Origin of the sequence: Pseudomonas sp. NPDC089547 (assembly GCF_050280665.1) — a bacterium.
Classification (GTDB): Bacteria; Pseudomonadota; Gammaproteobacteria; order Pseudomonadales; family Pseudomonadaceae; genus Aquipseudomonas.
Genome location: NZ_JBNNVS010000001.1, coordinates 230,687 through 342,141 on the forward strand (window position 1 = coordinate 230,687; position 111,455 = coordinate 342,141).

General features: G+C 63.5%; 107 protein-coding genes (2 of these 107 running past the window's edge). 77 read left to right on the forward strand and 30 right to left on the reverse strand.

Annotation, left to right across the window (positions count from 1 at the left end; all coding sequences use genetic code 11):
* Positions 1–496, reverse strand: the 5' portion of a protein-coding gene (gene gap / locus ACQKPZ_RS01000; protein WP_027609551.1) for a type I glyceraldehyde-3-phosphate dehydrogenase. Its footprint begins 506 nt before the window's first position; the window shows 496 of its 1,002 coding nt (coding positions 1–496); the start codon lies at positions 494–496; its stop codon lies beyond the left edge, outside the window.
* 264 nt (positions 497–760) lie between these two features.
* Between gap and edd the strand changes: the two genes are divergently transcribed.
* From edd to ACQKPZ_RS01055, 11 genes are all read left to right on the forward strand, one after another.
* The gene (gene edd, locus ACQKPZ_RS01005; RefSeq protein WP_391124734.1) at positions 761–2,587 is read left to right on the forward strand and encodes a phosphogluconate dehydratase; all 1,827 of its coding nucleotides are present in this window, start codon (positions 761–763) and stop codon (positions 2,585–2,587) included.
* Positions 2,584–3,546, forward strand: a complete 963-nt coding sequence (locus ACQKPZ_RS01010; RefSeq protein WP_427535012.1) for a glucokinase — start codon at positions 2,584–2,586, stop codon at positions 3,544–3,546. The genes edd and ACQKPZ_RS01010 overlap by 4 nt, the downstream gene beginning before the upstream one ends.
* A gap of 173 nt (positions 3,547–3,719) precedes the next feature.
* Complete coding sequence (gene gltR, locus ACQKPZ_RS01015; RefSeq protein WP_427535014.1) at positions 3,720–4,445, forward strand: two-component system response regulator GltR; 726 nt, start codon at positions 3,720–3,722, stop codon at positions 4,443–4,445.
* Positions 4,446–4,461: 16 nt separating this feature from the next.
* On the forward strand, positions 4,462–5,880 hold the full coding sequence (locus ACQKPZ_RS01020) for an ATP-binding protein (RefSeq protein WP_427535166.1): 1,419 nt from the start codon (positions 4,462–4,464) through the stop codon (positions 5,878–5,880).
* Between the two features lie 210 nt (positions 5,881–6,090).
* Positions 6,091–7,338 (forward strand): AGE family epimerase/isomerase, encoded by a 1,248-nt coding sequence (locus tag ACQKPZ_RS01025; RefSeq protein ID WP_427535015.1) that lies wholly within the window; start codon positions 6,091–6,093, stop codon positions 7,336–7,338.
* Positions 7,339–7,445: 107 nt separating this feature from the next.
* Complete coding sequence (locus ACQKPZ_RS01030) at positions 7,446–8,732, forward strand: ABC transporter substrate-binding protein (RefSeq protein ID WP_427535016.1); 1,287 nt, start codon at positions 7,446–7,448, stop codon at positions 8,730–8,732.
* 179 nt (positions 8,733–8,911) lie between these two features.
* Positions 8,912–9,820 (forward strand): carbohydrate ABC transporter permease, encoded by a 909-nt coding sequence (locus ACQKPZ_RS01035; RefSeq protein WP_427535017.1) that lies wholly within the window; start codon positions 8,912–8,914, stop codon positions 9,818–9,820.
* Entirely contained in the window at positions 9,813–10,658 is an 846-nt protein-coding gene (locus ACQKPZ_RS01040) for a carbohydrate ABC transporter permease (protein ID WP_427535018.1), read from the forward strand. Before ACQKPZ_RS01035 ends, ACQKPZ_RS01040 begins: the two co-directional genes overlap by 8 nt.
* A gap of 3 nt (positions 10,659–10,661) precedes the next feature.
* A complete protein-coding gene (locus ACQKPZ_RS01045) occupies positions 10,662–11,816 on the forward strand; it encodes an ABC transporter ATP-binding protein (RefSeq protein ID WP_427535019.1) in 1,155 nt (384 codons plus the stop codon).
* A 41-nt stretch (positions 11,817–11,857) separates the two neighbouring features.
* Entirely contained in the window at positions 11,858–13,201 is a 1,344-nt protein-coding gene (locus ACQKPZ_RS01050) for a carbohydrate porin (protein ID WP_427535021.1), read from the forward strand.
* 117 nt (positions 13,202–13,318) lie between these two features.
* A complete protein-coding gene (locus ACQKPZ_RS01055) occupies positions 13,319–14,173 on the forward strand; it encodes a D-hexose-6-phosphate mutarotase (protein ID WP_427535022.1) in 855 nt (284 codons plus the stop codon).
* On the opposite strand, the gene hexR is transcribed toward ACQKPZ_RS01055, so the two are convergent.
* Entirely contained in the window at positions 14,166–15,029 is an 864-nt protein-coding gene (hexR, locus tag ACQKPZ_RS01060) for a DNA-binding transcriptional regulator HexR (protein ID WP_061405576.1), read from the reverse strand. The two genes, ACQKPZ_RS01055 and hexR, sit on opposite strands and share 8 nt — an antisense overlap.
* A 211-nt stretch (positions 15,030–15,240) precedes the next feature.
* Here hexR and zwf point away from each other — a divergent pair, with 211 nt between their 5' ends.
* From zwf to ACQKPZ_RS01080, 4 genes are all read left to right on the forward strand, one after another.
* Positions 15,241–16,710: a glucose-6-phosphate dehydrogenase gene (gene zwf, locus ACQKPZ_RS01065; RefSeq protein ID WP_391124761.1), complete on the forward strand. Its 1,470-nt coding sequence runs from the start codon at positions 15,241–15,243 to the stop codon at positions 16,708–16,710.
* Positions 16,697–17,410 (forward strand): 6-phosphogluconolactonase, encoded by a 714-nt coding sequence (pgl, locus tag ACQKPZ_RS01070; protein WP_427535023.1) that lies wholly within the window; start codon positions 16,697–16,699, stop codon positions 17,408–17,410. The genes zwf and pgl overlap by 14 nt, the downstream gene beginning before the upstream one ends.
* Positions 17,411–17,427: 17 nt before the next feature.
* Entirely contained in the window at positions 17,428–18,108 is a 681-nt protein-coding gene (locus ACQKPZ_RS01075; RefSeq protein ID WP_049275724.1) for a bifunctional 4-hydroxy-2-oxoglutarate aldolase/2-dehydro-3-deoxy-phosphogluconate aldolase, read from the forward strand.
* A 168-nt stretch (positions 18,109–18,276) separates the two neighbouring features.
* Positions 18,277–19,020, forward strand: coding sequence for a monalysin family beta-barrel pore-forming toxin (locus tag ACQKPZ_RS01080; protein WP_427535025.1), 744 nt, complete (start codon positions 18,277–18,279; stop codon positions 19,018–19,020).
* A gap of 55 nt (positions 19,021–19,075) precedes the next feature.
* On the opposite strand, the gene leuA is transcribed toward ACQKPZ_RS01080, so the two are convergent.
* The 4 genes from leuA to ACQKPZ_RS01100 form a co-directional block, all read right to left on the reverse strand.
* Positions 19,076–20,749, reverse strand: coding sequence for a 2-isopropylmalate synthase (gene leuA, locus ACQKPZ_RS01085; RefSeq protein ID WP_198752585.1), 1,674 nt, complete (start codon positions 20,747–20,749; stop codon positions 19,076–19,078).
* Between the two features lie 423 nt (positions 20,750–21,172).
* Positions 21,173–22,000, reverse strand: coding sequence for a peptidoglycan DD-metalloendopeptidase family protein (locus tag ACQKPZ_RS01090; protein WP_427535027.1), 828 nt, complete (start codon positions 21,998–22,000; stop codon positions 21,173–21,175).
* 3 nt (positions 22,001–22,003) lie between these two features.
* Positions 22,004–23,383 carry an exodeoxyribonuclease VII large subunit gene (gene xseA / locus ACQKPZ_RS01095; protein ID WP_427535028.1) on the reverse strand — a complete coding sequence of 460 codons (1,380 nt, stop codon included), beginning with the start codon at positions 23,381–23,383 and terminating at the stop codon, positions 22,004–22,006.
* A 201-nt stretch (positions 23,384–23,584) separates the two neighbouring features.
* The gene (locus ACQKPZ_RS01100) at positions 23,585–24,463 is read right to left on the reverse strand and encodes a LysR family transcriptional regulator (RefSeq protein ID WP_427535030.1); all 879 of its coding nucleotides are present in this window, start codon (positions 24,461–24,463) and stop codon (positions 23,585–23,587) included.
* A 97-nt stretch (positions 24,464–24,560) separates the two neighbouring features.
* Here ACQKPZ_RS01100 and ACQKPZ_RS01105 point away from each other — a divergent pair, with 97 nt between their 5' ends.
* From ACQKPZ_RS01105 to guaA, 4 genes are all read left to right on the forward strand, one after another.
* A complete protein-coding gene (locus ACQKPZ_RS01105; RefSeq protein ID WP_427535032.1) occupies positions 24,561–25,316 on the forward strand; it encodes a sulfite exporter TauE/SafE family protein in 756 nt (251 codons plus the stop codon).
* A 46-nt stretch (positions 25,317–25,362) separates the two neighbouring features.
* Positions 25,363–25,920, forward strand: a complete 558-nt coding sequence (locus ACQKPZ_RS01110; RefSeq protein ID WP_427535034.1) for a sugar ABC transporter ATPase — start codon at positions 25,363–25,365, stop codon at positions 25,918–25,920.
* 86 nt (positions 25,921–26,006) lie between these two features.
* Positions 26,007–27,476: an IMP dehydrogenase gene (gene guaB, locus ACQKPZ_RS01115; RefSeq protein WP_016713074.1), complete on the forward strand. Its 1,470-nt coding sequence runs from the start codon at positions 26,007–26,009 to the stop codon at positions 27,474–27,476.
* Positions 27,477–27,554: 78 nt separating this feature from the next.
* Complete coding sequence (guaA, locus tag ACQKPZ_RS01120; RefSeq protein WP_427535035.1) at positions 27,555–29,132, forward strand: glutamine-hydrolyzing GMP synthase; 1,578 nt, start codon at positions 27,555–27,557, stop codon at positions 29,130–29,132.
* 45 nt (positions 29,133–29,177) lie between these two features.
* Here the strand turns inward: guaA and ACQKPZ_RS01125 are convergent, their stop codons facing one another.
* Positions 29,178–32,102, reverse strand: a complete 2,925-nt coding sequence (locus tag ACQKPZ_RS01125) for a membrane-targeted effector domain-containing toxin (protein WP_427535037.1) — start codon at positions 32,100–32,102, stop codon at positions 29,178–29,180.
* A gap of 199 nt (positions 32,103–32,301) precedes the next feature.
* On the opposite strand from ACQKPZ_RS01125, the gene ACQKPZ_RS01130 reads away from it, so the two are divergent.
* The gene (locus ACQKPZ_RS01130; protein WP_427535039.1) at positions 32,302–33,684 is read left to right on the forward strand and encodes a multicopper oxidase family protein; all 1,383 of its coding nucleotides are present in this window, start codon (positions 32,302–32,304) and stop codon (positions 33,682–33,684) included.
* On the forward strand, positions 33,684–34,163 hold the full coding sequence (gene tadA, locus ACQKPZ_RS01135) for a tRNA adenosine(34) deaminase TadA (RefSeq protein WP_391124792.1): 480 nt from the start codon (positions 33,684–33,686) through the stop codon (positions 34,161–34,163). Before ACQKPZ_RS01130 ends, tadA begins: the two co-directional genes overlap by 1 nt.
* Before the next feature lie 111 nt (positions 34,164–34,274).
* Here the strand turns inward: tadA and mltF are convergent, their stop codons facing one another.
* The gene (gene mltF, locus ACQKPZ_RS01140; protein WP_427535168.1) at positions 34,275–35,732 is read right to left on the reverse strand and encodes a membrane-bound lytic murein transglycosylase MltF; all 1,458 of its coding nucleotides are present in this window, start codon (positions 35,730–35,732) and stop codon (positions 34,275–34,277) included.
* A 360-nt stretch (positions 35,733–36,092) separates the two neighbouring features.
* On the opposite strand from mltF, the gene purL reads away from it, so the two are divergent.
* Positions 36,093–39,992: a phosphoribosylformylglycinamidine synthase gene (gene purL / locus ACQKPZ_RS01145; RefSeq protein ID WP_391130452.1), complete on the forward strand. Its 3,900-nt coding sequence runs from the start codon at positions 36,093–36,095 to the stop codon at positions 39,990–39,992.
* Positions 39,993–39,995: 3 nt separating this feature from the next.
* Complete coding sequence (locus tag ACQKPZ_RS01150) at positions 39,996–40,307, forward strand: NGG1p interacting factor NIF3 (protein ID WP_427535041.1); 312 nt, start codon at positions 39,996–39,998, stop codon at positions 40,305–40,307.
* Positions 40,308–40,410: 103 nt separating this feature from the next.
* On the opposite strand, the gene tatC is transcribed toward ACQKPZ_RS01150, so the two are convergent.
* The 3 genes from tatC to tatA are packed head-to-tail and all read right to left on the reverse strand — an operon-like array spanning position 40,411 to position 41,692.
* A complete protein-coding gene (gene tatC, locus ACQKPZ_RS01155; RefSeq protein WP_403203222.1) occupies positions 40,411–41,172 on the reverse strand; it encodes a twin-arginine translocase subunit TatC in 762 nt (253 codons plus the stop codon).
* Complete coding sequence (gene tatB / locus ACQKPZ_RS01160) at positions 41,169–41,459, reverse strand: Sec-independent protein translocase protein TatB (RefSeq protein WP_300025220.1); 291 nt, start codon at positions 41,457–41,459, stop codon at positions 41,169–41,171. The genes tatC and tatB overlap by 4 nt, the downstream gene beginning before the upstream one ends.
* On the reverse strand, positions 41,459–41,692 hold the full coding sequence (gene tatA / locus ACQKPZ_RS01165) for a twin-arginine translocase TatA/TatE family subunit (RefSeq protein WP_403203221.1): 234 nt from the start codon (positions 41,690–41,692) through the stop codon (positions 41,459–41,461). Before tatA ends, tatB begins: the two co-directional genes overlap by 1 nt.
* A 145-nt stretch (positions 41,693–41,837) precedes the next feature.
* On the opposite strand from tatA, the gene gspK reads away from it, so the two are divergent.
* Positions 41,838–42,803, forward strand: a complete 966-nt coding sequence (gene gspK / locus ACQKPZ_RS01170) for a type II secretion system minor pseudopilin GspK (protein ID WP_427535042.1) — start codon at positions 41,838–41,840, stop codon at positions 42,801–42,803.
* A 132-nt stretch (positions 42,804–42,935) separates the two neighbouring features.
* Here gspK and ACQKPZ_RS01175 read toward each other — a convergent pair whose 3' ends face one another.
* Positions 42,936–45,011 (reverse strand): PhoX family protein, encoded by a 2,076-nt coding sequence (locus ACQKPZ_RS01175; protein WP_427535043.1) that lies wholly within the window; start codon positions 45,009–45,011, stop codon positions 42,936–42,938.
* A gap of 224 nt (positions 45,012–45,235) precedes the next feature.
* Here ACQKPZ_RS01175 and ACQKPZ_RS01180 point away from each other — a divergent pair, with 224 nt between their 5' ends.
* The 12 genes from ACQKPZ_RS01180 to ACQKPZ_RS01235 all read left to right on the forward strand — a co-directional run bounded on the left by ACQKPZ_RS01180 (position 45,236) and on the right by ACQKPZ_RS01235 (position 55,816).
* On the forward strand, positions 45,236–46,876 hold the full coding sequence (locus tag ACQKPZ_RS01180; RefSeq protein WP_427535044.1) for a lipoprotein UxpA: 1,641 nt from the start codon (positions 45,236–45,238) through the stop codon (positions 46,874–46,876).
* Positions 46,873–47,298, forward strand: a complete 426-nt coding sequence (locus ACQKPZ_RS01185) for a pilus assembly protein PilZ (protein ID WP_427535046.1) — start codon at positions 46,873–46,875, stop codon at positions 47,296–47,298. The genes ACQKPZ_RS01180 and ACQKPZ_RS01185 overlap by 4 nt, the downstream gene beginning before the upstream one ends.
* A 3-nt stretch (positions 47,299–47,301) precedes the next feature.
* The gene (gene gspD / locus ACQKPZ_RS01190) at positions 47,302–49,056 is read left to right on the forward strand and encodes a type II secretion system secretin GspD (RefSeq protein WP_427535047.1); all 1,755 of its coding nucleotides are present in this window, start codon (positions 47,302–47,304) and stop codon (positions 49,054–49,056) included.
* On the forward strand, positions 49,056–50,504 hold the full coding sequence (locus ACQKPZ_RS01195) for a GspE/PulE family protein (RefSeq protein ID WP_427535170.1): 1,449 nt from the start codon (positions 49,056–49,058) through the stop codon (positions 50,502–50,504). Before gspD ends, ACQKPZ_RS01195 begins: the two co-directional genes overlap by 1 nt.
* Positions 50,505–50,507: 3 nt before the next feature.
* Positions 50,508–51,710 (forward strand): type II secretion system inner membrane protein GspF, encoded by a 1,203-nt coding sequence (gene gspF, locus ACQKPZ_RS01200; RefSeq protein ID WP_427535049.1) that lies wholly within the window; start codon positions 50,508–50,510, stop codon positions 51,708–51,710.
* Positions 51,711–51,727: 17 nt separating this feature from the next.
* A complete protein-coding gene (gene gspG, locus ACQKPZ_RS01205) occupies positions 51,728–52,162 on the forward strand; it encodes a type II secretion system major pseudopilin GspG (protein WP_391130420.1) in 435 nt (144 codons plus the stop codon).
* A gap of 2 nt (positions 52,163–52,164) precedes the next feature.
* Positions 52,165–52,596: a type II secretion system minor pseudopilin GspH gene (gene gspH, locus ACQKPZ_RS01210; protein WP_427535051.1), complete on the forward strand. Its 432-nt coding sequence runs from the start codon at positions 52,165–52,167 to the stop codon at positions 52,594–52,596.
* Complete coding sequence (locus ACQKPZ_RS01215; RefSeq protein ID WP_427535052.1) at positions 52,593–52,961, forward strand: type II secretion system protein GspI; 369 nt, start codon at positions 52,593–52,595, stop codon at positions 52,959–52,961. The genes gspH and ACQKPZ_RS01215 overlap by 4 nt, the downstream gene beginning before the upstream one ends.
* Before the next feature lie 152 nt (positions 52,962–53,113).
* Complete coding sequence (locus ACQKPZ_RS01220; protein WP_427535172.1) at positions 53,114–53,704, forward strand: prepilin-type N-terminal cleavage/methylation domain-containing protein; 591 nt, start codon at positions 53,114–53,116, stop codon at positions 53,702–53,704.
* The gene (gene gspL, locus ACQKPZ_RS01225) at positions 53,701–54,777 is read left to right on the forward strand and encodes a type II secretion system protein GspL (protein WP_427535053.1); all 1,077 of its coding nucleotides are present in this window, start codon (positions 53,701–53,703) and stop codon (positions 54,775–54,777) included. Before ACQKPZ_RS01220 ends, gspL begins: the two co-directional genes overlap by 4 nt.
* Positions 54,774–55,160: a type II secretion system protein GspM gene (gspM, locus tag ACQKPZ_RS01230; protein WP_427535055.1), complete on the forward strand. Its 387-nt coding sequence runs from the start codon at positions 54,774–54,776 to the stop codon at positions 55,158–55,160. Before gspL ends, gspM begins: the two co-directional genes overlap by 4 nt.
* A complete protein-coding gene (locus ACQKPZ_RS01235; RefSeq protein ID WP_427535057.1) occupies positions 55,157–55,816 on the forward strand; it encodes a hypothetical protein in 660 nt (219 codons plus the stop codon). The genes gspM and ACQKPZ_RS01235 overlap by 4 nt, the downstream gene beginning before the upstream one ends.
* A 28-nt stretch (positions 55,817–55,844) precedes the next feature.
* Here ACQKPZ_RS01235 and ACQKPZ_RS01240 read toward each other — a convergent pair whose 3' ends face one another.
* On the reverse strand, positions 55,845–56,399 hold the full coding sequence (locus tag ACQKPZ_RS01240; protein WP_105946866.1) for a L,D-transpeptidase family protein: 555 nt from the start codon (positions 56,397–56,399) through the stop codon (positions 55,845–55,847).
* Positions 56,400–56,424: 25 nt separating this feature from the next.
* Positions 56,425–56,982 carry an NUDIX hydrolase gene (locus ACQKPZ_RS01245; RefSeq protein ID WP_427535059.1) on the reverse strand — a complete coding sequence of 186 codons (558 nt, stop codon included), beginning with the start codon at positions 56,980–56,982 and terminating at the stop codon, positions 56,425–56,427.
* Between the two features lie 124 nt (positions 56,983–57,106).
* On the opposite strand from ACQKPZ_RS01245, the gene ACQKPZ_RS01250 reads away from it, so the two are divergent.
* The 5 genes from ACQKPZ_RS01250 (at position 57,107) to purT (ending at position 60,387) form a co-directional block, all read left to right on the forward strand.
* Positions 57,107–57,706: a CoA pyrophosphatase gene (locus ACQKPZ_RS01250; RefSeq protein ID WP_427535060.1), complete on the forward strand. Its 600-nt coding sequence runs from the start codon at positions 57,107–57,109 to the stop codon at positions 57,704–57,706.
* Between the two features lie 44 nt (positions 57,707–57,750).
* Positions 57,751–58,275 (forward strand): gamma carbonic anhydrase family protein, encoded by a 525-nt coding sequence (locus tag ACQKPZ_RS01255; RefSeq protein WP_016713007.1) that lies wholly within the window; start codon positions 57,751–57,753, stop codon positions 58,273–58,275.
* On the forward strand, positions 58,265–58,468 hold the full coding sequence (locus tag ACQKPZ_RS01260; protein ID WP_427535062.1) for a DUF1289 domain-containing protein: 204 nt from the start codon (positions 58,265–58,267) through the stop codon (positions 58,466–58,468). The genes ACQKPZ_RS01255 and ACQKPZ_RS01260 overlap by 11 nt, the downstream gene beginning before the upstream one ends.
* 193 nt (positions 58,469–58,661) lie before the next feature.
* Positions 58,662–59,129, forward strand: coding sequence for a preQ0 transporter (locus ACQKPZ_RS01265; protein ID WP_427535064.1), 468 nt, complete (start codon positions 58,662–58,664; stop codon positions 59,127–59,129).
* A 76-nt stretch (positions 59,130–59,205) separates the two neighbouring features.
* Positions 59,206–60,387: a formate-dependent phosphoribosylglycinamide formyltransferase gene (gene purT, locus ACQKPZ_RS01270; RefSeq protein ID WP_016501237.1), complete on the forward strand. Its 1,182-nt coding sequence runs from the start codon at positions 59,206–59,208 to the stop codon at positions 60,385–60,387.
* Positions 60,388–60,457: 70 nt separating this feature from the next.
* Here purT and ACQKPZ_RS01275 read toward each other — a convergent pair whose 3' ends face one another.
* From ACQKPZ_RS01275 to ACQKPZ_RS01285, 3 genes are all read right to left on the reverse strand, one after another.
* Positions 60,458–61,759 carry an MFS transporter gene (locus tag ACQKPZ_RS01275; protein WP_427535066.1) on the reverse strand — a complete coding sequence of 434 codons (1,302 nt, stop codon included), beginning with the start codon at positions 61,757–61,759 and terminating at the stop codon, positions 60,458–60,460.
* 274 nt (positions 61,760–62,033) lie between these two features.
* Positions 62,034–63,239, reverse strand: a complete 1,206-nt coding sequence (locus ACQKPZ_RS01280; protein ID WP_427535068.1) for a transporter associated domain-containing protein — start codon at positions 63,237–63,239, stop codon at positions 62,034–62,036.
* Positions 63,240–63,248: 9 nt separating this feature from the next.
* On the reverse strand, positions 63,249–64,058 hold the full coding sequence (locus tag ACQKPZ_RS01285; protein WP_427535070.1) for a cytochrome C assembly family protein: 810 nt from the start codon (positions 64,056–64,058) through the stop codon (positions 63,249–63,251).
* 314 nt (positions 64,059–64,372) lie between these two features.
* Between ACQKPZ_RS01285 and ffh the strand changes: the two genes are divergently transcribed.
* The 12 genes from ffh (at position 64,373) to ACQKPZ_RS01345 (ending at position 74,368) form a co-directional block, all read left to right on the forward strand.
* Positions 64,373–65,749, forward strand: coding sequence for a signal recognition particle protein (gene ffh / locus ACQKPZ_RS01290; RefSeq protein ID WP_012270758.1), 1,377 nt, complete (start codon positions 64,373–64,375; stop codon positions 65,747–65,749).
* 247 nt (positions 65,750–65,996) lie between these two features.
* Positions 65,997–66,248 (forward strand): 30S ribosomal protein S16, encoded by a 252-nt coding sequence (gene rpsP / locus ACQKPZ_RS01295; RefSeq protein WP_008094480.1) that lies wholly within the window; start codon positions 65,997–65,999, stop codon positions 66,246–66,248.
* 5 nt (positions 66,249–66,253) lie between these two features.
* Positions 66,254–66,790 carry a ribosome maturation factor RimM gene (rimM, locus tag ACQKPZ_RS01300; RefSeq protein ID WP_427535072.1) on the forward strand — a complete coding sequence of 179 codons (537 nt, stop codon included), beginning with the start codon at positions 66,254–66,256 and terminating at the stop codon, positions 66,788–66,790.
* 3 nt (positions 66,791–66,793) lie between these two features.
* Positions 66,794–67,546 carry a tRNA (guanosine(37)-N1)-methyltransferase TrmD gene (gene trmD / locus ACQKPZ_RS01305; protein WP_003252146.1) on the forward strand — a complete coding sequence of 251 codons (753 nt, stop codon included), beginning with the start codon at positions 66,794–66,796 and terminating at the stop codon, positions 67,544–67,546.
* Between the two features lie 42 nt (positions 67,547–67,588).
* Complete coding sequence (rplS, locus tag ACQKPZ_RS01310) at positions 67,589–67,939, forward strand: 50S ribosomal protein L19 (RefSeq protein ID WP_003252148.1); 351 nt, start codon at positions 67,589–67,591, stop codon at positions 67,937–67,939.
* Between the two features lie 95 nt (positions 67,940–68,034).
* The gene (locus ACQKPZ_RS01315) at positions 68,035–68,442 is read left to right on the forward strand and encodes an acyl-CoA thioesterase (protein WP_427535074.1); all 408 of its coding nucleotides are present in this window, start codon (positions 68,035–68,037) and stop codon (positions 68,440–68,442) included.
* A 266-nt stretch (positions 68,443–68,708) separates the two neighbouring features.
* Positions 68,709–69,605 (forward strand): site-specific tyrosine recombinase XerD, encoded by an 897-nt coding sequence (gene xerD, locus ACQKPZ_RS01320; protein ID WP_427535076.1) that lies wholly within the window; start codon positions 68,709–68,711, stop codon positions 69,603–69,605.
* A gap of 153 nt (positions 69,606–69,758) precedes the next feature.
* Complete coding sequence (locus ACQKPZ_RS01325) at positions 69,759–70,502, forward strand: thioredoxin fold domain-containing protein (RefSeq protein WP_201207839.1); 744 nt, start codon at positions 69,759–69,761, stop codon at positions 70,500–70,502.
* 83 nt (positions 70,503–70,585) lie between these two features.
* Positions 70,586–71,890 carry a homoserine dehydrogenase gene (locus ACQKPZ_RS01330; RefSeq protein WP_060485691.1) on the forward strand — a complete coding sequence of 435 codons (1,305 nt, stop codon included), beginning with the start codon at positions 70,586–70,588 and terminating at the stop codon, positions 71,888–71,890.
* A 55-nt stretch (positions 71,891–71,945) separates the two neighbouring features.
* Positions 71,946–73,355 (forward strand): threonine synthase, encoded by a 1,410-nt coding sequence (gene thrC / locus ACQKPZ_RS01335; RefSeq protein ID WP_391130356.1) that lies wholly within the window; start codon positions 71,946–71,948, stop codon positions 73,353–73,355.
* Positions 73,356–73,590: 235 nt separating this feature from the next.
* Positions 73,591–74,007 (forward strand): histidine kinase, encoded by a 417-nt coding sequence (locus ACQKPZ_RS01340; protein WP_427535078.1) that lies wholly within the window; start codon positions 73,591–73,593, stop codon positions 74,005–74,007.
* A gap of 79 nt (positions 74,008–74,086) precedes the next feature.
* On the forward strand, positions 74,087–74,368 hold the full coding sequence (locus ACQKPZ_RS01345) for a DUF3509 domain-containing protein (RefSeq protein ID WP_427535080.1): 282 nt from the start codon (positions 74,087–74,089) through the stop codon (positions 74,366–74,368).
* 145 nt (positions 74,369–74,513) lie between these two features.
* Here the strand turns inward: ACQKPZ_RS01345 and ACQKPZ_RS01350 are convergent, their stop codons facing one another.
* Positions 74,514–75,389: a TIGR02285 family protein gene (locus ACQKPZ_RS01350; RefSeq protein ID WP_427535082.1), complete on the reverse strand. Its 876-nt coding sequence runs from the start codon at positions 75,387–75,389 to the stop codon at positions 74,514–74,516.
* A 20-nt stretch (positions 75,390–75,409) separates the two neighbouring features.
* Entirely contained in the window at positions 75,410–76,609 is a 1,200-nt protein-coding gene (locus ACQKPZ_RS01355) for a CaiB/BaiF CoA transferase family protein (protein WP_427535084.1), read from the reverse strand.
* A 131-nt stretch (positions 76,610–76,740) separates the two neighbouring features.
* Here ACQKPZ_RS01355 and ACQKPZ_RS01360 point away from each other — a divergent pair, with 131 nt between their 5' ends.
* The 3 genes from ACQKPZ_RS01360 to ACQKPZ_RS01370 all read left to right on the forward strand — a co-directional run bounded on the left by ACQKPZ_RS01360 (position 76,741) and on the right by ACQKPZ_RS01370 (position 80,278).
* Positions 76,741–77,283, forward strand: coding sequence for a YaeQ family protein (locus ACQKPZ_RS01360; protein ID WP_144171436.1), 543 nt, complete (start codon positions 76,741–76,743; stop codon positions 77,281–77,283).
* Positions 77,284–77,291: 8 nt separating this feature from the next.
* The gene (gene recJ, locus ACQKPZ_RS01365) at positions 77,292–79,001 is read left to right on the forward strand and encodes a single-stranded-DNA-specific exonuclease RecJ (protein WP_427535086.1); all 1,710 of its coding nucleotides are present in this window, start codon (positions 77,292–77,294) and stop codon (positions 78,999–79,001) included.
* 170 nt (positions 79,002–79,171) lie between these two features.
* Positions 79,172–80,278 (forward strand): NADH:flavin oxidoreductase/NADH oxidase, encoded by a 1,107-nt coding sequence (locus ACQKPZ_RS01370; RefSeq protein ID WP_427535088.1) that lies wholly within the window; start codon positions 79,172–79,174, stop codon positions 80,276–80,278.
* 171 nt (positions 80,279–80,449) lie between these two features.
* On the opposite strand, the gene ACQKPZ_RS01375 is transcribed toward ACQKPZ_RS01370, so the two are convergent.
* The 7 genes from ACQKPZ_RS01375 to ydcS form a co-directional block, all read right to left on the reverse strand.
* The gene (locus ACQKPZ_RS01375; protein WP_427535090.1) at positions 80,450–80,782 is read right to left on the reverse strand and encodes a type II toxin-antitoxin system HicB family antitoxin; all 333 of its coding nucleotides are present in this window, start codon (positions 80,780–80,782) and stop codon (positions 80,450–80,452) included.
* Positions 80,779–81,033 carry a type II toxin-antitoxin system HicA family toxin gene (locus tag ACQKPZ_RS01380; RefSeq protein WP_427535092.1) on the reverse strand — a complete coding sequence of 85 codons (255 nt, stop codon included), beginning with the start codon at positions 81,031–81,033 and terminating at the stop codon, positions 80,779–80,781. Before ACQKPZ_RS01380 ends, ACQKPZ_RS01375 begins: the two co-directional genes overlap by 4 nt.
* Positions 81,034–81,158: 125 nt before the next feature.
* Positions 81,159–82,583 (reverse strand): gamma-aminobutyraldehyde dehydrogenase, encoded by a 1,425-nt coding sequence (locus tag ACQKPZ_RS01385; protein WP_427535094.1) that lies wholly within the window; start codon positions 82,581–82,583, stop codon positions 81,159–81,161.
* Positions 82,584–82,599: 16 nt separating this feature from the next.
* Positions 82,600–83,406 (reverse strand): ABC transporter permease, encoded by an 807-nt coding sequence (locus ACQKPZ_RS01390; RefSeq protein WP_264361975.1) that lies wholly within the window; start codon positions 83,404–83,406, stop codon positions 82,600–82,602.
* Positions 83,396–84,307, reverse strand: a complete 912-nt coding sequence (locus ACQKPZ_RS01395) for an ABC transporter permease (RefSeq protein WP_427535096.1) — start codon at positions 84,305–84,307, stop codon at positions 83,396–83,398. Before ACQKPZ_RS01395 ends, ACQKPZ_RS01390 begins: the two co-directional genes overlap by 11 nt.
* A 1-nt stretch (position 84,308) precedes the next feature.
* The gene (locus tag ACQKPZ_RS01400; protein WP_427535098.1) at positions 84,309–85,340 is read right to left on the reverse strand and encodes an ABC transporter ATP-binding protein; all 1,032 of its coding nucleotides are present in this window, start codon (positions 85,338–85,340) and stop codon (positions 84,309–84,311) included.
* Positions 85,341–85,496: 156 nt separating this feature from the next.
* Positions 85,497–86,648 (reverse strand): putative ABC transporter substrate-binding protein YdcS, encoded by a 1,152-nt coding sequence (gene ydcS, locus ACQKPZ_RS01405; RefSeq protein WP_427535100.1) that lies wholly within the window; start codon positions 86,646–86,648, stop codon positions 85,497–85,499.
* A gap of 156 nt (positions 86,649–86,804) precedes the next feature.
* On the opposite strand from ydcS, the gene ACQKPZ_RS01410 reads away from it, so the two are divergent.
* From ACQKPZ_RS01410 to ACQKPZ_RS01480, 15 genes are all read left to right on the forward strand, one after another.
* Entirely contained in the window at positions 86,805–87,488 is a 684-nt protein-coding gene (locus tag ACQKPZ_RS01410; protein WP_427535102.1) for a tellurite resistance TerB family protein, read from the forward strand.
* 249 nt (positions 87,489–87,737) lie between these two features.
* Positions 87,738–89,360, forward strand: a complete 1,623-nt coding sequence (locus ACQKPZ_RS01415) for a methyl-accepting chemotaxis protein (protein WP_427535104.1) — start codon at positions 87,738–87,740, stop codon at positions 89,358–89,360.
* A gap of 5 nt (positions 89,361–89,365) precedes the next feature.
* Positions 89,366–89,872, forward strand: coding sequence for a chemotaxis protein CheW (locus ACQKPZ_RS01420; RefSeq protein WP_427535106.1), 507 nt, complete (start codon positions 89,366–89,368; stop codon positions 89,870–89,872).
* Entirely contained in the window at positions 89,869–91,143 is a 1,275-nt protein-coding gene (locus ACQKPZ_RS01425) for a CheR family methyltransferase (RefSeq protein WP_427535108.1), read from the forward strand. The genes ACQKPZ_RS01420 and ACQKPZ_RS01425 overlap by 4 nt, the downstream gene beginning before the upstream one ends.
* Complete coding sequence (locus ACQKPZ_RS01430; protein WP_427535110.1) at positions 91,140–91,805, forward strand: chemotaxis protein CheW; 666 nt, start codon at positions 91,140–91,142, stop codon at positions 91,803–91,805. The genes ACQKPZ_RS01425 and ACQKPZ_RS01430 overlap by 4 nt, the downstream gene beginning before the upstream one ends.
* Complete coding sequence (locus ACQKPZ_RS01435; RefSeq protein WP_427535112.1) at positions 91,802–94,105, forward strand: hybrid sensor histidine kinase/response regulator; 2,304 nt, start codon at positions 91,802–91,804, stop codon at positions 94,103–94,105. Before ACQKPZ_RS01430 ends, ACQKPZ_RS01435 begins: the two co-directional genes overlap by 4 nt.
* Entirely contained in the window at positions 94,102–95,115 is a 1,014-nt protein-coding gene (gene wspF, locus ACQKPZ_RS01440; protein ID WP_391130301.1) for a Wsp signal transduction system protein-glutamate methylesterase WspF, read from the forward strand. The genes ACQKPZ_RS01435 and wspF overlap by 4 nt, the downstream gene beginning before the upstream one ends.
* A 51-nt stretch (positions 95,116–95,166) precedes the next feature.
* Positions 95,167–96,171, forward strand: a complete 1,005-nt coding sequence (wspR, locus tag ACQKPZ_RS01445) for a Wsp signal transduction system regulator diguanylate cyclase WspR (RefSeq protein ID WP_391130296.1) — start codon at positions 95,167–95,169, stop codon at positions 96,169–96,171.
* A 228-nt stretch (positions 96,172–96,399) separates the two neighbouring features.
* A protein-coding gene (gene prfB / locus ACQKPZ_RS01450; protein ID WP_427535114.1) for a peptide chain release factor 2 occupies positions 96,400–97,495 on the forward strand; the annotation gives its coding sequence in 2 pieces (ribosomal slippage) (positions 96,400–96,471 and positions 96,473–97,495; 1,095 coding nt in all).
* A gap of 93 nt (positions 97,496–97,588) precedes the next feature.
* Positions 97,589–99,091 (forward strand): lysine--tRNA ligase, encoded by a 1,503-nt coding sequence (lysS, locus tag ACQKPZ_RS01455; protein WP_391130290.1) that lies wholly within the window; start codon positions 97,589–97,591, stop codon positions 99,089–99,091.
* A 207-nt stretch (positions 99,092–99,298) separates the two neighbouring features.
* Complete coding sequence (locus ACQKPZ_RS01460; protein WP_391130459.1) at positions 99,299–100,003, forward strand: TetR/AcrR family transcriptional regulator; 705 nt, start codon at positions 99,299–99,301, stop codon at positions 100,001–100,003.
* 29 nt (positions 100,004–100,032) lie between these two features.
* Positions 100,033–100,581: a hypothetical protein gene (locus tag ACQKPZ_RS01465; protein WP_427535116.1), complete on the forward strand. Its 549-nt coding sequence runs from the start codon at positions 100,033–100,035 to the stop codon at positions 100,579–100,581.
* Positions 100,582–100,720: 139 nt separating this feature from the next.
* Positions 100,721–101,998, forward strand: coding sequence for a flavohemoglobin expression-modulating QEGLA motif protein (locus ACQKPZ_RS01470; RefSeq protein WP_012270793.1), 1,278 nt, complete (start codon positions 100,721–100,723; stop codon positions 101,996–101,998).
* Positions 101,970–102,893: an alpha/beta hydrolase gene (locus ACQKPZ_RS01475; protein WP_427535118.1), complete on the forward strand. Its 924-nt coding sequence runs from the start codon at positions 101,970–101,972 to the stop codon at positions 102,891–102,893. The genes ACQKPZ_RS01470 and ACQKPZ_RS01475 overlap by 29 nt, the downstream gene beginning before the upstream one ends.
* Positions 102,890–103,216 (forward strand): hypothetical protein, encoded by a 327-nt coding sequence (locus ACQKPZ_RS01480; protein WP_300025053.1) that lies wholly within the window; start codon positions 102,890–102,892, stop codon positions 103,214–103,216. Before ACQKPZ_RS01475 ends, ACQKPZ_RS01480 begins: the two co-directional genes overlap by 4 nt.
* A 162-nt stretch (positions 103,217–103,378) precedes the next feature.
* Here ACQKPZ_RS01480 and ACQKPZ_RS01485 read toward each other — a convergent pair whose 3' ends face one another.
* The 4 genes from ACQKPZ_RS01485 to ACQKPZ_RS01500 form a co-directional block, all read right to left on the reverse strand.
* Complete coding sequence (locus ACQKPZ_RS01485; RefSeq protein ID WP_427535120.1) at positions 103,379–103,663, reverse strand: type II toxin-antitoxin system Phd/YefM family antitoxin; 285 nt, start codon at positions 103,661–103,663, stop codon at positions 103,379–103,381.
* 131 nt (positions 103,664–103,794) lie between these two features.
* Positions 103,795–104,586 carry an OmpA family protein gene (locus ACQKPZ_RS01490; RefSeq protein ID WP_427535122.1) on the reverse strand — a complete coding sequence of 264 codons (792 nt, stop codon included), beginning with the start codon at positions 104,584–104,586 and terminating at the stop codon, positions 103,795–103,797.
* 50 nt (positions 104,587–104,636) lie between these two features.
* Positions 104,637–105,050 carry a DUF4398 domain-containing protein gene (locus ACQKPZ_RS01495; protein ID WP_391130278.1) on the reverse strand — a complete coding sequence of 138 codons (414 nt, stop codon included), beginning with the start codon at positions 105,048–105,050 and terminating at the stop codon, positions 104,637–104,639.
* Positions 105,051–105,326: 276 nt separating this feature from the next.
* Entirely contained in the window at positions 105,327–105,671 is a 345-nt protein-coding gene (locus tag ACQKPZ_RS01500; RefSeq protein WP_427535124.1) for a pilin assembly protein, read from the reverse strand.
* 263 nt (positions 105,672–105,934) lie between these two features.
* On the opposite strand from ACQKPZ_RS01500, the gene ppc reads away from it, so the two are divergent.
* The 6 genes from ppc to ACQKPZ_RS01530 all read left to right on the forward strand — a co-directional run.
* Positions 105,935–108,562 carry a phosphoenolpyruvate carboxylase gene (gene ppc / locus ACQKPZ_RS01505; protein WP_427535125.1) on the forward strand — a complete coding sequence of 876 codons (2,628 nt, stop codon included), beginning with the start codon at positions 105,935–105,937 and terminating at the stop codon, positions 108,560–108,562.
* A 22-nt stretch (positions 108,563–108,584) separates the two neighbouring features.
* Positions 108,585–108,809: a hypothetical protein gene (locus ACQKPZ_RS01510; RefSeq protein WP_391130270.1), complete on the forward strand. Its 225-nt coding sequence runs from the start codon at positions 108,585–108,587 to the stop codon at positions 108,807–108,809.
* 10 nt (positions 108,810–108,819) lie between these two features.
* Positions 108,820–109,470 (forward strand): adenylate kinase, encoded by a 651-nt coding sequence (adk, locus tag ACQKPZ_RS01515; RefSeq protein WP_012270800.1) that lies wholly within the window; start codon positions 108,820–108,822, stop codon positions 109,468–109,470.
* Positions 109,471–109,781: 311 nt separating this feature from the next.
* Positions 109,782–110,456 carry a tRNA (adenosine(37)-N6)-threonylcarbamoyltransferase complex dimerization subunit type 1 TsaB gene (gene tsaB, locus ACQKPZ_RS01520; RefSeq protein ID WP_427535126.1) on the forward strand — a complete coding sequence of 225 codons (675 nt, stop codon included), beginning with the start codon at positions 109,782–109,784 and terminating at the stop codon, positions 110,454–110,456.
* Between the two features lie 131 nt (positions 110,457–110,587).
* Positions 110,588–110,878 carry a hypothetical protein gene (locus ACQKPZ_RS01525; protein WP_306381679.1) on the forward strand — a complete coding sequence of 97 codons (291 nt, stop codon included), beginning with the start codon at positions 110,588–110,590 and terminating at the stop codon, positions 110,876–110,878.
* Positions 110,879–110,881: 3 nt separating this feature from the next.
* Positions 110,882–111,455: the 5' portion of a DUF72 domain-containing protein gene (locus ACQKPZ_RS01530; RefSeq protein ID WP_427535128.1), read on the forward strand. Its footprint extends 296 nt past the window's final position; only the first 574 of its 870 coding nucleotides appear in the window; it begins with the start codon at positions 110,882–110,884; the stop codon falls past the right edge of the window.

Below are 111,455 nucleotides of genomic sequence, written 5' to 3' on the forward strand. Positions count from 1 at the left end.
GCACCTGGGCGATCGGCGCCAGGCAGTTGGTGGTACAGGAGGCGTTGGAAATGACCTGGTGCGAGGCCCGCAGGATGTCGTGGTTGACCCCGTACACCACCGTGGCATCGGCGCCCTTGGCCGGTGCCGAGACAATCACCTTGCCAGCCCCGGCGGCCAGGTGCGCGGCAGCCTTGGCGCGGTCGGTGAACAGCCCGGTGCACTCGAACACCACGTCGATCGCCTCGGCCTTCCAGGGCAGTTCGGCCGGGTTGCGGATGGCACTGACCGCAATGCGGTCACCATTGACCGTGAGGCTTTCGTGGTCGGCCTCGACCGTGGCGTCGAAGGTGCCGTGCACGCTGTCGTATTTGAGCAGGTGGGCATTCATGGCGCTGTCGCCCAGGTCGTTGATGGCGACGACCTGCAGGTCCTGGCGGTAGCCTTGGGTATACAGTGCGCGCAGGACGTTGCGCCCGATGCGGCCGAATCCATTGATGGCGATGCGTAGGGTCATGGCAGTACCTCTGGCAGTCCGAGTGAAACCTGTGGCAAAAAGGAGCCTCACTGAAACGGTTTTGTTGTTGGAATTACAAGATTATTCACTGGCTGATAGAAAACAAGCCTTTTTAGTGGCAGTATTTTGTTTAAACATACAACGAGTGGTTGGGCGATGTGCCTCCACCGATGCAGCGGGCTCCTTACCTTGAGCCTAGGCCGCAATCGTTTGGAGGGGAAATGCCCGGTAAACCGCCCTTACAATTAGCCTGGAGTCCAGTACATGCATCCGCGCATCCTTGAGGTCACCCAGCGGCTGGTCGAACGCAGCCGTGCCACCCGCGAACGCTACCTGCAGCTGATTCGCGGCGCGGCCAGTGACGGCCCCATGCGTGCCAGCCTGCAATGCGCCAACTTCGCCCATGGCGTGGCCGGTTGCGGCAGCGAGGACAAACAGACCCTGCGCCTGATGAATGCGGCCAACGTAGCCATCGTCTCGGCCTACAACGACATGCTGTCTGCCCACCAGCCGTACCTGCACTTCCCCGAACAGATCAAGCAGGCCCTGCGCGAGGTCGGCTCGGTCGGCCAGTTCGCCGGTGGTGTGCCGGCCATGTGCGATGGCGTGACCCAGGGCGAGCCGGGCATGGAGCTGGCCATCGCCAGCCGCGAAGTCATTGCCATGTCTACTGCGGTAGCGCTGTCGCACAACATGTTCGACGCCGCGCTTATGCTGGGTATCTGCGACAAGATCGTTCCGGGGCTGATGATGGGCGCACTGCGCTTTGGCCACTTGCCGACAATTTTTGTCCCGGGCGGGCCGATGGTTTCCGGTATCTCCAACAAGCAGAAGGCCGACGTGCGCCAGCGCTATGCCGAAGGCAAGGCCAGCCGTGAAGAGTTGCTGGAGTCGGAGATGAACTCCTATCACAGCCCGGGTACCTGCACCTTCTACGGCACCGCCAACACCAACCAGTTGGTGATGGAAGTGATGGGCCTGCATCTGCCGGGCGCTTCGTTCGTAAACCCGTACACGCCGTTGCGCGATGCGCTTACCGCCGAGGCCGCGCAGCAGGTCACGCGCATGACCAAGGCCAGTGGCAGCTTCATGCCGCTGGGCGAAATCGTCGACGAGAAAGCGTTGGTAAACTCCATCGTCGCCCTGCACGCCACGGGCGGTTCGACCAACCACACCCTGCACATTCCGGCGATTGCGCAGGCGGCCGGTATCCAGCTCACCTGGCAAGACATGGCCGACCTGTCCGAAGTGGTGCCGACCCTGTCGCACGTGTACCCCAACGGCAAGGCCGACATCAACCACTTCCAGGCCGCTGGCGGCATGGCCTTCCTGATCCGCGAGCTGCTGGATGCCGGGCTGCTGCACGAAGACGTCAACACAGTGGCCGGCCATGGCCTGCGCCGCTACACCCGGGAACCGTTCCTCGACAACGGCAAGCTGGTGTGGCGTGAAGGGCCGCAGCAGAGCCTGGACGAAAGCATCCTGCGCCCGGTGGCACGGCCATTCTCGGCCGAAGGCGGCCTGCGGGTGATGGAAGGCAACCTTGGCCGTGGCGTGATGAAGGTTTCCGCCGTCGCCCCCGAGCATCAGGTGGTCGAAGCCCCGGCGCGGGTATTCCACGACCAGCAGTCGCTGGCAGATGCGTTCAAGGCCGGCGAGCTGGAGCGTGACTTTGTCGCCGTGGTGCGCTTCCAGGGCCCGCGCTGCAACGGCATGCCCGAACTGCACAAGCTCACGCCGTTCCTCGGCGTGCTGCAAGACCGGGGCTACAAAGTGGCGCTGGTTACCGACGGGCGCATGTCGGGTGCCTCGGGCAAGATCCCGGCGGCCATCCATGTTTGCCCCGAAGCGTATGACGGCGGCCCGCTGGCGCGGGTGCGCGATGGTGATATCGTGCGGGTCGATGGTGTCGAAGGCACGCTGCGGGTGATGGTGTCGGCCGAAGAACTGGCCAGCCGCGACCTGCCGCCAGCCCCTCAGGGCAACGACCTGGGCTGCGGGCGCGAGCTTTTCGGCTTCATGCGCATGGCGTTCAGCCCGGCAGAGCAGGGCGCCAGTGCCTTTACCTCTGGCCTGGAGCACCTCAAATGAAAGACCTGCTGGTTGGCGACATCGGCGGCACCAATGCCCGTTTTGCGTTGTGGCGAAACAACCAGCTGCACGAGGTAAAGGTGTTCGCCACCGCAGACTACACCAGCCCGGAGCAGGCCATCGAGGCCTACCTGTACGGCCAGGGCATCGCCCGCGGCGGCTTGGCGGCAGTGTGCCTGGCGGTGGCCGGGCCGGTCGATGGCGATGAGTTCCGCTTTACCAATAACCACTGGCGCCTGAGCCGCACGGCCTTCTGCAAGACCTTGCAGGTCGAGCGGCTGTTGCTGATCAACGACTTCACCGCCATGGCGCTGGGCATGACCCGCCTGCGCGAAGGTGAGTTTCGTGAAGTCTGTCCCGGCCAGGCCGACCCGTTACGGCCGGCGCTGGTGATAGGGCCAGGCACTGGCCTGGGTGTGGGTTCGCTGCTGCGCCTGGGCGAGCAGCACTGGCAGGCCTTGCCGGGGGAGGGCGGGCATGTCGACCTGCCGGTGGGCAATGCCCGCGAAGCGGCAATCCACCAGCAGATCCACGGGCAGATCGGCCATGTCAGTGCCGAGACCGTGCTCAGTGGTGGGGGCCTGGTGCGGCTGTATCAGGCCATCTGCGCGCTGGATGGCGACACACCCCGGCACACTTCCCCTGCGCAAATCACCGATGCCGCGCTGGGCGGCGAGCCGCGGGCGCTGGCGGTGGTCGAGCAGTTCTGTCGGTTCCTTGGGAGAGTCGCTGGTAACAATGTACTCACGCTGGGGGCCCGAGGCGGGGTCTATATTGTCGGCGGGGTGATCCCGAGATTCGCCGAGCTGTTTTTGCGCAGCGGGTTTGCCACAAGCTTTGCCGACAAGGGTTGCATGAGTGGCTATTTCGCTGGCGTGCCGGTGTGGCTGGTAACGGCGGAGTTTTCCGGGTTGCTGGGCGCTGGTGTGGCCTTGCAGCAGGCGCTGGATCACGGATAGTTGAAGGGGGCCGCTTTGCGGCCCATCGCGACACAAGGCCGCTCCCACAGGGGCCTGTGTACGCCGATCAATGTGGGAGCGGCCTTGCGTCGCGATGGGCTGCGAAGCAGCCCCAGAAGGCAACACCGGACAACAGGCAAAAAGACCTGTAACCAACAAGAGGAAGGACCACCTTGAGCACTGCCGGCAAATCGATCCTGATGGTCGACGACGACCAGGAAATCCGCGAGCTGCTGCAAACCTACCTGAGCCGCTCCGGCTTCCAGGTGCATGCCGAGGCCGATGGCGCCGGCTTTCGCCGCACGCTGGAAAGCGCCCCCTGCGACCTGGTCATCCTCGACGTCATGCTGCCCGACGAAGACGGCTTCAGTTTGTGCCGCTGGGTCCGCCAGCACCCGCGCCAGGCCCGCGTGCCGATCATCATGCTCACCGCCAGCTCCGACGAAGCCGACCGGGTCATCGGCCTGGAACTGGGCGCCGACGACTACCTGGGCAAACCCTTCAGCCCGCGTGAACTGCAAGCGCGTATCAAGGCCCTGCTGCGTCGCGCCGAATTTGGCCAGGCGGCGCCGGGCAATGCGGTACTGGCCTTCGACGACTGGCGCCTGGACACGGTCAGTCACCGGCTGTTCCACCGTGATGGCGAAGAGGTGGTGCTGTCTGGTGCCGATTTCGCCCTGCTCAAACTGTTCCTCGACCACCCGCAGCAGATTCTTGACCGTGACACCATCGGCAACGCCACCCGCGGCCGCGAGCCGATGCCGCTGGACCGCATCGTCGACATGGGTGTCAGCCGCCTGCGCCAGCGCCTGCGTGACACCGACAAACCACCCCGGCTGATCCGCACCGTGCGCGGCAGTGGCTATCTGTTGGCGGCGCATGTCTGCAGTGCGCCCTGAGCGCCATTGGCGCCTGCTGCCGCGCTCGTTGCTGGGGCGCATGCTGCTGCTGACCCTGCTGGTGGTGCTGCTGGCCCAGGGCTTGTCCAGCATCATCTGGGTTTCTCAACTGCGCGCCAGCCAGTTGCAGGGGCTGCGTGCCAGTGCCAGCAGCCTGGCCCATTCGATGAGCGCCAGCGTCAGCTACTTCCGCTCGTTGCCGGTGGCTTACCGGCCGCTGGTGCTCGACCAGTTGCGCAGCATGGGCGGCACGCGCTTTTTCGTGTCGCTCAACGCCACGCCGCTGGACATGCAGGTACTGCCCGTCACCCCGCGCAAGCAGGCGGTGATCGATGTGTTCCAGCAGGTGCTGCACGAGCGCCTGGGGTCGCAGATGGAAATTTCCGTGGAGTTCGTCAGCCCTGACGACCTGCGCATTTTCAACAGCGGTCTGAAACTCGACGAACTGCCACGCTCCTGGGCGCATTACTCACTGACCCTGGAGCCGCTGAACCCGCCGGTGCTGGTAACGCAAATCCGCCTGGGCGAAGGCGAGTGGTTGTACATCGCTTCGCTGCTGCCCGAGCCTTACACCAGCCTTGAGGCCGAACGCCTGCCCCGGCAGCAGATCGGTTTCATCGTGCTCACCACCGCCTTGCTGCTGTTGTTCATCGGCCTGCTGGTGCATTGGCAAAGTTGGCCACTCAAGCGCCTGGCGCGGGCTGCGCGGGAGATGTCGCTGGGTGCCGATGTGGCGCCGCTGGCGGAAGGTGGCGGCAGCGAAGTGGTTGAGGTTAGCCGGGCGTTCAACAGCATGCGCGAGCGCATCAGCCGCTACCTGACCGAACGCAGCCAGCTGTTCAGCGCCATTTCCCACGACCTGCGAACACCGATCACCCGGTTGCGGCTGCGGGTCGAACTGCTGGAGGACGAACGGCTGCAGGCCAAGTTCAGCCAGGATCTGGACGAGCTGGAGCTGCTGGTCAAGGGCGCGTTGCAGTGCGTGAAGGACACCGACATCCACGAAAACATCGAGCCGGTTGACCTCAACCAGGTGCTGGAGATCCTGGCTGAGCCTTACCTGGGGGATGGTCGCATCACCGTCGATGGCCGGGCGCTGGCACCGTACCCGGGCAAGCCGTTGGCGCTGCGGCGCTGCATCGGCAACCTGATCGACAACGCCATCAAGTACGGCGAGCGGGCGCGGCTGCGCATCATCGACAGTGCCGAGGGCTTTGTGCTGCAGGTGGATGACCAGGGGCCGGGGGTGCCGCAGCAGCAGCTGGAGCAGGTGTTCGAGCCGCATTTCCGCCTGGCCGGGCAGCAGCAAGGGTATGGGCTGGGGTTGGGCATTGCGCGCAACATAGCCCATAGCCATGGTGGCGAGGTGAGCTTGCTGAACCTGCGTGAGGGCGGGTTACGGGTGACCTTGTACCTGCCGCGGGGTATGGACTGAGATTTTGTACTGCCTGTACCGGCCTCTTCGCGGGCAAGCCCGCTCCCACAGGGATCACGCCGTACCTGTGGGAGCGGGCGCGCCCGCGAAGAGGCCGGCACAGGCAACACAAATGTCACTGCCCAGTGACAATCCCATCCTCCTTCGTGACATCCACCAAAACCCCGCTGGCTAGAATTCGCAAACGACTGGCAAGGATCAAGCTGGCCCATGAACACCCTCAATCTGCCTGCCACCAGCTGGCTCAACGCCCCGGCCCACACCGCCTGGCGCCGGGCCGAAGCACAGCGCCTGCTGGATTTCGCCAAGGCCGCGAAACTGCCTGACGGCTTCGGCAACCTCGACGCCAACGGGCAACTCGCCCCCGGCGCCCGCGCCGAAACCATGAACACCGCGCGCATGACCCACTGTTTCGCCCTGGCCCACCTGCAGGGCATCCCCGGTTGCCTGGCGTATGCCGAACACGGCGTGGCCGCCTTGCGCGGTGCCATGCAGGACGCCAGCTACGGCGGCTGGTTCGCCCACCCCGGGGGGCAGGAAGACAGCGGCAAGGTCGCCTACCTGCATGCCTTCGTCGCCCTGGCTGCCAGCTCGGCAGTGGTGGCCGACGTAGCCGACGCCCACGCATTGCTGGACGACGCGACGCAGGTGATCGAAACGCGCTTCTGGAGCGAAGCCGAAGGTGCCCTTCAAGAGGCCTTCTCCCGCGCCTGGCAGCTACCTGAGCCGTACCGTGGCGCCAACAGCAACATGCACGCGACCGAGGCATTCCTGGCCCTGGCAGACGTCACTGGCAACAGCCTGTGGCTGCAACGCGCCTTGCGTATTGCCGAACGCATCATCCATAGCCATTCCGCTGCCAACGGTTATCGGGTCATCGAGCATTTCGACGCCCATTGGCAGCCGCTGCCGGATTACAACCACGAACACCCCGCCGACCACTTCCGGCCGTATGGCACCACGCCCGGGCATGCCCTGGAATGGGCACGGTTGCTGCTGCACCTGGAGGCCAGTCTCGAGCAGGCTGGCCTTCAGGCTCCGCAATGGCTGCAAAGGTGTGCCCGCGCCTTGTTCAACACAGCCTGCCAGCAGGCATGGAACGCCGATGGCGAACCGGGTTTCGTCTACACCCTGGACTGGGCCGATCGCCCTGTCGTGCATGCGCGTTTGCACTGGGTGCATGCGGAAGCCTGCGCCGCCGCCGCAGCCCTGTTGCAGCGTACTGGCGAGGCGCAGTACGAGCAGTGGTACCGCAACTGCTGGGGCTTTATCGCCAACCACTTCATCGACGCCGTCGGTGGCAGCTGGCACCACGAACTCGATGCCCGCACCCGGCCAGCCGGGACCATCTGGCCCGGCAAGCCAGACCTCTATCACGCCTATCAGGCGCTGCTGCTGCCGGGCCTGCCACTTGCCCCCAGCCTGGCCAGCAACCTGGCCGGCAATGTAACCAGATGATGACATTCACGCATCGCTTCGTTACCTGACGAGGCGGGCACGCTGTTTAGACTCCATGCAACGCAAGCGATCGACTTGCACGGCATAACAACAAGAAAGGTGCTTCGATGAATTCCACGCTCCGTCTCGCTGCCGCCATATCCCTGGCCTCTCTACTGCCGCTCGGTGCCCAGGCTGCCGAATCCCAAGGCAGTGTCGAAGTGGTGCACTGGTGGACTTCTGGCGGTGAAAAAGCGGCCGTCGATGTGCTCAAGGCACAGGTCGAAAAAGACGGCTTCACCTGGAAGGACGGCGCCGTTGCCGGTGGCGGCGGTGCCACGGCCATGACCGTGCTCAAGAGCCGCGCCGTGGCCGGCAACCCGCCGGGTGTCGCGCAGATCAAAGGCCCGGACATCCAGGACTGGGCGGCCACCGGCCTACTCGACGCCGATGTTCTCAAGGGCGTGGCCAAGGAAGAGAAGTGGGACTCGCTACTCGACAAGAAGGTCGCTGACACCGTGAAGTACGACGGTGACTACGTTGCCGTACCGGTGAACATCCACCGCATCAACTGGCTATGGATCAACCCCGAAGTCTTCAAGAAAGCCGGCATCGAAAAGGCGCCCGCCAGCCTCGACGAATTCTATGCAGCCGCCGACAAGCTCAAGGCCGCCGGCTTCATCCCGCTTGCCCATGGCGGCCAGCCATGGCAAGACAGCACGGTGTTCGAAAGCGTGGTGCTGGCCGTGATGGGGGCCGACGGTTACAAGAAGGCCATGGTCGACCTCGACAGCGCGACCCTGACCGGCCCGCAGATGGTCAAGGCGCTGACCGAACTGAAAAAGGTCGCCACCTACATGGACCCGGATGGCAAGGGCCAGGACTGGAACCTGGAAGCCGCCAAGGTCATCAACGGCAAGGCCGGCATGCAGATCATGGGAGACTGGGCCAAGAGCGAATGGACCCTGGCGAAGAAAACCGCCGGCAAGGATTACCAGTGCGTGCCGTTCCCCGGTACCGACAAGGCCTTCCTGTACAACATCGACTCGCTGGTGGTGTTCAAGCAGAACAACGCTGGCACCTCCGCCGGCCAGCAGGACATCGCGCGCAAGGTGCTGGGTGAGGACTTCCAGAAAGTCTTCAGCACTAACAAAGGCTCGATCCCGGTGCGTAACGACATGCTTGCCGACATGGGCAAGTATGGTTTCGATGCCTGCGCGCAAACCTCCGCCAAGGACTTCCTTGCCGATGCCAAAACCGGTGGCCTGCAGCCAAGCATGGCGCACAACATGGCCACCACGCTGGCCGTGCAGGGTGCGTTCTTCGATGTGGTAACCAACTACATCAACGACCCCAAGGCCGACCCGGCCGATGCGGCGAAGAAACTGGCGGCGGCGATCAAGGCTGCCCAGTAAGGGCTGACGCAATCCCGTTGTAGGAGCGGCCTTGCGTCGCGATGGGCTGCGCAGCAGCCCCAGAACCTGCGCACTCGATCTTTCAGGTAGGTGTTGGCTCAAGTCCTTGGGGCTGCTTTGCAGCCCATCGCGACACAAGGCCGCTCCTACAGGGGGGTGCGGCGCCTTTGAGGTGAACCATGACCACTACAACCGCCCAACTGCGGGCCTCACCCCTGGACGCGCTTCAGCGCTGGCTGCCCAAACTGGTGCTTGCGCCGAGCATGTTCATCGTCCTGGTGGGCTTCTACGGCTACATCCTCTGGACCTTCGTGCTGTCTTTCACTACCTCGACCTTCCTGCCCACCTACAAATGGGCCGGCCTTGCGCAATACGCCCGGCTGTTCGACAACGACCGCTGGTGGGTGGCCAGCAAGAACCTGCTGCTGTTCGGCGGCCTGTTCATCGCCATCAGCCTGGCTATTGGCGTGTTGCTGGCGGTGCTGCTGGACCAGCGCATGCGCCGCGAAGGCTTCATCCGCACGATTTACCTGTACCCCATGGCACTGTCGATGATCGTGACCGGCACCGCCTGGAAGTGGCTGCTCAACCCCGGCATGGGGCTGGACAAGCTGCTGCGCGACTGGGGCTGGGAGGGCTTTCGCCTGGACTGGCTGATCGACCCTGACCGGGTGGTGTATTGCCTGGTGATCGCTGCCGTGTGGCAGGCCTCGGGCTTCATCATGGCGATGTTCCTGGCCGGCCTGCGTGGTGTCGACCCGTCGATCATCCGCGCGGCGCAGATGGATGGTGCCAGCCTGCCACGCATCTACTGGACCGTGGTGCTGCCCAGCCTGCGCCCGGTGTTCTTCAGTGCGCTGATGATCCTTTCGCACATTGCCATCAAGAGCTTCGACCTGGTGGCAGCAATGACCGCAGGCGGCCCGGGCTATTCGTCCGACTTGCCGGCCATGTTCATGTACTCGTTTACCTTCAGCCGCGGCCAGATGGGCATGGGCTCGGCCAGCGCCATCCTCATGCTCGGGGCGATCCTGGCGATCCTCGTGCCTTACCTGTACTCGGAGCTGCGGAGCAAACGCCATGCATAGCCCTGCCAACAAGGCGCCGCTGAGCGCGAGCCGCATCGCCATCCACGCCGTATTGCTGGCTGCGGTGCTGTTGTACCTGGTGCCGCTGGTGGTGATGCTGCTGACCAGCTTCAAGAGCCCGGAAGACATCAGCACCGGCAACCTGCTGAGTTGGCCGCAGGTGATTACCGGCATTGGCTGGATCAAGGCCTGGGGCACGGTCAGCGGGTACTTCTGGAACTCGATCATGATCACCGTGCCAGCGGTATTGATCTCCACCGCCATCGGCGCGTTGAACGGCTATGTGCTGTCGATGTGGCGTTTTCGTGGCTCGCAGCTGTTCTTCGGCCTGCTGCTGTTCGGCTGCTTCCTGCCGTTCCAGACCGTGCTGCTGCCGGCCTCGTTCACCCTCGGCAAGCTTGGCCTGGCCAGCACCACCGGCGGCCTGGTGCTGGTGCATGTGGTCTACGGGCTGGCCTTTACCACACTGTTTTTCCGCAACTTCTACGTGAGCATCCCCGATGCGCTGGTGAAGGCCGCGCGCCTGGACGGTGCCGGGTTTTTCACCATTTTCCGCCGCATCATCCTGCCGATGTCCACGCCCATCATCATGGTTTGCCTGATCTGGCAGTTCACCCAGATCTGGAACGACTTCCTGTTCGGCGTGGTGTTCTCCAGTGGCGACTCACAACCGATCACCGTGGCGCTGAACAATCTGGTCAACACCAGCACCGGGGCCAAGGAATACAACGTCGACATGGCGGCGGCGATGATCGCTGGCCTGCCAACCCTGCTGGTCTACGTGGTAGCAGGCAAATATTTCGTCCGCGGGCTGACGGCCGGCGCGGTCAAGGGGTAAGTCATGGCAACGCTCGAACTTCGCAATGTGAACAAGACCTACGGCAGCGGCCTGCCGGACACCCTCAAGGACATCCAGCTGTCGATCAAGGATGGCGAGTTCCTGATCCTGGTTGGGCCTTCCGGTTGCGGCAAATCGACCTTGATGAACTGCATCGCCGGCCTTGAGCAGATTACCGGCGGCGCGATCCTCATCGACGACCAGGATGTCAGCGGCATGAGCCCCAAGGACCGCGACATCGCCATGGTGTTCCAGTCCTACGCGCTGTACCCGACCATGAGCGTGCGCGAGAACATCGAGTTTGGCCTGAAGATCCGCAAACTGCCCCAGGCGGCCATCGACGAAGAGGTGGCGCGGGTGGCCAAGCTGCTGCAGATCGAACACCTGTTGGCGCGCAAGCCGGCGCAGCTGTCCGGTGGCCAGCAGCAACGGGTGGCCATGGGGCGGGCGCTGGCGCGGCGGCCGAAGATCTACCTGTTCGATGAGCCGCTGTCCAACCTCGATGCCAAGCTGCGGGTCGAGATGCGCACCGAAATGAAACTGATGCACCAGCGCCTGAAGACCACCACCGTGTACGTCACCCACGACCAGATCGAGGCCATGACCCTGGGCGACAAAGTGGCGGTGATGAAGGACGGCATCATCCAGCAGTTCGGTACGCCGCAGCAGATCTACAACGACCCGGCCAACCAGTTTGTCGCCAGCTTCATCGGTTCGCCGCCAATGAACTTCGTCCCGGTGCGCCTCGCCCGGCAGGAAGGGCGCTTGCTGGCCGTGCTCGACAGTGGCCAGGCGCGTTGCGAGCTGCCCTTGGGCGTAGCCGGTGAAGAGCTGGACGGTCGCGAGATCATTCTCGGCATCCGCCCTGAACAGATCGCCCTGGGTGCCGCGGAGGGTAACGGCCTGCCAGGCATCCGCGCCGAGGTGCAGGTGACCGAACCCACCGGGCCCGACCTGCTGGTATTTGTCACCCTCAACCAGACCAAGGTGTGTTGCCGGCTGGCGCCGGATGTGGCGTGCCGGGTGGGCGACACCCTCAACCTGCAATTCGATCCTGCCCGGGTGCTGCTGTTCGACGCCGCAAGCGGCGAACGCCTGCACCTGGCAAGCACTGCGGCAACCGCAAAGGACAACGTGGCTCACTTCAAAGGCCGTTGACTCGTCTACACCATCAATAAGAAAAAAGAGGACGCAAAGGGATGGAACAGCGCAAACGCATCAGGACATTGGGCTCGCTGGCTTTGCTCGCCGTTGTCGGCAGCAGTGGCGCGCAGGCTGCCGAAGCCTTTTCCAGCGAATCAAAATGGATGACCGGAGATTGGGGCGGCACCCGTACCGAGCTGCTGGAGAAGGGCTATGACTTTACCCTCGACTACGTAGGCGAGGTGGCCGGTAACCTGCACGGCGGCTACAACAACGACAAGACTGCGCGCTACAGCGACCAGTTCGCCCTTGGCGCGCACCTGGACTTGCAGAAGATTCTTGGCTGGCACGATGCCGAATTCAAGCTGGCGATTACCGAGCGCAGCGGCCGTAACCTGTCCAACGACCGCATCAGCGACCCGCGCGCCGGGCAGTTCAGCTCGGTGCAGGAAGTGTGGGGCCGTGGCCAGACCTGGCGCCTGACCCAGATGTGGATCAAGCAGAAGTACTTCGACGGCGCCCTGGACGTAAAATTTGGCCGCTTCGGCGAGGGTGAGGACTTCAACAGCTTCCCCTGCGACTTCCAGAACCTGGCCTTCTGCGGTTCCCAGGTGGGCAACTGGGTCGGTGGCATCTGGTACAACTGGCCGGTCAGCCAGTGGGCGCTGCGGGTGAAGTACAACATCACACCGGAATTCTTCGTCCAGGTCGGCGCCTTCGAGCAGAACCCCTCCAACCTGGAAACCGGAAACGGCTTCAAGCTCAGCGGCAGCGGCACCAAAGGCGCGATCCTGCCGGTGGAGGCGGTGTGGTCGCCCAAGGTCAACGGCCTGCCGGGCGAATACCGCCTGGGTTACTACTACAGCACCGCCAAGGCCGACGATGTGTTCGACGACGTCAACGGCAACCCGCAGGCATTGAGCGGCGGGGCCTTCAAGTCGCATTCCAGCAAGCATGGCTGGTGGGTGGTGGCGCAGCAGCAGGTCACTGCGCATGCGGGTGACGTCAACCGCGGCCTCAGCCTGTTCGCCAACTTCACCGTGCATGACAAGGCCACCAACGTGGTCGACAACTACCAGCAGGTGGGGCTGGTCTACAAAGGCGCCTTCGATGCCCGACCCAAGGATGACATCGGCTTTGGTGTGGCGCGTATTCATGTGAATGACGACGTGAAGAAGCGCGCTGAACTGCTCAATGCCCAAAGCGGTATCAACGATTACGACAACCCAGGCTTCGTGCCGCTGCAGCGCACCGAGTACAACGCCGAGCTCTACTACGGCTTCCACGTCACCAACTGGCTGACCGTGCGGCCCAACCTGCAATACATCAAGAGCCCCGGCGGGGTGGACGAGGTGGACAACGCGCTGGTCGCGGGGTTGAAGATTCAGTCGTCATTCTGAGGGCATTTGTTGTAAATTTACGCCAATCCCTTTTCGGTTCCCGGCACCCACTGGCCTGCAGTGGGTGTCGGGGATAGGCCGAGACAGCGCTATCTCAAACAACAAGAGCTCTGAACCATGCCCGAACATCCGCTCCATCGCTTCTTTTCCTCGCAGCGGCCAAGGCCTGTATTCGAGTGGGAGCGTTACCAGCAGCGCGATGTGCTGATCATCGATCATCCCCGTTGCCAGGCGGTCTTCAGCCGCCAGGGGGCACAACTGCTGCATTTTCAGCCAGCGGGCGAACGGCCCTGGCTGTGGTGCGCCGAGCAGTGGCCGCAGGTGGGGGCGATCCGTGGTGGCGTGCCGGTGTGCTGGCCGTGGTATGGCCGCCACCCCAGTGAGGATTTGTGGCCGGCCCATGGCTGGGCGCGGCTGCTGGACTGGAAGCTGGTGGACAGCCGCGAGGACGAGCAGGGCGTGACCCTGAAGTGGCGGCTGGACCTGTGCGACTGGCAGGTTGACCTGCATGCAAGGCTGGGCAACCGCATGGAGTTAAGCCTGAGCACCGAGCATCAGGACAGCGAACCCTGCCAGCTGAGCCATGCGCTGCTAGCCTACTGGCGCATCAGTGACGTGTCTGAGATAGCGCTGTCTGGGCTGGAGGATATCGAAGGTTATGACCGCCTCAACCGCCAGGCCTGCCGTGAAGATGGCGCGCTGAAGCTCAAGGGTGGCTGCCAGAAGGTTTACCCGGGTACCCCGCGGGTGCAACTGCAGGACCCGGCCTGGCAGCGCGAGCTGTGTATTGATACCGGTGACAGCGACGACACCGTGGTCTGGCACCCCGGCAATCGCCCGCTGATGGGCGTGACAGGCCGTGAAACACAGCGCTTCATTTGCGTCGAGGCCGCCAGCGGCAGTGGCGAGGGCCTGAGCCTGGCGCCGGGGCAGCGTGCGCACCTGAGCCTGCAGGCGCACCGGCTCAGTTGAGGTCGTCGTCCTCGATGGGGTAGCGGCTGGCGTTCAGGCTTTCCTTGATCTTGCGCAGGTGCGGCTGGAAGTCCACGCCGCGGCGCAGGGTCATGCCGGTAGCCAATACGTCGAGCACGGTCAACTGGATGATTCGCGAGGTCATCGGCATGTAGATGTCGGTGTCTTCTGGCAAGGGAATGTGCAGGCTCAGGCTGCAGGCATTGGCCAGCGGCGAACCGGCGGCGGTCAGGCCCAGCACCGAGGCACCGTTTTCACGGGCCAGGCGGGCCACTTCAACCAGTTCGCGGGTGCGCCCGGTGTAGGAAATGATCACGAACAGGTCGCCGGTATGCGCCACCGAGGCCAGCATGCGCTGCATCAGCACATCGGCGTGGGCCGACACAGCCAGGTTGAAGCGGAAGAACTTGTGCTGCGCATCCAGGGCCACCGGCGCCGAGGCACCAAGGCCGAAGAAGTGGATCTGCCTGGCCTGGATCATCATGTCCACGGCGCGGCTGACCTGCTGCGGGTCGAGCTGCTGGCAGGCGCTGTCGAGCGAGGCGATGGCGCTGGCGAAGATCTTCTGGGTGTAGGCGGCCGGGTCATCGTCAGCTTCTACCGCGCGGCTGACATAAGCGGCGCCGCTGGCCAGGCTCTGGGCCAGTTGCAGCTTCAGTTCCGGGTAGCCGCTGACGCCGAAGGAGCGGCAGAAGCGGTTGACGGTCGGCTCGCTGACCTTGGCCGCCTGGGCCAGTGCAGCGATGCTGAAACGGGTGGCTTGTTGCGGGTTGAGCAGGATGACTTCGGCGACTTTGCGTTCGGCCTTGTTCAGCTCGTCGAGGCGTCCCTGGATCTGTTCCAGGAGGTTTCGCACGCGGTCCATGGGTGTGTCCTTGGGTCGGGAAGACAGCCGGCTGACGAAGCAGCAGGCTTTTTGCACAGTCGTCTATCGTACTGTCGGTGCGGGTGGCGCACCACTTGTCTGTAATACTTATGTGCGATGTTGTGGTTTTTACTACATTATCCCTTGAAAACCGTATGTGAAAGCGGTATTCCTAGACCAACTTTAGGAAAGAACCTACATCATGGCTGCGATCAGTGTCGAACCTTGCACCTTTGCCCTGTTTGGCGCCCTTGGCGACCTGGCATTGCGCAAGCTGTTTCCTGCGCTCTATCAGCTCGACCGTGCCAACCTGCTGCACCCGGACAGCCGCCTGCTGGCGCTGGCCCGCGAGCCGGGTAGCGCGCAGGAGCACCTGAACAGCATCGAAGCCCATTTGCGCCGGCATGTACCCGAGGCCGATATCGAGCCTGCCGCATTGGGCCGTTTCATGGCCCGGCTAGGCTACCAGCACCTGGATTTTCTCCAGCCCGAGGGTTACCAGGCACTGGCCGAGCAACTGCCGGGCGAGCAGCCGCTGATCGCCTACTTCGCCACGGCGGCGGCGGTATACGGGGCCATCTGCGAAAACCTCGACAAGGCGGGGCTGGCTGCACGCACCCGGGTTGTACTGGAAAAGCCCATTGGCCACGACCTGGAGTCGTCGCGCCGGGTCAATGATGCCGTGGCACGGTTCTTCCCCGAGGGCCGGGTCTACCGCATCGACCACTACCTGGGCAAAGAGACGGTGCAGAACCTGATTGCCCTGCGCTTCGCCAACAGCCTGTTCGAAACCCAGTGGAACCAGAATTCCATCTCCCACGTAGAGATCACCGTCGCCGAAAAGGTTGGTATCGAAGGCCGTTGGGGCTATTTCGACAAAGCCGGCCAGCTGCGTGACATGATCCAGAACCACCTGCTGCAGCTGCTGTGCCTGATCGCCATGGACCCGCCCAGCGAGCTGTCTGCCGATGCCATTCGTGACGAGAAGGTGAAGGTGCTCAAGGCCCTGGCACCGATCACAGGCGACGGGTTGAGCACCCGAGTGGTGCGTGGCCAGTACATTGCCGGCTACAGCGAAGGCAAGCCGGTGCCCGGCTACCTGGAGGAAGACAACGCCAACGCCCAGAGCGACACCGAAACGTTCGTCGCCCTGCGCGCCGACATTCGCAACTGGCGCTGGTCGGGTGTGCCGTTCTACCTGCGTACCGGCAAGCGCATGCCGCAAAAGCTGTCGCAGATCGTCATCCACTTCAAGGAAACGCCACACTACATCTTTGCCCCGGAACAGCGTTTGCAGATCGGTAACAAGCTGATCATCCGCCTGCAACCGGACGAAGGCATTTCTTTACGGGTGATGACCAAGGAGCAGGGCCTGGACAAGGGCATGCAGCTGCGCAGTGGCCCCTTGCAACTGAATTTTTCCGACACCTGGCGCAGCGCACGTATTCCGGATGCCTACGAGCGGCTGTTGCTCGAGGTGATGCGCGGCAACCAGAACCTGTTCGTGCGCAAGGACGAAATCGAATATGCATGGAAATGGTGCGACCAGTTGATCGCCGGCTGGCGTAACGCGGGCGATGCGCCCAAGCCTTACGCGGCGGGCTCCTGGGGGCCAATGAGCTCGATTGCATTGATCACACGCGATGGGAGGGCGTGGTATGGGGATATCTGAACTGACGCTGCCAGCAACCGTGAAGGTTCACGACCTGGCGAACGCCAAGGCGCTGGCTGAAACCCTGGCCCATGACGTGGCCGAACGGCTGCATGCAGCTATTGCTGCCAAGGGCCAGGCTTGCGTGGTGTTGTCCGGTGGCCGCAGCCCGGTGCCGTTCCTGGAGAAGCTGGCCAGCGAAACCTTGGACTGGAGCAAGGTCACCGTCAGCTTGGCGGATGAACGCTGGGTACCGGTGGAGCACGCCGACAGCAACGCTGGGCTGTTGGCCCGTCACTTGCTGAAGGGGGCGGCCGCCAAGGCCCGTTTCGTTGGGCTTTACCAACAGGCAGAGAACCTTGATGCAGCTGCGCTGAAGGCCGAGCAAGCCTTGGCCGGGTTGCCGCCCATCGACGTGCTGGTGCTGGGCATGGGCGACGACGGCCATACCGCTTCGCTGTTCCCGGCCAGCCCCAACCTGGAAGCCGGCCTGGACCTGGCCAGCCAACGTCGCTGCCTGCCGTTGCTGGCGCCGAGCGTGCCCCACCAACGCCTGTCCATGACCCGCTCGCTGCTGGCCAGCGCTGCCTTTACCGCGCTGTCCGTGCAAGGGCCGGGCAAACTCGCTACCCTGCGCGCCGCGCTGGCTGGCAACGACCTTACTGAAATGCCGATTCGCGCTTTTCTTCACGACCCCCTGGACATCTACTGGTGCCCATGAGCCAAGGATCCACTGTCATGACCACCCTCGAACGCCCACAGCCCAAGCTCTCGATGGCCGACAAGGCCGCCCGGATCGACGCCATCTGCGAAAAGGCGCGCATCCTGCCGGTAATCACCATCGCTCGTGAGGAAGACATCCTGCCGCTGGCTGATGCCTTGGCCGCAGGCGGTATCCGTACCCTGGAAGTGACCCTGCGTTCGCAGCATGGTCTCAAAGCGATCCAGGTACTGCGTGAGCAGCGCCCGGAATTGTGCGTAGGGGCAGGCACCGTGCTGGATCGCAGCATGTTCGCTGCGGTCGAGGCGGCCGGTGCGCAGTTTGTCGTTACCCCGGGCATCACCCAGGACATTCTCGAAGCCGGGGTCGACAGCGAAATACCGCTGCTGCCAGGCATCAGCACGCCGTCCGAAATCATGATGGGTTACGCCCTGGGCTATCGCCGCTTCAAGCTGTTCCCTGCCGAAATCAGCGGCGGCGTGGCGGCAATCAAGGCCTTTGGCGGCCCGTTCGGCGATATTCGCTTTTGCCCAACCGGCGGCGTGAACCCGGCCAACGTGCGTAACTACATGGCATTGCCCAATGTGATGTGCGTAGGCGGCACCTGGATGCTCGACAGCAGCTGGATCAAGAACGGCGACTGGGCGCGGATCGAGGCGTGCAGTGCAGAGGCGATGGCGCTGCTGGACGCCAACTGAATTTGTTGTGTGCTGCAACGGCTGAGGGGCGCTTGGTCGGCGCCCCTTTTTTTATGGGCGTTTTTTGTGTGAACGGGCAGCAGGTGCATGAAGCCTTTCCCGATTATTGAACCGGGGGGTGACAATTACGATGGCGCTTCAATCTTGAGTGTAACGGAGGGGCGCCGCATGAGCTTCATCGATAAAGAAATGATCAGGACGATTGGCGATTTTCCTCATAAGCGCGGGGCTTATGAAATAGAAACGTATCTGTATGGTTTTGACGGCAAGGTTAATCCTGGGTGCTGGCTGTTTGGTGACACGGTGTATGGTGACATGTATCTCGTCAACCAGAACTGGGGTACTTACTCTACACCGATACTGGCGTATCTGGAGTATGTGGGTATGGCGCGGGTCCCCAGTAGCGTAACGCACACCGAAGAAGTGGCAACGGTGGAAGGTTATAGCCGCTCGTTTTCCTCTTCTCTGGAAACCGAGATCACCCTGGGAGCAGGCTTTCTGGGGAGTGTGGTGGGGGGGAAGCTGACATCCACTACGACCGAGGGCATCAGTAACTCGAGTTCGCGCACCCAAAAAGTTGAGATGGAAGGGCCGGGCATCTTTAACTTCTATCAGATGCACATAGTCTATGCACATTGTGTAACGGGTGCCGGAAACTTCGCAGACTTCTTCAAATACGCAAAAACCAAAACCTACTCCAAGGCAGGCAGAGAGGACAGGGAGGACCTGTGCATCCTGACCTCGATTGCGACCAGTTCGATCATCACTGTCGCGGCTGAAAACTCGGTGAAGCCGCTCGGGTGGGAGGAAATTCAAGAGGCAACATTGATGAAAGGCCATGATTTCCCTGGAAATAGTGGCCGATGGATATTCAATTACGGCGCATACCATACGCCCGGCAATCGCTACTAAATTCGGGCACAAAAAAACCGCATCCCAGATGCGGTTTTTTTGTGGGTGGAACCTGTCAGGCCGCCTTGGCTTCCTGCTGGCTCAGCGAGCGGTTCAGTGCACTGAACAGTGCCTTGAAGCTGGCCGTGGTGATGTTTTCATCAATGCCTACACCATGCACCGGGCGGCCGCCGGCTACGCGCAGTTCAATGTAGGCCGCAGCCTTGGCATTGGTACCAGCACCAATGGCGTGCTCGTTGTAGTCCATGATTTCAACCGAAATCGGCAGGCCGGCTACCAGGGCTTCCAGGGCACCGTTGCCCTTGCCGCGCCAGTGCAGGGTGGTTTCACCTTCGCCCGCCACTTCCACTTCCACGGCGCTGTGGCCGTTTTCTTCCTGCAGGCGGTGGCTGACCAGTGCATACGGTGCGTTGGCCTGGAGGTATTCCTTGTGCAGCAGGCTGTAGATCTGCTGGGCGGTCATTTCCAGGCCAAGGCGGTCGGTTTCACCCTGTACCACCTGGCTGAACTCGATCTGCATGCGGCGTGGCAGGCTGATGCCGTATTCCTGTTCGAGCAGGTAGGTAATACCGCCTTTGCCCGACTGGCTGTTGACGCGGATCACCGCCTCGTAGCTGCGACCGATGTCGGCCGGGTCGATCGGCAGGTACGGCACCTCCCACAGTTCGCCTTCCTGCTGCTTGGCGAAGCCCTTGCGGATGGCGTCCTGGTGCGAGCCGGAAAACGCGGTGTGGACCAGGTCGCCCACATACGGATGACGTGGGTGCACCGGCAACTGGTTGCACTCTTCGACTACCTTGCGCACGCCATCGATGTCGGAGAAGTCCAGCAGCGGGTCGATGCCCTGGGTGTAGAGGTTCAGTGCCAGGGTCACCAGGTCGACGTTACCGGTACGCTCGCCATTGCCGAACAGGCAGCCTTCGGCGCGGTCGGCACCGGCCATCAGGCCCAGTTCGGTGGCAGCAATGCCGGTGCCACGGTCGTTATGGCAGTGCAAGCTGATAATCACGCTGTCGCGACGGCTGACGTTGCGGCAGAACCATTCGATCTGGTCGGCGTAGATGTTCGGCGTGGACACTTCCACGGTGGCCGGCAGGTTGAGGATGATCTTGTGCTCAGGCGTCGGGTTCCACACCTCGATGACCGCGTCGCAGACTTCCTTGGCGAACTCCATTTCGGTGGCGCTGAAGGTTTCTGGCGAGTACTGGAAGGTCCAGTGGGTTTCCGGCTGCTGGGCGGCGTACTTGACGAACAGCTTGGCCGCGTTCACCGCGATATCCTTCACGCCTTGCTTGTCCTGATTGAAGACAATGCGGCGGAACGACGGGCTGGTGGCATTGTACAAGTGCACGATGGCTTTCTTGGCACCGCGCAGCGATTCGAAAGTGCGGGCGATCAGGTCTTCACGGGCCTGGGTGAGCACCTGGATGGTGGTGTCGTCCGGGATATGGCCGTCTTGAATGAGGGTGCGCACGAAGTCGAAGTCGGTCTGCGAGGCAGACGGGAACGAGGCTTCGATTTCCTTCACGCCCACCTGCACCAGAGTCTTCCAGAAGCGCAGCTTCTTCTCCGAATCCATCGGCTCGATCAGCGACTGGTTGCCATCACGCAGGTCAGAGCTGCACCAGATAGGCGCGGCGGTGATGGTTTTCGACGGCCAGGTACGGTCAGGCAGGTCGATGGTCGGGAAGGCGCGGTATTTCTTCGAAGGGTCTTTGAGCATGGTCATGGAAGCAATCCTTTTGTGTGCGGCCGAGATCGGGCCTGCCGAGCGATAACGAGATGAAGAGGCGAGGCGACGCGATTCAGCCTGGTAGTCGGGCGCTGACCAGGCAGAGGCTGCGATGTTGTCGGAGCAGGATGAGGGTGCTGAAGGTTTTCATGCCTTCAAACTTAACCAGTGAGATGGGGGATGGCAAGCGTTCGGGGAAAATTGAGAGGAATGCTTAAAAAAAGCATGTTTGCGAGATTTTATGGCTAGTATTTTCCGATAGCTTATTTATTTTTGCGTAGTATTTTTCGATGGCGCAACACCGTGACCTTGATGATGGCAGTGCTGGCCTCTTCGCGGGTGAACCCGCTCCCACAGGGTCACGCTGTACCTGTGGGAGCGGGTTCACCCGCGAAGAGGCCGGCACAAGCACTACAAATCTCAGGGCTGGAACGCACCAATGAATATCGCCGGATCCACCCGCGCATCATTCAGGCTGACATTCCAGTGCATGTGCGGCCCGGTAGCCCGCCCGGTCGAGCCAACGCGCCCGACCACCTCGCCCCGGCGCAGCTGCTGCCCCACCTGCACATCGATCTTCGACATGTGGCAGAACATGCTGATGAACCCCTGCCCATGGTCGACAAACACGGTGCGGCCATTGAAGAAGTAATCCCCCACCAGAATCACCTTGCCATTGGCCGGGGTCTTGATCGGCGTGCCCGCGGGCACCGCGAAGTCCAGGCCGGCATGCGGGTTGCGTTCTTCGCCATTGAAGAAGCGGCGAACGCCAAACTTGCTCGATAGCGGGCCGTTGACCGGCTTGTCGAGGATCAGGTTGCTCGGCAGGGCAGGGCTGAAGCTGCGGTAGGCCTTGATCTGCTCGGCCAGTTCACGGTCGATACGCTTGAGGTCGGCGGGGTTCGGGTTGACCTGGCGGGTGTTCTTCAGCGTGATGCGCTGTTCCGGGTACTTCTTGCTCCCCACGCTGAAGGGCAGTGTGCGGCCGCCTTGATTCAGCACGGCAGTGCCGGGCTTTTGCGTCAGCGGGATGCCAACGATGGCCAGCCAGGTGTCCTGCTCCTTTACCACCAGCACCGGCTTGCCGTCGAACCGGGCGCTGGGCGCGCTGGCAGCCGGGCCCAGGTCGACCACGGCCACGCCGCCAGGCACCGGTTTGTTCAGTGCGCGGGTGATGTAACTGGCCTGGGCGCCACCGGCGAGCAGCAAGAGGGAGAGGGCAAACAGGGGCGCGAGCAGGCGGGGCATGTGTCAGTCCAGTAGTGAGAGGGTGACCGGGGTCAGGTGGTTGTCTTCGACCCGCACCCGCAGTTCGCCTTCGTTCAGGCGCGCAGTCAGGCGCTGGCCGTTGCGGGTTTGCTCGGCGCTGCGGATGGCCTGGCCTTGCTCGTCCAGCAGGATGCTGTAGCCACGGGCGAGGGTGGCCAGCGGGCTGACCACTTGCAAGGTTTGCAGCTGGGCCTGGAAGCGTTGGCGACGGTCTTTGAGCACTTCGCGCATGGCCCGTGGCAGGCGCTCGGCCAGGCTGTCCAGGCGCTGGCTCAGCAGTTTCAGGTTGCGCCCCGGGTGCTGTGCGGCCAGGCGCGTGTCCATGCGGGCCAGGCGCTCGCGGCGCTGGCTGAGGCCGAGCATGAACGCCCGGCGCAGGCGCATGTCCAGATCGTCCAGGCGCTGGGCCTGCTGGCGCAGGCGTTCGCCTGGGTGGCGCAGGCGCCGGGTCAGTGACTCCAGGCGCAGCCGGTCGTGGGTCAGGCGGTTCTGCATGCGCAGCAGCAGGCGCCGTTGCAGGCCGTCCAGTCGTTGCTGCAAGCCGCTGTTGTCAGGGGCCAGCAATTCGGCGGCGGCAGATGGTGTGGGGGCGCGTACATCGGCCACGAAGTCGCTGATCGACACATCGGTTTCATGGCCCACGGCGCTGACGATAGGCGTGACACAAGCGGCTATGGCACGCGCCACGGCTTCTTCGTTGAAGCACCACAGGTCCTCCAGCGAACCACCCCCGCGGGCCAGGATCAGCGCATCGAAACCAAGGCTGTCGGCCAGGCGAATCGCGCGCACGATCTGCGCGATGGCTTCGCGCCCCTGCACCGCCGTGGGGATCAGATTCAGTTCCACCTGCGGGGCACGTCGGCCGAACACGCTGATGATGTCGCGGATCACGGCGCCGGTAGGCGAGGTGATGATGCCGATCCGTTGTGGGTGAGCCGGTAGCGGCTTTTTGCGTTCAGTGCTGAACAGCCCCTCGGCACTGAGCTTTTCCTTCAAAGCCTCGAAGGCCAGACGCAGTGCGCCGTCACCCGCCGGTTCGACGGTGTCGAGAATCAGCTGGTAGTCGCCACGCCCTTCAAACAGCGAAACCTTGCCACGCACCCGCACCGCCAGGCCATCACGCAGGGCCTGGCGCACCCGCGTGGCGTTCTGCCGGAACAGCGCACAGCGCACTTGGGCGCCGCTGTCCTTGAGGGTGAAGTACATGTGGCCGGACGCCGGGCGGGCGAGGTTGGAGATTTCGCCTTCCACCCACACGCTGCGGAACACGTCTTCCAGCAGCACCCGGGCGCGGCCGTTGAGTTGGCTGACGGTAAGGACCTCACGGTCCAGGCCGAGTCGTTCGAAGGGGTCTTTGATCATGGCGGGCATCATAAAGGACATCGGCCCCTGTAGTCAGCCTCGTCCCTGCTTCAGGCATATCGCGGTCGTTGTAGGAGCGGCCTTGTGTCGCGATGGGCTGCGCAGCAGCCCCGGCAATTCATGCTGCGAAGCTGAGAACCTGGGGCTGCTGCGCAGCCCATCGCGACACAAGGCCGCTCCTACAGGGGCCGTGCTCTCGCCTCAATCTTTCATCGCAGCCACGAACTGGCGCACCATCTGCCCCGCATCCCGCCGACAAGCCAGCGCCACGGTACTCTCACAGCCCCCCTCCAGCGCCACGAAGCTGACCGAAGCCGGCGCAATCTCACGCATGCATGCCGGCAACAGCGCCACCCCGAACCCCGCTTGAATCAGCTGCAACTGCGTAGTCTTGCGTGACAGCACTTGCGCCGCCTGCGGGAAAAACCCCGCCTCCATGCACAACGAGGCTGACAGGTAACTCAACCCGCCGCGGTCCCGGTGTGGAATGGAGATAAAGCGCTCTTCACGCAACTGCTCAAGCTTCACCTGCGCCGCGTCAGCCAGCGGATGCCCAGCGGCAACCGCCAGCAGCAGCAGCTCGCTGAACAGTTCATGCAGCACCACGCCCTCATGTTGGCGCAAAACCGGCAAACGCAGCAGGCCGATATCCAGCCGCCCAGCCGCAATATCCTCCAGCTGCACTTCCGACGACTGCTGGGCGATCTCCAGCGAAACCCCTGGGTTGTCTTTCAGGTAGCTGCCCAGGCGAGCCAGTAGCGTGCCGGTCAGCGGCACGGTACTGGAATGGTTCAGGCGCAGGCTGCCTTCCAGCCCTTGCCCAATGTCGCGGGTAACCCGCTCGGCCTGTGCCAGGTCGGCCAGCAGTCGCCGCGCCCGTTCAAGAAAGGCCTGGCCGGCCAGTGTCAGGCGTGGCAGGCGCGCGGTGCGTTCAAACAGTGGCGTGCCCAGTTGCTGCTCCAGCTCCTTTATCTGCCGGCTCAGCGCCGACTGGGCGATGTATAGCCGTTCGGCGGCGCCGCTGAAGCTGCCGCACTCGGCGATTTCCACGAAGTAACGCAACTGGCGGATTGACGTCATGTCATGCCTTTTCGAGATAGCTGTGGCGATAAAGGCATATTAGTCGGCATGGCTTGCAGGTGGCTAACCTTTGCCTGTCTTCCGTGGAATTGCTGCCATGCTCACCGAACTGTCTTTTACCGGCCTTGAATGGCTGCCCATCCTGCTCGGCGTCGGGGTCGCCTACATCGTCTTTGGTATCGCCGGTTTCGGTACCGCGCTGGTGGCCGGCCCGGTGCTGATCCACTTCATGCCGTTGTCGCGGATCATTCCGCTGCTGGTGCTGCTCGACTTCGTCGCGGCCTTGGGCAACCTGCTGCCTTCGCGCCGCGATGTGGTGCGCGGCGAGTTGCTGCGGCTGTTGCCGTTCATGGCCATTGGCTGCACATTGGGCGTGGTGTTCCTGTTGCAGTTGAAGTCCGATTTGTTATTGCTGTTGATGGGCCTGTTCGTCACGGCCTATGCGCTGTATGGCCTGGCGGTGAAAGTGCGGCCGGCGCACCTGTCCGGCTTCTGGGCCGTGCCGATGGGCACCGTAGGTGGGCTGTTCGGCGCTTTGTTCGGCAGTGGCGGCTTTCTGTACGCCCTGTACCTGAGCGCCCGGCTGGACGCAAAGGAACAAGTGCGCGCCACCCAGAGCGCGCTGATCAGCTGTAGTACGGTTGTGCGCCTGTCGCTGTTCCTGGTCGCTGGCGTTTATGCCGACCAGCGTCTGCTGCTACTCGCTGCCTGCCTGCTGCCGGTGATGTTCATCGGCCTCTGGGTCGGGCGCCGGCTGACCCACCGGTTGTCCCGCGAAGCCTTTGTACGCCTGGTCACCTGGCTGGTACTGGCCAGCGGCCTGGCGCTGATCGGTCGCTACCTGAGCGGCTGAGCTGTAGAATTGCAGGATTACCGCAGTCTGCAGGCCCGCTTCGTTCATGAATACCCAGAGCATCATCGTCCCCAAGCTGTCCACCGTCGAGGTGCACGAAGCCCGTGCCCGCGCCATCCTGCGCTGGCTGGTGCGCGAGAAGGTCGTCGAAGAGCAACTGACTACCTGCGGGCGCACTGGCAACCGCATGGGCCATGCCCTGGCGGCGGGCGCGCGCAAGGTAGCCCTGCATCCTGAAAAGCTGCCGTTTGGCGAGCAGGTCAATGGCCTGGAAGTGATGCTCAAGCGTTGCATCTATACCCCGACCGAGGGGTTCCTCGAGGAAGCCGGCTGCCCGGAGTGCCGCCGCGAAGTGGGCGAGCCGCTGTTCGAAAGCCTTGAAGAGTGGACCCCGGCAGTGAGCGACAACTTCACCTGCCCGCTGTGTGGCCATGAAGATGACATCAATGGCTTCATTTTTCTGCAGTCATGTGCCTTTTCCAACCTGGGGTTCATCTTCAACAACTGGGGCGAGGCCGGGTTTACCCAGGCCTTTCTCGACAGCTTCGCCGACTGGCTCGACCAGCCGGTGGCCGTGGTGCAGGTAAAACTGCCACAAGGCTGACCGAAGGCCCTTATTTTGCATTGAGCGGCGCGCCGTGCATGAGTATAATGGCGCGCTTCCATTTTTCCCGCCCGGGAGCCCCCGCGATGCTGCGTATCAGCCAAGAAGCCCTGACCTTCGACGATATCCTCCTTGTACCTGGCTACTCCGAGGTACTGCCCAATGAAGTCAGTCTCAAGACCCGTTTGACTCGTGGCATCGAGCTGAACATTCCGCTGGTTTCCGCCGCCATGGATACCGTGACCGAAGCGCGTCTGGCCATTGCCATGGCCCAGGAAGGCGGTATCGGCATCATCCACAAGAACATGACCATCGAACAGCAGGCCGGCGAAGTGCGCAAGGTCAAGAAGTTCGAGGCTGGCGTGGTCAAGGACCCGATCACCATCGACGCCGACGCCACCGTGCGCGACCTGTTCGACCTGACCCGCCTGAACAACATCTCCGGCGTACCGGTACTGGCGAACGGCGACCTGGTCGGCATCGTCACCTCCCGTGACGTGCGCTTCGAAACCCGTCTGGACGCCAAGGTCCGCGACGTGATGACGCCGAAAGAGCGCCTGGTCACCGTCCGCGAAGGCGCCGACAAGAACGAAGTCCGCGAGCTGCTGCACAAGCACCGCCTGGAAAAAGTCCTGATCGTTGACGACAAGTTCAACCTCAAGGGCATGATGACCGTCAAGGACATCGAAAAAGCCAAGGCCTACCCGCTGGCGAGCAAGGACGACCAGGGTCGCCTGCGCGTTGGCGCTGCCGTCGGTACCGGCAAGGACACCGGCGAGCGCGTTGCCGCGCTGGTTGCCGCTGGCGTTGACGTGGTGGTTGTCGACACCGCACACGGTCACTCCAAAGGCGTTATCGACCGCGTTCGCTGGGTGAAGGAAACCTACCCGCAAGTGCAGGTGATCGGCGGCAACATCGCCACTGGCGCTGCTGCCAAGGCCTTGGCCGAAGCCGGCGCGGACGCCGTCAAGGTCGGTATCGGCCCAGGCTCGATCTGCACCACCCGCATCGTTGCCGGTGTCGGCGTGCCGCAAATCAGCGCCATCGCCAACGTTGCCGCGGCACTGGAAGGCACTGGCGTGCCACTGATCGCCGACGGCGGCATCCGCTTCTCCGGTGACCTGTCCAAGGCCATTGTTGCCGGTGCTTCCTGCGTGATGATGGGTTCGATGTTCGCCGGTACCGAAGAGGCCCCGGGTGAAGTCGAGCTGTTCCAGGGCCGTTCCTACAAGGCCTACCGCGGCATGGGCTCGCTGGGTGCCATGGCTCAGGCGCAAGGCTCGTCCGACCGCTACTTCCAGGACTCCTCGGCCGGCGCCGAGAAGCTGGTACCGGAAGGTATCGAAGGCCGTGTTCCTTACAAGGGCGCCCTGGCCGCGATCATCCACCAGCTGATGGGCGGCCTGCGTTCGTCCATGGGCTACACCGGCAGCGCAACCATCGAAGAGATGCGCACCAAGCCGGAATTTGTACGCATCACCGGTGCCGGCATGGCCGAGTCCCACGTGCATGACGTGCAAATCACCAAAGAAGCCCCTAACTACCGCGTAGGTTAAGGCTTCCAGCAATATAAGGATGCGGGGCTGTCACGACAGCCCCGCGTCGTTTCCGATTTCCACTGACGAGATTGAGTCATGGCCCTCGACATTCACGCTCACCGCATCCTGATCCTCGATTTCGGTTCCCAGTACACCCAGCTGATCGCCCGCCGCGTGCGCGAAATCGGCGTGTACTGCGAACTGCACCCGTTCGATATGGACGACGAAGCGATCCGCGAATTCAACCCGCGCGGCATCATCCTCGCTGGCGGCCCCGAGTCGGTCCACGAAGCCAACAGCCCGCGCGCCCCGCAGGCCGTGTTCGACCTGAACGTTCCGGTACTGGGCATTTGCTACGGCATGCAGACCATGGCCGAGCAGATGGGCGGCAAGGTCGAAGGTTCCGACCTGCGTGAGTTCGGTTACGCCCGTGTAGACGTGGTCGGCAAGAGCCGCCTGCTCGACGGCATCGAAGACCACGTAGACGACGACGGCGTACTGGGCCTGGACGTGTGGATGAGCCACGGCGACAAGGTCACCCAGATGCCGGGCAGCTTCCACGTACTGGCCAGCACCCCAAGCTGCCCGATCGCCGGCATGTTCGACGACAGCCGCGGCTACTACGGCGTGCAGTTCCACCCCGAAGTGACCCACACCAAGCAGGGCGGTCGCATCCTGTCCCGCTTCGTGCAGGACATCTGCGGCTGTGAAGCCCTGTGGACCCCGTCCAACATCGTCGAAGACGCCATCGCCCAGGTGCGTGAGCAAGTCGGTTCGGCCAACGTCCTGCTGGGCCTGTCCGGCGGCGTCGACAGCTCCGTTGTTGCTGCGCTGCTGCACCGCGCCATCGGCGACCAGCTGACCTGCGTATTCGTCGACAACGGCCTGCTGCGCCTGCACGAAGGCGACCAGGTGATGGCCATGTTCAAAGAGAACATGGGCGTCAAGGTTATCCGCGCCGACGCTGAAAAGCAGTTCCTCGACAACCTGGAAGGCGAAGCGGACCCGGAGAAGAAGCGCAAGATCATCGGCCGTACCTTTATCGACATCTTCGATGCCGAAGCCAGCAAGCTGGACAACATCCAGTTCCTTGCCCAGGGCACCATCTACCCGGACGTGATCGAGTCGGCTGGCGCCAAGAGCGGCAAAGCCCACGTGATCAAGTCGCACCACAACGTTGGTGGCCTGCCGGAAGAGATGAACCTCAAGCTGGTCGAGCCGCTGCGTGAGCTGTTCAAGGACGAAGTGCGCAAGATCGGCCTGGAACTGGGCCTGCCGTACGACATGGTCTACCGCCACCCGTTCCCGGGCCCGGGCCTGGGCGTGCGCATCCTGGGTGAGGTGAAGAAGGAATACGCCGACATCCTGCGTCGTGCCGACCACATCTTCATCGAAGAACTGCGCAAGGCCGACTGGTACCACAAGACCAGCCAGGCGTTCGTGGTGTTCCAGCCGGTCAAGTCGGTTGGTGTTGTTGGCGACGGCCGTCGCTACGCCTGGGTCGTGGCCCTGCGTGCCGTCGAGACCGTGGACTTCATGACCGCGCGCTGGGCACACCTGCCGTACGAGCTGCTGGAAACCGTCAGCGGCCGTATCATCAACGAAATCGACGGCATCTCGCGCGTTACCTACGACGTGTCGAGCAAGCCGCCAGCCACTATCGAGTGGGAATGAGTTGAGCCGCAGGGGCGCCGAAAGGCGCCCTTGTTGTTTTGGCGCTTATCGACGCATATAGCTCAAGCCCCGGTGCTCCAGTGCTGAGCGTATCTCCTGCAAGTTGTGCAATCGACGTCCGCTGATCCAAGGCCAGTTCGGTCTGTCGAGGTAGAGCCTGGAGCCTTCCTGAATGATGGGCGTGTACTTCAGTTGCCCATCATTGCTGCGGTGAATCAGCTTGAGTTGGCCATCTATCGTGTCGAAGGTGAACGCCCCTTTGTTGCACAGCAGGGTTTCCAGTGGGGCGTCACTCGCCTTGCTGGTGCTGATGGGCACTTGCAGGCGCAGGTCACCCTTGAGGTTCCGCACGCTCAGGTCGTCCTGGTCGATCACCGTGCGCCCTGGGTCGGCTTCGACGCCGCCGAGGCTTCCAACCGCAACATCTTCGACGCGCAAGCCGATTGCCCCTTGCAGTTCACTGACCCCCACAACACCCTCGAACGTGTTGGAGTGGGAATTGCCCATCAATGCGACCCATTTGCCCTGCCCCCGCGTTGCTTGATCGGCCTGGATGATCTCGTGGGCATAGAAGTTCATCATCTGCTGCCTGATCACAGGTGAAGGCGACCTGTCCCAGGCTTGGCGATAACTGGCCATGCAATCGATCGACTGGATACGAATGCCTTCTTTTTGAGCAGCACGCAATACATTCAGGAACGAGTAGCGGCCGGTAAGATCAATACCAAAGCCATCGTCCAGCGCCTTCACGTAGTCTTTCAACGCAGCAGGCATATCGCCGCTGGCATGGAACAGGTCGAGGTCGGCTTGTTGGAAGTCGGTCATGAAATGCTCCAGGTACAGGACCTTGACCTTGGTTTTTTTCAGGTGCGGCATATTGTCGATCAGGAAGGCTTTGCTGCCCAGTTGAGAATGGCCTTCGCCGATCACCAGGCCATCGCTGTTTTCATAAACGCTGCGAATCAGCTGCTTCGGGCTGGCCTCACGGGGCAGCTGCGGGAGGGTGGGCCTTGCCGGTAGTTCCACAGACGTCATGTACTGTTGCGCGTCGTCCGCCAGCAAATCGCGCAGCTTCCTGAATTCGGCCAGTGCGTTGTCCGTAGTCGGGTCCATGGTGATCATGATGCCGCTCAGCAAGCGTTCCTGGCCGGGAGCCACTGCGATGGGGTTCAGCGTGGAGCGCAGTGCGTCAGGTATTTCGTAGGGCGTCGGTGCAAGCGCTGCGGGTGCTGCGGATGCATTTTTGCCCCACAACGCAAGCAGCTTGCGGGGCAGGGCCCCACCCGCCAGGCCGGCGCGTTTTACTGGCTGCCACTGACCCGCGGCGTCCATGCGGATGGGCACGTTGCGATAGAAGGAGTATGGGTTTTCGGGGTCAATCACGACCCAGCTTTTCATTTCTCTGACGTAGCGTACCTGGTAGGGCAGGTCGTCAATCAATGCGTAGAAATTACCGTCTTGTACATGGATACCTGCAAGGTCGCCGCTGCCAGGGGGGCTGTGCAGGACGGCGTTGGACTCGAAGGTTGCCAGCAGGTCGGCATCCTGCGTGGGCCTGAAAGGCGTCGGTATCCAGTTTTCCATTTGTGCGGGCGAGGCCAGGGCTTGCTCGTCCTCGGCGGCGAGCGGCTCCTCGGGTGAAATGCCAGTCAGGTCTTCATCGACGCCAGGGCCTGTTGCGCCGGCGAGCAATGTGGCGTTGAACAGCACATCGATTGCCGCGAAAACAGCACCGATAACCCCGGCTTGGCGTTCGCTGGTGGTATGGCCATTGATGGCCTGGTCGATATTCAACCCCATGTCTGCCAGCCCTGCGCCGACTGCCGCCAGGGCCACGGGCCAATCCAGTGCGGCAAGTGGGCCAAAGACCTTGCCAAAGGCTTTGAGGTCGCCAATCCACAGTTGCTTGCGCAAGTCGCTGTTGGAGCGCAGGGCAAAGTGGGCGTCGTCGGTCATGCGTTTGCGCGCGGCGTCACGCAGGTGGCTGAAGGCATCTGCCGAAAGGGTCCTGTCCAGTTGGTTCAGGCATTTATGGTCGTCGCCTCCCCAATGGTAGAAAAGCAGGTCGATCATGTGATTCAACCCTGCGTTACCGTTGAGTTCAGCCCGGGACGACAGCGGGAAGTGGCTCATGAAGCGCGCCCGGTTGTCGGGCTGGTTGGTGTGAATCAGCACCCACCAGTAAAGCGTCTTGCGGTCGGCGAACAGGTGGAGGGCATCGACTTCCCCCGGGGTGTAAAGCAATTGCCGACCATCTGGCAGGACTATTCGCAAGAAGTCGCTGGCCACATGGCCACCAATGTCGAACGTGCATACGCGAAACCCAGCCGTGGCAGGATGCTCTTCGCGCAGTTGCTCGAGCGAGGGCCGGCCCAGGTCATGACCCGTGATCGCCCGGGCCACCTGGCGGGCGCATTGGGCCAGGTCGCTGGCAGCATCCGCGGCGCATGTTTCCAGCACCTTGGCGAGGAAATTGACTTTGATCAGCGTGCGGAAGTTATCTGCATGCTCATGCCAGAACGCGTTCAAATGCTGGTGGTATGTGTAGCTGAAGTCGATGGCCCAGAAATCTTCCAGCACATCCTTGGGTGCGAGCGGCACTTCGTTGTGTTCGTCATACGCCTCAGCCCCTGGGCCTTCAGTGTAAAAGCCGGCGAGGTAGCTGAGCAGGTCACTGTTGTTCTGGTCATTCGTGTCGAAGCGGTGCATCACCAGTTGGGGCAATGTGAAGGACTGGTACGGCGCATCAAGATGCTGCCAGCCGCTGAACGTTCTTGGGCTGCTTTGTGCTGTCATGAAACGATTGAGGTGGACGTGGTCCGGATCCAGTTGGCCATGACCGTGTTTGTTCAGAATGCCGATTGCCGTTTCGCGCGCCATCTGCCGCATGTCCGGGCAGGCGCTGACCAGTGGGTGGGCCAGGTCACGCAGTTGTTGTTCTGCTTCAGATACCTGTATCTGCTGTGCCATGAGGGCTACCTTGCTGTTATCGAGCGGCCGAGCCTGAACGAGCAACCTGTGCGGTTGGCGGTAGTTATGTATCCGCAGGGCTTGCACGCCGTGACAACACTTCACTTAATCTTTCCCATTTGCGGGTGTATCGTATTCGCCCTTCATCGCCAGCCATTGCTGGCAGCTTGATTGCGCAGAACACGAGGTACCCGCACCGATGTCCTTCACCCGTCGACAAATGCTCAAAGGTCTTACCGGCCTGGTTGTGGTTGGCCTGGGCGCCGGTGGCGCGGCGCGTTACTGGCTGGGCAAGGTCGAAGATGACAATGCCGGGCATGATTACGAGCTGATCGCGGCGCCACTGGACGTCGAGCTGGTGCCGGGCTACAAGACCGAGGCCTGGGCCTTTGGCCCCTCGGCGCCGGGCACCGAGTTGCGCGTGCGCCAGGGCACCTGGCTGCGGGTTCGCTTCATCAACCACCTGCCGGTGGAAACCACCATCCATTGGCACGGCATCCGCCTGCCGCTGGAAATGGACGGCGTACCGTATGTGTCGCAGCTGCCGGTCAAGCCTGGCGAGTACTTCGACTACAAGTTCCGCGTACCGGACGCCGGCAGCTACTGGTACCACCCGCATGTCAGCAGCTCCGAGGAACTGGGGCGCGGCCTGGTCGGGCCGCTGATCGTCGAAGAGCGTGAGCCGACCGGCTTCGAGCATGAGCGCACCCTTAGCCTGAAGAACTGGCACGTGGACGAGCAGGGCGCCTGGCTGCCTTTCAGCATCCCGCGCGAGGCTGCCCGCAACGGCACTGCCGGGCGCCTGATCACCATCAACGGCCAGGCCGACTCGGTTACCGAACTGCCGGCCGGCCAGGTGGTGCGTGTGCGTTTGCTCAACCTGGACAACACCTGGACCTACCGCATCAACCTCAAGGGCAACTGCGAGGCGAAAATCTATGCCCTCGACGGCAATCCGGTGACCCCACGCCCATTGGAAGATGAGTACTGGCTGGGCCCCGGCATGCGTATTTGCCTGGCAATCCGCATTCCCGAGGCGGGCGAGGAAATCTCCCTGCGTGACGGCTTCGTGCGCCTGGGCACCTTGCGTTCGGTGGCCAGCAACGACGCGCCGAGTGACTGGCCGCCGGCGCTGCCGCCTAACCCGATCGCCGAGCCGGATCTGGAGAATGCCGAGAAGCTGAACTTCAACTTCGAGTGGGCGGCCAAAGTCTCTGTCACCACTGACCCGGACAAACCGTCGAGCATGTGGCAAATCAACGGTCAGGCCTGGGACATCACCGACAAGACCTGCGCCGACCGCCCCATCGCCACCCTGAAAAAGGGCAAAAGCTACATCTTCGAGCTGAAGAACATGACCCAGTACCAGCACCCGATCCACCTGCACGGCATGAGTTTCAAGGTGATCGGCTCCAACCGCCACGACATCAAGGAGCCGTGGTTCACCGACACCTACCTGCTGGGCAAGAACGAGCGCGCCCAGGTGGCGCTGGTGGCGGATAACCCGGGTACCTGGATGTTCCATTGCCACGTCATCGACCACATGGAAACCGGCCTGATGGCCGCGATTGCGGTGGTCTGATGCGCCCGCAGATCATTGATCGCAGCCGCGATCAGGAATTCATGCGCCTGGCCCTGGCCTTGGCCGCCGAAGGCGCGACCATGGGCGAGGTGCCGGTGGGGGCGGTGTTGGTGCAGCATGGGCAGGTGATTGGCCAGGGCTTCAACCGGCCGATCATCGACAGCGACCCGAGTGCGCATGCCGAGATGGTGGCCATTCGCGCAGCAGCGAAATCAGCCAGCAATTACCGGCTGCCGGGCAGCACCCTGTACGTGACCCTGGAACCGTGCAGCATGTGCGCGGGGCTGATCGTGCATTCGCGGGTGATGCGCGTGGTATATGGCGCCCTGGAGCCGAAGGCGGGGATTGTGCAGAGCCAGGGGCAGTTCTTTGGCCAAGGCTTCCTGAACCACCGGGTGATGGTGGAGGGCGGGGTGCTGGCAGAGGAGTGCGGGCAGATCCTGAGTGACTTCTTCAAGGCTCGCCGGGCCAAGGGTTAACCTGTAGCGGCCTCTTCGCGGGCACGCCCGCTCCCACAGGAATACCACCGCTCGTGGAACCTGTGCTGTACTTGTGGGAGCGGGCGCGCCCGCGAAGAGGCCAGCACAGGCCTACATCGGCGGTGACTGGTCTGCCGGCTTGTCCTTGTTCACCCCAGGTACATGCAGGTTGCCCTCGGCCACCTGGCCTTCGAGCTGCGGCTGGGTCACCCAGGTGAGGATGTCGTAGTAGCGGCGGATGTTGGCCACGAAGTGCACCGGCTCACCGCCACGGGCATAGCCGTACTTGGTCTGCCGATACCACTGCTTCTGCGACAGGCGCGGCAGCATCTTCTTCACGTCCAGCCACTTGTTCGGGTTGAGCTTCTCGCGCTTGGCCAGGGTACGGGCATCTTCCAGGTGGCCGCTGCCTACGTTGTAGGCCGCCAAGGCAAACCAGGTGCGATCCGGCTCCTGGATACTGTCGTCCAGTTCAGCCTTGATCTTCATGAAGTACTTGGCACCACCCTGGATGCTCTGCCTGGGGTCCAGGCGGTTGGACACACCCATGGCCTGGGCGGTGCGCTGGGTCAGCATCATCAGGCCACGCACGCCGGTCTTGGAGGTGACCTCCGGCTGCCACATCGACTCCTGATAGCCGATGGCGGCCAGCAGGCGCCAGTCCACCTGCTCGACCTTGGCGTAGCTCTTGAAGTGCTTTTCGTACTTGGGCAGGCGCTGCTGCAGGTGTTGGGCGAAGGTGTACGCCCCAACATAGCCCAATACGTCGACATGGCCGTAATAACGGTCTTTCAGACGCTGAAGAGTGCCGTTCTTCTGCGCCTTGTCGAGAAATTCGTTGATCTCGTTAAGCAGGCTGTTGTCTTCGCCCGCTGCCACTGCCCAGCGCTGGTCGCGGGTGTCGCCCACGTCAAAGGCAACGCGGACGTTGGGGAAGTACACCTGGTTCATCGACAGCTCGTTGGAGTCGACCAGGGTCAGGTCGATCTGGCCTTCGTCGACCATGCGCAGCAGGTCGACCACTTCCACGGCATCCGACTCTTCATATTCCAGGCCAGGGTTCTGCTTTTTCAGCTCGGCCAGAAGGTCGGCATGGCTGCTGCCTTTGAGCACCATGATTTTCTTGCCGACCAGGCCCTTGGCGTTGGTCGGGCGTGGGCGGCCGTTGCGGTAGATGACCTGTGGGGTCACTTCCAGGTAAGGGTGCGAGAATTTTGCCTGCGCCGCGCGCCGCTCGCTGCTGACCAGGCCAGCGGCTGCAAGCACGGGGCCGGAAGGTTTGCCAAGGTCGTCGAACAATTCGTCGAGATTGTCGGCGGTCTCGATCTCCAGCTTCACGCCGAGATCGTCGGCGAAATGCTTGACCAGCTCGTACTCGAAGCCGGTTTCGCCGTTACGGTCCTGGAAGTAGGTGGCCGGGCTGTTGCGGGTGATGACGCGCAGCACGCCATCCTCCTTCACGCGCTCCAGGGTGCTGGGTTTTTCAACGCAGGCACCGAGCAGCAGAAAGAGTCCGGTTGCGAAAAGCCATTTGGCGCAACGCTGGCGCAAAGCAGTGTGGGCGAACATAGGTTGCAGTATACGCAAAGGACCGGCCCAACCATATCTCGACAACTGTTAGCTTGTCTGGTAGCGCTTTATGTGCAATGTCAGCTTCTTCACTTTCCTGTAGGAGCGGCCTTGTGTCGCGATGGGGCGCGTAGCGGCCCCAGAATCTCGGCCCCCGCACAAATCGCCGGGGCTGCTGCGCAGCCCGTCGCGACACAAGGCCGCTCCTACAAGGACTGTGCGATGTTGATGGTTTTTTTCTGACTCGCAAGTCCGGTTCCACCGCCCGGCAGCCGTGGCGTAGAGCGGGTGCCGAAAGCCATCGAATTAGGCTAGAATGCACGGCCTCTAAGCACACCCCTTCCTGAGGCTGTCCCGACGATGTTGATCCTGCGCGGCGCTCCTGCCCTTTCTGCCTTTCGCCACGGTAAATTACTCGAGCAACTGAGCCAGAAAGTCCCCGCTGTTACTGGTTTGTATGCCGAATTCGCCCACTTCGCCGATGTCGACGGCGAGCTGACCGCCGACCAGCAGCAGGTGCTGGGCCGTCTGCTCAAGTACGGCCCGAGCGTGCCGGTACAGGAGCCGACCGGCCGACTGTTCCTGGTCGTACCGCGCCTGGGCACCATTTCGCCCTGGGCCAGCAAGGCCAGCGACATCGCCCACAACTGCGGCCTGCAGTCGATCCAGCGCCTGGAGCGCGGCATCGCCTACTACGTTGCCGGCACCCTGAGCGACGCTGACGCTGCATTGGTCGCCGCCGAACTGCACGACCGCATGACCCAGCGTGTGCTGGCTCAGCTGGAGCAGGCGGCCGACATGTTCAGCCACGCCCAGCCCAAGCCGATGACCTCGGTGGACATCCTGGCCGGTGGCCGTGACGCGCTGGCCAAGGCCAACATCGACCTGGGCCTGGCCCTGGCAGAAGACGAGATCGACTATCTGGTCAATGCCTTCCAGGGCCTGAAGCGCAACCCGAACGACATCGAACTGATGATGTTCGCCCAGGCCAACTCCGAGCACTGCCGCCACAAGATCTTCAACGCAAGCTGGGACATCGACGGCCAGGCTCAGGACAAGAGCCTGTTCGGCATGATCAAGAACACCTACCAGATGCACAACGAAGGCGTCCTGTCTGCCTACAAGGACAACGCCTCGGTCATCGTCGGTAACGTGGCCGGCCGTTTCTTCCCGAACCCTGAAACCCGCCAGTACGGCGCGGTGCAGGAGCCGGTGCACATCCTGATGAAGGTGGAAACCCACAACCACCCGACTGCCATTGCCCCGTTCTCCGGCGCCTCCACCGGCTCCGGCGGCGAAATCCGCGACGAGGGCGCTACCGGCCGTGGCGCCAAGCCCAAGGCTGGCCTGACCGGCTTCACCGTGTCCAACCTGCGCATTCCGGGCTTCGAGCAGCCATGGGAACAGGCCTACGGCAAGCCGGAGCGCATCGTCGACGCCCTCGACATCATGATCGAAGGCCCACTGGGCGGCGCTGCGTTCAACAACGAATTCGGTCGCCCGGCCCTGACCGGTTACTTCCGTACCTTCGAGCAGGCCATCAACACCCCGCACGGCGAAGAAGTGCGCGGCTACCACAAGCCAATCATGCTGGCCGGTGGCATGGGCAACATCCGTGAAGACCACGTGCAGAAGGGCGAGATCACCGTCGGCGCCAAGCTGATCGTGCTCGGCGGCCCGGCCATGCTGATCGGCCTGGGCGGCGGCGCCGCTTCGTCGGTGGCGACCGGTGCCAGCTCGGCAGACCTGGACTTCGCCTCGGTACAGCGCGAAAACCCGGAAATGGAGCGCCGTTGCCAGGAGGTCATCGACCGCTGCTGGCAGCTGGGCGACGCCAACCCGATCGCCTTCATCCACGACGTTGGCGCCGGTGGTATCTCCAACGCCTTCCCGGAGCTGGTCAACGACGGTGGCCGTGGTGGCCGCTTCGAACTGCGTAACGTGCCCAACGACGAGCCGGGCATGGCCCCGCACGAAATCTGGAGCAACGAATCGCAAGAGCGTTACGTGCTGGCTGTCAGCGCGGTCGACTTCGAGCGTTTCCAGGCCATTTGCGAGCGTGAGCGTTGCCCGTTCGCCGTGGTCGGTGAAGCCACTGAAGAGCCGCATCTGACTGTAAGCGACAGCCACTTCGGCAACACCCCGGTGGACATGCCGCTGGACGTGCTGCTGGGCAAACCGCCGCGCATGCACCGTTCGGTTACCCGCGAAGCCGAGCTGGGCGATGACTTCGACCCAAGCAAGCTGGACCTAGACAACGCCGTGCAGCGCGTGCTCAGCCACCCGGCCGTGGCCAGCAAAAGCTTCCTGATCACCATCGGCGACCGCACCATCACCGGCCTGGTTGCCCGCGACCAGATGGTTGGCCCGTGGCAGGTACCGGTGGCCGACTGCGCCGTCACCGCCACCAGCTTCGACGTCTACACCGGTGAAGCCATGGCCATGGGCGAGCGTACCCCGCTGGCACTGCTGGATGCCCCGGCGTCCGGCCGCATGGCGATCGGCGAAACCCTGACCAACCTGGCCGCTTCGCGCATCGAGAAGCTGTCCGACATCAAGCTGTCGGCCAACTGGATGTCCGCTGCCGGTCACCCGGGTGAAGACGCCCGCCTGTACGACACTGTCAAGGCTGTCGGCATGGAGCTGTGCCCGGAGCTTGGCATTACCATTCCGGTCGGCAAAGACTCGATGTCGATGAAGACCAAGTGGAGCGACGAGGGCGTCGAGAAGAGCGTCACTTCGCCGATGTCGCTGATCATCACTGGCTTCGCCCCGGTCACCGACATCCGCAAAACCCTGACCCCGCAACTGCGCATGGACAAGGGCGAAACCGACCTGATCCTGATCGACCTGGGCCGCGGCAAGAACCGCATGGGCGCCTCGATCCTGGCCCAGACCCACGGCAAGATCGCTGCCCAGGCACCGGACGTCGACGACGCCGAAGACCTCAAGGCCTTCTTCGCCGTAATCCAGGGCCTGAACGCCGACGGCCACCTGCTGGCCTACCACGACCGCTCCGACGGCGGCCTGGTCACCACCGTGCTGGAAATGGCCTTTGCCGGCCACTGCGGCCTTGACCTGCACCTCGACCCGCTGACCGACAGCAAGGGCGACGTGCCGGCCATCCTCTTCAACGAAGAGCTGGGTGCAGTCATCCAGGTTCGCCAGGATGCCACCCCGGACGTGCTGGCACAGTTCAGCGCTGCTGGCCTGGGCGAAGGCTGCGTCGCGGTGATCGGCAAGCCGGTCAACAACGGCGAAGTGTCCATCAGCCTGAACGGCGAAGTGCTGTTCGACGACGACCGGCGCATGCTGCAGCGCCAGTGGGCTGAAACCAGCTATCAAATCCAGCGCCTGCGCGACAATGCCGACTGCGCCGACCAGGAATTCGACCTGCTGCTCGAGGAAGACAACCCGGGCCTGTCGGTGAAGCTGGGCTTCGACGTCAACGACGACATCGCCGCACCGTACATCAAGAAGGGCGTGCGCCCGCAAGTGGCCATCCTGCGCGAGCAGGGCGTCAACGGCCAGGTCGAGATGGCTGCTGCGTTCGACCGCGCCGGCTTCGCTGCCATCGACGTGCACATGAGCGACATCCTTGCTGGCCGTGTCGACTTCGAAGCCTTCAAGGGCCTGGTTGCCTGTGGTGGCTTCTCGTACGGTGACGTGCTGGGTGCCGGTGAAGGCTGGGCCAAGTCGGCGCTGTTCAACGCCCGTGCCCGCGACGCCTTCCAGGCCTTCTTCGAGCGTACCGACAGCTTCGCCCTGGGCGTGTGCAACGGTTGCCAGATGATGTCCAACCTGCACGAGCTGATCCCGGGCACCGAGTACTGGCCGCACTTCGTGCGTAACCGCTCGGAGCAGTTCGAAGCCCGTGTGGCCATGGTCGAGGTGCAGAAGTCCAACTCGATCTTCCTGCAGGGCATGGCCGGTTCGCGCATGCCGATCGCCATCGCCCACGGCGAAGGCCATGCCGAGTTCGCCAGCGAAGAAGCATTGCTGGAAGCTGACGTGTCCGGTTGCGTGGCCCTGCGCTACGTCGACAACCACGGCAAGGTCACCGAAGCCTACCCGGCCAACCCGAACGGCTCGCCGCGTGGCATTACCGGCCTCACCAGCCGCGACGGCCGCGTGACCATCATGATGCCGCACCCGGAGCGTATGTTCCGCGCCGTGCAGAACTCCTGGCGCCCGGATGAGTGGCAGGAAGATGCCGCGCTGATGCGTATGTTCCGCAATGCGCGGGTATGGGTGAACTAAGGCGTGTACAAGCTCGCCTTCTTCGTCCCCGCCAGCCATGTCGAAGTGGTCAAGGCCGCTGTGTTCGCCGCGGGTGGCGGGCGCATCGGTGACTATGACCACTGCGCCTGGCAAACCCTGGGCCAGGGCCAGTTCCGCCCGTTGAGCGGCAGCCAGCCGTTCCTCGGGCAAGCGGGCCAGGTCGAGGTGGTGGAGGAGTGGAAGGTGGAGCTGGTGGTGGCAGACGCGCTGATCGCTCAGGTCGTCGCTGCGCTCAAGCAGAGCCACCCGTACGAGACGCCAGCCTACGAAGTCTGGCGGCTCGCCGAGTTCTAGGCCGCATCAAGGCTATTCGCGGGCACGCCCGCTCCCACAGGTATTTCACAGGTCCTGAACCTAGTGATATCCCTGTGGGAGCGGGCGTGCCCGCGAAGAGGCCCTACAACCCAGCGACAATCTCCTTGCCAGGCTCAGGCCGCTTCAACATTCCACAAGCCAGCAACCCCACCTCGAACAGCACCCACATCGGCACCGCCAACATCGTCTGCGAAAACACATCCGGCGGCGTCAATATCATCCCCACCACAAAGCACCCGACGATCACGTAGGGCCTGCTGCGCCGCAACGTGGCCACATCCGCCAACCCCACCCAGACCACGATAAACGTCGCCACCGGGATCTCGAACGCCAGGCCGAACGCCAAAAACAGCGCCAGGATAAAGTCCAGGTACTGGCTGATATCGGTCATCATCGCCACGCCGTCCGGCGTCACGCTGGCAAAGAAGCCGAACATCATCGGGAACACCAGGAAGAACGCGAAGGCCATGCCGCCGTAGAACAGCACGATGCTCGACACCAGTAGTGGCAGGGCAATACGCCTCTCACGGCGGTACAGCCCCGGCGCCAGAAAACCCCAAGCCTGGTGCAGCAGCAGCGGCATGGCCACGAACAGCGCGCACATCGCCGTCAGCTTGAACGGCGTGAGAAACGGCGAGGTAACGCTGGTGGCGATCATGCTCGCGCCTTCTGGCAAAAAACGCCGTAGCGGCTCGGATATCAGCGTGTACAGCGTCTGGGCAAAGGGGAACAGGCCGGCAAACACCAGCGCCACCAGCGCCAGGCAACGCACCAGGCGTTTGCGCAGGTCACGCAGGTGTTCGGTCAGCGGCATGCTGGCCGCCGGGTCCATGGCAATACTCATGAGGCGTTTTCCTTGGGGGCGGCGACCGTGGCGGCATCATTGGCCGGCTCCGTGTTCAGGCTGATGCCTTGGCGGATTTCTTGTTCCAGGCGCTGCAACGGCGCGCTGTCGAGGTTGGGCAGCTCGATCTCGCGTTCAACCTGCGTGCGCAAGGCATGCATGGCCCGGCGCGCCTGGCCAAGGCCGCGGCCCAGGGTGCGCGCTGCCACTGGCAGGCGCTCCGGGCCCAGCACCAGTAGCGCGACGACGCCGACCAGCAGCAACTCGCTGAAGCCTACCTCGAACATCAGGCCTGACGATCCGCTTGGGGTTGTTGCGTGGCCTGGCCGTTTAGCGGGGCCTGTTGCTGTACTTGCGGCTGGCCAGGGGCATCGACGTCGTTGTCACCGCCCATGGACTTGCGAAAACCCTGGATCGCCTCGCCCACATCGCTGCCCAGGCCCTTGAGGCGCTTGGTGCCAAACAGCAGGAACACGATCAGCAATACGATCACCAGTTGCCAGATTCCAATGCCACCCATTGCGACCACTCCTGTAAGGTCATGAAAAGGAAGGGCAATCCTGCCTCGTGTAGATGACGTGCACATGACGAACGGGCATTGCCATCTACCTGCAACACGCCGCGTGTTGACTGGCGTCTTTATTTCGCGAGCGAGGCAGGCACGGATGGGTGGCAGGCAACAACAGGGGGCGGCCTTGTTGATGGTGATGGTGGTGCTGGCAATGCTGGCGGCGGGCATGGCCTGGTTGGTGGAAGATGGCCGGCGCCAGGTGGATGAAGTGCGCCTGCTGCACCAGCGGGTGCAGGCGCGGGCGATGGAGCAGGCCGGCCTGGCCTATGCCGCGCAGGCGCTGCGCGACCCCGCCTGGCGGCTTAGCCCGTTGTTCTGGCAGGCGTTGCGTGGGCAGCCACTGAACTATGACTTTGGCGCCGGCCAGGCGCAGTTGCGGGTGCGCGACCAGCACACCTGCTTTAACGTCAATGCGCTGCTGGGTGGCGATGGCGAGCGTGCCGAGCGCCAGCTGCGCTACCTGCTGGGCGACGACATGGCGGCCGAGCGCCTGGTCGATGCGCTGGCCGACTGGCTTGACGCCGACAGCGATACCCGCCTGCAAGGCGCCGAAAGTGCCCAGTACCTGCGCCAGCAACCGGCACGGCTGGCGGCCAACCAGCCGATGCTGGACACCAGCGAGCTGAACTTGCTGTTGGAGCCGGATGCAGGCCGGCAGAGCCGTTACCCAATGCTGTGCGCCTTGCCGCAGGTGACTGGCTGGCGGTTGAACGCCAATGCGCTTGGGCTGGAGCATCTGCCGCTGCTGGAGGCGCTGTACGAAGGGCGTTACCCGCGTTCGCTGTTAAGCCGCATCATCAGCGGCCGGCCGGCGTCAGGGTACGTGGATGCGGGTGCTTTGCGTCAGGCACTGGGGGCGGTGGATGACGAAACGTTCGAGCGGCTGAGCGAAGGGTTGTTGCTGAACAGCGGGTATTACCTGCTGCAGTTGTCGTTCGAGGAAGAGGGGCGAGTCATACGCAGCGAGTTCCAGGTAGAGGCACTGGGGGTAGTGAAATGGCATGCCCGGGTACCGGCGCAGCAAGTACGGGTGCGTAGCCGGGAGCCGATCGCCTGGTAAGGCTTACCCTAGCCGGGGCTGCTGTGCAGCCCATCGCGACACAAGGCCGCTCCTACAGGGATACGCGATCCCCTGTAGGAGCGGCCTTGTGTCGCGATTGGGCCGCAAAGCGGCCCCCCGTGCACAGGTCGATCAGACGGTACCGATCTCCCCGCCATCATTACGCTGGATCACCACCGTCGAAGCCCGCGGCCGTACCGTTGCCCCAGCGGGCGTAGCATCGGTGGCCTTGTCGGTATACGGCCAGTTCCCCGGGTGCTGAATGTTCACGAACAGCGTCTTGTTGTCCGGGGTAAAGCTGATTCCGGTCACTTCGCAGTCATTCGGCCCCACGAAGAAGCGGCGCAGGTTCACCTGGTTCTGCGCATTCACCGGCACCTGCTTGCCACTGGCATCCACCAGGTCGGAGGGGATCACAGCCAGCAGTTGGTCGTTGGTGTACTCGGTGAGGGTGCTTTCGCCGTTGTCAGTCTCGAACCACAGCACGCCACGGCTATCGAAGCTCATGCCATCCGGGCTGGCGAACTGGTTGAGTTCGGTCAGCCCGGAACGGTTGATGTCGGCCGTGCCGGCAGCGTTGGCGCCGAATACGAAGATGTCCCAGGTGAAGCTCAACTGGTCGTCGCTGTCGTGCCAGCGAATGATGTGGCCGTGGCGGTTTGGGCCGCGCGGGTTGGCCGCATCGACCTTTTCCGGGGTGCGTGCGCTGTTGTTGGTCAGGGTCAGGTACACGTCGCCGTTCAGCGGGTTGACCGTGGTCCATTCCGGGCGGTCCATCGGCGTAGCGCCCACGGCATCACCCGCCCCACGGGTGTTGAGGATGATGCCTGGCAGATCACCGTAAAGCGCACCCAGGGTGCTGCCGTTGGTGGTGGCGGTGCCTACGTCCAGCAGCAGCCATACGCCGGTGCCGTCGGCATTGAAGCGGGCCACATAGAGCTTGCCCTGGTCCAGGTACTTGGCGCCGGTGGCCAGGCGGTCGGCCGGGTTGGCATCGGCGGCGTCCCACACGGCGGTGGACACCCACTTGTACAGGTACTCGTTGTTCGAGTCGTCACCCATGTACCACACCAGCGGCTTGCCGGCGACGGGCAGGCCCGGGGCGCAGCCCTCGTGGCGGAAACGGCCCAGCGCAGTGCGCTTGGTGGCCAGGGTGCTGCTGTTGTACGGGTCGATCTCGACGATGTAGCCGTAGGTGCTGGCTTCGTTGCGGTAGTCGTCGGTGGCGCTGGCGCCCTTCACGGTAACGTCGAAACGGGCGAATTCGTCAGCCACTTCGGTGCTGTCACCGGCAGCGGTTTCCCACTTGTACTGGCCGCTGGAGGTGCCCACGCCAATGCGGCGCTGGTCTTCGGGGCGGGTGCCCTTGTTGACGAAGATGCCCGGCCAGTTCTCTTCACAGGTGAGGTAGGTGCCCCACGGGGTGTAGCCGTTGCCGCAGTTGTTGTTGGTGCCGCGGCAGTGGGTGCCAGCGCTGGAGTACTTGGTCTTTACGTGGTCGGTGCCACGCAGCGGGCCGGTGATTTCCATGCGCGAGGCGGTGGTGAAGCGGCGGTTCAGCGGGTCGTTGTCGACTACCTGCCAGCGGCCGTTCACCTTCTGCAGGCGCACCACGCCAGCGCCGTGGGCGTTGATTTCCTTGCGCACTTCTTCAACCGGGCGTTTGCCGTTCACGTCTGTGGTCGGACCGGCCGGGTGCAGTGCGGCGGTGTCGATGTACTCGAAGTTGATCGCCAGCAGGCCGTCTTCCGAGCTGCCGTTGATCGGGAAGAAGTGCATGCCGTCATGGTGCATGCCCATGGCGTTGGCCTGGTCGGTCGAGGTGTTGCTGCCGTCGGACTTCCATGGGTTGCCATTGCTGTTGATCGGTGTGCCCCACGGCGCCAGCACGTAGGCACTGTAGCCGGCGGCCACCACGCAAGCGTCGGTGCGCGAGCCCGGGATGGACTGGAAGCCCAGCGCCAGTTTCGGCACTTCCGGCTCGGTGACTGGTGGCTCGGTTACCGGTGGCTCGGTGACCGGGTCATCGTTATCGGAACCGCCACCGTCGAAGCAGCCTGTCAGGCCGGTACCGGCAATCATGGCGATGGCGGCGCCCAGGCTGCCGCGCATCACACTGCGGCGGCTCAGGTAGGCGTCCATGACAGTGGCCATCGGCAAGTTGCCGCTTTGGTTCCGGTCCAGGTTGTCGCCGGTATCTCGACTCATCAGGGTGTCCTTATATTGGCTGAGTTGGAGGAAACCGCGACTTTAGTGCGCAAATATGATGATTCATTGGCAGAAATGTTAACGGGCTTTTAAAACGACTCGATCTTAGAAAATTACCTGACAGATCAATTTGGAATGCCTGTCGGAATTCTGCCATCAAACTGTAATGCCAACGCCGCAACATCCGGAGCCCTGAATGAACATGGATAAGGATGGCGGGTTCGATGGCAAGCAGCATGCACAGGCGCGAAGTGATTGGCTGGATGGGTATCGGGGCCTTGGCCCCCTTGCTCGGCGCCTGCTCTGCTTTCCCGGCGCAGCAGGGCGGTAACGCCCGCTTTGACCTGCTGTATGTGGCCGATACCCTCGATGCCCGCCAACCCGGCCAGGCCGTGGTGCCGGCTACCCGCCTGGGGCCGGTCAGCCATTTGGGCCGTGCACCGTGGATGACGGGCAGCAGCGCCAGCCTGGCCTACCCGCAACTGGCGCCGTTGCTTGATGCCCGCCAGGCAAGTGGCGCCCAGTTGGGTGGGTATGCGGTGCTGGGCGCGCTGCTGGAGCAACTGCGCGCCGAGGCGGGTGCAGGCAACAGCCTTACCCTGGAAAACGGCCAGGGCTGGAATGGCAGTGGCCTGGCCTACCTGACCCAGGGTGAGAGCGGCTTGCAAGGTAGCCAACTGCTGGGCAGCGAGGTGCGCGTCAGCAGCGACGAACGCGTGTTGTGGCCGCAGCGCAGCCAGGGGCTGTATCGCCAGGCTAGCGCCATTACCTTGGGGGCCGGGCTGGCAGACGCGCAGCGCCAGGCGTTGGGGCTGCAAGCCTTGCACGTCTTCGAGCGCGGCGGCGCCCGTATTGCCGTGGTCGGTGTAACGGACCCTTATGCCCAGGATCAGAAAGCCTCCCTGAAACAGTGGTACCAGTCTTTGCAGCCCGTGTTCGAACAGGCCCGGCGCGAGGCCGACCTGGTGGTGGCCATGGCCGATGTCGGAACCGGCCCGGGCCTTTGGCTGGCCGAGCGGGTGCCGCAATTGGATGTGGTGCTGTGTGCCCGCGGCCAGGATCTGTGGCCGGCACCGGTGGAGGTGACCCAGGCCAGCGGCCGACGCGTGCCAGTGGTGTTCGCCGGCTGCCGGGGTAGCGGTGCAATGCGCCTGCGTTGCCAGCAGGTGGCGGGCGTATGGCAATTCGACGGGCGTTTCTTCCCGGCCTTTGAGCAGCAACTTGCACCTGCCGCGCAACATCGTGCCGGGCAGCTGGAGGCAACATTGCGCCAGCAACGCGCTGGCCATGCGGCGTGGCTGGATCAGCCGCTGGCCCGCGCGCCACAGGCATTGTGGCGCCGCGATACCCGAGGTGGCAGCTGGGATCGGCTGCTGCATCAGGCCTTGGCTGACGACAGCAGCATGCCCGTGTTGCTGCCAGGCCTGCGCTATGACTACCCGCTGCCCGCGGGCGCGTCCATCACCCGCGAACACCTGATCAGCCTGACCGGTGGCTACCCGGCGCCCGTGGTCGAAGCGCCGGCCCGGCAGGTGGAACAAGTGCTGGAGAACGCCGCAGAGCAACTGTTCGGCGACCCGCTGCTGCTGGACAACAGCCAGGACCTGCCACGCTGGCAGAGCCAGGCCTGGGGTGTCAGCTACAGCCCGCAAGGCAAGCGCATCACTGGGCTGGAGCCGGTACAGGGCCTGTGTCGCACCTTCGGCCTGCAATTCGAAAGCCAGGCGGGTGAACCCCTTTGGCAGCGGGTTGAAGCCTGGCTTGCCCGCCAGCCGGCCGGCTGGCAGCTGGCGCCGCTGCAATTGCCCGAAGTGCGCTACGTGCAGGGGCACCCGGGCTGGCACCCACGGCAGTTGGCCTCGTGACGTTCGCCTCGCGCCTGTTCACAGGCGCTGGCCTGACCCTGGCCGGCTGGCTGGCGGCCCAGTGTGTGTTGCAACTGGGCCGCCAGCCGCAACCCGCCACTGTGCCGGCCCCTGTCGACACGCCGCTGCCTGGGCTGATGGTCGGCCACTGGCAAGCGCCGGTCGATGACGCTGCCATCGCCATCACCCGCCTGCCGCTGCAATACCTGGGCGGCCTCAAGGCCCAGCCGCTGGCAGCCAGCGTGGTGGTGCTGCGCTACGGCGAGCAGGTGCGCACCCTGGCCCGCGGCCAGCGCCTGGCGCCGGGGATCGTGCTGCAGGACATCGACAGCGATGGCCTGATTTTCAACAACCAGGGGCGACGTGAACGCCTGCCCTGGCCGCCACGCCCCGCCGTGACCGGCTTCAAGCGCCAAGGATGAACGATGCCTGTTAGATACTGCGTGGCGGCCGCACTGAGCCTGGCCCTGTCCATGGCCTGGGCCGAAGAGCCGGTGTTCGATGACAACGGTACGCCGATGTACGAAGTGAACTTCGTCGACACCGAACTGGGCGAGTTCATCGACAGCGTGTCGCGCATCACCGGCACCACCTTCATCGTCGACCCCCGGGTCAAGGGCAAGGTCACCGTGCGCACCGTCGACCTGCACGACGCCGATGCCATCTACGACATCTTCCTGGCGCAACTGCGCGCCCAGGGTTACGCCACCGTCGACCTGCCCAACGGCAGCGTGAAGATCGTCCCCGACCAGGCCGCGCGCCTGGAGCCGGTGCCGGTGGAAGCCGGTGGGCAGCAGGGGGAGGGCAGCGACAGCGTGGCCACCCGCGTATTCAATGTGCGCAACGCCGCCAACGAACAGGTGCTGGGTATCCTCAAACCCTTGATCGACCCACGGGTCGGGGTGATCACCCCGTACCCGGCTGCGCACCAGCTGGTGGTCACTGACTGGCGCAGCAACCTCGACCGCATCGCCAGCCTGCTGCGCCAGCTCGACCGCCCGCAAGAGGCACCGAGCAATGGCAGCACCCAGGTCATCTACCTGCGCCATGCCAACGCCGGCGAAGTGGTCAAGGTATTACGCGGGCTCAGCCAGGAAGGTGCGGTGCAGGCTGAAGGGGCGGGTGAAGGTGAGGGCAAGGACCGGCCCGTGGTGGCTACCAGCGGTGGCCCGGGCATTCGCCTGGAATATGAAGAAGGCACCAACGCTGTGGTCATGGTCGGCCCCGACAGCGAACTGGCCGCCTACCGCGCCATCGTGGAGCAGCTGGACATTCGCCGAGCCCAGGTGGTGGTGGAGGCGATCATCGCCGAGGTGTCCGACAGCAGTGCCCAGGAGCTGGGCGTGCAATGGCTGTTTGCCGACGAAAAATTCGGTGCCGGTATCGTCAATTTCGGCAGCAACGGGGTAAACATCGCCAACATCGCAGGGGCCGCTGCCAGCGGCGACAACGAAGCACTTGGCGACCTGCTGTCCGCCACCACCGGCGCCACGGCGGGCATCGGCCATTTCGGTGGCGGGTTCAATTTCGCCATGCTGGTCAATGCGCTGAAGGGCAAGAGTGGTTTCAACCTGCTGTCCACGCCCACCCTGCTGACCCTGGACAATGCCGAGGCTTCCATTCTGGTCGGCCAGGAGGTGCCTTTCGTCACCGGCTCGGTCACGCAGAACAACGCCAACCCGTACCAGACCATCGAGCGTAAAGAGGTCGGGGTGAAGCTGCGCATCAAGCCGCAGATCAATGTCGACAACAGCGTGCGCCTGGACATCGTCCAGGAAGTGTCTTCCATCGCCGAGTCCAGTGCGGCCAGCGACGTGATCACCAACAAGCGCGAGATCAAGACCAAGGTCATGGTCGAAGACAATGGCCTGGTCATTCTTGGTGGCCTGATCAGCGACGAGCTGAGCACCAGCAACCAGCGCGTGCCGCTGCTTGGCGATATCCCTTACCTGGGCAGGCTGTTCCGCTCCGACGCCACCAAGAACACCAAGCAGAACCTGATGGTGTTCATCCGCCCGCGCATCCTGCGCGATGGGCCCAGCCTTGCCGGGCTCAGCGAAGACAAGTACCGCACCTTGCAGCAGACCACGCCGCTGCAATTGCCGGACCTGGCAGAAGGCAAGCCGCTGTTGCAGGTATTCCCCGCCAGCCGTGCACGCCTGGAAGGCGGTGACTGGTGATGCTGCCATACCGCCAGGCACGCCAGAGCGGCGTGGCCATGGCCTCGACGGAACAGGGCTGGCAGCTGTGGCTGCGGCCCGACGCCGACAGCGCCCAGTTGCAGGAGCTGTTGCGCGTGCATGGCCAGCCCGGTGCGCTTGAATACCTGGAAGCTGCCGCGTTCGATGAACGCCTTGGCCAGCTGTACCAAACCGGCGATGCTGCCACCGAAGCGCTGATCGAAGGCATCGGCGACCAGGTCGACCTGGACAGCCTGATGAGCGAAATGCCGCGCATCGAAGACCTGCTGGAAAGTGATGACGAAGCCCCGGTGATCCGCCTGATCAACGGCCTGTTCGGCCAGGCCCTGCGCCTGCGTGCTTCGGATATCCATATCGAAACCTTCGAGCAAAACCTGGTGGTGCGCCTGCGGGTCGATGGCCACCTGCGCGAAGTGTTGCGCCCACCGCGGGCGCTGTCAGCCATGCTGGTGTCGCGGATCAAGGTCATGGCGCGGCTGGACATCGCCGAAAAACGCCAGCCCCAGGACGGCCGTATCACCTTGCGTGCGGCTGGGCGCGAAGTGGACGTGCGGGTTTCGACACTGCCCGGCATTCATGGCGAGCGTGTGGTCATGCGTGTGCTCGACAAGCAGGCCAGCCTGCTGGCACTGGATAACCTGGGCATGCCGCCCGCCGTGTTGCAGGGCCTGCGCAGTTGCCTGGCGCGGCCCAATGGCATTGTGCTGTCTACCGGGCCGACCGGTTCGGGCAAGACCACCACCCTGTACGCCAGCCTCAACAGCCTCAACGATGGCAGCCGCAACATCCTCACCGTCGAAGACCCGGTGGAGTACGCCATCGCCGGCATCGGCCAGACGGCCATCAACCCGCGTGCCGGCCTGACCTTCGCCAGCGGCCTGCGCGCCATTCTGCGCCAGGACCCGGACGTGATCATGCTTGGCGAAATCCGCGACCAGGAAACCGCGCAGATCGCCGTGCAGGCCAGCCTCACCGGCCACCTGGTGTTGTCCACCTTGCACACCAACAGTGCCGTGGGTGCGGTGACCCGCCTGCGCGACATGGGCATCGAACCGTTCCTGATCGCCTCGTGCTTGCGGGGTGTGCTTGCCCAGCGCCTGGTGCGGCGCTTGTGCAGTTGCGCCGTGGCGCATCCGCTGCAACCTGCCGAACGTGACCTGTGGCCGGAGCTGGCAGCGCTGGGCAGCAGCTACCACGCAGTCGGCTGCGAACAGTGCCAGGGCAGCGGTTATGTCGGGCGCCTGGGGCTGTATGAATTCATCGAACTGGATGCCGGGCTGATCGGCTTGCTGTACGACGGCGCCAGCGAACTGGCCATGCAGGATTACCTGGCCGAGCGCCGCCAGAGCCTGGTGGCAATGGCCAGCGATTGCCTGGCCCGTGGCGAGACCAGCCTGGCCGAAGTGCTGCGTGTGGTGCAGGGCTAAGGTATGCCAACCTATCGTTATCAGGCTGTCGACCTCGCGGGCAAAGCGCACAAGGCCAGCCTGCAGGCCGACAGCGAACGCCATGCGCGTCAGTTGTTGCGTGAACAGGGCCTTTTCGCCCGCCAGTTGCAGCGGCACGAAGCCGGTACCCGACAACCTCGGCGCCAACGCCTGAGCCGTGCCCAGTTGTGCGAGCTGACCCGCCAGCTGGCTACCTTGACCGGTGCCGGCATCCCGTTGGTCGATGCGTTGGCCACCCTTGAGCGCCAGCTGCGTCAGCCGGCCTTGCACAGCGTGTTGGTGGCCCTGCGCGGCTCGCTCGGCGAAGGCCTGGGCCTGGCCCGCAGCCTGGCGCGCCAAGGGGCGCCGTTCACGGGCTTGTACTGTGCGCTGGTCGAGGCTGGCGAGCGTTCCGGGCGTCTGGCGCAGGTGCTGACACGCTTGGCCGACCACCTGGAACAGGTGCAACGGCAACAACACAAGGCCCGTACCGCGCTGATTTACCCCTCCGTATTGATGGGCGTGTCGCTCGCCGTGGTCGTGGGCCTGATGACCTTTGTCGTGCCCAAGCTCACCGAACAATTCGCCCACGCCGGGCAAAGCCTGCCGCTGATTACCTCGTTGCTGATCGGCCTGAGCCAGGGGCTGGTACACGCCGGGCCGTGGTTGCTGGGGCTGGTGTTGGTGCTTGGCGTGCTCGGTGGCTGGTTGCTGCGCAAGCCGCACTGGTGCCTGCGCCGCGACCAGTTGCTGCTGCGCCTGCCGCGCATCGGCAGCCTGTTGCAGGTGCTGGAAAGCGCACGCCTGGCACGCAGCCTGGCGATTCTCACTGGCAGTGGCGTGGCCCTGCTCGAAGCCTTGCAAGTGGCCACCGAAACCGTCGGCAACCGGCGCATCCGCCTGGCCATGGAGCAGGTGCGCCAGCACGTTCAGGGCGGCACCAGCCTGCACCGTGCGCTGGATACCAGCCAGCAATTCCCGCCGCTGCTGGTGAACATGGTCGGCAGCGGTGAGGCCAGCGGCACCCTGGCCGACATGCTCGAACGCGTGGCCGACGACCAGGAGCGCGGTTTTGCCCGCCAGGTGGATACCGCCATGGCGCTGTTCGAACCCCTGATGATCCTGGTGATGGGGGCCGTGGTGCTGTTCATCGTGTTGGCCGTGCTGCTACCGATCATGCAACTCAACCAGGGCCTGCAACTGTGAAGACAAGGAGTATTGCCATGCAGCATCGACGTAACCGCCAACGCGGTTTCACCCTCATGGAAATCATGGTGGTGATCTTCATCATCGGCCTGCTGATCGCCGTGGTCGCGCCCAGCGTGTTGGGCAACCAGGACAAGGCCATGAAGCAGAAGGTGATGGCCGACCTGGCCACCCTGGAACAGGCGCTGGACATGTACCGGCTGGACAACCTGCGCTTCCCGAGCGGCGAACAGGGCCTGGCTGCACTGGTGAAAAAACCGAGCCAGGAACCGCTGCCACGGGCCTGGCGCAGTGACGGCTACGTGCGCCGCCTGCCGGAAGATCCGTGGGGCACCCCGTACCAGTACCGCATGCCCGGTGAGCATGGCCGGGTCGATGTGTACTCGCTGGGTGCCGATGGCCAGCCGGGTGGCGAAGGCCAGGATGCCGACCTGGGTAACTGGGAGTTGTAAGGGTGCGGCGTCAGCGGGGTTTCACGCTCATCGAGTTGCTGGTGGTGCTAGCCATCGCTGGCCTGATGACGGGCCTGGCGGTGGCCGGGTTAGGCAGCGGCCAGGCCCGTGTCGACCAGGCTTTGCAACGCCTGGCTAGCGAGACCAGGGACCAGGCTGCGCTGGCCCGGCATGCCGGGCAACTGCGTGGTCTGCGCTGGAATGGTCAACGCCCGGAGTTTGTGCGGCGTGAGGGGAATGCCTGGGTGGTCGAACCCATTGCATTGGGAGACTGGCCCAAGGGCCTGCAACCGGACTGGCCCGCCAGTTTGCAGCCTCGCTTGGTGTTTACCCCGCATGGCTGGGCACAGCCGGGCAGCGTGCGCTGGCGCTGGGCCGATGGCAGCCAGCAATGGGCCTGGAGCCGCGATGGCCGGCTGCAGGTGGCCCCATGAGGCAACGTCAGCGCGGGTTCACCTTGCTGGAAGTGACCGTCGCCCTGGCGATTGCCGCCGTGCTCGCGGTGATCACCAGCCAGGTGTTGCGCCAGCGCCTGGCCGTGCAGGGCAACCTGCAACAGCACCGCCTTGGCCTGCTGTGCGCGCGTGAACTGCAAACCCGCTTCGCCGTCGAGCAATTCTGGCCTGCTGCCAACCAGGCAGCAGGGGAGCTGAGCCAGGGGGGCCAACAGTGCCACTGGCAACTGCAACTGCGCCGCACCGGGGTGCGCGACTTGCGTCGCGGGGAACTGCAACTGTACGCCGACCGTGACCAGCGCCTGCCTCTGGGCCAGTACACCGTGTTTCTGGAGCGCCCATGACTTACAGAAGTCGAGAAGCCCGCACGGCCTCTGTGGGAGCGGGCAAGCCCGCGAATCAGGCGCCGCGGTGGATGGCACCGGCTTTGCCGGTGTTCGCGGGTGAACCCGCTCCCACAAGGCAGGTGTGCACGCGTCAGTTCAAAGCCCTGCCCGTGAAGCGCCGCCAGGCAGGGCTGACCCTGATCGAACTGATGGTCGCCCTGGCCCTGACCGCCTTGCTCGGCATCATGCTCGCCGCCTTGGTCAATGGCTGGATGAAAGTGCGTGAACGCCTGCAAGTGACCAACCAGCAAACCTCGGTGCTGGATTTCTGCCTGGCCCTGGAGCGCCGCTTCGACAGCCCGGTACTGCGCCGTGTCTACGACCAGCGACTGCCCTTGGCCAGCCGCTGGCTGGACTGGCAGCCGGCAAGCAATCAGTTGCAATGGGTTGCCACCACGGGCCTGCCGGAAGCCGAAGGCGGCTCGCGGCTGCAACGCCAGCGGCTGCGCTTCGAGGCCCGTGAGCAGCGCCTGCTGCTGGAAAGCTCGGCCGACCTGTATGCCGCCGCGGCCCCACGTTGGCTACAGCGCGAACAACTCGACCGGGTAAGCGCGATGAATGTCCTGTACTACCAGGGTGGCCGCTGGCTGGCCTGGCCTTCCGATCAACCTGCGCACCCCGGCCGTGGCGTGCGCCTGGAATTGCAGCGTGATGGAGCACCCTATGTCTGCACCTTTGCCCTTCCGTGGGGGCGTTCATGAGCGTTGAATGGCTGCGACGTGCACCTGCTCAGCCGTGGTTGTTGCTGCGGCCGGGGGGCGTCTGGCACTGGGCACTGGCCGAGGGCGGGATTGTGCTGCGCCAAGGGCAGGGCGAACCACCGGCGAAGCTGCAAGCCCGGGTCGCCCTGGTTTTGCCTGCCGAGGCGTGCAGCCTGTTCCGCGTGCCAGCGCCACCTGGGCTCAAGCGGGAAGAGTGGCCGTTGTTGCTCGAGGACCGCTTGATGCAGCCGCCGGACGAAGTGACTTGCGCCTGCCTGGCCCGCGAGCCTGGTTACCTGCGCTTGCTGGTTGTGGCTCGTCAGCAACTGGAAGGCTGGCGCGGGCAGTGTGCTGCGTGGGGATTGCAGGTTGAGCGTTGTTGGGCGGAGTATCAGTTGCTGCCCACAGCAGAGCCAGGTACTGCCTGGCACTGGCAGCGAACGCCCGGTATGTCCGTTTACAAAGGCTTGACCGAGGACCAGCAAGAGCACTGGTTGGCGTGGCCCGATGCCTTGGGAGAATTGCCGCAGCAACCGTGGGCACAGCTGCAAAAGGTCTCATTGACTGGCGACTGGCCGAGTACGCTGCCCGCCCTCGATTCGATGCCTGGCTTGTTCGAGCCTGCCCGCAAGGCCCTTTCATTGCCTGTGGTTTCGCGTGGGCAGCAACAGCTGTTGGCTGCTTGCCTGGTGCTGACGGCCGCCTGGGGCTGCTTGTGGTTGAGCCAGCAATGGCGTCAGGCACAACTTTGGCGTGCCCAGGTCATTGCCGTGACAGGCGAGCAGGCCAGCCCACGGCACGCCGCTCAGGCGCTCAAGCGCTTGCGTGAAAGCGCGTTGCAGCAGCAACTGCGCACTCGCCAGCTCGAAGACTTGCAGGCGGCTTTGCAGGCTTGGCTGCATGATCATCCCGGCTGGCGCCTGCAAGCGGTGCGCTTCGATGGCCAGCACTGGCAACTGCGCCTGGACGGCGACGGCGCAGCGCCGCCCTGGCAAGAAATCGCCAAGGCCGCGGGTGCTGCCGTTACGGTTCAAGGTGGCGAAGTGGTGTTCGATTTGGGAGCCGCAGCATGAACCGGGACTGGATACAGCGTCATCGATTGAAGTTCGCCTGGTTGCTCGTTGCCGTGTTGCTGGCCTTCCTGGCGCTGCGCTGGGGCTTGGCGCAATGGCGCGAACTCAGCCAGTGGCGAGGGCTGGCTGAGCAAGCCGCCAGTTTGCAGGGTGGCCCTGGCGTGAGCATGGAGCGTCTGAAGCAGTCGGCCGAGGCGCGGCAGGTCGCATTGGCCGAGGTCGATACGCAAGGCCAAGCCTGGCAGCTGCGCGGGCAGGTGGCCGATGCGCGGGTGCTGCAAGACTGGTTGCAGGCCCTGCGCAGCGAAGGCGTACAGCCGCTGCAATGGGGGCTGGAGCAGGATGGCAAGGCATTGCGTTTCGACCTGCTGGTGCAGCCATGAGCCGAAAAGCCGTGGCGTGGGTACTGCTGGTATTCGGCCTGACATTGTTGGTGGAACTCCCTGCCGCCTGGGTCGCACGCGGCTTCGACCTGCCAATGCAAGCCGCTCGTGGCAGCCTGTGGCAGGGCCAGGCGCAAAAGTTGGGGCTAGTCGGGCCACTGCGCTGGTCGGTGCAGCCTTGGCGTATGCAGGCAATTGCGCAGCTAGGGTTTCAGGGCCAGGCTTGGCAGTTGCGCGCCCAGGGCTGGCCATGGCGCTGGCAACTGGAGGCAAAGGCGATGGGCACTGAAGCGACGGTGGCCACGGATTACCGCCTGGTTGGGCAGTGGCAAGGCGAAGTGCGCGTACAGGGGGCAGGGCGCCAATGTCTGGCCAGCCAAGGCCGCGTGACGGTCAGCGACCTGGCGCTTAGCGAGCCGTGGTCGCTGGGCCTGGGGCAAGGCTGGCTGGAAATGGATTGCCACAGCGGCTGGCGGCTGCGTGGTCAACTGGCGCAGCAGGGGCAGCATCAGTTGGTGGTAGATGCCGACCTGCCAGCACGGCGGGCCCAGCTAGGGTTCGAGTTGCAGCCTGATGCGACGTTGACGCCATTGCTGCGCGGAGCACAATGGCTCGGGCCGCAGGCGCTGGCAGGGCAGCGGGACCTGCGCTGGTAAGCCCGCAGGCGCCGTCAAGCTTCCAGGCCTAAGGGCGAATCTCGATCAACGTCCCGTCCCGCACCAGGTCCCACACTTCCTGCATGTCACGGTTACGCATGGCAATGCAGCCATCGGTCCAGTCCAGGGTATGGAAGTACCATTCCGGGTACTCGTCGTTGATCGGCGTGCCGTGAATCATGATCATGCTGCCGGCACTCACCCCTTCGCGGGTGGCACGGGCGGCGTCGCTGATGTTCGGGTAGTTGATGTGCATGGCCAGGTTGAAGCGGTCGCTTTGCTTGCGCCAATCCAGCCAGTACAGGCCTTCAGGGGTTTTCTTGTCGCCCTCGCGCTCCTTGGCGCCCTTGGGCTGCTTGCCCAGGGAAATGCGGTAGGTTTTCAGCGGCTCGCCACGGCTGATCAGTTGCAGGCGGCGCTCGGACTTGATCACCAGCACCTTGTCGATCAGCGGTTGCATGGCCTGCTGCGAAGGCGATGGCGTTTGCGCTGCCGGCACGGGCTTGCGGATGATGGTCTCGGTAAAGGCCGCCTGGGACACCGAGGTAACGCAAAGGCAGAAAAGGGCAAGCAACCAGCGCATGTAACGGTATCCCTGAAGGCTTCTTCTATGTAGAGGTGGTGGTCGTGACGTTCATCGGTGGCAGGTATTCATGGCCAATGGGGTAGTGTTGCCCGATGCGGTCGCGATAGTAGCATTCTAGTGTGCGTGTGACGGTGCGAAAAGCCAGCTCGCCCCACGGTATCTCATGTTCTTCGAACAAGCGCACCTCAAGGCTTTCGACACCCACATCAAAGGCAAGGTCCGCCAGTTCGGCGCGGAAGAATACATGCACCTGGTCGATGTGCGGCAGGTCGAACAGTTGGTACAGGCTCATTTCCCCGACCCGCGCGCAGGCTTCCTCGACGGTTTCGCGACGGGCGGCCTGGTCGAGGGTTTCGCCGTTCTCCATGAACCCTGCGGGCAGGGTCCAGAAACCGCGACGTGGTTCGATGGCGCGCCGGCACAACAGCACCTGGCTGCCCCAGGTGGGTAGCACGCCAGCGACGATGTTGGGGTTCTGGTAGTGGATGGTCTGGCAAGACTCGCAGACAAACCGCAGGCGGCTATCGCCTTCGGGGATCCGCTGGGTGACCGGCTGGCCGCACGCGCTGCAGAATTTCATGTGAGGTTCCTTTTGTTCAAGGCTATCTTGGCGCGCCCGCAGGGCGCTGCGCAAGCGCAGGGGCTTGGGTGCTTCGCGGCTTTGGTGCATCATGCAAGGCAGGCCTTGGATACGAGCGTGCGCAATGCTGGACGAGCTACTTCGCCGAATGAGCAACCACCACCCCGCATCACTGGAAACCGACCGACGGTTCCCTGAAGCGGCGGTCCTTTTGCCCGTTACCCGTAGCGAAGCGCCCGAACTGGTATTGACCCTGCGCGCCAAGGGCCTGTCCACCCATGGCGGTGAAGTCGCTTTTCCTGGCGGGCGGCGTGACCCGGAAGACCCGGACCTGGTGTTTACCGCCCTGCGCGAAGCCGAGGAAGAAATCGGCCTGCCGCCTGGGCTGGTGGAAGTGATCGGCCCGCTCAGCCCGCTGATTTCGCTGCATGGTCTTAAAGTGACGCCATTCGTCGGGGTTATTCCCGACTTCGTCGAATACCGCGCCAATGATGCCGAAATCGCGGCAGTATTTACCGTACCGCTGGAATTCTTCCGCCAGGACCCGCGCGAACATACCCACCGTATCGATTACCAGGGGCGCAGCTGGTATGTGCCCAGCTACCGCTATGGCGAATACAAGATCTGGGGGCTCTCGGCGATCATGATCGTCGAGCTGGTGAACCTGCTGTTCGATGCCGGCATCAGCCTGCACCAGCCCCCTGAGCGTTACATCGAAAACTGAGCGGGGCCTACCCCGCCATTTGCGTTCCAGCCTGAGGAGCATGCATGAAATACCGCCTGGGCGACCTGCGGGTCGAAAGCCATCCCACCAGTTGGGCCGCACCCAACGCCACGCTGATCGGCAACGTGCGCCTGCAGGCCGATGCGAGTGTGTGGTTTGGCGCGGTGTTGCGCGGGGATAACGAGCTGATCGACATCGGCGAAGGCAGTAACGTGCAGGATGGCACGGTCATGCACACCGACATGGGCTCGCCGCTCACCCTGGGCAAAGGCGTAACTGTTGGCCACAACGCCATGCTGCATGGCTGCACGGTGGGCGACTACAGCCTGGTGGGTATCAATGCGGTAATTCTCAACGGTGCGCGCATCGGCAAACATTGCATCATCGGTGCCAACGCGCTGATCGCCGAGGGCAAGGAAATCCCGGACGGTTCGCTGGTAATGGGCTCGCCGGGCAAGGTGGTACGCGAGTTGACCGAGCAGCAGAAGCGCATGCTCGAAGCCAGTGCCGCGCACTACGTGCATAATGCCCGGCGTTATGCGCAAGAGCTGGTGGTTGATGATGAATGATGTTGTAGAGCGACCGGTGGCCTCGCCTTGCGTGAGCATTTGCGCGCTGGACGAGCAGGATATCTGCACCGGGTGCCAGCGTACCGTGGCGGAGATTGGCCGCTGGGGGCGGATGGACAACGACGAGCGCCGGGCGGTGCTCAAGCTTTGCCATGAGCGGGCAGTACAGGCCGGCCTCATTTTGCAGGCCTGACGCGAAACCTGTGGGAGCGGGCGTGCCCGCGAAGCTGCCACCGCGGTATATGGCACCGGCTTCGCCGGTGTTCGCGGGCACGCCCGCTCCCACAGGTACTGCATAGCCCCAGGCCTTGTGAAATCCCTGTGTGCGGGTTTACCCGCGAAGAAGCCAGCGGTAATCTGTACGGCTTGCCCACAGACTACCCGCCATGTTCTATCTGATCGCCTATATCAGCAGCGTAGTGCTGATCAACTACGCGTTTTCCAGTGCCCCGCACCTGGACATCATCTGGTCCGCCTGGGGTGGCCTGGTGTTCATCCTGCGTGACATGGTGCAGACCCGCTTCGGCCACGGCGCCCTGGTTGCCATGCTGGTGGCCCTGGTGCTTTCCTACGTCACCTCGGAGCCGGCCATCGCCCTGGCCAGCGCCACTGCGTTCTTCATCTCCGAGCTGATCGACTGGCTGGTGTTCAGCATCACCCGTCGGCCACTGCGTGACCGCCTGTGGTTGAGTTCGGCGCTGAGCATTCCGGTGGATACCTTCATTTTCTTCGGCATGATCGGCGCCCTGACCCCTGCGGTGGTCGGCACCGCCATGGCCTCCAAGTTCGCCGGTGTCACCGCCGTGTGGCTGGCCATGGCATTTCGCGCCCGGCGGGCCGCCGTTGTCGGTTGATGGTGTAGAATAGCGGTCCTTTTTCAGCGGGCGGTGCCAAGCCTGGTGCGGCCCCGGATGCCTTCGAGGACCTGAAATGACCCGTATCGGAACCCCCTTGTCGCCCACCGCGACCCGTGTACTGCTGTGCGGCTGTGGCGAGTTGGGCAAGGAAGTGGTGATCGAGCTGCAGCGCCTGGGCGTCGAAGTGATCGCCGTCGACCGCTACGCCAATGCCCCGGCCATGCAGGTGGCGCATCGCAGCCACGTGGTCAACATGCTCGATGGCGTTGCCCTGCGGGCGGTGATCGAGGCCGAGAAACCCCACTACATCGTCCCTGAAATCGAAGCCATCGCCACCGCCACCCTGGTCGAGCTGGAAAACGAAGGTTTCAATGTGGTGCCGACCGCCCGCGCCACCCAGCTGACCATGAACCGTGAGGGCATCCGTCGCCTGGCCGCCGAAGAGCTGGACCTGCCGACCTCGCCGTACCACTTTGCCGACACTTATGAAGACTACGCCAAGGCCGTGGCCGATGTCGGCTACCCGTGTGTAGTCAAGCCGGTGATGAGCTCGTCGGGTAAAGGCCAGAGCCTGCTGCGCAGCGATGCCGACCTGCAGAAGTCGTGGGACTACGCGCAGGAAGGCGGTCGCGCCGGTAAAGGCCGCGTGATTGTCGAAGGTTTCATTGACTTCGAATACGAAATCACCCTGCTGACCGTGCGCCACGTGGGCGGCACCACCTTCCTGGAACCGGTTGGACACCGGCAGGAGAAGGGCGACTATCAGGAGTCGTGGCAGCCGCAGGCCATGAGCCCGAAAGCGCTGGCCGAGTCGCAGCGCGTGGCCAAGGCAGTTACCGACGCCCTGGGCGGTCGTGGCCTGTTCGGCGTAGAGCTGTTCGTGAAAGGCGACCAGGTATGGTTCAGCGAAGTGTCGCCACGCCCGCATGACACTGGCTTGGTGACCCTGATTTCCCAGGACCTGTCGCAGTTCGCCCTGCACGCCCGCGCCATTCTCGGCCTGCCGATTCCAGTGGTGCGCCAGTTTGGTCCGTCGGCGTCGGCAGTCATCCTGCCGGAAGGGCAATCGCAGCAGACCAGCTTCGCCAACCTGGGCGCAGCGCTGAGCGAACCGGATACGGCCATCCGCCTGTTCGGCAAGCCGGAAATCAACGGTACCCGCCGCATGGGCGTGTGCCTGGCGCGTGACGAGTCGGTCGAACTGGCACGGGCCAAGGCGACCCGTGCATCGCAGGCGGTCAAGGTCGAGTTCTGATCCGACTGGGGCTGCGTTGCAGCCCTTCGCGCCGAACCGCCGCGAAGGGTCGCAACGCCGCCCCAATTACTTACAATTGTGTGTTGCGGGTCTCTTTCAGGCACAACACGGCAATCAGGCTGATCACTGCCGCCGCCGACACATACCCCCCCACCCAGCTCAACCCGCCCATGCTCACCAGCTTCTGGGCAAAGAACGGTGCCGCCGAGGCCCCGACAATCCCGCCCAGGTTATACGCCGCCGAAGCCCCGGTATAACGCACGTGGGTCGGGAACAGTTCAGGCAGCAATGCTCCCATCGGCGCAAAGGTCACGCCCATCAGGAACAGCTCGATGGCCAGGAACAGCGCCACACCCGTGGTCGAACCGGAGGTCAGCAGCGGTTCCATGGTAAAGCCCGACGCCACCGCCAACAGGCCACCCACGATCAGCACCGGCTTGCGCCCGTAGCGGTCACTGAGCCAGGCCGACAGCGGTGTGGCCAGGGCCATGAACACCACTGCAAAGCACAGCAGGCCAAGGAACGTCTCGCGGCTGTAGCCCAGCGTGGTCACGCCGTAGCTCAGCGAGAACACCGTCGAGATATAGAACAGCGCGTAGCACACCACCATCGCCGCAGCGCCCAGCAGGGTAGGGCGCCAGTGCTTGGCGAACAGGTCCACCACCGGCATCTTCACCCGTTCCTGGCGAGCAACTGCCTTGGCGAACACCGGGCTTTCTTCAAGTTTCAGACGCACGTACAGGCCGACCAGCACCAGTGCAGCGCTGAGCAGGAACGGAATGCGCCAGCCCCAGTCGCGGAACTGCTCGTCGCTCAGGGTCAGCGCCAGGGTCAGGAACAAGCCGTTGGCAGCCAAAAAGCCGATCGATGGGCCCAGCTGCGGGAACATGCCGAACCAGGCACGCTTGCCCTCCGGGGCGTTCTCGGTGGCCAGCAACGCTGCGCCACCCCATTCGCCGCCCAGGCCCAGGCCTTGGCCAAAACGCAGCAGGCAGAGAATGATCGGCGCCCACACGCCAATGCTGTCATAACCCGGCAGCACGCCGATGGCCGTGGTGGAAACGCCCATCAGCAACAGCGAGGCAACCAGGGTCGACTTGCGGCCGATGCGGTCGCCAAAGTGGCCGAACAGCGCCGAGCCCAGCGGGCGGGCGAGGAAGGCGATGCCGAACGTGAGGAAGGCCGCCAGCATTTGCGCGGTACCTGAGCCGGACGGGAAGAATACCGGGCCAATCACCAGAGCAGCGGCGGTGGCGTAGACGTAGAAATCATAGAACTCGATGGCGGTGCCGATGAAGCTTGCGGTGGCTACCCGCGCAGGCGAGTTGACCGGTGCGGCAGGCGCTTCGGCATAGGTGCTGCTGGTTGTCATTAAGTAGGTCCCTAACAGTCTGGTCCAGCTCCATGGGCATGGCCCGCGATGGCGTGCCGGGCAAAGGGCAGGCACGGTTGCGCGGACGCCGGAGCGTTTTGTTGTTGTGTGCGCCCGACTGACGATAGCCCAAGGGGGATAGGGGCGGGGCGGGCACTGTTCAGGGTGTTGAAGCAGGACCGCAGGGCGTGTCAGTGGAGCGGACTGGCCGTTTGGCGCCGGGTGCGGGTAGCAGGCGTGGCGGCGGGGCTGGGTAAGCGTGACCCGAGTATAGCTATCGGGTCACGGTCCACACCAGTACCTTGCTGGCACAATTGTCCTCTGTTTCGAGGATTTCCAGGCGATAGCGGCCGATCTTCAGGCAAACGGCGCTTTCCGGAATGCTCTCCAGCGCTTCGGTCACCAGCCCGTTAAGGGTTTTCGGCCCGCCGTCGCAGGGCAGGTGCCAGCCCAGGGTACGGTTGATTTCGCGCAGCGAGGCGGTGCCATCGATGACGAAGGTGCCATCAGGCTGCGGGTGCACGTGGGGGTTTTCCAGGCTCTGTTCATCCTCGAACTCGCCAACGATCTCTTCGAGGATGTCTTCAAGGGTGACGATGCCCTGCACCTCGCCGTACTCATCCACCACTACGCCCATGCGGCGTTGCTGCTTGTGGAAATTCAGCAACTGCATTTGCAGGGGTGTGCTTTCCGGCACGAAATAGGGTTCGTAACAGGCGCCGTGCAACGCATCCAGGGTCAATTCGGCCTTGGGCAAAAGATGGCTGATCAGCTTGGTATTGAGGATGGCTTCGACCTGGTTGATGTCGTTGTGATACACCGGCAGGCGGGTGTGACGGCTGACGATCAACTGTTCGATGATGCGCTCGATCGGTTCGTCCAGGTTGATGCCGTCCACTTCGTTGCGCGGCACCAGGATGTCGTTGACGGTGACTTTGTCCAGCGACTGCAGGCCGTCGAGCAGCCCATGGCGGGGGGCTTCGTGCTCGTCGTCCTCGTCGAAGTCATCGGCTTCCTGCGGGTGCAGGGCTACGGCCGTAGGTTGCACGCGGAACGGGCGCAGCAGTAGCTTGGCAAAGCCGTCCAGCAGGCAGGCCAGCGGCTGTAGCAAGGCGAGGGGCACTTTGAGCAGGCTGGCGCCAAGGCTGACGAGCGCCTGCGGGTTGCGTCGGGCCAGGCGACGCGGCAGGTACTCGGCAAACACCAGCAAGGTGAAGGTGGCGGCCAGCCCCGCCAGCCAGAAACCATGTTCGCCACTGTGGCGCTGGCCCACCAGGCAGGCGAGGCCCAGCACCAGCAGCTTGCCCAGGCTGGCGCACAGCACCAGTGCCTGCGCAGGTAGCACGGGCTGGCCTTCCTCGTTGGTGCGCAGGGAACCATTGAGCAGCAGGCGGGCTGCATCCACGGCAGTGAACAGCGCCGACCACATAAGGGCCAGTGCCAGGGTGCCGAATAGCGGTGCGTACGGCAGGGTGTCCATGGTCGGCCGTCAGATATGCAAGATGAATTCGCGAACCAGCTTGCTGCCGAAATAGGCCAGCATCAGCAGGCAGAAACCGGCCAGCGTCCAGCGGATGGCCTTGTGGCCGCGCCAACCCAGGCGGGTGCGGCCCCACAGCAACACGCTGAACACCACCCAGGCCACGCATGCCAGCAAGGTCTTGTGTACCAGGTGCTGGGCAAACAGGTTGTCGAGGAACAGCCAGCCCGAGATCAATGACAGCGACAGCAGGCACCAGCCGGCCCAGAGGAAGCCGAACAGCAGGCTTTCCATGGTTTGCAGGGGTGGGAAGTTGCGGATCAGCCCGGACGGGTGCTTGTTCTTCAGTTGGCGGTCCTGCAGCAGCAACAGCAGCGACTGGAACACCGCGATGGTGAACAGCCCGTAGGCCAGGATCGACAGCAGGATATGCGCGAGGATGCCCGGTTCTTCGTTGATCAGCGGCACCGTGCCGGGTGGTGCGAACTGCGCCAGCAGCGCAGTGATCGCACCCAGCGGGAACAGCAGCACCAGCAGGTTTTCCACCGGTATGCGCAGGCAGGCGATCAGGGTCAGGGCGATGACCGCTACGGCGATCAGGCTGGCGGCGCTGAAAAAGTCCAGGCTCAGGCCCAGCGGGGTGATCAGCTGGAAGAACAGCGCGCCGGCCTGGGCCAGCACCGCGAACGCGCCCAGCAGGCCAAGCAGGCGCTTGTCGGCCTTGCGGCCCTGGGCCAGGTGCGAGCCCTGGTAGATGGCCGCAGCTATATAAAGGCCGGCGGCGATCAGGTTGGGGATGAGGCTGGGTGAGGAGACCATAAGTCCTGGTTGGCAAGCCTTTAAAGAGACGGAGTTTGGCATAGATCCCGTTGATCAAGGAAGACTGAAGGCTTGTGTCAGGGCATTCGCGGGCACGCCCGCTCCCACAGGTCCTGCGCAGGCCCTGAAAGTGGTGGAGATCCTGTGGGAGCGGGCGCGCCCGCGAAGAGGCCGGAGCAGGCACCGAATATCTCCCAAGGTGTGCGCCGCCGCCGCACTTCGCTATAATCGCTGCCTTGCTGTGCCCGGCGGGTGTGCATTTCCCCGCGGGCGCCTGACAAACCTCGGCTTTTACTGGGCCTGAAAGGATCACCATGTTCGAAAACCTGACCGACCGCCTGTCACAGACGCTGCGCCATGTCACCGGCAAGGCCAAGCTGACCGAAGACAACATCAAGGACACGCTGCGCGAAGTGCGCATGGCCCTGCTCGAGGCCGATGTTGCCCTGCCGGTGGTCAAGGATTTCGTCAACAGCGTCAAGGAACGCGCGGTCGGCACCGAAGTGTCGCGCAGCCTGACCCCGGGCCAGGCGTTCGTGAAGATCGTTCAGGCCGAGCTGGAAAGCCTGATGGGTGCGGCCAACGAAGACCTCGCGCTGAACGCTGCGCCGCCTGCCGTGGTGCTGATGGCCGGCCTGCAGGGTGCGGGTAAGACCACCACCGCCGGCAAGCTGGCGCGCTTCCTTAAAGAGCGCAAGAAAAAGAGCGTGATGGTGGTCTCCGCCGACGTTTACCGCCCGGCGGCGATCAAGCAGCTGGAAACCCTGGCCAACGACATCGGCGTCACCTTCTTCCCGTCCGACATCAGTCAGAAGCCGGTGGCCATTGCCGAAGCGGCCATCCGCGAAGCCAAGCTGAAATTCATCGATGTGGTCATCGTCGACACCGCCGGCCGTTTGCACATCGACGCCGACATGATGGACGAGATCAAGGCGCTGCACGCTGCAGTCAAGCCGATCGAGACCCTGTTCGTGGTCGACGCCATGACCGGCCAGGACGCTGCCAACACCGCCAAGGCGTTTGGCGAGGCACTGCCACTGACCGGTGTGGTGCTGACCAAGGTCGATGGTGATGCCCGTGGCGGTGCCGCACTGTCGGTGCGTGCCATTACTGGCAAGCCGATCAAGTTCATCGGTATGGGTGAAAAGACCGAGGCCCTCGAGCCCTTCCACCCTGACCGCGTCGCCTCGCGCATTCTTGGCATGGGTGACGTGCTCAGCCTGATCGAGCAGGCCGAGCAGACCATCGACAAGGCCAAGGCCGACAAGCTGGCCAAGAAGCTGAAGAAGGGCAAGGGCTTCGACCTCGAAGACTTCCGCGACCAGCTGCAACAAATGAAGAACATGGGCGGCCTGGGCGGCCTGATGGACAAGTTGCCGAGCATCGGCGGGGTCAACCTGTCGCAGATGGGTAACGCCCAGGGCGCGGCCGAGAAGCAGTTCAAGCAGATGGAGGCGATCATCAACTCCATGACCCCGGCCGAGCGCCGCGACCCTGACCTGATCAGTGGTTCGCGCAAGCGCCGCATCGCCCTGGGTTCCGGCACCCAGGTGCAGGACATCGGCCGGCTGATCAAGCAGCACAAGCAGATGCAGAAGATGATGAAGAAGTTTTCTGCCAAAGGCGGCATGGCCAAGATGATGCGCGGCCTTGGCGGCATGCTGCCTGGCGGCGGCATGCCGAAGCTGTAACCCTTATTCCGGGCGCCTGCCGTTTATCGGCCAGGCGCCCAGAACGCCCGCTTCGGCGGGGCAACGGCCGCGGATTTCGCGGCGCAACCGGCAAATCTGGACGGTGGGGCAGTGCCTTGCCGAAAAAGTCATTTGCAAATGTCCGTGTATTCCCCGAGAATATGCGGCCTTTTGGGCACCCGTGTGCCTATTTGGCATTCAGATTTGCAGTACAAACTGCAACACCGACTATAGGAACGATGTTCACATGGTAACCATTCGTCTGGCCCGTGGCGGCTCGAAAAAGCGCCCATTCTACCACCTGACCGTGACCAACTCGCGTAACGCCCGTGACGGCCGTTTCGTTGAGCGCGTTGGCTTCTTCAACCCGATCGCATCGGGCGCCGAAGTCAAGCTGTCGGTCAACCAAGAGCGCGTCACCTACTGGCTGAGCCAGGGCGCACAGCCGTCTGAGCGCGTTGCTCAGCTGCTGAAGGACGCTGCCAAGGCCGCTGCCTGAACAGTATGAACGCGACGCCAGAAAAGGCTGATGACCTCATCGTCGTCGGCAAGATTTTTTCGGTTCACGGCGTTCGCGGCGAGGTGAAGGTGTATTCCTTTACCGATCCGATTGAAAACCTGTTGGATTATCCGCGCTGGACGCTTCGGCACGAAGGCAAGGTAAAGCAGGTCGAGCTGGTCAACGGTCGTGGCTCCCAAAAGGGCCTGGTCGTAAAGCTGAAAGGCCTCGAGGATCGCGATGAAGCCCGTCTTCTGAGCGGTTACGAAATCTGCATTGCGCGGAGCCTTTTGCCCAACCTGGCTGCCGACGAGTACTACTGGTACCAGTTGCAAGGCCTGAAGGTCATCAACCAGGACGAACAGTTGTTCGGCAAGGTCGATCACCTGTTGGAGACCGGTGCGAACGATGTAATGGTGGTCAAGCCCTGCGCAGGCAGCCTGGATGATCGCGAGCGTCTGTTGCCCTATACGGAGCAATGCGTGCTCAACATCGACCTGGAAGCAGGCGTGATGCGGGTTGAATGGGACGCGGACTTCTAAACGATGGGTAACCTTCGCGTAGACGTCATCACGTTGTTCCCCGAGATGTTCTCGGCCATCACGGAGTACGGCATTACCAGCCGCGCGGTGAAACAGGGGTTGCTTCAGGTGACTTGCTGGAACCCGCGGGACTACACCACAGATCGTCACCACACGGTGGATGATCGGCCGTTTGGCGGTGGTCCGGGCATGGTGATGAAAATCAAGCCTCTGGAAGACGCCCTGGTTAGTGCCAGGCAAGCGACCGGAGCAGCGGCGAAGGTGATCTACCTTTCGCCACAAGGCCGCAAGCTGACTCAGCAGGCGGTCAAAGGCCTGGCCGAACAGGAATCGTTGATCCTGATCGCCGGTCGTTATGAAGGCATCGACGAGCGCTTTATCGAGGCTCATGTCGATGAGGAGTGGTCGATTGGCGACTATGTGCTTTCCGGTGGCGAGCTGCCGGCCATGGTACTGATCGATGCGGTTACACGGCTGCTGCCCGGAGCTTTAGGGCATGTGGACTCGGCGGAAGAAGATTCCTTCACCGACGGTCTGCTGGATTGCCCGCACTACACCCGACCTGAGGTGTATGCGGATCAGCGTGTTCCCGACGTGTTGCTAAGTGGCAACCATGCACATATCCGGCGTTGGAGGATGAAGCAGTCCCTTGGTAGGACCTTCGAACGACGCGCCGATCTTCTGGAAAGTCGCTCGCTTTCTGGAGAAGAGAAGAAGCTGCTCGAGGAATACCTCCGCGAGCGGGACGATAGTTAAACGTATCGATGGTGGATCGCGTATCCATCTTAGGAGCACAGCATGACCAACAAGATCATCCAGCAGCTCGAAGCCGAGCAGATGAGCAAGGAAATCCCGACCTTCGCACCAGGCGACACCGTTGTCGTTCAGGTTAAAGTGAAGGAAGGCGAGCGTTCCCGTCTGCAGGCGTTCGAAGGCGTTGTTATCGCCAAGCGTAACCGCGGTCTGAACAGCGCTTTCACCGTGCGCAAGATCTCCAGCGGCGTTGGCGTAGAGCGTACCTTCCAGACCTACAGCCCGCAAATCGACAGCCTGGCCGTGAAACGTCGTGGTGACGTGCGTAAAGCCAAGCTGTACTACCTGCGCGACCTGTCCGGCAAAGCCGCTCGCATCAAGGAAAAACTGTCCTGAGTACAGTTTGCCCGGTGGCCGAGGCCGCCTAGCGAGAAAAAAGCAGCCTTCGGGCTGCTTTTTTGCGTTTTGAACCTTTGAAAGGTGTGATTGCAATGACTATCCGAGACCAGGAAATCCAGCGCCGTACCGAGCTGTCGGTGACCCGCGTGACCAAGGCGGTATTCCCCAATACCACCAACCACCACAACACCCTGTTTGGCGGCACTGCCCTGGCCTGGATGGACGAAGTGTCGTTCATTGCCGCCACGCGCTTCTGCCGTTTGCCGCTGGTGACCGTGTCCACCGACCGTATCGACTTCAAGCACCCGATCCCGGCGGGCTCGATCGTCGAACTGGTGGGTTCGGTGGTCAAGGTTGGCAATACCAGCTTGCAGGTGCAGGTGGATGTGTTTGTCGAGAACATGTACCTGGACGGCCGCGAGCGGGCGATTCATGGGGTGTTCAGCTTTGTCGCCATCGACGAGGACAAACGCCCGGTGCCCGTATTGCCCCAGCCCTGAGCCTGACGCGGGCTCTGTAATCGTCTGGCGACCTTTTGTGATTGGCTGACGCGGTCCCTGTAGGAGCGGCCTTGTGTCGCGATGGGCTGCGCAGCAGCCCCGGAAATGGTGCAGCGCCGCTGAAATCCTGGGGCTGCTGCGCAGCCCATCGCGACACAAGGCCGCTCCTACAAGGACCGCGCGAGCGGCTCAAGGTCCGATTGATCACGACAACCCCCAAGCTGCTGTGAAACACTAGCCCCACCTACAACACCCAGCAGCCCCGAATGCCCGCCCTAGACCACCCCCTGATCGACCAGTTCCTCGACGCCCTGTGGCTCGAAAAGGGCCTGTCCGACAACACCCGTGCCTCCTACCGCAGCGACCTGGCCCTGTTCAACGGCTGGCTTCAGGAGCATTCGGTTTCCCTGCCCGACGCCGGCCGGGACCTGATCCTCGACCACCTCGCCTGGCGCCTCGATCAGGGTTACAAGCCACGCTCCACGGCGCGCTTCCTCTCCGGCCTGCGCGGTTTCTTCCGCTACCTGCTGCGGGAAAAGCTGGTGGCCATCGACCCAACCTTGCAGGTCGACATGCCGCAACTGGGCAAGCCACTGCCCAAGTCGCTGTCCGAGGCGGACGTCGAAGCCTTGCTGCAAGCCCCGGACCTGGGCGAAGCCATCGGCCAGCGCGACCGCGCCATGCTCGAAGTGCTCTATGCCTGCGGCCTGCGCGTCACCGAGCTGGTCAGCCTGACCCTGGATCAGATCAACCTGCGCCAGGGTGTGCTGCGGGTGATGGGCAAGGGCAGCAAGGAACGCTTGGTGCCCATGGGTGAAGAGGCGGTGGTGTGGCTGGAACGCTACCAGCGCGATGGCCGCGCCGAATTGCTTAATGGTCGCCCCAGCGACGTGCTGTTCCCCAGCCAGCGCGGCGAACAGATGACCCGCCAGACCTTCTGGCACCGTATCAAGCACCATGCCCGGGTTGCCGGTATCGACAAGCCACTGTCGCCGCATACGCTGCGCCACGCCTTCGCCACCCACCTGCTCAACCATGGCGCCGACCTGCGCGTGGTGCAGATGTTGCTTGGCCACAGCGACCTGTCCACCACGCAGATCTACACCCACGTCGCCAAGGCCCGCCTGCAGCAGTTGCATGCCCAGCACCATCCGCGTGGATGAATGTTTTTCATGTTCCGCTGACTGGTCCTGGCAAGGCCCTTCACCGGTGGCGTGATGTGGTAGGCTTGGGCGGTTTGCACCAAGGGCCGCACGGTCACCGCGTATTTTTCGCAGGTGGCGCCCTCCGGCCCCTGTCCGCCTTCAGGAGTTCCCATGCGCGTGACCCAGTTTTTCGCCGCCGCCGCCTTGGCGCTGGCCAGTACCTTTGCCGTTGCTGCGGCAACCGATAGCAATGCCGGTGCCGAGCAGGCCATCCGTAAATCGTTGCAGAACCTTGAGCTGGAAGTGCCCGTGGAAAGCGTGGCCAGCAGCCCGCTCAACGGCCTTTATGAAGTCAAGCTGCAGGGCGGCCGCGTGCTGTACGCCAGCGCCGACGGCCAGTTCGTGATGCAGGGCTACCTGTTCCAGATCCAGGACGGCAAGCCGGTCAACCTCACCGAAAAAACCGAGCGCCAAGGCATCGCCAAGCTCATCAACGGCATTCCAGCCGCCGAGATGGTGGTTTATCCTGCCAAAGGCGAGACCAAGTCGCACATTACCGTGTTTACCGACACCACCTGCCCGTATTGCCACAAGCTGCACGCTGAAGTGCCCGAGTTGAACCGCCGCGGTATCGAAGTGCGCTACGTTGCCTTCCCGCGCCAGGGCCTGGGCTCGCCGGGTGACCAGCAGTTGCAGGCGGTCTGGTGCTCCAGCGACCGCCGTGGGGCGATGGACAAGATGGTCGAAGGCGAAGAAATCAAGGCGGCCAAGTGCGCCAACCCGGTCGGCAAGCAGTTCCAGCTAGGCCAGTCGATCGGCGTCAACGGCACGCCGGCCATCGTGCTTGAAAGCGGCCAGGTCATTCCGGGCTACCAGCCGGCACCGCAAGTCGCCAAGCTGGCCCTGGCCAAGTAATCCAATTCAGTACGCCGTCGTCATGGGGTGACGGCATGTTTCACGGTCGGCAACAGTGTCGGCCGTTCAATGGGGAGTTCACAGTGAAACCGGTCAAAGTAGGCATCTGTGGGTTGGGGACCGTCGGTGGCGGAACCTTCAATGTACTTCAGCGCAACGCCGAGGAGATTGCCCGCCGTGCCGGGCGCGGTATTGAAGTGGCACAGATCGCCATGCGCTCGCAGAACCCGAACTGCCAGATTACCGGTACCCCCATTACCGCTGATGTGTTCGAAGTTGCGAGCAACCCGGAGATCGACATTGTCATCGAGCTGATCGGTGGCTACACCATCGCCCGCGACCTGGTGCTCAAGGCCATTGAAAACGGCAAGCACGTGGTTACCGCCAACAAGGCGCTGATTGCCGTGCACGGCAACGAAATCTTCGCCAAGGCCCGCGAGAAGGGCGTTATCGTCGCCTTCGAAGCGGCCGTGGCTGGCGGCATCCCGGTAATCAAGGCCATTCGCGAGGGCCTGTCGGCCAACCGCATCAACTGGCTGGCCGGCATCATCAACGGCACCGGCAACTTCATCCTCACCGAAATGCGCGAGAAAGGCCGCGCCTTCCCGGACGTGCTGGCCGAAGCCCAGGCGCTGGGTTACGCCGAAGCCGACCCGACCTTTGACGTCGAGGGCATTGACGCCGCGCACAAGCTGACCATCCTGGCATCCATCGCCTTTGGCATCCCGCTGCAGTTCGACAAGGCTTACACCGAAGGCATCACCCAGCTGACCACCGCTGACGTGAACTATGCCGAGGCCTTGGGCTACCGCATCAAGCACCTGGGCGTGGCCCGGCGTACCGCCGAAGGCATCGAACTGCGTGTGCACCCGACGCTGATCCCGGCCGACCGCCTGATCGCCAACGTCAACGGCGTGATGAACGCCGTGATGGTCAACGGTGACGCTGCCGGTTCCACCCTGTACTACGGTGCCGGTGCCGGCATGGAGCCTACCGCTTCGTCGGTAGTCGGTGACCTGGTGGACGTGGTCCGTGCCATGACCTCCGACCCGGAAAACCGCGTGCCGCACCTGGCCTTCCAGCCAGATTCGCTGTCGGCCCACCCGATCCTGCCGATCGAAGCCTGCGAAAGCGCCTACTACCTGCGCATCCAGGCCAAGGATCACCCGGGCGTGCTGGCTCAGGTGGCGAGCATCCTGTCGGAGCGGGGCATCAACATCGAGTCGATCATGCAGAAGGAAGCCGAGGAACAGGACGGCCTGGTGCCGATGATCCTGCTGACCCACGGTGTGGTCGAGCAGCGCATCAACGACGCCATCGTCGCGCTGGAAGCCCTGCAAGACGTGGTCGGCAAGGTCGTGCGCATCCGCGTCGAACAGCTCAATTAATTTTGTGCTCGGGCCGCCGGCGCGGCCCGGGCCTCAGCATCGAAGGTTTGCACCCATGCGCTATATCAGTACCCGCGGCCAGGCTCCGGCCCTGAATTTTGAAGACGTGCTGCTGGCTGGCCTGGCCAGCGACGGCGGCCTGTACGTCCCTGAAAACCTGCCTCGCTTCACCCAGGAAGAAATCGCCTCCTGGGCTGGCCTGCCTTACCACGAGCTGGCCTTCCGCGTAATGCGCCCGTTCGTCGAAGGCAGCATCGCCGACGCCGACTTCAAGAAGATCCTTGAGGAAACCTACGGCGAGTTCGCCCATGCTGCGGTCGCCCCGCTGCGCCAGCTGAACAGCAACGAGTGGGTGCTGGAGCTGTTCCACGGCCCGACCCTGGCGTTCAAGGACTTTGCCCTGCAACTGCTCGGCCGCCTGCTCGACCACGTACTGGCCAAGCGTAACGAACGTGTAGTGATTGTTGGCGCCACCAGTGGTGACACCGGTTCCGCTGCCATCGAAGGCTGCCGCCGTTGCGACAACGTCGACATCTTCATCCTGCACCCGCACCAGCGTGTGTCGGAAGTGCAGCGTCGCCAGATGACCACCATTTTTGGCGACAACATCCACAACATCGCCATCGAAGGTAACTTCGATGACTGCCAGGAAATGGTCAAGGCCAGCTTCGCCGACCAGTCGTTCCTCAAGGGCACCCGCCTGGTGGCAGTCAACTCGATCAACTGGGCGCGCATCATGGCCCAGATCGTCTACTACTTCCACGCAGCCCTGCAGTTGGGTGGCCCGGCGCGTTCGGTGGCGTTCTCGGTACCGACCGGCAACTTCGGCGACATCTTCGCCGGTTACCTGGCGCGCAACATGGGCCTGCCGGTCAGCCAGCTGATCGTCGCCACCAACCGCAACGACATCCTGCACCGCTTCATGAGCGGCAACCAGTACGTCAAGGACACCCTGCACGCGACCTTGTCGCCGTCGATGGACATCATGGTTTCGTCCAACTTCGAGCGCCTGCTGTTCGACCTGCACGGCCGCAACGGTGGCGCCATTGCCGACCTTATGGCCAACTTCAAGCAAGGTGGCGGCTTCAGCGTCGAGCAAGACCGCTGGACCGAAGCGCGCAAGCTGTTCGACTCGCTGGCCGTGAGCGACGAGCAAACCTGCGAGACCATCGCTGAAGTGTTCGCCGCCACCGGTGAAGTGCTCGACCCGCATACCGCGATCGGCGTCAAGGCCGCCCGCGAGTGCCGCCGCAGCCTGGACACCCCGATGGTGGTGCTGGGTACCGCGCACCCGGTCAAGTTCCCGGAAGCGGTGGAGAAGGCCGGTGTGGGCAAGGCACTGGAACTGCCGGCGCACCTCAGCGACCTGTTCAGCCGTGAAGAGCGTTGCACGGTGCTGGCCAATGACCTGAAAGCGGTACAGGCGTTTGTCAGCCAGCACGGCAACCGCGGCAAGCCGCTGTAAAACCCAGTTGTAGCCGGGGGCTGCTCTGCAGCCCATCGCGACACAAGGCCGCTCCTACAGGCGATCCCGTTCCAGGCAACTGGCGCGCTCTCTGTAGGAGCGGCCTTGTGTCGCGAAAGGGCCGCAAAGCGGCCCCAATATCTCGGACTTTTCCCTCAGTCCAATCAGAAACGTCTTATTCAGGCACAGCCCACGCAACGCCTAACTTAGCCGGTCCTCCCACCAGGAGCGGCTCATGTACCAGACCTCCGTGTTGATCCACCAGGCGCGCCCATCGCACCAGATCCTCCTGCACCAGGCCCTCAACGCCCAAGGCATGTTCAACGTGCGCATTAGCGCGAACGCTAGCGACCTGAATGCCTGCCTGGACGAACGTCGCACCGATCTGCTGATTCTCGACCATGCCATGCTAACCCAGGCAGGTCTTGCCGTGCTTGCTCGGCAGCACCGGTCGCGGGCATTGATATTCGTCGGCAAGGCTACCCCGAGGCGCCAGAACCTGGCCCAAGAGGCAAGAAACCGGGGGCTTTGGGTGCTCGCCGAGCTTACGTGGCCGCTGTCGATGCCCCGTTTGCAGCGTGCCCTGCTAACACTGCAAGTGCACCCGGGGCGGCGTATTCAAACTGTCATGTCAGCCCCGCATGCTCACTGAACCAGGCGCGGCATGACGAACTTTCCGCTGCGTCGGTTGGTCAGTTCCTTTATATCCCACCACGCAGCGAGTGATCCGGATGGAAAGAATCTGCAGCCTTCTCAACGACGCCCTGAGCCCCTATCAGATCCACCTCGGCATCGCCGATGCCAGCGGTAACCGCCAACTGACCATTCATGACCGCCTCGCCGGCATTACCTTGCGGCGCACGGTCAGCGAGCGCCAGTTGCAGGAGCAACGCCTGTTGATCGATCTGGTGGATGGCCTGCACCGAGACTTGCAGATCGCCGAAGGCCGTTTGCAGCCTTGTGTGATTGCGGCACTGCAACAGCGTCAGCAACCGCAGGGAACCTTTGCCTGAGTGGCTAATCAGACACAGTAGGGCAGCCAGCCAGTGCTTTGCTCCGGTGCTGGCAAGGCTGTCACGGGAAGTCCCCAAGGACTTTCGCTTGGCCCCGGGCGTCCTCCCCAGCGCCCGGGGTTTCTTTTTTCTGGGTATGCACCAGTCATCTGTCTTCGAAGAAGCGCTTGCTCTCTTCCAGGTAATCTTCCCGCAATGCCGGGTCCAGCCAGTGAGCATAGAGCCCGGGCAGCACATCGCGGCGCAGCGCCGGCAGCAACTGGTCGATGTGCGCCACCGCAGCACGCCCCAGCTCGCTGTCCGAGCACCCCACGTGTAAAAACTGATAACGCTCCACGCCCTGCACCGGATGAAACTGGTAGTCATCCAGTGAACCGCCTTGCTGCTGGATCAGGTAGCGCACTTCAGGCCAGTAGCCGAGCACCATGCGCAAGCGCCCCAGTTGCTGCATCTGCAGCAGGTTGGCGGTGGCGTCACTACCGTAGTGGCGGCTGAGCGCGCTGTCGGGCAACTGTCGCAGAATGCTGTCGATCTGCGTGCCGTAGCTGCGCTCGGCAACAATCCCCAGCTTCAGCGGGGCCGTGCTCAGCAGCCCATGCAGGTCCACTTGCTGGCCATCCAGGTACGGCGCCACCAGCGCCTGGTTTTCCTTGCGCAACACCAGGCCGCCGCTGAGCACACCCAGCGATGGCAGGGAGAAACGCACGAATTCGGCACGTTCCGGTGTCCACAGCAGGGTCGGGTCGCAGGTAAAAGTGTTGCGGTCCTGCAGCATCTGGATACCGCGAGCGCGGGTGACCCGCAAAACGGTGTGGTCGTATTCGGGCATCTGCCCGATCAGCCGCGGCAACAGTTGGTCGACCACCCCCTGGCCTTTTTCCGGGCCTTCGAAAATGGTGAACGGCGGCAAGTCACGCACCAGCCAGAACAGGCGCTCTTTGGCGCTGGCAGGTTGCAGCAGCAATGCGGGCAACAGCCCGCACAGCAGAGCCAGGTGGCGAAGGCAGCGGGCAGCGCGCATGGAGCCGGGCCGCGCCAGGGTCAGACCGTGCCCGCCGCGCGCAGGCCGGCAATGGCCGCCGCGTCGTAGCCCAGGCGGGCCAGCAGTGCCTCGGTGTGTTCGCCCAGCGCCGGGCCGACCCATTCGGTGGAGCCGGGCGTATCCGACAGCTTGGGTACGATGCCGGGCATCTTGAACGGCTTGCCGTCCGGCAGTTTGGCCTGCAGGAACATTTCCCGCGCCAGGTATTGCGGGTCGTTGAACATGTCTTCGGCCGAGTAGATGCGGCTGGCCGGTACTTCGGCTGTGGTCAGCACCTGCATCAACTGCTCCAGCGGCAAGCTGTTGGCCCAGCGGTCGATCACCCCGTACAGCTCGTCACGGCGCAGGTCACGGCCATCGTTGGTGGCCAGGCTCGGGTCATCCGCCAGGTCGGTGCGGTCAATGGCCTGCATGAAACGCTTGAAGATCGCATCGCCGTTGGCGCCGATCTGCACATGCTTGCCATCGGCGCTGGTATGGATGGAGGAGGGCGTGATACCGGGCATGATGTTGCCGGTACGCTCGCGGATAAAGCCGAACACATCGAACTCCGGCACCATGCTTTCCATCATGGCGAAGATCGCCTCATACAGTGCCACGTCCACCACCTGGCCCTGGCCGCCATTGATTTCGCGGTGACGCAACGCCATCAGCGCGCCGATCACCCCCCACAGGGCGGCAATCGAGTCACCGATGGAAATGCCGGTGCGTACTGGCGGGCGGTCGTCGAAGCCGGTGATGTAGCGCAGGCCGCCCATCGACTCGCCCACGGCGCCGAAGCCCGGCTGGTCTTTCATCGGCCCGGTCTGGCCAAAGCCCGAGAGGCGCACCATCACCAGGCGCGGGTTCAGCGCATGCAGCACATCCCAGCCCAGGCCAAGCTTTTCCAGCACGCCCGGGCGGAAGTTCTCGATCAGGATGTCTGCTTCGGCCAGCAGCTTCTTCAGCACCTCGCGGCCCTCGGGGTGCTTGAGGTTGAGGGTGAGCGACTGCTTGTTGCGGGCCTGCACGAACCACCACAGCGAGGTGCCCTCGTACAGCTTGCGCCACTTGCGCAGCGGGTCGCCGCCATCGGGCGATTCAACCTTGACCACCTCGGCACCGAATTCGGCGCAGATCCGCGAAGCGAAGGGCCCGGCAATCAGCGTGCCGAGTTCGACAACTTTAAGGCCGGCGAGGGGTTTGCTGGGCGTCGACATGGGGCATCCGTGGCAGCTGGGCAGAGCCGTGGTTGTATCACACGTCGGTTTCGCCGGGTACTGCTGCGGCGCATGGAGGGTGCAGATGGGGTAGACTGTGCCACTTTTCTTTTGCACGAAGCCCGTCGACCATGGCCCAGCCTTCCACCACCTACAAGTTCGAACTGAATCTGACCGACCTGGACCGCAACGTCTACGAAAGCGTCAAGCAGACCATTGCCCGCCACCCTTCGGAAACCGAAGAACGTATGGCGGTCCGCCTGCTGGCGTACGCGCTCTGGTACAACGAGAACTTGTCGTTTGGCCGTGGCCTGTCGGATGTCGATGAGCCGGCACTTTGGGAGAAGAGCCTGGACGACCGCGTGCTGCACTGGATCGAAGTGGGCCAGCCCGATGCCGACCGCCTGACCTGGTGCTCGCGCCGTACCGAGCGCACCAGCCTGCTGGCCTACGGCAGCCTGCGTGTGTGGGAAGGTAAGGTAGTGGGCGCGGTCAAGAACCTGAAGAACCTGAGCATCGCTGCTGTGCCGCAAGAGGTGCTGGAAACCCTGGCCACCGACATGCCGCGCAGCATCAAGTGGGACGTGATGATCAGTGAGGGCACGGTATTCGTGACTGACGACCGCGGCCAGCACGAAGTGCAACTGCAGTGGCTGCTCGGTGAGCGTGGCTGAAGCAACCCATGCGTATCGAACCTCGCCCCCTGCCGCCGACCCTGCCATTTCTGGGTAACCTGCCACCCTTGCTGACCCGCCTTTACGCCGCGCGTGGCGTGCAGAGCGAGGCCGAGCTGGACAAAAGCCTGGCGCGGCTACTGCCGTACCAGCAGCTCAAGGGCATCGAGGCTGGTGTCGACCTGCTGGTCGAGGCGCTCGACCAGCGTCAGCGCATCCTTATCGTTGGCGACTTCGATGCCGATGGCGCCACCGCCAGCACCGTTGGCGTGTTGGGCCTGCGCCTGCTGGGCGCGGCCCACGTCGATTACCTGGTGCCCAACCGCTTTGAATATGGCTACGGCCTGACCCCGGAAATCGTCGAAGTGGCGCTGCAACGCCAGCCGCAACTGCTGATTACCGTGGACAACGGCATTTCCAGCGTCGAGGGTGTGGCGGCAGCCAAGGCCGCCGGGCTCAAGGTGCTGGTCACCGACCACCACCTGCCAGGCCAGCAGTTGCCCGACGCAGACGCCATCATCAACCCCAATCAGCCGGGCTGCGAGTTCCCCAGCAAGTCGCTGGCCGGGGTAGGGGTGATTTTCTACGTGCTGATGGCCCTGCGCGCTCGCCTGCGCAGCCTGGGTCGCTACGAGACGCAAGCGCAGCCGAACATCGGTGAACTGCTCGACCTGGTCGCGCTGGGGAGCGTCGCCGACGTGGTGCCGCTGGATGCCAACAACCGCATCCTGGTGCACCAAGGCCTGGAGCGCATCCGCGCCGGCCGTGCCCGGCCGGGGCTGAAGGCCATTCTTGAAGTAGCCCGCCGCGATCACCGGCGCATCACCTCGACCGACCTCGGTTTCATCCTGGGCCCGCGCTTGAATGCTGCCGGGCGCCTGGACGACATGAGCCTGGGCATCGAATGCCTGCTGTGCGAAGACGCGGCGCTGGCCCAGGACATGGCCCAGCAGCTGGATGACCTGAACCAGGACCGCAAATCCATCGAACAGGGCATGCAGCGCGAGGCGTTGGCCCAGCTCAAGGAGCTGCCTGTCGAATCGATGCCGTATGGCCTGTGCCTGTTCGATGCCGACTGGCACCAGGGGGTGATCGGCATTCTGGCTTCGCGCCTGAAAGAACGTTATCACCGGCCAACCATCGCTTTCGCCGATGCTGGCGAGGGCATGCTCAAGGGGTCGGCGCGCTCGGTACCCGGTTTTCATATCCGCGATGCGCTGGATGCCGTGGCGGCTCGCCATCCCGAGCTGATCAGCAAGTTTGGCGGCCACGCCATGGCGGCGGGGTTATCGTTGCCTGAGGGCAATTTCCCGGCCTTCGCCGAGGCGTTCGACGAAGAAGTGCGACGCCAGTTGTGTGAAGACGACCTGACCGGCCGTTTGCAGTCCGACGGCAGCCTGGCGGTGGAAGAGTTTCATCTTGACCTTGCCAAGGCACTGCGTAATGCCGGGCCGTGGGGGCAGCATTTCCCTGAACCGCTTTTTCACGGTGTGTTCCAGCTGGTGGAGCAGCGGGTGGTTGGCGAGCGGCACCTGAAGGTGGTGCTCAAGAGCGAATGCGGCTCGGTGCGGTTGGACGGCATTGCCTTCGGCATTGACCGCGAAGTGTGGCCAAACCCGACCGTGCGCTGGGTCGAGTTGGCGTACAAGCTGGATGTGAACGAGTTTCGCGGTAATGAAAGTGTGCAATTGATGATTGCCCACATGGAGCCACGCTGACTGCAAATAGGGGGCTGCTTTGCAGCCCATCTGCGCACCCACCCCAAATCCCATGGAACCTTCCCCCCACCCATTCTGGTCTAGTCTGAAGTTATGACCGGACCTGGGCCAGGGACGTGCAATTGAGTGTCCGGGCCGGATCACCATTGGAGTCCTTGGGAGGTGCCCTCATGAGCTTGCTGCTTGAGCCTTACACCCTGCGTCAGCTGACCCTGCCCAACCGCATCGCCGTCTCGCCGATGTGCCAGTATTCCGCCATCGATGGCCTGGCCAACGACTGGCACCTTGTTCATCTGGGCAGCCGCGCCGTCGGCGGTGCGGGCCTGGTAATCACTGAAGCCGTGGCGGTCACCGCCGATGGCCGCATTACCGCCGAAGACCTCGGCCTGTGGGACGACGCGCAAATCGCCCCGTTGCAACGCATCACCCGCTTCATCACCGCCCAGGGTGCCGTGCCGGGCATCCAGCTGGCCCACGCCGGGCGCAAGGCCAGCACCTATCGCCCATGGCTGGGCAAGCAAGGTAGCGTCAAACTGGAAGAGGGCGGCTGGCAGCCGGTAGGCCCGTCGAAAATCGCCTTCGACCCGCAGCACACCGCGCCACGTGAGTTGAGCCAGGGCGAGATCCAGGGTGTGATTGCCGCCTTCGTCGCTTCGACAGAACGCGCCTTGAAGGCCGGTTTCAAGGTGGTCGAAATACACGCAGCCCACGGCTATCTGTTGCACCAGTTCCTCTCGCCACTGAGCAACCAGCGCCGCGACGAGTACGGCAGCTGCTTCGAAAACCGCATCCGCCTGACCTTGCAGGTGGTCGAGGCAGTACGCAAGGTATGGCCGGTCGAATTGCCGCTGTTCGTGCGGGTATCGGCAACCGACTGGGTTGAAGACGGCTGGAACCCGGATGAAACCGTCGAGTTGGCCCGCCGGCTGCGCAGTTTGGGCGTGGATTTGATCGACGTATCTTCCGGCGGCACCTCGGTCAACGCCGAAATCCCCACTGGCCCCGGCTACCAGACCCGCTTCGCCGAGCGCGTGCGCAAGGAGTCGGAAATAGCCACCGGCACTGTGGGGATGATTACCGAACCCGCCCAGGCCGAGCACATCCTGCGTACCGGCCAGGCCGACATCATTTTCCTCGCCCGCGAACTGCTGCGCGACCCTTACTGGCCCCTGCATGCCGACGACGACCTGGGCGGCAACAAGGCCACCTGGCCTGCGCAATACCAGCGCGCCACCAGCCGGGCCAACCCGATTCATGAGTCGGATTTGCGAGATTGACCCTACGCTTTACCGGAGGCATGCGCGGTCCTTGTGGGAGCGGCCTTGTGTCGCGAAAGGGCCGCAAAGCGGCCCCGGCTATATCAGCAGCAGAGCTGAGAACTAGGGGCCGCTACGCAGCCCTTTCGCGACACGAGGCCGCTCCGACAGTGACCGCGTTGGCGTCCCGACTCAGCTATAGGCAGCTTTGCTGAGGATATCGCTTACCCACTGATTGATGCTCTTCTCTGCCAAATCAGCCTTGGCTGCCACGCTGGCATGCAGGGTGGGTTCGAGGCGCAGGCTAAGCTTGCCAGAGTAGGTCTTCTGCGGTTCGCGGCCAAGGCGTTCGCAAGTCTCAAGATAATCGTCAACAGCTTCTTCGAAGGCCTGTCGCAACTCGCTGATCGATTCGCCGTGGAAACCAATCACGTCGCGAATGCCCGCGACGTGGCCAATCAGCAACTGGTCTTCGTCGCTGTATTCGATACGAGCGGCATAGCCGCGGTAAGTCATGACATTCATGGTATTACTCCTGCCTGCTCAAGGAACTGGCGGGCGCCTCGTAGTTGGTAGGGCTTGGCGTGCTTGTCAGGATGAGGGCGGTGGAAGGTTGCCACTGCTCCATTGAGTTCAAATCGAACCCGTGATCCTCGTCCTTCGATGACTTGGGCACCAAGTGACACCAACAGTGATTCCAGTCGCATCCACTCCAGTGTCTTGGAAACCGGCTTTTTCAGTACTGCTTCAAGTGTGGCTTGCTGATGATTATTCATGGTATCAGACTATGATACCAACAAGCATGACTCAATGGATGAGCAGTAGGAGGTTGTAGATTGAGCTTGAAGGAAATGTCTGAGATGTTAACCGAGGGGGCGAAGCCCCTCGGTTAGCGGTTCGCTTAATGCTTGATCATCACATGCCGCACACAGGTGTAATCTTCCAGCCCATACATCGACATGTCCTTGCCATACCCCGAATGCTTCTGCCCGCCATGGGGCATTTCGCTCACCAGCATGAAGTGGGTATTCACCCAGGTGCAGCCATATTGCAGGCGCGCCGCCAGGCGGTGGGCGCGGCCGGTGTCGCGGGTCCATACCGATGAGGCCAGGCCGTAGTTGGAGTCGTTGGCCCACTCCAGTACCTGCGCTTCATCGGTAAAGCGGGTGACTGACACCACCGGGCCGAACACTTCGTTGCGCACGATCTCGTCGTCCTGCTGGGCATCGGCCAGCACGGTGGGTTCGAAGAAGAACCCGTCGCCCTCAATCGCCTTGCCGCCAGTTACCAGCCGAATGTGCGGTTGGGCGATAGCCCGTTGCACCAAACCGGCGACCTTGTCGCGATGCTGGGCACTGATCAGCGGCCCCAGCTCGGTGTCCTCTGCCTCTTGCAGGCCCGCTTTGAGGCTGGCGACGGCTGCACCCAGCCGTTCAACGAATTGCTCGTAGATGCCGTCCTGCACATACAGGCGGCAGGCTGCGGTGCAGTCCTGGCCAGCGTTGTAGAAGCCGAATGTGCGGATACCGTCGATGGCAGCATCGATGTCGGCATCGTCGAACACCAGCACCGGGGCCTTGCCGCCCAGCTCCATGTGCATGCGTTTCACGCTGTCGGCCGTAGCGCTGATGATGTGCGCGCCGGTGGGGATCGAGCCGGTCAGCGACACCATGCGCACCTTGGGGTGGGTGACCAGCGGGTTGCCGACCGTCTGGCCGCGGCCAAACAGGATGTTCAGCACACCCGGTGGCAACAGGTCCTGGGCCAGTTCGCCAAGGCGCAAGGCCGTCAACGGGGTCAGCTCGGAAGGCTTGATGACCACGGTATTGCCAGCGGCCAGGGCCGGGGCGACCTTCCACGCCAGCATCATCAGCGGGTAGTTCCACGGTGCGATCGAAGCCACCACACCCAGCGGGTCGCGGCGGATCATCGAGGTATGCCCTGGCAGGTACTCACCCGCCGCCGAACCGCCCAGGCAGCGTGCTGCACCGGCAAAGTAGCGGAACACATCGGCAATGGCCGGGATTTCGTCATTCAGCGCAGCGCTCAGCGGCTTGCCGCAGTTCTGCGATTCCAGCCGGGCCAGTTCATCGCCATGGGCTTCAATGGCATCCGCCAGCGCCAGCAATGCTTGGGAACGGTCCTTGGGGCTGGTCTGCGACCAGCTGTCGAAGGCCTGGTCGGCAGCGCGCACGGCGCTGTCCACCTGGGCTTCCGTAGCTTCGTTGATTTGCGCCAGGGCAGTGCCCAGCGCGGGGTTGAGCACGGTCCAGGCCGGGCCTTGGCCTGCGACCAGCTGGCCATTGATCAGCATCTGCGTTTGCATCGGAACTCCTCCAGGGTCATTTGCCACTGCCCGCGACGCTTTCGCCGCCACGGGTCAGGTAATAGGCGCCAAGGATCGGCAGCATGGTCACCAGCATCACCAGCATGGCGACCACGTTGGTCACCGGCACGTCGCGCGGGCGGCTGAGCTGGTTGAGCAGCCAGATCGGCAGGGTGCGTTCGTGGCCGGAAGTAAAGGTGGTGACGATGATTTCATCGAACGACAGGGCAAAGGCCAGCATGCCGCCGGCCAGCAGCGCTGAGCCGAGGTTGGGCAGGATGATGTAGCGGAAGGTCTGCCAGCCATCGGCGCCCAGGTCCATGGAGGCTTCGATGAGGCTCTGCGAGGTGCGCCGCAGGCGGGCGATCACGTTGTTGTACACGATCACCACGCAGAACGTTGCGTGGCCGACCACGATGGTGAACACCCCGGGCTCGATACCCAAGGTCTTGAACGCTGAAAGCAGGGCAATACCGGTAATGATGCCGGGCAGGGCGATGGGCAGGATCAGCATCAGCGAAATGCTCTCCTTGCCGAAAAAGCTGCGCCGGTAAAGCGCTGCCGACGCCAGTGTGCCTAGCACCAGGGCGATCAGTGTGGCCAGGCAAGCCACCTGCAGCGACAGCTTGATCGCCTCCAGCACATCGGGCCGGGCGAAGGCCACGGCAAACCACTTCAGGGTAAAGCCCTTGGGCGGGAAGCTGAACGCCGCGTCTTCGGTATTGAAGGCGTACAGGAAGATGATCAGGATCGGGAAATGCAGGAACACCAGCCCGCCCCAGGCCGCCAGGCGTAGCCCTGTTGATGCTTTTTCAGAGTGCATCGAAGGCTCCCAGGCGCTTGACGATGGACAGGTACACCGCAATCAGCACGATTGGCACCAGGGTGAAGGCGGCGGCCATTGGCATGTTGCCGATTGCGCCTTGCTGGGCATAGACCATGCTGCCGATGAAGTAACCGGGCGGGCCGATCAGTTGCGGCACGATGAAATCGCCCAGGGTGAGCGAAAACGTGAAGATCGAGCCGGCAGCGATGCCCGGGATCGACAACGGCAAGATCACCTGGACGAACGTTTGCCCAGGCCGTGCGCCGAGGTCTGCCGAGGCTTGCAGCAGCGAAGGTGGCAAGCGTTCCAGCGAGGCCTGGATCGGCAGGATCATGAACGGCAGCCAGATGTACACGAACACCATGAAGCGCCCCAGGTGCGACGTCGACAGCGTGCTGCCGCCCACGCCCGGCACGGCCAGCACTGCTTGCAGCAGAGTGTCCAGGTGCAGTTGCTGGACAAACCACTGGGCCACCCCGCCCTTGGCCAGCAGCAGGGTCCAGGCATAGGTCTTGACGATGTAGCTGGCCCACATCGGCATCATGACCGCAATGTAGAAAAACGCCTTGGTCTTGCCGCTGGTGTAGCGCGCCATGTAGTAGGCGATGGGAAAGGCCAGCACCGCGCTGGCCAGCGACACGGCCACGGCCATGCCCAGCGTGCGCAGGATGATGTCAAAGTTCGACGGGTTGAACAGCGCGGCGAAGTTGCCCAGGGTCAGGTCCGGGGTTACCGCCATGGTGAAATCGTCGAACGTGTAGAAGCCCTGCCACAGCAGGTTCAGCAACGAGCCCAGGTAAATTGCGCCGAACCAGGTCAGCGGTGGAATCAACAGCAGTGCCAGGTACAGGTTGGGGCGCCGGTACAGCACGTTGGACAGGCTTCGCAGTGTGCTCATGTCAGCGGGCCTCGGTTTCCTGCAGCACCGTCATGGCCTCCCGGGGCCAGTGTGCCAGCACCCGTTGCCCGGGCTGCCAGGCCTGCGCTTGTGCCTGCCAGCGGTCGTTAGCCTGGCTTACCGCCAACAGCTGGCCGCTGTCCAGTTGCAGTTCATAGCGGGTGGCGCTGCCTTGGTACTGGATATCGCGCAGCACGCCGCTGACCTGCACCTCATGGCTGGTTACCACCGGGTCGCCCAGGCGGATGTGCTCGGGGCGGATGGAGAAGGGCGCCGAGCTGCCATTGAGCGCCAAGGCCAGCTCGCCACGCAGCACGTTGGAGGTGCCAACAAACTCGGCAACGAAGGTGGTGGCAGGCTTCATGTACAGGTTGCGCGGCGTGTCGACCTGCTCGATGCGGCCGCGGTTGAACACCGCAACCCGGTCGGACATCGACAGTGCCTCGGTCTGGTCGTGGGTGACGAAGATGAAGGTGATGCCCAACTGGCGTTGCAGTTTTTTCAGCTCGCCTTGCATCTGTTCGCGTAGCTTCAGGTCCAAGGCGCCGAGCGGCTCGTCCAGCAGCAGCACCCGGGGCCGGTTGACCAGCGCCCGCGCCAGGGCCACGCGCTGGCGCTGGCCGCCGGACAGCTGCGCCGGCTTGCGCGCGCCGTAGCCGGCCAGGGCCACCATGGCCAGAGCCTCTTCGGCGCGGCTGTGGCGTTCGGCCTTGGCCACGCCTTTTACCTTCAGGCCATAGGCGATGTTGTCCAGCACGTTCATGTGCGGGAACAGCGCGTAGTCCTGGAACACGGTGTTGACGTCACGCTGGTAGGGCGGCACACCAGCGGCTTCGACGCCGTGGATACGGATCGAGCCGCTGCTGGGTTGCTCGAAGCCGGCGATCAGGCGCAGGCAGGTGGTTTTGCCCGAGCCGGAAGGGCCGAGCATGGAAAAGAATTCGCCATCGATGATGTCGATACTGACCTGGTCGACGGCCTTGACCTCGCCGAAGGTGCGGGAAACCTGGGTGAACTGGACGGCTAGGGGCATGGACAACTCCAAGGAAGAACCGGGGGCGCTTTGCGCCCCTTTCGCGACACAAGGCCGCTCCTACAGAGGTACGCGGGCTCCTGTAGGAGCGGCCTTGTGTCGCGAAAGGGCTGCGCAGCAGCCCCAGATCAGGCAATACATCAGTACAGGTTTGCGCTAGCGCCCACCCATGATCGCAATGTAATCCTGGGTCCAGCGGCTATACGGCACAAACTTGCCCCCCTGGGCCTGCGGCGTTTTCCAGAAGGCAATCTTGTCGAAGTTGTCGAAGCCGTTGGTCTTGCAGCCCTCGGCGCCCAGCAGTTCGCTGCCGGTGCACGCCGCTGGCACCGCCGGCAGCGAGCCGAACCAGGCCGCCACATCACCCTGCACCTTCGGCTGCAACGACCAGTCCATCCACTTGTAGGCGCAGTTGGGGTGCTTGGCCTCGCTGTGCAGCATGGTGGTGTCGGCCCAACCGGTCGCGCCTTCCTTGGGAATGGTCGAGGTCACCGGCTGGTTCTCGGCCTTCAGGCCATTGACCATGTAGCCCCAGGAACTGGAGGCCACCACGCCTTCGTTCTTCACGTCGCTCATCTGCACCGTGGCGTCGTGCCAGTAACGGTGGATCAGCGGCTGCTGCTGGCGCAGCAGTTCAAGCACGGCCTTGTATTGCTCCTCGTTCAGCTCATACGGGTCCTTGATGCCCAGCTCGGGCTTGGCCGACTTCAGGTACAGCGCCGCGTCGGCGATGTAGATCGGCCCGTCGTAGGCCTGCACGCGGCCCTTGTTCGGCTTGCCGTCGGGCAGGTTCTGCGGCTCGAACACCACGCCCCAGCTGGTGGGGGGCTGCTTGAAGGTATTGGTGTTGTACAGCAGCACGTTCGGCCCCCATTGGTAAGGGGTGCCGTAGACCTGCTTGTCGACCACGTACCAGCCGCCATTCTGCAGGCGCGGGTCGATGTTCTTCCAGTTGGGGATAAGCGCGGTGTTGATCGGCTGCACACGCTTGCCCACGATCAGCCGCAGTGAAGCATCGCCCGAGGCGGTGACCAGGTCGTAGCCGCCCTTGGTCATCAGGCTGACCATTTCGTCCGAGGTGGCAGCGGTCTTGACGCTGACCTTGCAGCCGGTTTCCTTCTCGAAGCCGCTGACCCAGTCGTAGGCCTTGTCGCTTTCACCGCGCTCGATGTAGCCGGGCCAGGCAACGATATCCAGGCGCCCCTCGCCAGGCCCCAGGGCCTTGGGCGGTTCGGCGGCTCGCAGGCTGGCGCTGGCCAGCACGGCGCAGGTGGCGGCGCCGAGCAATGCGGTCTTGTGCACTGACATGGTGTTCCCTCTTCTTGGAGATTTTGGTCGCGGCAGTGGTCGAGTCTAGTTGGCTTTTTGCCAGCCAATGCAACATCCGGAAGCAAATGCGGGCATGGCTTGTGCTCGGGCAGGCCTTACTCTGGCGATTGAATCTTCTTACGTGGAGACACACGAATGAACACCCGCGGCTTGCTCGATCAACTCCTCAAATCCGGCCAGCAAATGCTCGAAAAACAGGGCGGCGCGAACAAGTCCGGCGGCGCTGCCGGTGGGCTTGGCGGGCTGTTGTCCGGTGCAGGAGGTGGCTTGTTGGGTGGGGGCGCTCTGGGCTTGTTGCTGGGTAGCAAGAAGGCCCGAAAATACGGCGGTAAGGCCCTGACCTACGGCGGCCTGGCCGCGCTGGGTGTGCTGGCCTACAAGGCCTACGGCAACTGGCAGGCCAGTCAGCGGACCAACGCCGCCGAACCTCAAACCGTCGACCGCCTGCCGCCCGCCCAGGCCGAGCAGCACAGCCAGGCGGTGCTGCGGGCGCTGGTGGCGGCGGCCAAGTCTGATGGGCACATAGACGAACGCGAGCGGGCGCTGATCGAGGGCGAGTTCACCCGCCTGGACAACGACCGCGAACTGCAGCACTGGCTGCATGCCGAGTTGAACAAGCCGCTGGACCCGGCCGAAGTGGCCCGCGCCGCACAAACGCCGGAAATGGCCGCCGAGATGTACCTGGCCAGCGTGATGATGGTTGATCAGGAAAACTTCATGGAGCGTGCCTACCTGGACGAACTGGCCCGCCAATTGCGCCTGGACCCGGGCTTGCGTCAGGAACTGGAAAGCCAGGTGCGGTTGGCTGTGGCCCAGTGAATGGGTAGATGGGGGCCGCTGTGCGGCCCTTCGCGGGCATGCCCGCTCCCACAGGTTCGGCACAACCTTCGACCATTCGGTGATACCTGTGGGAGCGGGCGTGCCCGCGAAGGGCTGCACAGCAGCCCCAATGGCATGTCCATCAGCAGGGATGCCTGTTTACCCCTCACATCACCCGCAAATCTGTAAGGCCTCTAGGCTATACTTCGGCGATTTTTCCCGCTCGTTGTGAATTCCTGAGGGCTGAATGTGAAGAACTGGACCTTGCGCCAACGGATCCTGGCAAGTTTTGCCGTGATCATCGCCATCATGTTGCTGATGATCGTGGCCGCCTACTCGCGGTTGGTGGCCATCGAAACCGCCGAAGAGGCGGTGGGGACCGACAGCATTCCCGGGGTCTACTACAGCTCGATGATCCGCAGCGCCTGGGTCGACAGCTACGTCACCAGCCAGCAGTTGGTTGGCCTGTCAAACCACCGCGAAATCACCTCGGCTGACATGGAACTGTTCAAAAGCTTTGACGACCGCCTGAAGCAGCACATGGCGAGTTACCAGGGCACGATTCAGGACAAGGACGACCAGACCCGCTTCGACAGCTTTGTGCAACTGGAAGAAAACTACCTCAAGATCGTTGGTCAGGTACTTGATGCCTACCGCCAGCACAATTACGACGAAGCCCAGCGGCTGATCACCGAGGTGCTCACCCCGGCCTGGGTGGAAGGTCGCAAGCACCTGAACGAGGTGATCGAGCACAACCGCGCTTCTGCCGACGCCGCCACCAACGAAATCGTCAGCGCCGTGAACACGGCCAAGGGCAGCATGGTGGTATCGCTGTTGCTGGCCATTGTCGCAGCCGGCATCTGCGGCTTGCTGCTGCTGCGTGCTATCACCGCGCCTGTGCAGCGCATAGTCCATGCCCTCGACAAATTGCGCTCGGGCGACCTGAGCATGCGCCTGAACCTGGACCGCAAAGACGAGTTTGGCGCCATCGAAAGCGGCTTCAACGAAATGGCCGAGGCGCTGGCCAACCTGGTAGCCCAGGCCCAGCGTTCGTCTGTACAGGTAACCACCTCGGTGACCGAAATCGCCGCCACGTCCAAGCAGCAGCAGGCCACCGCGACCGAAACGGCCGCCACCACCACGGAAATCGGCGCCACCTCGCGGGAAATCGCCGCCACCTCGCGTGACCTGGTGCGCACCATGACCGAAGTCACCTCCGCCGCTGACCAGGCGTCCAGCCTGGCCGGTTCCGGCCAGCAGGGGCTGGCGCGCATGGAAGAGACCATGCACCAGGTAATGGGCGCCGCCGACCTGGTCAGCGCCAAGCTCGGCATCCTCAACGAGAAAGCCAGCAACATCACCCAGATGGTGGTGACCATCGTCAAGGTCGCCGACCAGACCAACCTGCTGTCGCTCAACGCCGCTATCGAAGCCGAGAAGGCCGGTGAGTATGGCCGTGGTTTTGCCGTGGTGGCCACCGAAGTGCGCCGCCTCGCCGACCAGACTGCCGTGGCTACCTACGATATCGAGCAGATGGTGCGCGAGATCCAGTCGGCGGTATCGGCTGGCGTAATGGGCATGGACAAGTTCTCCGAAGAGGTGCGCCGCGGCATGTTCGAGGTGCAGCAGGTCGGTGAGCAACTGAGCCAGATCATTCACCAGGTGCAGGCCCTGGCGCCACGTGTGTTGATGGTCAACGAAGGCATGCAGGCCCAGGCCACGGGCGCCGAGCAGATCAACCAGGCGCTGGCGCAACTCAGCGATGCCAGCACTCAAACCGTCGAGTCGCTGCGCCAGGCCAGTTTTGCCATCGATGAGCTGAGCCAGGTGGCCGCTGGCCTGCGTGGCGGCGTGTCGCGTTTCAAAGTCTGACCGCGATGAACAACTTGCAACCGCGTGCCGCGCGGGCGGAGAACGCCAAGGGGGCGTTGTACCTGCAGTTTCGCATCAAGGCGCAGCGCTTTGCCCTGAGCGTGCACGAGGTTATCGAAGTGCTGCCGCGCCAGCCGCTCAAACCGATCGCCCAGGCACCTGCCTGGGTTGCGGGCATTCTCGCCCACCGTGGCCTGCTGGTGCCGGTGATCGACCTGGCGGCGCTGAGTTTTGGCCAACCCGCAGCGCAACGCACCAGTACCCGCCTGGTGCTGGTGCACTACCGTAGCGGCTTGCAACTGGGCCTGATCCTGGAACAGGCCACTGACACCCTGCGCTGCCACCCCGACGAGTTCCAGCCCTACGGGGTGGACAGCGGCGAGGCGCCCTACCTGGGCCCTGTGCGCCAGGACGAACAGGGCCTGGTACAGCGCATCGCAGTCAATGACCTGCTACCCGACGCCGTGCACCACCTGCTTTACGCGGATGATCCGACAGGGATGCCGACATGAACGAACAGCGTTTTTACCGCTTCTTGCGTGAGCGCATCGGCCTGGATGTGGAGTCGGTGGGTGCGCCCATGGTCGAGCGCGCGCTGCGTCAGCGCTGCGTGGCTGCGAATGCCATGGACCTGGATGACTACTGGCTGCGTCTACAGCAATCGGCGGATGAGCAACAGGCCTTGATCGAGGCCGTGATCGTCCCGGAAACCTGGTTCTTCCGTTACCCCGAATCCTTTACTGCCCTGGCCAACCTGGCGCAAAAACGCCTTGCCGAGCTGGCCGGAGCGCGCCCGCTGCGCTTGCTCAGCTTGCCATGCTCTACGGGTGAAGAACCCTATTCGCTGGCCATGGCCTTGCTCGACGCCGGTATCGCGCCCGGTGCGTTCCTGATCGACGGCATGGACATCAGCCCAAGCTCGGTGGCCAAGGCAGGGCAAGCCCTTTATGGGCGCAATGCCTTCCGTGGCAGCGACCTGGGCTTTCGCGAGCGGTTCTTCGATGCCATCGACGAAGGCCACCGCCTGCATGAACGGGTGCGGCAGCAAGTCAGCCTGCAGGTGGGCAATGTGCTGGACCCGGCGCTGGCCAGCCGCGATGGCCTTTACGATTTTGTGTTCTGCCGCAACCTGTTGATCTATTTCGACGTGCCAACCCAGCAGCGTGTGTTCGAAGTGCTCAAGCGCCTGATGCATCCGCAGGGCGTGCTGTTTATCGGGCCGGCCGAAGGCAGCTTGCTGGCGCGGTTGGGCATGCGGCCGCTGGGGATTTCCCAGTCGTTTGCCTATGTGCGTCAGGAGGGCGAAAGCGCCCCGTTGGCAGCGGTTACGGCCCCGCCAGCGCGGCGCATGTTGCCGCCGTTGGCCACGCCGGGCTATGTGCCGCCAGGCGCAGCATCGCCGCGCCCTGCACGCGTAACGCCTGTGGCGGCAAAGCCTGCACCGCCACCCGTGCCCAATCGCGACAGCGAAAGCGAGCTGCTGGCCAGCATTGCCCGGCATGCCAACGCAGGTGCCAGCGAGCTGGCCCGTGCCGAATGCCAGCGCTACCTCGGGCAGTTCGCGCCTTCGGCGCAGGTGTATTACTGGCTGGGGCTGCTCAGCGATACCGAAGGTGATGCCCAACTGGCGCTGAGCCATTATCGCAAGGCCTTGTACCTGGAACCGCAACACGCCGAAGCACTGGTGCACCTGGCGGCCTTGCTGGCGGCACAGGGCGACCTGGCCGGCGCCAGGCGCCTGCAGGAGCGTGCCGCCCGGGTTGGCCGGGAGTCTGAACGATGATGGGAGAATCCGCGCTGCAACTGCTTGCCGAGGATGACGCGCACATCGACGACTGCTGGAACCGCATCGGCGTGCATGGCGACAAGCAATGCCCGTTGCTGGAACGTCATGTCCACTGCCGCAACTGCGAAGTCTACGCCGCTGCGGCCACGCGCCTGCTCGATCGCTACGCGCTGGTGCAGGAGCACCAGGCAGCGTCGACCCAGGCAGTCGACGAAAGCACTGGCCGCTCCATGTTGTTGTTCCGCCTGGGCGAGGAGTGGCTGGCACTGGCTACCGCCAGCCTGGCGGAAATCGCCCCGTTGCAGGCCGTGCATTCGTTGCCGCACCAGCGCTCACGGGTGTTGCAGGGCGTTGCCAACGTGCGCGGTGCGTTGGTGCCGTGCCTGTCACTGGCTGACTTGCTGGGTGTACAGGTCAGCCCCGTCGAACAGCGCAGCGGCCGGTCGATGCCACGCATGCTGATCCTGGCAGCCGACGGTGGGCCGGTGGTGATGGCGGTCGAGGAAATCGACGGCATTCATCGCCTCGACCCGCTGCTGCTGGACAGCGGCCAGGACACCTCGCGTTTCACCGCAGCCGTCTTGCAATGGCGCGGCCGCAGCGTGCGGGTACTGGACGATCAACAATTACTGTCTGCCGTGCAGCGGAGCCTGTCATGACCCCAGAGCAAATGCGCGACGCATCGCTGCTCGAACTGTTCAGCCTGGAGGCCGAGGCGCAGACCCAGGTGCTCAGCACTGGCCTGATGGCGCTGGAGCGCAACCCTACCCAGGCCGACCAGCTTGAGGCCTGCATGCGTGCCGCCCACTCGCTGAAGGGTGCGGCGCGCATCGTTGGCGTGGATGCCGGCGTCAGTGTCGCCCACGTGATGGAAGACTGCCTGGTAGCCGCCCAGGAAGGCCGCTTGCGGCTGAGTGCCGAACACATCGATGCGCTGTTGCAAGGCACCGACCTGCTGATGCGCATTGCCACGCCCGGCGATGTTGCGGCGCAGGCGACCCTGCCCGTATTCCTTGCGCAAATGGCCAGCCTGCTCGACCCCGGCGCCGCACCCATGCCGGCCGCGCCGCTGCCGGCCGAAGCCCTGCCAGCGCTGCCGCTGGCCACCTTGCCCGCCAACCCGCTGCCGCTACCCAGCGAACCGCCCGAGCCAGACCCGGAGCCTGAACCGGCCCCGCGCCGCAAGGCCGGCAAGCGCGCCACAGAAGGCAGCGAGCGGGTACTGCGGGTCACTGCCGACCGCCTGAACAGCCTGCTTGACCTGTCCAGCAAGTCGCTGGTGGAAACCCAGCGGCTCAAGCCTTACCTGGCCACCTTGCACCGCCTCAAGCGCATGCATGGCCAGGGCATGCAGGCGCTCGATGGCCTGCGCCTGCAACTGGAGGACAGTGGCCAGAGCACTGAGGTGCTCGAAGCCCTGGCGCAAACCCAACGCCTGCTGGTGGAAACCCAGCAGATCCTGCAACAACAGGCCGCCGACCTGGACGAATTCGGCTGGCAGGCCAGCCAGCGTGCGCAGCTGCTGTATGACACCGCGCTGGCCTGCCGGATGCGCCCGTTCGCTGACGTGCTGACCGGCCAGAGCCGCATGGTGCGTGACCTTGGTCGCTCGCTGGGCAAGCCGGTGCGGCTGGTGGTGGACGGCGAGAAAACGCAGGTTGACCGCGATGTGCTGGAAAAACTCGAAGCACCGCTGACCCACCTGTTGCGCAATGCCGTCGACCACGGTATCGAGCCGCCGGAGCGGCGCATGCTGGCGGGCAAGCCGGAAGAAGGGGAGATTCGCCTGCGCGCTTCACACCAGGCGGGCATGCTCAGCCTGGAGCTGATCGACGACGGGGCCGGCATCGACCTGGAACGCTTGCGCAGCAGCATCGTGGAGCGCGCCCTGTCCCCCGTCGACACAGTGGTGCGCATGAGCGAAGCAGAGCTGCTGACGTTCCTGTTCCTGCCCGGCTTCAGCCTGCGCGACAAGGTTACCGAGGTGTCCGGCCGTGGTGTCGGGCTGGATGCCGTACAGCACATGGTCCGCGAGCTGCGCGGCTCCATCGAGCTGACCCAGCTGGCGGGGCAGGGCTGCCGCTTCCATTTGCAGGTGCCGCTAACCCTGTCGGTGGTGCGCAGCCTGGTGGTAGAGGTGGGCGGCGAAGCCTATGCCTTCCCGCTAGCTCACATCGAACGCACGCTGGAAGTGACGGCCGAACAGATCGTGCAGATCGAAGGGCGCCAGCATTTCTGGCACGAAGGCCGGCATATCGGCCTGGTGGCGGCCAGCCAGCTGCTGAACCGGCCAGCCGGTCAAAGCGAAGAAATCAGCCTGCGGGTGGTGGTGATCCGTGAGCGCGAGCAGCTGTACGGCGTGGCTGTGGAACGGTTGGTGGGTGAACGGGTACTGGTGGTGATGCCGCTCGACCCGCGCTTGGGCAAGGTGCAGGACATTTCGTCCGGCGCCTTGCTCGACGACGGTTCGGTGGTGCTGATCGTCGACGTCGAAGACCTGCTGCGCTCGGTGGAAAAACTGCTCAGCACCGGTAGCCTGGAACGCATCGAGCGTGGTAGCGGCGGTGCCCGTGGCGTTCTGCGCAAGCGCATTCTGGTGGTCGACGACTCGCTGACCGTGCGTGAACTGCAGCGCAAGCTGCTGGGTAACCGTGGCTACGATGTGGCGGTGGCGGTAGACGGCATGGACGGCTGGAACGCCTTGCGCGGCGAGGACTTCGACCTGCTGATTACCGACATCGACATGCCGCGCATGGATGGCATCGAACTGGTCACCCTGGTGCGCCGCGACCAGCGCCTGCAATCACTGCCAGTGATGGTGGTGTCCTACAAGGACCGTGAGGAAGACCGACGGCGTGGCCTGGATGCTGGCGCCGACTACTATTTGGCGAAAGCCAGTTTCCACGACGATGCGTTGCTGGAGGCAGTGGTCGAACTGATCGGAGGTGCTCAAGGATGAAGATCGCCATCGTCAATGACATGCCCATGGCCGTAGAGGCGCTGCGTCGTGCAGTCGCCTTCGAGCCTGCACACCAGGTGGTCTGGGTCGCCAGCAATGGCGCCGAGGCGGTGCAGCGCTGCAGCGAACAGTTGCCGGACCTGATCCTGATGGACCTGATCATGCCGGTGATGGACGGCGTGGAGGCCACCCGGCGGATCATGGCCGAAACCCCGTGCGCCATTGTCATCGTCACGGTCGACCGCAAGCAGAATGTGCACCGGGTGTTCGAGGCCATGGGCCACGGTGCCCTGGATGTGGTCGACACCCCGGCGCTGGGGGCTGGCGATGCCCGCGAAGCGGCGGCGCCGCTGTTGCGTAAAATCCTCAATATCGGCTGGCTCATCGGCCAGCAACGTGCACCTGCTGCACGCCAGGTGGCTACACCGCTGCGTGAGGCCTCGCAGCGCCGCGGCCTGGTGGCGATAGGCTCGTCGGCAGGCGGCCCGGCAGCCCTCGAAGTGCTGCTCAAAGGGCTGCCGGCGGCGTTTCCGGCAGCCATCGTGCTGGTCCAGCATGTGGATCAGGTGTTTGCTGCAGGCATGGCCGAATGGCTCAGCAGTGCAGCGGGCCTGCCGGTGCGGCTGGCCCGTGAAGGCGAGCCGCCGCAGCCGGGGCAGGTGCTGCTGGCGGGCACCAATCACCACATTCGGCTGCTACAGAACGGTCAACTGGCCTACACTGCCGAACCTGTCAACGAAATCTACCGGCCCTCGATCGACGTATTCTTCGAGAGCGTGGCGCGTTACTGGAATGGCGATGCGGTGGGCGTGCTGCTCACCGGCATGGGCCGCGACGGCGCCCAGGGCCTGAAACTGATGCGTCAGCAGGGCTTTCTGACCATCGCCCAGGACCAGGCGAGCAGTGCGGTGTACGGCATGCCCAAGGCCGCTGCGGCCATCGATGCCGCAGTGGAAATCCGCCCGCTGGAACGCATAGCCGGGCGCTTGACGGAAATTTTCGGAAAATGACGAATAGTATTGAATCACGCCGCCTGGTCGGCCGTGTCCGGGTGAAAAGGTATGAATGATTTGCCGATCGAAGGTTTTGCCACCCCCAACGAGAACTCGGCGATGGTGCTGCTGGTCGATGACCAGGCCATGATCGGTGAGGCGGTGCGGCGTGGCCTGGCCAACGAAGACAACATCGACTTCCACTTCTGTGCCGACCCGCACCAGGCGGTGGCCCAGGCCATGCGCATAAAGCCCACGGTCATTCTCCAGGACCTGATCATGCCGGGCCTGGACGGCCTGACCCTGGTGCGTGAGTACCGCAACAACCCGGCCACCCAGGATATCCCGATCATCGTCCTGTCGACCAAGGAAGACCCGCTGGTCAAGAGCGCGGCCTTTGCCGCCGGGGCCAACGATTACCTGGTCAAGCTGCCAGACACCATCGAGCTTGTGGCGCGCATTCGCTACCACTCGCGCTCTTACCTTACCTTGTTGCAACGCGACGAGGCCTACCGCGCCTTGCGCGTCAGCCAGCAGCAGTTGCTTGATTCCAACCTGATGCTGCAGCGGCTGATGAACTCCGACGGGCTGACCGGGCTGTCCAACCGTCGCCATTTCGATGAGTACCTGGAGCTGGAATGGCGCCGGGCCATGCGTGAGCAGCAGCAGTTGTCGTTGCTGATGATCGATGTGGATTACTTCAAGGCCTACAACGACAGTTTCGGTCACCTGGCCGGCGACGAGGCCTTGCGCCAGGTAGCCGAGGCGATCCGTGGTTCGTGTTCGCGGCCGACCGACCTGCCGGCCCGCTATGGCGGCGAAGAGTTTGCCCTGGTGTTGCCCAACACCTCGCCAGGCGGGGCACGTCTGGTGGCCGAAAAACTGCGCCAGACCGTGCTGGGCCTGGGCATCCCGCACACGGCCCCGGTGGCCGATGCACGCTTGACCGTGAGCATTGGCCTGGCCACCCAGACCCCGGCTGTCGGCAGCCATTGCCGGCAGTTGATCTCGGCGGCAGACAAGGGCCTGTACCAGGCCAAGAACGGCGGGCGTAACCAGGTCGGGATCGCCTGACCCCCAGAAAACTGCATGGCCCCATGTGGGAGCGGGCGTGCCCGCGAAAAAGGCGACGCGGTGGATGGCACCGGCTTTGCCGGTGTTCGCGGGCACGCCCGCTCCCACAAAGTCTGCGCAACTTCGGCATGTTCTATTCACACGCTACCGCCCGGCGGGTCTGCCGCCTTGCGGCGGACTCGGTTATACTCGCGGGCTTTTCACCGAATTCGCACGAGAGCCTCGCCCATGGAAATCCAACCGATCCTGAACACCATCAAGGACCTCACCGAGCGTTCCCAGTCCATTCGGGGGTATCTTTGACTACGATCACAAGCATGACCGCCTGATCGAAGTCAACCGCGAGCTGGAAGACCCCAACGTCTGGAACAAGCCCGAGTACGCCCAGGCCCTGGGCCGCGAGCGTGCCATGCTGGCGCAGGTGGTCGACACCCTGGACAAGATGTCCAATGGCCTGTCTGACTGCAAGGACCTGCTCGACATGGCCGTCGAGGAAGAAGACGAAGGCGCCGTCAGCGACGTCGTGACCGAGCTGCAAGGCCTTGAAGAAAGCCTGGCACAGCTTGAGTTCCGTCGCATGTTCAGCGGCGAGATGGACATGAACAACGCCTACCTGGACATCCAGGCCGGTTCCGGTGGTACCGAAGCGCAGGACTGGGCCAACATCCTGCTGCGCATGTACCTGCGCTGGGCCGACAAGCGCGGTTTCGACGCCACCATCATCGAGCTGTCCGAAGGTGAAGTCGCCGGTATCAAGGGCGCTACCGTGCACATCAAGGGCGAATACGCCTTCGGCTGGCTGCGTACCGAAATCGGTGTGCACCGCCTGGTGCGCAAAAGCCCGTTCGACTCCGGTGCCCGTCGTCACACCTCGTTCTCGGCGGTGTTCGTGTCGCCCGAGATCGACGACAAGGTCGAGATCGATATCAACCCGTCCGATCTGCGCATCGACACCTACCGTTCCTCCGGTGCCGGTGGTCAGCACGTAAACACCACCGACTCGGCCGTACGTATCACCCACGTGCCGACCAACACCGTGGTGGCCTGCCAGAACGAACGCTCCCAGCACGCCAACAAGGACACCGCCATGAAAATGCTGCGGGCCAAGTTGTACGAACTGGAAATGCAGAAGCGCAACGCCGCTTCGCAGGCGCTGGAAGACAGCAAGTCGGACATTGGCTGGGGCCACCAGATCCGCTCCTACGTGCTGGATGACTCGCGCATCAAGGACCTGCGTACAGGCGTCGAGCGCAGCGACTGCAACAAGGTTCTGGACGGCGACATCGACCAGTACCTGGAAGCGAGCCTCAAGCAGGGCCTGTAAGCCGCACACCACTGCCGTGCTACCTGGCCTGCCGCCGGTAGCGCGTGCCCTGCCCGGAACGGGCAACGAATACCTGATGGAAAGAATGACGACATGAGCGACCTCAAGACCGAATCGCAAGACCTGCAACAGGAAGAAAACGCCCTGATCGCCCTGCGCAAGGAAAAACTTGCCGCAGAGCGCGCCAAAGGCAACGCCTTCCCCAACGACTTCCGTCGCGACAGCTACTGCAACGACCTGCAGAAACAGTACGCGGACAAGACCAAGGAAGAGCTGGAAGCAGCCGCGATCCCGGTCAAGGTTGCCGGTCGCATCATGCTCAACCGTGGCTCGTTCATGGTGATCCAGGACATGACCGGTCGCATCCAGGTCTACGTCAACCGTAAAACCCTGCCCGAAGAAACCCTGGCCGCCGTCAAGACCTGGGACCTGGGCGACATCATCAGCGCCGAAGGCACCCTGGCCCGTTCCGGCAAAGGCGACCTGTACGTCGAAATGACCAACGTGCGCCTGCTGACCAAGTCGCTGCGCCCGCTGCCCGACAAGCACCACGGCCTGACCGACACCGAGCAGCGCTACCGCCAGCGTTACGTCGACCTGATGGTCAACGAAGAAACCCGCCACACCTTCCGTGTGCGTTCGCAGGTGATCTCGCACATCCGCAAGTTCCTCATTGAGCGCGACTTCCTCGAAGTCGAGACGCCGATGCTGCAGACCATTCCGGGTGGCGCAGCGGCCAAGCCGTTCGAAACTCACCACAACGCGCTGGACATGGCCATGTTCCTGCGTATCGCGCCGGAGTTGTACCTCAAGCGCCTGGTGGTAGGTGGCTTTGAGAAGGTGTTCGAGATCAACCGCAACTTCCGTAACGAAGGCGTCTCGACCCGTCACAACCCTGAATTCACCATGCTTGAGTTCTACCAGGCCTACGCCGACTACAACGACAACATGGACCTCACCGAGGAACTGTTCCGTGAGCTGGCGCAGCTGGTGCTGGGTAGCACCGATGTGCCGTACGGCGACAAGGTGTTCCACTTTGGCGAGCCTTTCGCGCGCCTGTCGGTGTTCGACTCGATCCTCAAGTACAACCCCGAGCTGACCGCTGCCGACCTGCAAGACGTCGACCGCGCCCGCGACATCGCCAAGAAGGCCGGTGCCAAGGTGCTGGGCCACGAAGGCCTGGGCAAGCTGCAGGTGATGATTTTCGAAGAGCTGGTCGAGCACAAGCTGGAGCAGCCGCACTTCATTACCGAGTACCCGTTCGAAGTGTCGCCGCTGGCCCGTCGCAACGACGAAAACCCGGCCGTTACCGACCGCTTCGAGCTGTTCATCGGTGGCCGTGAAATCGCCAACGCCTACTCCGAGCTCAACGATGCCGAAGACCAGGCCGAGCGCTTCCTGGCCCAGGTGGCCGAGAAGGACGCGGGTGACGACGAAGCCATGCACTACGACGCCGATTTCGTGCGCGCCCTGGAGTACGGCATGCCGCCGACCGCCGGTGAAGGCATCGGTATCGACCGCCTGGTGATGCTGCTGACCAACTCGCCGTCGATCCGCGACGTGATCCTGTTCCCGCACATGCGTCCGCAGGCCTGAGTGAACTGAACAAGCCGCCTTTCGAGGCGGCTTTTTCTTGCCTGAAGCATTATGTTGTCTGTACCGGCCCCTTCGCGGGCACGCCCGCTCCCACAGGTACTGCACAGGACCTGAACATTGTGCGGTCCCTGTGGGAGCGGGCGCGCCCGCGAAGAGGCCGGCACTGAAGAAACACTGCCCATGAGGTACCCCCCCGTGACACCCGCCATGCCTGACCAGGGCGCCGCCGGCATCGCCACCGCCGTCGCCGAAAGCGTGCAATACCAAGGCCGCAAGACTGCCCGCCAAGGCAGCGAACAGCGCCGCCAGCTGATTCTCGACGCCGCCATGCGCATTGTCGTGCGCGATGGCGTACGGGGTGTGCGCCACCGCGCCGTGGCCGCCGAGGCCGGTGTGCCGCTTTCGGCCACCACCTACTACTTCAAGGACATCGAAGACCTGCTCACCGACACCTTCGCCCAGTACGTCGAGCGCAGCGCCGCTTACATGGCCAAGCTCTGGGCCAACACCGAGGTGGTGTTGCGCCAGTTGCTGGCCCAGGGCGACGGCAGCCCGCAGGCACGGGCAAGGCTGGCTGACGACGTGGCGCGCATGACCGCCGACTACGTACAGCGGCAACTGTTGACCCGCCGCGACTTCCTGATGGCCGAGCAGGCCTTCCGCCAGGAGGCGCTGCTGTGCCCGCGCCTGGCCGAATTGGTGCAGGCCCATGAGCAGATCTTGCTGCATGGCACCCGGCAATTGCTGCAGGTAGTGGGCTCGCGGCAACCGGAACAGGACGCCCAGATGTTGACGGCGATTATCGAGCAGATGGAATATCAGGGCCTGCTCAAGGATGCGAACGCGCAAGCCGATGGGCAGATGCTCGCTATGCTTACCCGATACCTGCAGCTGGTGCTGGCATCGGCCTGAGCCGAGACCGACTTTTCAAGGAGAACCTGATGAAAGCCTGGCGTGTGGTGCTGTTGACGCTGTCATTCCTGCTGCTGGGCGGTTGTCTGGTGACCTTCCATGAGCCCTTGCCCAGCAACCAGGCGGCGCCCAAGGCCCTGCTCGGCAAGTGGAGCAGCAAGGATGCCTGGGGCGAGCCGCTGAAACTGTCCATCAGCCGCAGCGGTGCGGATGCCTATAAGGCCGTTGCCACGGCAAAGGGCAAGAAACCCGAGGAATATGTGTTTACCGTGTCCCGCCATGGCAACCGCTGGTACCTCTCGGCCGGGGTGCCCAAGCGCCTGGGTGGCAACTTCCTGATTGGCGGCTTCGATATCGTCGATGGCAAGGAGCTGGTGCTGTACAACCTGGATGTCGAGCAGGTGCAGCAGGCGGTGGACAAGAAGGAGCTGACCGGCCGCAGCACCGAGGTGCCGGAAGACAACGGCGACGGCGTACTGATCGACAGCCCGTCGGCGCGGGTGCTGGCTTACCTGGACGACCCGGCCAATTCCGACCTGTTTGTTGAAGTGGCGCGCTTCCAGCGCTCGGGCAAGTAACTACCTGTGCCGGCCTCTTCGCGGGCTTGCCCGCTCCCACAGGTACGGCGCTGCTCTCGAATGTGGCGCCGCCCCTGTGGGAGCGGGCAAGCCCGCGAAGAGGCCGGCACAGGTTTCTTGTACTAGAAAGGAGTCCCCGGTGGACGAATACCAGCAAACCATCCGCGCCCTGTCCGACCGCATCGTTGCGGCGCAAACCCCGATCCGCGTGCTGGACGCGGTGAAGTGGGACGACAACATCCGCCAGGGCTTTCTCAAGGCCAAGGGCAAGGAACCGCCGGCCGTCGACCGTGCCTATTACCAGTCGCGCCCGCTGTCGTTCGATTCAAGCGCGGTCAAGGCCGAGTTCCAGGGCATCGAGCGCGACATCATTCGCCAGCTCGGCCAGTTCAACCCGGTCGGGCAGATCATGAAGCGCATGTGCCGCGAATACCGCATGGTGGTGCGCATGCTGGAAGCGCGCGGCACCGAGGACTTCGGCCTGATCTCCCAGGAGCTGTACGGCGCCGCTTCCGATGCCTTCCATGCCGGTGACCCGACCCTGGCCGACCTCGGCATGATGTTCTCCGACTACCTGAACAACATCGACGGCCGCGGCGACCTCAAGGACGAGCCGAAGAACCTGACAGCCAAAGAGGCCGTGGACATTCTCCAGCGTCGCCTGAACAAAGTGTTCGGCGAGGCCGAGGAAACCATTCGCGTGTTCGAGTCTGACGGCATCGTCGCCGATGCAGCGGCGGGTGCCGACTACATCAAGGTGCGCGCCGACGCCATGTTCAACGTCCGCGACGTGCGCGCCCTGGAGGTGCACGAGGGGCTGGTGCACGTGGGCACTACCCTGAACGGCCAGAACCAGCCGATCTGCACCTTCCTGGCCAAGGGCCCGCCCTCGTCGACGGTCACTCAGGAAGGCCTGGCCATCCTCATGGAAGTGATCGCCTTCGCCTCCTACCCCAGCCGCCTGCGCAAGCTCACCAACCGTACCCGCGCCATCCACATGGTCGAGGAGGGCGCCGATTTTCTCCAGGTGTTCAATTTCTTCCGCGAGCAAGGCTTCGAGATGGCGCAGAGCTACAGCAACGCCAGCCGGGTGTTTCGCGGCTCGGTGCCCAATGGCCTGCCATTCACCAAGGACTTGTCCTACCTCAAGGGCTTCATCATGGTTTACAACTACATTCAGTTGGCCGTGAAGAAGGGCAAGCTCGAACAGATCCCGTTGCTGTTCTGCGGCAAGACCACCCTGGAAGACATGCGCACCTTGCGCCAGCTGGTCGAAGAAGGGCTGGTCGAACCGCCCAAGTACCTGCCCGAGCAGTTCCGCGACCTTAACGCGCTGTCGGCGTGGATGTGCTTCTCCAACTTCCTCAACCACCTGAGCCTGGACCGTATTGAAGCCGACTACGCGAACATTCTCTGAGTACTGCCGCCTGCTGGCGCTTGGCTTGGTGTTGCTGGGCCTGGGCGGTTGCAGCAGCCTGCTGTTCTACCCCGAGCGTGGCCAGGCGTTCACCCCCGAGCGGGCCAAACTCGACTACCGCAATGTCACCCTTGTCACATCGGACGGCCTGCGCCTGCATGGCTGGTGGTTGCCGGCCAAGGCGGGCGTTGAAATCAAAGGCACGGTGCTGCACCTGCATGGCAATGGTGGCAACCTGCCGGGGCACCTGGGCGGCAGCTATTGGTTGCCGGAGCAGGGCTACCAGGTGCTGATGATCGATTACCGCGGTTATGGCCTGTCGCAGGGCACGCCGAGGCTGCCAGAAGTGTACGAGGACATTGCGGCAGCCATGGCCTGGCTGGACCAGGCGCCCGAGGTCAAGGGCAAGCCGCTGGTGCTGCTGGGGCAGAGCCTGGGGGGCGCCATGGCCATCCATTACCTGGCGGCCCACCCCGAGCAACGGCAACGCTTCAGCGCACTGGTGTTCGATGGTGTGCCGGCCAGTTACCGTGCGGTGGGGCGCTTTGCCCTCAGCACGTCGTGGATGACCTGGCCGCTACAGGTGCCGCTGTCGTGGTTGGTGCCGGACGGCGACAGTGCAATCCGTTCGATCGAGCAATTGAGCAGCCCGCCCAAGCTGTTCTTCCACAGCATCGATGACAATCTGGTGCCGATGGACAACGGCATCCGCCTTTACCAGCACGCGCCACCACCGCGGGTGCTGCAACTGACCCGCGGTGGGCACGTGCAGACCTTCGCCGACCCCACGTGGCGCCAGGTGATGCTGCGTTTCCTCGACGACCCCAGCCATTTCAACGGCCTTCGGCGGCTGGCCGAAGTGCCCAATTACCCTGACGAGAAGAACAAGCAATGAGTGAAGAACGCAACGCCATCCCGCTGATCCTGACCGGCGTCGGCAGCATCATCGTGACGGTGGGGGCCTTGTGGTACTACGGTTACCTGCATTTCGCCAAACCCGAGGATGCCCTGTTGTTGCAGGACTTCACCATGCTCAAGACCATCCCGGGCGAGGACTACAAGGTTTCGCTGGACCCGGCGCCGCAAGTGGCCCAGTGCGTCGATGGCGTGCTGGTGCTGTTCGACACCGAGCAGAAAGGCCTGACCGGCGTGCTGGTGGACAACCGCAAGCGTGCGGTGCGCTGCATGGGCGAGGAAACCCCGCAGCAGGTGCAGTGAGCCGGCATCTGCATAACCTGCTCCGGCCTCTTCGCGGGCTCGCCCGCTCCCACAGGTACTGCGTCAACTCGACGCCAGCGTAATCCCTGTGGGAGCGGCTTTAGCCGCGAAGAGGCCGGCACAGGCCCTGAAAATCTGACAGGCTAATCCCGCACATCGAACTCAAGGTCGTAACTTCTTGCTTCCTTCGGCTTCTTCGATGAGTTCATCAATATCCACTCGCACAGTGGGCCCACTACGGCGCTGGCGAACGAGCTCAGCCAGTTGCATGTCGTCAATCAGCTCCATCATCGCTTCATAGCGTTCGGGCGGAACCGCATAGAATGCGGGCTCGTTCCGGTTGAGGATGACCACCGTTTCACCAGCAGCTTCGCGGATAGTGCCCATGGGGTCTTTCTTCAAGTCTGTGATGGATGCTGCCAGATCGGCAAGAACCGGGTAGGTCATAGTTGTTTCAACCCATGAGTGTGGTTGGGGATGCTGAAATTCTAGTGCCTTATAAAGTGCTTTTAAAGGTGCTTTTGGAAATTGAAGTGCAAGAAAAACCCCGCCACAAGGGCGGGGTTGATCAACCGGCCTTACTGCTGAACCTGGCTCACCGTACGCGGTGCCACCGGCTGGTTGTCGTTGGAGATGGTCACCTCCACCCGGCGGTTTTGGGCGCGGCCCGAATTGCTGCCGTTGTCCGCTACCGGGTACTCCTTGCCATAACCCTGGGCGACGATGCGCGCAGGGTCTACGCCGGCACGCACCAGCGCCATGCGCACTGAGCCTGCGCGGCGTTCGGACAGGCTCTGGTTGTAGTTGGCCGAGCCGACGCTGTCGGTATAGCCCTCGACAATTACCTTGCGCTCAGGGTTTTCCTGAAGGAACTGGGCCAGCTTGGTGATGTTCGGGTAGGCGTTGCTCTTGAGTTCGGCCTTGTTGAAGTCGAACAGCACGTCACCGAAGGTGACCAGCGTACCGCGGTCGGTCTGCTTGGCGTTGAGGCTGTCCTGCAGCTTGGCGATCTGGGCGTCGCGGGCGTCCAGCTTAGCCTGGGCGCGCTGGGCGGCGGCATTTTTCAGCTCGCCTTCGGCGGTGCGCAGGGCGATGGTCTGCTTGGCCACCTCGACACGCTGGTTGGTCAAGTAGGCGAGCTGGTCGACCTTCTTCTGGTCTTCACGGTCCATGTAGGCCTTGTCAGCCTTGTTCAGCCAGTCCTGGGCGTCCTTGGTCTCCAGCGCCGCCACCTTGCTCGATTGCGGGTCGCTCTGCAGCGAGGAGAAGTTGGTGCGGGCCGCTTCCAGGTTGGCGTTAGGGTCGTGCGAGCAGGCAGCAAGGCCAACGCTGAGGGCCAGCAGGGCGGGAATCATGACGAAATTGCGCATAGTGTTCATCCTTTGATCGTGTGCGAAAGCAGAGGTTGGCGGGGCAGGGCTCACTGAGCGCTGCGCAGCCCTTCCTCACGTACGTCCTGAACGCCCTGGCGGGCATCCTGCACGGCCTTCTGGGCCTTGGCCGCCTGGGCTTTGCGTTCGGCGAGGCGTGCGTCCCATTCGGCTTGTTGGGCCAGCAGTTTTGCTTCGTCATACTTTTTGTCATGCATGGCGATTTCAGCCTGCTTGAACTTGTCTTGTGCCGCTTTCATTTCCACGGCGGCAAACTCGGTGCCGCCAGCGCTGACGGCGGAGTTCACGGCGGACTGGGTAACGGCATACTGCTCGGTAGGCGGGTTGCCCGCACAGCCGGCCAGGACCAGGCTACTGCCCAGGGCCAGCGCGGCCAGCTTGAACCCGCGCACGTGAGTGGATGCCAGTTTGCTTGTGCGGGTTTTCATGGTGGTCAGTTCCATTGGATCACTCCTGATAACGACGATGTCCGTAGCAGTCCATCGCATATTCCCTGACAAAAACCGTGCGCTTCAGTTGAACGGTGCACAAGGGTAGGTGTGCAGGGTTTTAGCGTGATGGCTATTGGCTCCGACTCGAACGCTTTTCCAATGGTTCAGAAAAAAATGCCCCGAACGGGCAATTATTTCTGACTAATCGGTCAGTGAGGATTGGCTGGAACTTTTGCTTGCGGGGGCGGTATTCCGGGCCCTGGGCAGGCCCGGAACGGTGGCGCTGGGTTATTTGTCGCCGTCGGCGGGGGTGTTGCTCAGGCTGTGCAGGTGCTGGCGGGAGAGCGACAGAAAGCGTGGGGTAGGCCCTACATCTTCGTACAGCGGGTCGCCTTCTTCATCGGTGGCGATGACCTGACGGCCCTGCACATAGGGGAAGCTGGCCTCAACCTCTTCAAGGGCGGCGGCTACCAGTTCGCCGAGCAATTCCTCGGCGGTGCGCTTGGGGTACATGTCGATCAGCGCGGCCAGGCGCGCCTCGGATTCCAGGTCAAGGTGCAGGACATGGCCCGTGCGGCTGAGGGTACCGGCGGCATTCTGTTCCCAGTGCTGGGCGAGTTCACGGATTTTCATGATGACCTCTGGTGACGCCTGCTAAGGCTGTATGGCATGGGAGTGCTGTGCGTTCATTTTAGTTTGCTTTGCCTGATCACGGCTTGCCATTGCCGCACGGCTAGGGGCACTCTTGGGTGAATGTCACGGCCCATTGTGGGAGCGGGCATGCCCGCGAACACCGGCGAAGCCGGTGCCAGCCACCGCGTTGGATTTTTCGCGGGCATGCCCGCTCCCACAGGAATGGCGTGGAGCCTGAAAGGGATGCAACGGAGAGAGGGCCAATGACCGATATCGATGTGCGTTTGCGTGAAGATGTCCATGTGCTGGGTGAACTGCTTGGCGAAACCATTCGCGAGCAGCACGGCGATGCGTTCTTGCAGAAGATCGAAGACATCCGCCACAGTGCCAAGGCCGACCGTCGTGGCCCCGGTGAACAACTGAGCTCGACCCTGGGGGACCTGGCCGAAGAAGACCTGCTCCCGGTAGCCAGGGCCTTCAACCAGTTTCTCAACCTGGCCAACATGGCCGAGCAGTACCAGCTGATTCGCCGCCGCGACACGGGTCAGCCCGAACCCTTCGAGGCCCGTGTGCTGCCCGGGTTGCTTGCACGGCTGAAGCAGGCTGGGCACAGCAACGACGCCCTGGTCCGGCAACTGGCCAAGCTGGACATCCAGCTGGTGCTCACCGCGCACCCCACCGAAGTGGCCCGCCGCACCCTGATCCAGAAGTACGATGCCATCGCCGGCCAGTTGGCCGCGCAGGACCACCGTGACCTGACCTCAGCCGAGCGCCAGCAAGTACGCGATCGCCTGCGCCGGCTGATTGCCGAGGCCTGGCACACCGAAGAAATCCGCCGCACCCGCCCCACGCCGGTAGACGAAGCCAAGTGGGGCTTTGCGGTGATCGAGCATTCGCTGTGGCACGCAATTCCCAGCCACCTGCGCAAGGTCGACAAGGCCCTGCTGGAGGCCACCGGCCTGCGCCTGCCGCTGGAGGCCGCGCCAATCCGCTTTGCCTCGTGGATGGGCGGTGACCGCGACGGCAACCCCAACGTGACTGCCGCCGTCACCCGTGAAGTCCTGTTGCTGGCCCGCTGGATGGCCGCCGACCTGTTCCTGCGCGACATCGATGCGCTGGCTGCGGAACTGTCCATGCAGCAGGCCAGCGATGCCCTGCGCGAGCGGGTCGGCGACAGTGTCGAACCCTACCGCGCCGTGCTCAAGCAGTTACGCGACCGCCTGCGGGCGACGCGCGCCTGGGCGCATTCGGCACTGAGCAGCAGCCAACCGGCCAGCGCTGAAGTGCTGGTGGACAACCGCGACCTGATCGCGCCGCTGGAACTGTGCTACCAGTCGCTGCACGCCTGCGGCATGGGCGTGATCGCCGAAGGCCCGCTGCTCGACTGCCTGCGCCGCGCCGTCACCTTCGGCCTGTTCCTGGGCCGGCTGGACGTGCGTCAGGACGCTGCCCGCCATCGCGACGCACTGACCGAAATCACCGACTACCTGGGCCTGGGGCGCTATGCCGACTGGGACGAAGAACGCCGCATCGAGTTCCTTCAGGCCGAGCTGAAAAACCGCCGGCCGCTGTTGCCCGCGCATTTCAAACCGCAGGTGGATACCGCCGAGGTGCTGGCCACCTGCCGGGAAGTTGCCGCCGCGCCGGCTGCCTCGCTGGGCTCCTATGTCATTTCCATGGCTGGTGCCGCTTCAGACGTGCTGGCCGTGCAACTGCTGCTCAAGGAAGCCGGCCTGACCCGGCCCATGCGCGTGGTGCCGCTGTTCGAAACCCTGGCCGACCTGGACAACGCTGGCCCGGTGATGCAGCGCTTGCTCGGCCTGCCGGGCTACCGCGCCGGCCTGCATGGCCCGCAGGAAGTGATGATCGGCTACTCCGACTCGGCCAAGGACGCCGGCACCACGGCCGCGGCCTGGGCACAGTACCGCGCCCAGGAAAACCTGGTGCGCATCTGCGCCGAACACCAGGTTGAACTGCTGTTGTTCCACGGCCGCGGCGGTACCGTAGGGCGCGGCGGCGGCCCGGCCCACGCGGCGATCCTGTCGCAACCGCCGGGATCGGTGGCGGGGCGTTTTCGCACCACCGAGCAGGGCGAGATGATTCGCTTCAAATTCGGGTTGCCGGGCATCGCCGAGCAAAACCTCAACCTGTACCTGGCCGCCGTCCTCGAGGCCACGCTGTTGCCTCCACCGCCCCCGCAGCCAGCCTGGCGCGAGGTAATGGACCAACTGGCTGCCGATGGCGTCAAGGCTTACCGCGGCGTGGTGCGGGAAAACCCCGACTTTGTCGAATACTTCCGCCAATCGACCCCGGAGCAGGAACTGGGGCGCCTGCCTTTGGGCAGTCGCCCGGCCAAGCGCCGCGCAGGGGGGATCGAAAGCCTGCGGGCCATCCCGTGGATCTTCGGCTGGACCCAGACGCGCCTGATGCTACCGGCGTGGCTAGGCTGGGAAACGGCCTTGAACAATGCCCTGGCCCGTGGCCAAGGCGAACTGCTGGCACAGATGCGCGACCAGTGGCCGTTCTTCCGCACCCGCATCGACATGCTGGAAATGGTACTGGCAAAAGCTGATGCGCAAATTGCCGAGGCCTACGACGAACGTCTAGTGCAACCGCACTTGCTTCCTTTAGGTGCATACCTGCGCGACCTATTGTCGCAGTCCTGCCAGGTGGTGCTGCGCCTGACCGGGCAGCCGGTGCTACTGGCGCACAGCCCCGAGACGCTGGAATTCATAAGCCTGCGTAACACCTACCTGGACCCGCTGCACCGCTTGCAGGCCGAGCTGCTGGCCCGCTCGCGCAGCCGCGAAGCCGCTCTGGACAGCCCGTTGGAGCAGGCCTTGCTGGTGACCGTGGCGGGTATTGCCGCCGGGTTGCGCAACACCGGCTGAGTGCACACACAGGCTGCCCGGAATGAGTGCCGTGCAGGCCATGCCGGGGCAAGGGGAGGGTGGTTGCGCCGGGCGCAACCGCCTGCCCGGTCAGCCTCAAGTGGCGCATTCCTGCAACTTTGGGACGCTTGTCTGGCTGCCGGGCGCTGTGTATCTTGAGCAGCCTTCTGACCGATTTATGGTCATACCCGATTTTCCGGACTTGGCCCTGGCTGCCGAATCCATTGAATTTCATAAAAAAATTTGAGGAGCACGAGATGCGCGTAATTCTGCTGGGAGCTCCCGGGGCCGGTAAAGGTACTCAGGCAAAGTTCATCACCGAAAAGTTCGGTATTCCACAGATCTCCACCGGTGACATGCTGCGTGCCGCCGTCAAGGCCGGTACCCCGCTGGGCCTGGAACTGAAGAAAGTCATGGATGCCGGCCAGCTGGTCTCCGACGAGCTGATCATCAGCCTGGTCAAGGAGCGCATCGCCCAGCCGGATTGCGCCAACGGCTGCCTGTTCGACGGTTTCCCACGCACCATCCCGCAAGCCGAAGCCATGGTCGCTGCCGGTGTCGACATCGACGCCGTGGTCGAAATTGCCGTGGATGACGAAGAAATCGTTGGCCGCATGGCTGGCCGCCGCGTGCACCTGGCCTCGGGCCGCACTTACCACATTCAGTACAACCCGCCGAAAGTGGAAGGTAAGGACGACGTCACTGGCGAAGACCTGATCCAGCGCGACGACGACAAGGAAGAAACCGTTCGTCATCGCCTGTCGGTCTACCACACCCAGACCAAGCCGCTGGTGGACTTCTACCAGAAGCTGTCGGCCGCCAATGCCGGCAAGCCGAAGTACAGCCACATCGAAGGTGTCGGTTCGGTCGACGCCATCACTGCCAAGGTGCTGGCAGCCCTGAGCTGATCAGCGCCTGACGCACATCGACAACGGCCCGCTTGCGGGCCGTTGTCGATGTGCGTCAGCTGTAAAACGCAGCCTGGCGCGCCCCTTGTAGGAGCGGCCTTGTGTCGCGATGGGCCGCAAAGCGGCCCCGGCATTTTTCGCGGCGAAGCTGAGATCGTGGGGCCGCTGCGCGCCCCATCGCGACACAAGGCCGCTCCTACAGGGACCGCGCTAGGCCGGTAAGCTATGGCCGCACAGCGCCCCCTTCGGGACACAACGCCGTTGCTGCTCTATACTGCCGCTCTTTTCATTCGCACCTGGATACCCGTTCGATGACCACCCTGCTGGCCCTGGATACCGCCACCGAAGCCTGTTCCGTCGCACTGCTGCATGACGGCAAGGTAACCAGCCATTATGAGGTGATCCCACGCCAGCACGCCCAGAAGCTGCTGCCGATGATCAAGCAGCTGCTGGCCGAGTCGGGCGTTGCGCTGAACCAACTGGATGCCATTGCCTTTGGCCGTGGCCCGGGCGCCTTCACCGGCGTGCGCATCGCCATCGGTGTGGTCCAGGGCCTGGCCTTTGCGCTGGAGCGCCCGGTATTGCCGGTATCCAACCTGGCCGCGCTGGCCCAGGGTGCGCTGCGCGAGCAGGGCGTGCAGCAGGTGGCTGCCGCCATCGATGCGCGCATGGATGAAGTGTATTGGGGTTGCTACCAGGCCACGGCGGGCGAAATGCGCCTGGTCGGGCACGAGGCGGTGCTGCCGCCCGAGCGGGTGGCGCTGCCCGTTGGCAGCAGTGGCGACTGGTTTGGCGCGGGTACCGGTTGGGGCTACGCCGAACGCCTGGCCGTGCAAGTGGCAGCCAGCAATGCCGGTGCCTTGCCTGATGCGCAGGACATTCTCAGCCTGGCCAGCTTTGCCTGGGGCCGTGGCGAGGCAATCGTCGCCGACCAGGCGCAACCGGTCTACCTGCGCGATAATGTAGCCACGCCCAAGAAGCAGTGAATGCTGTTCGTCGGTTATTGCCGGTAACGCTTAAACCTTCTGTGCGATCTGTGGTCCAGTTATCACTTAAGCATTAGCGACGGAACCCTGATGCTGCTAAATTGCCATCATTGGTCCTGAGTGTTCATGCCATGCGTATCGACGGTTTCTCATCGCAGTCCTACCCGGTCAAGCGCACACCGCGCAAGGCAGCGGCGCGTGACGAGGCCATCGACGACGCCGAAGTGATCGAAGACAGCCAGCCCGCACCCGTGGAAGCCACCGCCCGCCGTCGTAGCGGTGGCTTGCCGGCCCGCCAGCAGGACATGATCTTCCCCCGCGCCCGGGACCGCCGTACGGCTACCGCGCTGGCCAGCTACCTGAGCACTGCCGGTTTTACCGATTGGGACATGGAAGTGCTGGGGCTCGACCTGTACATTTGATGGATGAGTCCATCCCCACTGCCTTATTTCCTCGGTTGCCCGTCCTGGAGCGAAAACGCCTGGCGCGACTACCTGTACCCCGCTGACGCCAACAGCAATGCAATGCTTGGCCTCTACAGCCAGGTGTTCAACGCTGTCGAGGGCAACACCACCTTCTATGCACGCCCCGCCCCCGGCACCATTGCGCGATGGGCGCAGGTGATGCCCGGGCACTTCCGCTTTACTGCCAAATTCCCCCGGGACATCAGCCACGAGGGCGATCTGCGTGACCAGCTTGAGGCTGCCTTCGATTTCACCCGGTTGATGGCCCCGCTGGGCCAGCGGGTATCGCCATACTGGTTGCAGCTGCCGGCCCAGTTCGGCCCATCACGGTTAGGCGAGTTGTGCCATTTTCTTGATGAAATCGGTGTGCCGGTGGCCGTGGAGGTTCGCAACCAGGCCTTTTTCGCCAAGGGTGAAGACGAGCGCCTGCTCAACCGCCTGTTGCACGAGCGCGGCGTGGAGCGCATCTGCCTTGACCCGCGTGCGCTGTTCAGTTGCACCTCGCGCGACCCTGCCGTGTTGCACGCGCAATCCA

What these genes read in the sequence shown, in the direction of transcription:
- edd (WP_391124734.1), top strand. Translation starts at nt 761, where the DNA reads ATGCATCCGCGCATCCTTGAGGTCACCCAGCGGCTGGTCGAACGCAGC.
- ACQKPZ_RS01010 (WP_427535012.1), top strand. Translation starts at nt 2,584, where the DNA reads ATGAAAGACCTGCTGGTTGGCGACATCGGCGGCACCAATGCCCGTTTT.
- ACQKPZ_RS01025 (WP_427535015.1), top strand. Translation starts at nt 6,091, where the DNA reads ATGAACACCCTCAATCTGCCTGCCACCAGCTGGCTCAACGCCCCGGCC.
- ACQKPZ_RS01030 (WP_427535016.1), top strand. Translation starts at nt 7,446, where the DNA reads ATGAATTCCACGCTCCGTCTCGCTGCCGCCATATCCCTGGCCTCTCTA.
- ACQKPZ_RS01035 (WP_427535017.1), top strand. Translation starts at nt 8,912, where the DNA reads ATGACCACTACAACCGCCCAACTGCGGGCCTCACCCCTGGACGCGCTT.
- ACQKPZ_RS01040 (WP_427535018.1), top strand. Translation starts at nt 9,813, where the DNA reads ATGCATAGCCCTGCCAACAAGGCGCCGCTGAGCGCGAGCCGCATCGCC.
- ACQKPZ_RS01045 (WP_427535019.1), top strand. Translation starts at nt 10,662, where the DNA reads ATGGCAACGCTCGAACTTCGCAATGTGAACAAGACCTACGGCAGCGGC.
- ACQKPZ_RS01050 (WP_427535021.1), top strand. Translation starts at nt 11,858, where the DNA reads ATGGAACAGCGCAAACGCATCAGGACATTGGGCTCGCTGGCTTTGCTC.
- ACQKPZ_RS01055 (WP_427535022.1), top strand. Translation starts at nt 13,319, where the DNA reads ATGCCCGAACATCCGCTCCATCGCTTCTTTTCCTCGCAGCGGCCAAGG.
- zwf (WP_391124761.1), top strand. Translation starts at nt 15,241, where the DNA reads ATGGCTGCGATCAGTGTCGAACCTTGCACCTTTGCCCTGTTTGGCGCC.
- pgl (WP_427535023.1), top strand. Translation starts at nt 16,697, where the DNA reads ATGGGGATATCTGAACTGACGCTGCCAGCAACCGTGAAGGTTCACGAC.
- ACQKPZ_RS01075 (WP_049275724.1), top strand. Translation starts at nt 17,428, where the DNA reads ATGACCACCCTCGAACGCCCACAGCCCAAGCTCTCGATGGCCGACAAG.
- ACQKPZ_RS01080 (WP_427535025.1), top strand. Translation starts at nt 18,277, where the DNA reads ATGAGCTTCATCGATAAAGAAATGATCAGGACGATTGGCGATTTTCCT.
- leuA (WP_198752585.1), bottom strand. Translation starts at nt 20,749, where the DNA reads ATGACCATGCTCAAAGACCCTTCGAAGAAATACCGCGCCTTCCCGACC.
- ACQKPZ_RS01090 (WP_427535027.1), bottom strand. Translation starts at nt 22,000, where the DNA reads ATGCCCCGCCTGCTCGCGCCCCTGTTTGCCCTCTCCCTCTTGCTGCTC.
- xseA (WP_427535028.1), bottom strand. Translation starts at nt 23,383, where the DNA reads ATGATCAAAGACCCCTTCGAACGACTCGGCCTGGACCGTGAGGTCCTT.
- ACQKPZ_RS01100 (WP_427535030.1), bottom strand. Translation starts at nt 24,463, where the DNA reads ATGACGTCAATCCGCCAGTTGCGTTACTTCGTGGAAATCGCCGAGTGC.
- ACQKPZ_RS01105 (WP_427535032.1), top strand. Translation starts at nt 24,561, where the DNA reads ATGCTCACCGAACTGTCTTTTACCGGCCTTGAATGGCTGCCCATCCTG.
- ACQKPZ_RS01110 (WP_427535034.1), top strand. Translation starts at nt 25,363, where the DNA reads ATGAATACCCAGAGCATCATCGTCCCCAAGCTGTCCACCGTCGAGGTG.
- guaB (WP_016713074.1), top strand. Translation starts at nt 26,007, where the DNA reads ATGCTGCGTATCAGCCAAGAAGCCCTGACCTTCGACGATATCCTCCTT.
- guaA (WP_427535035.1), top strand. Translation starts at nt 27,555, where the DNA reads ATGGCCCTCGACATTCACGCTCACCGCATCCTGATCCTCGATTTCGGT.
- ACQKPZ_RS01125 (WP_427535037.1), bottom strand. Translation starts at nt 32,102, where the DNA reads ATGGCACAGCAGATACAGGTATCTGAAGCAGAACAACAACTGCGTGAC.
- ACQKPZ_RS01130 (WP_427535039.1), top strand. Translation starts at nt 32,302, where the DNA reads ATGTCCTTCACCCGTCGACAAATGCTCAAAGGTCTTACCGGCCTGGTT.
- tadA (WP_391124792.1), top strand. Translation starts at nt 33,684, where the DNA reads ATGCGCCCGCAGATCATTGATCGCAGCCGCGATCAGGAATTCATGCGC.
- mltF (WP_427535168.1), bottom strand. Translation starts at nt 35,732, where the DNA reads ATGTTCGCCCACACTGCTTTGCGCCAGCGTTGCGCCAAATGGCTTTTC.
- purL (WP_391130452.1), top strand. Translation starts at nt 36,093, where the DNA reads ATGTTGATCCTGCGCGGCGCTCCTGCCCTTTCTGCCTTTCGCCACGGT.
- tatC (WP_403203222.1), bottom strand. Translation starts at nt 41,172, where the DNA reads ATGAGTATTGCCATGGACCCGGCGGCCAGCATGCCGCTGACCGAACAC.
- tatB (WP_300025220.1), bottom strand. Translation starts at nt 41,459, where the DNA reads ATGTTCGAGGTAGGCTTCAGCGAGTTGCTGCTGGTCGGCGTCGTCGCG.
- tatA (WP_403203221.1), bottom strand. Translation starts at nt 41,692, where the DNA reads ATGGGTGGCATTGGAATCTGGCAACTGGTGATCGTATTGCTGATCGTG.
- gspK (WP_427535042.1), top strand. Translation starts at nt 41,838, where the DNA reads ATGGGTGGCAGGCAACAACAGGGGGCGGCCTTGTTGATGGTGATGGTG.
- ACQKPZ_RS01175 (WP_427535043.1), bottom strand. Translation starts at nt 45,011, where the DNA reads ATGAGTCGAGATACCGGCGACAACCTGGACCGGAACCAAAGCGGCAAC.
- ACQKPZ_RS01180 (WP_427535044.1), top strand. Translation starts at nt 45,236, where the DNA reads ATGGCAAGCAGCATGCACAGGCGCGAAGTGATTGGCTGGATGGGTATC.
- gspD (WP_427535047.1), top strand. Translation starts at nt 47,302, where the DNA reads ATGCCTGTTAGATACTGCGTGGCGGCCGCACTGAGCCTGGCCCTGTCC.
- ACQKPZ_RS01195 (WP_427535170.1), top strand. Translation starts at nt 49,056, where the DNA reads ATGCTGCCATACCGCCAGGCACGCCAGAGCGGCGTGGCCATGGCCTCG.
- gspF (WP_427535049.1), top strand. Translation starts at nt 50,508, where the DNA reads ATGCCAACCTATCGTTATCAGGCTGTCGACCTCGCGGGCAAAGCGCAC.
- gspG (WP_391130420.1), top strand. Translation starts at nt 51,728, where the DNA reads ATGCAGCATCGACGTAACCGCCAACGCGGTTTCACCCTCATGGAAATC.
- ACQKPZ_RS01215 (WP_427535052.1), top strand. Translation starts at nt 52,593, where the DNA reads ATGAGGCAACGTCAGCGCGGGTTCACCTTGCTGGAAGTGACCGTCGCC.
- gspL (WP_427535053.1), top strand. Translation starts at nt 53,701, where the DNA reads ATGAGCGTTGAATGGCTGCGACGTGCACCTGCTCAGCCGTGGTTGTTG.
- gspM (WP_427535055.1), top strand. Translation starts at nt 54,774, where the DNA reads ATGAACCGGGACTGGATACAGCGTCATCGATTGAAGTTCGCCTGGTTG.
- ACQKPZ_RS01235 (WP_427535057.1), top strand. Translation starts at nt 55,157, where the DNA reads ATGAGCCGAAAAGCCGTGGCGTGGGTACTGCTGGTATTCGGCCTGACA.
- ACQKPZ_RS01240 (WP_105946866.1), bottom strand. Translation starts at nt 56,399, where the DNA reads ATGCGCTGGTTGCTTGCCCTTTTCTGCCTTTGCGTTACCTCGGTGTCC.
- ACQKPZ_RS01245 (WP_427535059.1), bottom strand. Translation starts at nt 56,982, where the DNA reads ATGAAATTCTGCAGCGCGTGCGGCCAGCCGGTCACCCAGCGGATCCCC.
- ACQKPZ_RS01250 (WP_427535060.1), top strand. Translation starts at nt 57,107, where the DNA reads ATGCTGGACGAGCTACTTCGCCGAATGAGCAACCACCACCCCGCATCA.
- ACQKPZ_RS01255 (WP_016713007.1), top strand. Translation starts at nt 57,751, where the DNA reads ATGAAATACCGCCTGGGCGACCTGCGGGTCGAAAGCCATCCCACCAGT.
- ACQKPZ_RS01260 (WP_427535062.1), top strand. Translation starts at nt 58,265, where the DNA reads ATGATGAATGATGTTGTAGAGCGACCGGTGGCCTCGCCTTGCGTGAGC.
- ACQKPZ_RS01265 (WP_427535064.1), top strand. Translation starts at nt 58,662, where the DNA reads ATGTTCTATCTGATCGCCTATATCAGCAGCGTAGTGCTGATCAACTAC.
- purT (WP_016501237.1), top strand. Translation starts at nt 59,206, where the DNA reads ATGACCCGTATCGGAACCCCCTTGTCGCCCACCGCGACCCGTGTACTG.
- ACQKPZ_RS01275 (WP_427535066.1), bottom strand. Translation starts at nt 61,759, where the DNA reads ATGACAACCAGCAGCACCTATGCCGAAGCGCCTGCCGCACCGGTCAAC.
- ACQKPZ_RS01280 (WP_427535068.1), bottom strand. Translation starts at nt 63,239, where the DNA reads ATGGACACCCTGCCGTACGCACCGCTATTCGGCACCCTGGCACTGGCC.
- ACQKPZ_RS01285 (WP_427535070.1), bottom strand. Translation starts at nt 64,058, where the DNA reads ATGGTCTCCTCACCCAGCCTCATCCCCAACCTGATCGCCGCCGGCCTT.
- ffh (WP_012270758.1), top strand. Translation starts at nt 64,373, where the DNA reads ATGTTCGAAAACCTGACCGACCGCCTGTCACAGACGCTGCGCCATGTC.
- rpsP (WP_008094480.1), top strand. Translation starts at nt 65,997, where the DNA reads ATGGTAACCATTCGTCTGGCCCGTGGCGGCTCGAAAAAGCGCCCATTC.
- rimM (WP_427535072.1), top strand. Translation starts at nt 66,254, where the DNA reads ATGAACGCGACGCCAGAAAAGGCTGATGACCTCATCGTCGTCGGCAAG.
- trmD (WP_003252146.1), top strand. Translation starts at nt 66,794, where the DNA reads ATGGGTAACCTTCGCGTAGACGTCATCACGTTGTTCCCCGAGATGTTC.
- rplS (WP_003252148.1), top strand. Translation starts at nt 67,589, where the DNA reads ATGACCAACAAGATCATCCAGCAGCTCGAAGCCGAGCAGATGAGCAAG.
- ACQKPZ_RS01315 (WP_427535074.1), top strand. Translation starts at nt 68,035, where the DNA reads ATGACTATCCGAGACCAGGAAATCCAGCGCCGTACCGAGCTGTCGGTG.
- xerD (WP_427535076.1), top strand. Translation starts at nt 68,709, where the DNA reads ATGCCCGCCCTAGACCACCCCCTGATCGACCAGTTCCTCGACGCCCTG.
- ACQKPZ_RS01325 (WP_201207839.1), top strand. Translation starts at nt 69,759, where the DNA reads ATGCGCGTGACCCAGTTTTTCGCCGCCGCCGCCTTGGCGCTGGCCAGT.
- thrC (WP_391130356.1), top strand. Translation starts at nt 71,946, where the DNA reads ATGCGCTATATCAGTACCCGCGGCCAGGCTCCGGCCCTGAATTTTGAA.
- ACQKPZ_RS01340 (WP_427535078.1), top strand. Translation starts at nt 73,591, where the DNA reads ATGTACCAGACCTCCGTGTTGATCCACCAGGCGCGCCCATCGCACCAG.
- ACQKPZ_RS01345 (WP_427535080.1), top strand. Translation starts at nt 74,087, where the DNA reads ATGGAAAGAATCTGCAGCCTTCTCAACGACGCCCTGAGCCCCTATCAG.
- ACQKPZ_RS01350 (WP_427535082.1), bottom strand. Translation starts at nt 75,389, where the DNA reads ATGCGCGCTGCCCGCTGCCTTCGCCACCTGGCTCTGCTGTGCGGGCTG.
- ACQKPZ_RS01355 (WP_427535084.1), bottom strand. Translation starts at nt 76,609, where the DNA reads ATGTCGACGCCCAGCAAACCCCTCGCCGGCCTTAAAGTTGTCGAACTC.
- ACQKPZ_RS01360 (WP_144171436.1), top strand. Translation starts at nt 76,741, where the DNA reads ATGGCCCAGCCTTCCACCACCTACAAGTTCGAACTGAATCTGACCGAC.
- recJ (WP_427535086.1), top strand. Translation starts at nt 77,292, where the DNA reads ATGCGTATCGAACCTCGCCCCCTGCCGCCGACCCTGCCATTTCTGGGT.
- ACQKPZ_RS01370 (WP_427535088.1), top strand. Translation starts at nt 79,172, where the DNA reads ATGAGCTTGCTGCTTGAGCCTTACACCCTGCGTCAGCTGACCCTGCCC.
- ACQKPZ_RS01375 (WP_427535090.1), bottom strand. Translation starts at nt 80,782, where the DNA reads ATGAATGTCATGACTTACCGCGGCTATGCCGCTCGTATCGAATACAGC.
- ACQKPZ_RS01380 (WP_427535092.1), bottom strand. Translation starts at nt 81,033, where the DNA reads ATGAATAATCATCAGCAAGCCACACTTGAAGCAGTACTGAAAAAGCCG.
- ACQKPZ_RS01385 (WP_427535094.1), bottom strand. Translation starts at nt 82,583, where the DNA reads ATGCAAACGCAGATGCTGATCAATGGCCAGCTGGTCGCAGGCCAAGGC.
- ACQKPZ_RS01390 (WP_264361975.1), bottom strand. Translation starts at nt 83,406, where the DNA reads ATGCACTCTGAAAAAGCATCAACAGGGCTACGCCTGGCGGCCTGGGGC.
- ACQKPZ_RS01395 (WP_427535096.1), bottom strand. Translation starts at nt 84,307, where the DNA reads ATGAGCACACTGCGAAGCCTGTCCAACGTGCTGTACCGGCGCCCCAAC.
- ACQKPZ_RS01400 (WP_427535098.1), bottom strand. Translation starts at nt 85,340, where the DNA reads ATGCCCCTAGCCGTCCAGTTCACCCAGGTTTCCCGCACCTTCGGCGAG.
- ydcS (WP_427535100.1), bottom strand. Translation starts at nt 86,648, where the DNA reads ATGTCAGTGCACAAGACCGCATTGCTCGGCGCCGCCACCTGCGCCGTG.
- ACQKPZ_RS01410 (WP_427535102.1), top strand. Translation starts at nt 86,805, where the DNA reads ATGAACACCCGCGGCTTGCTCGATCAACTCCTCAAATCCGGCCAGCAA.
- ACQKPZ_RS01420 (WP_427535106.1), top strand. Translation starts at nt 89,366, where the DNA reads ATGAACAACTTGCAACCGCGTGCCGCGCGGGCGGAGAACGCCAAGGGG.
- ACQKPZ_RS01425 (WP_427535108.1), top strand. Translation starts at nt 89,869, where the DNA reads ATGAACGAACAGCGTTTTTACCGCTTCTTGCGTGAGCGCATCGGCCTG.
- ACQKPZ_RS01430 (WP_427535110.1), top strand. Translation starts at nt 91,140, where the DNA reads ATGATGGGAGAATCCGCGCTGCAACTGCTTGCCGAGGATGACGCGCAC.
- ACQKPZ_RS01435 (WP_427535112.1), top strand. Translation starts at nt 91,802, where the DNA reads ATGACCCCAGAGCAAATGCGCGACGCATCGCTGCTCGAACTGTTCAGC.
- wspF (WP_391130301.1), top strand. Translation starts at nt 94,102, where the DNA reads ATGAAGATCGCCATCGTCAATGACATGCCCATGGCCGTAGAGGCGCTG.
- wspR (WP_391130296.1), top strand. Translation starts at nt 95,167, where the DNA reads ATGAATGATTTGCCGATCGAAGGTTTTGCCACCCCCAACGAGAACTCG.
- lysS (WP_391130290.1), top strand. Translation starts at nt 97,589, where the DNA reads ATGAGCGACCTCAAGACCGAATCGCAAGACCTGCAACAGGAAGAAAAC.
- ACQKPZ_RS01460 (WP_391130459.1), top strand. Translation starts at nt 99,299, where the DNA reads ATGCCTGACCAGGGCGCCGCCGGCATCGCCACCGCCGTCGCCGAAAGC.
- ACQKPZ_RS01465 (WP_427535116.1), top strand. Translation starts at nt 100,033, where the DNA reads ATGAAAGCCTGGCGTGTGGTGCTGTTGACGCTGTCATTCCTGCTGCTG.
- ACQKPZ_RS01480 (WP_300025053.1), top strand. Translation starts at nt 102,890, where the DNA reads ATGAGTGAAGAACGCAACGCCATCCCGCTGATCCTGACCGGCGTCGGC.
- ACQKPZ_RS01485 (WP_427535120.1), bottom strand. Translation starts at nt 103,663, where the DNA reads ATGACCTACCCGGTTCTTGCCGATCTGGCAGCATCCATCACAGACTTG.
- ACQKPZ_RS01490 (WP_427535122.1), bottom strand. Translation starts at nt 104,586, where the DNA reads ATGCGCAATTTCGTCATGATTCCCGCCCTGCTGGCCCTCAGCGTTGGC.
- ACQKPZ_RS01495 (WP_391130278.1), bottom strand. Translation starts at nt 105,050, where the DNA reads ATGGAACTGACCACCATGAAAACCCGCACAAGCAAACTGGCATCCACT.
- ACQKPZ_RS01500 (WP_427535124.1), bottom strand. Translation starts at nt 105,671, where the DNA reads ATGAAAATCCGTGAACTCGCCCAGCACTGGGAACAGAATGCCGCCGGT.
- ppc (WP_427535125.1), top strand. Translation starts at nt 105,935, where the DNA reads ATGACCGATATCGATGTGCGTTTGCGTGAAGATGTCCATGTGCTGGGT.
- ACQKPZ_RS01510 (WP_391130270.1), top strand. Translation starts at nt 108,585, where the DNA reads ATGAGTGCCGTGCAGGCCATGCCGGGGCAAGGGGAGGGTGGTTGCGCC.
- adk (WP_012270800.1), top strand. Translation starts at nt 108,820, where the DNA reads ATGCGCGTAATTCTGCTGGGAGCTCCCGGGGCCGGTAAAGGTACTCAG.
- tsaB (WP_427535126.1), top strand. Translation starts at nt 109,782, where the DNA reads ATGACCACCCTGCTGGCCCTGGATACCGCCACCGAAGCCTGTTCCGTC.
- ACQKPZ_RS01525 (WP_306381679.1), top strand. Translation starts at nt 110,588, where the DNA reads ATGCGTATCGACGGTTTCTCATCGCAGTCCTACCCGGTCAAGCGCACA.